104 protein-coding genes, 4 tRNA genes and 9 pseudogenes (2 of these 117 only partly in view) are annotated in these 114,710 nt (G+C 58.6%); 66 read left to right on the top strand and 51 right to left on the bottom strand.

Annotated elements, in window-relative coordinates:
- The 5 genes from ACZZZ4_RS22040 to ACZZZ4_RS22020 all read left to right on the top strand — a co-directional run.
- A protein-coding gene (locus ACZZZ4_RS22040) for a hypothetical protein (RefSeq protein ID WP_463548766.1) crosses the window boundary here: on the top strand, positions 1–648 show its end. The gene continues 744 nt to the left of window position 1, outside the view; only the last 648 of its 1,392 coding nucleotides appear in the window; its start codon lies off the left edge, out of view; the stop codon is at positions 646–648.
- A gap of 73 nt (positions 649–721) precedes the next feature.
- The gene (locus ACZZZ4_RS22035; protein ID WP_463548765.1) at positions 722–1,639 is read left to right on the top strand and encodes a halovibrin HvnC; all 918 of its coding nucleotides are present in this window, start codon (positions 722–724) and stop codon (positions 1,637–1,639) included.
- A gap of 4 nt (positions 1,640–1,643) precedes the next feature.
- Entirely contained in the window at positions 1,644–1,934 is a 291-nt protein-coding gene (locus tag ACZZZ4_RS22030) for a hypothetical protein (RefSeq protein ID WP_463548764.1), read from the top strand.
- 18 nt (positions 1,935–1,952) lie between these two features.
- Entirely contained in the window at positions 1,953–2,099 is a 147-nt protein-coding gene (locus tag ACZZZ4_RS22025) for a DUF2599 domain-containing protein (protein ID WP_463548763.1), read from the top strand.
- A 116-nt stretch (positions 2,100–2,215) separates the two neighbouring features.
- Positions 2,216–2,908, top strand: coding sequence for an aspartate/glutamate racemase family protein (locus ACZZZ4_RS22020; RefSeq protein ID WP_463538136.1), 693 nt, complete (start codon positions 2,216–2,218; stop codon positions 2,906–2,908).
- A 1-nt stretch (position 2,909) separates the two neighbouring features.
- Here ACZZZ4_RS22020 and ACZZZ4_RS22015 read toward each other — a convergent pair whose 3' ends face one another.
- Entirely contained in the window at positions 2,910–3,428 is a 519-nt protein-coding gene (locus ACZZZ4_RS22015) for a GNAT family N-acetyltransferase (protein ID WP_463548762.1), read from the bottom strand.
- 489 nt (positions 3,429–3,917) lie between these two features.
- Between ACZZZ4_RS22015 and ACZZZ4_RS22010 the strand changes: the two are divergent.
- From ACZZZ4_RS22010 to ACZZZ4_RS22000, 3 genes and pseudogenes are all read left to right on the top strand, one after another.
- Positions 3,918–4,276, top strand: a pseudogene (locus ACZZZ4_RS22010) (DUF6124 family protein).
- Positions 4,277–4,601: 325 nt separating this feature from the next.
- A complete protein-coding gene (locus ACZZZ4_RS22005; RefSeq protein WP_463548761.1) occupies positions 4,602–5,465 on the top strand; it encodes a hypothetical protein in 864 nt (287 codons plus the stop codon).
- A 47-nt stretch (positions 5,466–5,512) separates the two neighbouring features.
- On the top strand, positions 5,513–7,360 hold the full coding sequence (locus ACZZZ4_RS22000) for a hypothetical protein (protein WP_463548760.1): 1,848 nt from the start codon (positions 5,513–5,515) through the stop codon (positions 7,358–7,360).
- 787 nt (positions 7,361–8,147) lie between these two features.
- Here ACZZZ4_RS22000 and ACZZZ4_RS21995 read toward each other — a convergent pair.
- From ACZZZ4_RS21995 to ACZZZ4_RS21950, 10 genes are all read right to left on the bottom strand, one after another.
- Positions 8,148–9,140 (bottom strand): LysR substrate-binding domain-containing protein, encoded by a 993-nt coding sequence (locus ACZZZ4_RS21995; RefSeq protein WP_463548759.1) that lies wholly within the window; start codon positions 9,138–9,140, stop codon positions 8,148–8,150.
- 162 nt (positions 9,141–9,302) lie between these two features.
- Positions 9,303–10,250: a peptidylprolyl isomerase gene (locus tag ACZZZ4_RS21990; protein ID WP_463548758.1), complete on the bottom strand. Its 948-nt coding sequence runs from the start codon at positions 10,248–10,250 to the stop codon at positions 9,303–9,305.
- Positions 10,247–10,717 (bottom strand): YbjN domain-containing protein, encoded by a 471-nt coding sequence (locus ACZZZ4_RS21985; RefSeq protein WP_463548757.1) that lies wholly within the window; start codon positions 10,715–10,717, stop codon positions 10,247–10,249. Before ACZZZ4_RS21985 ends, ACZZZ4_RS21990 begins: the two co-directional genes overlap by 4 nt.
- A gap of 17 nt (positions 10,718–10,734) precedes the next feature.
- The gene (locus ACZZZ4_RS21980) at positions 10,735–11,364 is read right to left on the bottom strand and encodes a DNA repair protein (protein WP_463548756.1); all 630 of its coding nucleotides are present in this window, start codon (positions 11,362–11,364) and stop codon (positions 10,735–10,737) included.
- A gap of 17 nt (positions 11,365–11,381) precedes the next feature.
- The gene (locus ACZZZ4_RS21975) at positions 11,382–13,079 is read right to left on the bottom strand and encodes a putative porin (protein WP_463548755.1); all 1,698 of its coding nucleotides are present in this window, start codon (positions 13,077–13,079) and stop codon (positions 11,382–11,384) included.
- 39 nt (positions 13,080–13,118) lie between these two features.
- Positions 13,119–13,823, bottom strand: a complete 705-nt coding sequence (locus ACZZZ4_RS21970; RefSeq protein ID WP_463548754.1) for an energy transducer TonB family protein — start codon at positions 13,821–13,823, stop codon at positions 13,119–13,121.
- 3 nt (positions 13,824–13,826) lie between these two features.
- Positions 13,827–14,252, bottom strand: coding sequence for an ExbD/TolR family protein (locus ACZZZ4_RS21965; protein ID WP_003201710.1), 426 nt, complete (start codon positions 14,250–14,252; stop codon positions 13,827–13,829).
- Positions 14,253–14,263: 11 nt separating this feature from the next.
- Positions 14,264–16,063: a DUF2341 domain-containing protein gene (locus tag ACZZZ4_RS21960; RefSeq protein ID WP_129998651.1), complete on the bottom strand. Its 1,800-nt coding sequence runs from the start codon at positions 16,061–16,063 to the stop codon at positions 14,264–14,266.
- 12 nt (positions 16,064–16,075) lie between these two features.
- Entirely contained in the window at positions 16,076–17,674 is a 1,599-nt protein-coding gene (locus ACZZZ4_RS21955) for a ShlB/FhaC/HecB family hemolysin secretion/activation protein (protein WP_463548753.1), read from the bottom strand.
- Positions 17,675–17,728: 54 nt separating this feature from the next.
- Entirely contained in the window at positions 17,729–18,340 is a 612-nt protein-coding gene (locus tag ACZZZ4_RS21950) for a transposase (RefSeq protein WP_080769391.1), read from the bottom strand.
- 376 nt (positions 18,341–18,716) lie between these two features.
- On the opposite strand from ACZZZ4_RS21950, the gene ACZZZ4_RS21945 reads away from it, so the two are divergent.
- Both ACZZZ4_RS21945 and ACZZZ4_RS21940 read left to right on the top strand, forming a co-directional pair.
- Positions 18,717–20,342 carry an NADP-dependent glyceraldehyde-3-phosphate dehydrogenase gene (locus tag ACZZZ4_RS21945; RefSeq protein ID WP_463548752.1) on the top strand — a complete coding sequence of 542 codons (1,626 nt, stop codon included), beginning with the start codon at positions 18,717–18,719 and terminating at the stop codon, positions 20,340–20,342.
- Between the two features lie 46 nt (positions 20,343–20,388).
- A pseudogene (locus tag ACZZZ4_RS21940) lies at positions 20,389–21,428 on the top strand (FUSC family protein).
- A gap of 3 nt (positions 21,429–21,431) precedes the next feature.
- On the opposite strand, the gene ACZZZ4_RS21935 reads toward ACZZZ4_RS21940, so the two are convergent.
- Positions 21,432–22,325: a DMT family transporter gene (locus ACZZZ4_RS21935; RefSeq protein ID WP_463548751.1), complete on the bottom strand. Its 894-nt coding sequence runs from the start codon at positions 22,323–22,325 to the stop codon at positions 21,432–21,434.
- 148 nt (positions 22,326–22,473) lie between these two features.
- Between ACZZZ4_RS21935 and ACZZZ4_RS21930 the strand changes: the two genes are divergently transcribed.
- Together ACZZZ4_RS21930 and ACZZZ4_RS21925 are read left to right on the top strand one after the other, a co-directional pair.
- Complete coding sequence (locus ACZZZ4_RS21930; RefSeq protein ID WP_007955121.1) at positions 22,474–22,911, top strand: Lrp/AsnC family transcriptional regulator; 438 nt, start codon at positions 22,474–22,476, stop codon at positions 22,909–22,911.
- A gap of 57 nt (positions 22,912–22,968) precedes the next feature.
- Positions 22,969–23,298 (top strand): YceK/YidQ family lipoprotein, encoded by a 330-nt coding sequence (locus ACZZZ4_RS21925; RefSeq protein ID WP_415762581.1) that lies wholly within the window; start codon positions 22,969–22,971, stop codon positions 23,296–23,298.
- Between the two features lie 66 nt (positions 23,299–23,364).
- Here the strand turns inward: ACZZZ4_RS21925 and ACZZZ4_RS21920 are convergent, their stop codons facing one another.
- Positions 23,365–24,036, bottom strand: coding sequence for a Bax inhibitor-1/YccA family protein (locus tag ACZZZ4_RS21920; RefSeq protein ID WP_008006561.1), 672 nt, complete (start codon positions 24,034–24,036; stop codon positions 23,365–23,367).
- A gap of 123 nt (positions 24,037–24,159) precedes the next feature.
- Between ACZZZ4_RS21920 and ACZZZ4_RS21915 the strand changes: the two genes are divergently transcribed.
- Positions 24,160–24,247: transfer RNA gene (locus ACZZZ4_RS21915), tRNA-Ser, on the top strand.
- Positions 24,248–24,398: 151 nt separating this feature from the next.
- Here ACZZZ4_RS21915 and ACZZZ4_RS21910 read toward each other — a convergent pair.
- The 6 genes from ACZZZ4_RS21910 to pstS form a co-directional block, all read right to left on the bottom strand.
- Entirely contained in the window at positions 24,399–25,040 is a 642-nt protein-coding gene (locus ACZZZ4_RS21910) for a hypothetical protein (protein ID WP_463548750.1), read from the bottom strand.
- Positions 25,037–25,738 carry a hypothetical protein gene (locus ACZZZ4_RS21905; RefSeq protein WP_415762583.1) on the bottom strand — a complete coding sequence of 234 codons (702 nt, stop codon included), beginning with the start codon at positions 25,736–25,738 and terminating at the stop codon, positions 25,037–25,039. The genes ACZZZ4_RS21910 and ACZZZ4_RS21905 overlap by 4 nt, the downstream gene beginning before the upstream one ends.
- A 93-nt stretch (positions 25,739–25,831) precedes the next feature.
- Positions 25,832–26,593, bottom strand: coding sequence for a phosphate ABC transporter ATP-binding protein PstB (gene pstB, locus ACZZZ4_RS21900; protein ID WP_016774591.1), 762 nt, complete (start codon positions 26,591–26,593; stop codon positions 25,832–25,834).
- A 75-nt stretch (positions 26,594–26,668) separates the two neighbouring features.
- The gene (pstA, locus tag ACZZZ4_RS21895) at positions 26,669–27,580 is read right to left on the bottom strand and encodes a phosphate ABC transporter permease PstA (RefSeq protein WP_016774590.1); all 912 of its coding nucleotides are present in this window, start codon (positions 27,578–27,580) and stop codon (positions 26,669–26,671) included.
- Positions 27,580–28,545, bottom strand: coding sequence for a phosphate ABC transporter permease subunit PstC (pstC, locus tag ACZZZ4_RS21890; protein ID WP_463548749.1), 966 nt, complete (start codon positions 28,543–28,545; stop codon positions 27,580–27,582). Before pstC ends, pstA begins: the two co-directional genes overlap by 1 nt.
- Before the next feature lie 74 nt (positions 28,546–28,619).
- Entirely contained in the window at positions 28,620–29,651 is a 1,032-nt protein-coding gene (pstS, locus tag ACZZZ4_RS21885) for a phosphate ABC transporter substrate-binding protein PstS (protein ID WP_463548748.1), read from the bottom strand.
- Between the two features lie 310 nt (positions 29,652–29,961).
- Here pstS and ACZZZ4_RS21880 point away from each other — a divergent pair.
- Positions 29,962–31,400, top strand: a pseudogene (locus ACZZZ4_RS21880) (ATPase domain-containing protein).
- Positions 31,401–31,423: 23 nt separating this feature from the next.
- Complete coding sequence (locus tag ACZZZ4_RS21875) at positions 31,424–31,783, top strand: response regulator (RefSeq protein ID WP_463548747.1); 360 nt, start codon at positions 31,424–31,426, stop codon at positions 31,781–31,783.
- On the opposite strand, the gene ACZZZ4_RS21870 is transcribed toward ACZZZ4_RS21875, so the two are convergent.
- The gene (locus ACZZZ4_RS21870) at positions 31,778–32,734 is read right to left on the bottom strand and encodes a fimbrial protein (RefSeq protein ID WP_463548746.1); all 957 of its coding nucleotides are present in this window, start codon (positions 32,732–32,734) and stop codon (positions 31,778–31,780) included. The genes ACZZZ4_RS21875 and ACZZZ4_RS21870 overlap by 6 nt on opposite strands.
- Before the next feature lie 329 nt (positions 32,735–33,063).
- Here ACZZZ4_RS21870 and ACZZZ4_RS21865 point away from each other — a divergent pair, with 329 nt between their 5' ends.
- Positions 33,064–33,648 carry a hypothetical protein gene (locus ACZZZ4_RS21865; RefSeq protein ID WP_262138196.1) on the top strand — a complete coding sequence of 195 codons (585 nt, stop codon included), beginning with the start codon at positions 33,064–33,066 and terminating at the stop codon, positions 33,646–33,648.
- 38 nt (positions 33,649–33,686) lie between these two features.
- On the opposite strand, the gene ACZZZ4_RS21860 is transcribed toward ACZZZ4_RS21865, so the two are convergent.
- The 6 genes from ACZZZ4_RS21860 to ACZZZ4_RS21835 all read right to left on the bottom strand — a co-directional run bounded on the left by ACZZZ4_RS21860 (position 33,687) and on the right by ACZZZ4_RS21835 (position 42,388).
- Positions 33,687–35,315 (bottom strand): methyl-accepting chemotaxis protein, encoded by a 1,629-nt coding sequence (locus tag ACZZZ4_RS21860; protein WP_463548745.1) that lies wholly within the window; start codon positions 35,313–35,315, stop codon positions 33,687–33,689.
- Between the two features lie 80 nt (positions 35,316–35,395).
- Entirely contained in the window at positions 35,396–35,857 is a 462-nt protein-coding gene (locus ACZZZ4_RS21855; protein WP_463548744.1) for a hypothetical protein, read from the bottom strand.
- Positions 35,858–36,165: 308 nt separating this feature from the next.
- Positions 36,166–36,543 (bottom strand): type 1 fimbrial protein, encoded by a 378-nt coding sequence (locus tag ACZZZ4_RS21850; protein WP_016774580.1) that lies wholly within the window; start codon positions 36,541–36,543, stop codon positions 36,166–36,168.
- Positions 36,544–36,645: 102 nt separating this feature from the next.
- Positions 36,646–40,278 carry a transporter substrate-binding domain-containing protein gene (locus ACZZZ4_RS21845; RefSeq protein WP_463548743.1) on the bottom strand — a complete coding sequence of 1,211 codons (3,633 nt, stop codon included), beginning with the start codon at positions 40,276–40,278 and terminating at the stop codon, positions 36,646–36,648.
- A 7-nt stretch (positions 40,279–40,285) separates the two neighbouring features.
- Positions 40,286–40,993, bottom strand: a complete 708-nt coding sequence (locus tag ACZZZ4_RS21840) for a response regulator transcription factor (RefSeq protein WP_016774579.1) — start codon at positions 40,991–40,993, stop codon at positions 40,286–40,288.
- 174 nt (positions 40,994–41,167) lie between these two features.
- Positions 41,168–42,388 (bottom strand): EAL domain-containing response regulator, encoded by a 1,221-nt coding sequence (locus tag ACZZZ4_RS21835; protein WP_129998637.1) that lies wholly within the window; start codon positions 42,386–42,388, stop codon positions 41,168–41,170.
- 325 nt (positions 42,389–42,713) lie between these two features.
- On the opposite strand from ACZZZ4_RS21835, the gene ACZZZ4_RS21830 reads away from it, so the two are divergent.
- The 4 genes from ACZZZ4_RS21830 to ACZZZ4_RS21815 all read left to right on the top strand — a co-directional run bounded on the left by ACZZZ4_RS21830 (position 42,714) and on the right by ACZZZ4_RS21815 (position 47,113).
- Entirely contained in the window at positions 42,714–43,316 is a 603-nt protein-coding gene (locus tag ACZZZ4_RS21830; RefSeq protein ID WP_129998636.1) for a fimbrial protein, read from the top strand.
- Positions 43,317–43,384: 68 nt separating this feature from the next.
- Positions 43,385–44,134 (top strand): fimbrial biogenesis chaperone, encoded by a 750-nt coding sequence (locus ACZZZ4_RS21825; RefSeq protein WP_463548742.1) that lies wholly within the window; start codon positions 43,385–43,387, stop codon positions 44,132–44,134.
- Positions 44,135–44,331: 197 nt separating this feature from the next.
- Positions 44,332–46,791: a fimbria/pilus outer membrane usher protein gene (locus ACZZZ4_RS21820; protein WP_463548741.1), complete on the top strand. Its 2,460-nt coding sequence runs from the start codon at positions 44,332–44,334 to the stop codon at positions 46,789–46,791.
- Positions 46,792–46,903: 112 nt separating this feature from the next.
- A complete protein-coding gene (locus tag ACZZZ4_RS21815; RefSeq protein WP_039760340.1) occupies positions 46,904–47,113 on the top strand; it encodes a hypothetical protein in 210 nt (69 codons plus the stop codon).
- Between the two features lies 1 nt (position 47,114).
- On the opposite strand, the gene ACZZZ4_RS21810 is transcribed toward ACZZZ4_RS21815, so the two are convergent.
- The gene (locus ACZZZ4_RS21810; RefSeq protein ID WP_463548740.1) at positions 47,115–48,089 is read right to left on the bottom strand and encodes an SDR family NAD(P)-dependent oxidoreductase; all 975 of its coding nucleotides are present in this window, start codon (positions 48,087–48,089) and stop codon (positions 47,115–47,117) included.
- 684 nt (positions 48,090–48,773) lie between these two features.
- On the opposite strand from ACZZZ4_RS21810, the gene rfaH reads away from it, so the two are divergent.
- The 14 genes from rfaH to ACZZZ4_RS21740 all read left to right on the top strand — a co-directional run bounded on the left by rfaH (position 48,774) and on the right by ACZZZ4_RS21740 (position 65,384).
- Complete coding sequence (gene rfaH, locus ACZZZ4_RS21805) at positions 48,774–49,292, top strand: transcription/translation regulatory transformer protein RfaH (RefSeq protein WP_039760334.1); 519 nt, start codon at positions 48,774–48,776, stop codon at positions 49,290–49,292.
- A gap of 51 nt (positions 49,293–49,343) precedes the next feature.
- Entirely contained in the window at positions 49,344–50,501 is a 1,158-nt protein-coding gene (locus ACZZZ4_RS21800; protein ID WP_463548739.1) for an outer membrane beta-barrel protein, read from the top strand.
- Positions 50,502–50,512: 11 nt separating this feature from the next.
- Positions 50,513–51,046, top strand: coding sequence for a polysaccharide biosynthesis/export family protein (locus ACZZZ4_RS21795; RefSeq protein ID WP_130909790.1), 534 nt, complete (start codon positions 50,513–50,515; stop codon positions 51,044–51,046).
- Positions 51,047–51,048: 2 nt separating this feature from the next.
- Positions 51,049–53,358: a GumC family protein gene (locus ACZZZ4_RS21790; RefSeq protein WP_463548738.1), complete on the top strand. Its 2,310-nt coding sequence runs from the start codon at positions 51,049–51,051 to the stop codon at positions 53,356–53,358.
- Between the two features lie 66 nt (positions 53,359–53,424).
- Positions 53,425–54,816, top strand: coding sequence for an undecaprenyl-phosphate glucose phosphotransferase (locus tag ACZZZ4_RS21785; RefSeq protein WP_463548737.1), 1,392 nt, complete (start codon positions 53,425–53,427; stop codon positions 54,814–54,816).
- A 47-nt stretch (positions 54,817–54,863) separates the two neighbouring features.
- Positions 54,864–56,222, top strand: a complete 1,359-nt coding sequence (locus ACZZZ4_RS21780) for a UDP-glucose dehydrogenase family protein (RefSeq protein ID WP_415762597.1) — start codon at positions 54,864–54,866, stop codon at positions 56,220–56,222.
- Positions 56,219–56,926, top strand: a complete 708-nt coding sequence (locus ACZZZ4_RS21775; RefSeq protein ID WP_463548736.1) for a WecB/TagA/CpsF family glycosyltransferase — start codon at positions 56,219–56,221, stop codon at positions 56,924–56,926. Before ACZZZ4_RS21780 ends, ACZZZ4_RS21775 begins: the two co-directional genes overlap by 4 nt.
- Before the next feature lie 11 nt (positions 56,927–56,937).
- Positions 56,938–58,017, top strand: a complete 1,080-nt coding sequence (locus ACZZZ4_RS21770; protein WP_463548735.1) for a glycosyltransferase — start codon at positions 56,938–56,940, stop codon at positions 58,015–58,017.
- Positions 58,014–59,120: a glycosyltransferase gene (locus tag ACZZZ4_RS21765; protein ID WP_463548734.1), complete on the top strand. Its 1,107-nt coding sequence runs from the start codon at positions 58,014–58,016 to the stop codon at positions 59,118–59,120. Before ACZZZ4_RS21770 ends, ACZZZ4_RS21765 begins: the two co-directional genes overlap by 4 nt.
- 1 nt (position 59,121) lies before the next feature.
- On the top strand, positions 59,122–60,429 hold the full coding sequence (locus ACZZZ4_RS21760; RefSeq protein WP_463548733.1) for an O-antigen ligase family protein: 1,308 nt from the start codon (positions 59,122–59,124) through the stop codon (positions 60,427–60,429).
- On the top strand, positions 60,423–61,352 hold the full coding sequence (locus ACZZZ4_RS21755) for a glycosyltransferase family 2 protein (RefSeq protein ID WP_415762602.1): 930 nt from the start codon (positions 60,423–60,425) through the stop codon (positions 61,350–61,352). The genes ACZZZ4_RS21760 and ACZZZ4_RS21755 overlap by 7 nt, the downstream gene beginning before the upstream one ends.
- A gap of 17 nt (positions 61,353–61,369) precedes the next feature.
- On the top strand, positions 61,370–62,788 hold the full coding sequence (locus tag ACZZZ4_RS21750) for an oligosaccharide flippase family protein (protein WP_463548732.1): 1,419 nt from the start codon (positions 61,370–61,372) through the stop codon (positions 62,786–62,788).
- A 31-nt stretch (positions 62,789–62,819) separates the two neighbouring features.
- Complete coding sequence (galE, locus tag ACZZZ4_RS21745) at positions 62,820–63,875, top strand: UDP-glucose 4-epimerase GalE (RefSeq protein ID WP_463548731.1); 1,056 nt, start codon at positions 62,820–62,822, stop codon at positions 63,873–63,875.
- A gap of 30 nt (positions 63,876–63,905) precedes the next feature.
- A complete protein-coding gene (locus ACZZZ4_RS21740; RefSeq protein WP_463548730.1) occupies positions 63,906–65,384 on the top strand; it encodes a family 16 glycosylhydrolase in 1,479 nt (492 codons plus the stop codon).
- A gap of 8 nt (positions 65,385–65,392) precedes the next feature.
- Here the strand turns inward: ACZZZ4_RS21740 and ACZZZ4_RS21735 are convergent, their stop codons facing one another.
- The 4 genes and pseudogenes from ACZZZ4_RS21735 to ACZZZ4_RS21720 form a co-directional block, all read right to left on the bottom strand.
- The gene (locus tag ACZZZ4_RS21735; protein ID WP_463548729.1) at positions 65,393–67,153 is read right to left on the bottom strand and encodes an ABC transporter ATP-binding protein; all 1,761 of its coding nucleotides are present in this window, start codon (positions 67,151–67,153) and stop codon (positions 65,393–65,395) included.
- Positions 67,150–68,342: pseudogene (locus ACZZZ4_RS21730) on the bottom strand (glycoside hydrolase family 1 protein). Before ACZZZ4_RS21730 ends, ACZZZ4_RS21735 begins: the two are co-directional and overlap by 4 nt.
- Positions 68,339–69,511, bottom strand: a complete 1,173-nt coding sequence (gene glf, locus ACZZZ4_RS21725; RefSeq protein ID WP_463548728.1) for a UDP-galactopyranose mutase — start codon at positions 69,509–69,511, stop codon at positions 68,339–68,341. The pseudogene ACZZZ4_RS21730 and the gene glf overlap by 4 nt, the downstream one beginning before the upstream one ends.
- Complete coding sequence (locus ACZZZ4_RS21720; RefSeq protein WP_463548727.1) at positions 69,499–70,668, bottom strand: glycosyltransferase family 1 protein; 1,170 nt, start codon at positions 70,666–70,668, stop codon at positions 69,499–69,501. The genes glf and ACZZZ4_RS21720 overlap by 13 nt, the downstream gene beginning before the upstream one ends.
- A 319-nt stretch (positions 70,669–70,987) precedes the next feature.
- Here ACZZZ4_RS21720 and galE (ACZZZ4_RS21715) point away from each other — a divergent pair, with 319 nt between their 5' ends.
- Positions 70,988–72,013 (top strand): UDP-glucose 4-epimerase GalE, encoded by a 1,026-nt coding sequence (gene galE, locus ACZZZ4_RS21715; RefSeq protein ID WP_463548726.1) that lies wholly within the window; start codon positions 70,988–70,990, stop codon positions 72,011–72,013.
- A gap of 13 nt (positions 72,014–72,026) precedes the next feature.
- Here galE (ACZZZ4_RS21715) and ACZZZ4_RS21710 read toward each other — a convergent pair whose 3' ends face one another.
- On the bottom strand, positions 72,027–72,341 hold the full coding sequence (locus tag ACZZZ4_RS21710; RefSeq protein WP_463548725.1) for a hypothetical protein: 315 nt from the start codon (positions 72,339–72,341) through the stop codon (positions 72,027–72,029).
- A 318-nt stretch (positions 72,342–72,659) separates the two neighbouring features.
- Between ACZZZ4_RS21710 and cyoA the strand changes: the two genes are divergently transcribed.
- The 10 genes from cyoA to ACZZZ4_RS21660 all read left to right on the top strand — a co-directional run bounded on the left by cyoA (position 72,660) and on the right by ACZZZ4_RS21660 (position 81,639).
- Positions 72,660–73,589, top strand: a complete 930-nt coding sequence (cyoA, locus tag ACZZZ4_RS21705; protein WP_463548724.1) for a ubiquinol oxidase subunit II — start codon at positions 72,660–72,662, stop codon at positions 73,587–73,589.
- Positions 73,590–73,592: 3 nt separating this feature from the next.
- Positions 73,593–75,566 (top strand): cytochrome o ubiquinol oxidase subunit I, encoded by a 1,974-nt coding sequence (gene cyoB, locus ACZZZ4_RS21700; protein ID WP_039760284.1) that lies wholly within the window; start codon positions 73,593–73,595, stop codon positions 75,564–75,566.
- A 2-nt stretch (positions 75,567–75,568) separates the two neighbouring features.
- The gene (locus tag ACZZZ4_RS21695; RefSeq protein WP_039760281.1) at positions 75,569–76,183 is read left to right on the top strand and encodes a cytochrome o ubiquinol oxidase subunit III; all 615 of its coding nucleotides are present in this window, start codon (positions 75,569–75,571) and stop codon (positions 76,181–76,183) included.
- A gap of 1 nt (position 76,184) precedes the next feature.
- On the top strand, positions 76,185–76,523 hold the full coding sequence (gene cyoD, locus ACZZZ4_RS21690; RefSeq protein WP_463548723.1) for a cytochrome o ubiquinol oxidase subunit IV: 339 nt from the start codon (positions 76,185–76,187) through the stop codon (positions 76,521–76,523).
- A complete protein-coding gene (gene cyoE, locus ACZZZ4_RS21685) occupies positions 76,481–77,506 on the top strand; it encodes a heme o synthase (RefSeq protein ID WP_463548722.1) in 1,026 nt (341 codons plus the stop codon). Before cyoD ends, cyoE begins: the two co-directional genes overlap by 43 nt.
- Positions 77,499–77,759: a metallothionein gene (locus ACZZZ4_RS21680; RefSeq protein WP_080769387.1), complete on the top strand. Its 261-nt coding sequence runs from the start codon at positions 77,499–77,501 to the stop codon at positions 77,757–77,759. The genes cyoE and ACZZZ4_RS21680 overlap by 8 nt, the downstream gene beginning before the upstream one ends.
- A gap of 56 nt (positions 77,760–77,815) precedes the next feature.
- Entirely contained in the window at positions 77,816–78,058 is a 243-nt protein-coding gene (locus ACZZZ4_RS21675; RefSeq protein ID WP_463548721.1) for a DUF2934 domain-containing protein, read from the top strand.
- A gap of 40 nt (positions 78,059–78,098) precedes the next feature.
- A complete protein-coding gene (locus ACZZZ4_RS21670) occupies positions 78,099–79,265 on the top strand; it encodes an MFS transporter (RefSeq protein ID WP_463548720.1) in 1,167 nt (388 codons plus the stop codon).
- 42 nt (positions 79,266–79,307) lie between these two features.
- Positions 79,308–79,982 carry a polysaccharide lyase family 7 protein gene (locus ACZZZ4_RS21665; RefSeq protein ID WP_129998610.1) on the top strand — a complete coding sequence of 225 codons (675 nt, stop codon included), beginning with the start codon at positions 79,308–79,310 and terminating at the stop codon, positions 79,980–79,982.
- Between the two features lie 280 nt (positions 79,983–80,262).
- Positions 80,263–81,639 carry an MFS transporter gene (locus tag ACZZZ4_RS21660; protein ID WP_463538799.1) on the top strand — a complete coding sequence of 459 codons (1,377 nt, stop codon included), beginning with the start codon at positions 80,263–80,265 and terminating at the stop codon, positions 81,637–81,639.
- Between the two features lie 246 nt (positions 81,640–81,885).
- Here the strand turns inward: ACZZZ4_RS21660 and ACZZZ4_RS21655 are convergent.
- The 3 genes and pseudogenes from ACZZZ4_RS21655 to ACZZZ4_RS21645 all read right to left on the bottom strand — a co-directional run.
- Positions 81,886–82,229: pseudogene (locus tag ACZZZ4_RS21655) on the bottom strand (transporter); the annotation flags it as partial.
- 3 nt (positions 82,230–82,232) lie between these two features.
- On the bottom strand, positions 82,233–83,498 hold the full coding sequence (locus tag ACZZZ4_RS21650; RefSeq protein ID WP_463549303.1) for an OmpP1/FadL family transporter: 1,266 nt from the start codon (positions 83,496–83,498) through the stop codon (positions 82,233–82,235).
- Between the two features lie 957 nt (positions 83,499–84,455).
- Positions 84,456–84,755 (bottom strand): annotated as a pseudogene (locus tag ACZZZ4_RS21645) (mechanosensitive ion channel family protein); the annotation flags it as partial.
- A gap of 175 nt (positions 84,756–84,930) precedes the next feature.
- Between ACZZZ4_RS21645 and ACZZZ4_RS21640 the strand changes: the two are divergent.
- The 4 genes from ACZZZ4_RS21640 to ACZZZ4_RS21625 all read left to right on the top strand — a co-directional run bounded on the left by ACZZZ4_RS21640 (position 84,931) and on the right by ACZZZ4_RS21625 (position 86,671).
- On the top strand, positions 84,931–85,080 hold the full coding sequence (locus tag ACZZZ4_RS21640) for a hypothetical protein (RefSeq protein WP_185776661.1): 150 nt from the start codon (positions 84,931–84,933) through the stop codon (positions 85,078–85,080).
- 271 nt (positions 85,081–85,351) lie between these two features.
- On the top strand, positions 85,352–85,546 hold the full coding sequence (locus ACZZZ4_RS21635; RefSeq protein ID WP_463548719.1) for a hypothetical protein: 195 nt from the start codon (positions 85,352–85,354) through the stop codon (positions 85,544–85,546).
- Between the two features lie 245 nt (positions 85,547–85,791).
- On the top strand, positions 85,792–86,253 hold the full coding sequence (locus ACZZZ4_RS21630) for a hypothetical protein (RefSeq protein WP_422492778.1): 462 nt from the start codon (positions 85,792–85,794) through the stop codon (positions 86,251–86,253).
- A 265-nt stretch (positions 86,254–86,518) separates the two neighbouring features.
- Positions 86,519–86,671, top strand: coding sequence for a MafI family immunity protein (locus tag ACZZZ4_RS21625; RefSeq protein ID WP_463549302.1), 153 nt, complete (start codon positions 86,519–86,521; stop codon positions 86,669–86,671).
- Positions 86,672–87,509: 838 nt separating this feature from the next.
- Here the strand turns inward: ACZZZ4_RS21625 and ACZZZ4_RS21620 are convergent.
- From ACZZZ4_RS21620 to ACZZZ4_RS21610, 3 genes are all read right to left on the bottom strand, one after another.
- Complete coding sequence (locus ACZZZ4_RS21620; protein WP_207807868.1) at positions 87,510–88,280, bottom strand: molybdopterin-dependent oxidoreductase; 771 nt, start codon at positions 88,278–88,280, stop codon at positions 87,510–87,512.
- A complete protein-coding gene (locus ACZZZ4_RS21615) occupies positions 88,277–88,897 on the bottom strand; it encodes a cytochrome b/b6 domain-containing protein (RefSeq protein WP_129998747.1) in 621 nt (206 codons plus the stop codon). Before ACZZZ4_RS21615 ends, ACZZZ4_RS21620 begins: the two co-directional genes overlap by 4 nt.
- Positions 88,898–88,968: 71 nt before the next feature.
- A complete protein-coding gene (locus ACZZZ4_RS21610) occupies positions 88,969–89,577 on the bottom strand; it encodes a hypothetical protein (protein WP_042609816.1) in 609 nt (202 codons plus the stop codon).
- 215 nt (positions 89,578–89,792) lie between these two features.
- Here ACZZZ4_RS21610 and ACZZZ4_RS21605 point away from each other — a divergent pair, with 215 nt between their 5' ends.
- A complete protein-coding gene (locus ACZZZ4_RS21605; RefSeq protein WP_039760267.1) occupies positions 89,793–90,488 on the top strand; it encodes a heavy metal response regulator transcription factor in 696 nt (231 codons plus the stop codon).
- Positions 90,461–91,849: a heavy metal sensor histidine kinase gene (locus ACZZZ4_RS21600; protein ID WP_039760264.1), complete on the top strand. Its 1,389-nt coding sequence runs from the start codon at positions 90,461–90,463 to the stop codon at positions 91,847–91,849. The genes ACZZZ4_RS21605 and ACZZZ4_RS21600 overlap by 28 nt, the downstream gene beginning before the upstream one ends.
- On the opposite strand, the gene ACZZZ4_RS21595 is transcribed toward ACZZZ4_RS21600, so the two are convergent.
- Positions 91,821–92,327 carry a nuclear transport factor 2 family protein gene (locus ACZZZ4_RS21595; RefSeq protein WP_042609814.1) on the bottom strand — a complete coding sequence of 169 codons (507 nt, stop codon included), beginning with the start codon at positions 92,325–92,327 and terminating at the stop codon, positions 91,821–91,823. The genes ACZZZ4_RS21600 and ACZZZ4_RS21595 overlap by 29 nt on opposite strands.
- 79 nt (positions 92,328–92,406) lie before the next feature.
- The gene (locus ACZZZ4_RS21590; RefSeq protein ID WP_039760604.1) at positions 92,407–93,165 is read right to left on the bottom strand and encodes an SDR family oxidoreductase; all 759 of its coding nucleotides are present in this window, start codon (positions 93,163–93,165) and stop codon (positions 92,407–92,409) included.
- 168 nt (positions 93,166–93,333) lie between these two features.
- Between ACZZZ4_RS21590 and ACZZZ4_RS21585 the strand changes: the two genes are divergently transcribed.
- Positions 93,334–94,845: an MFS transporter gene (locus tag ACZZZ4_RS21585; RefSeq protein ID WP_223631549.1), complete on the top strand. Its 1,512-nt coding sequence runs from the start codon at positions 93,334–93,336 to the stop codon at positions 94,843–94,845.
- A 1-nt stretch (position 94,846) separates the two neighbouring features.
- On the opposite strand, the gene ACZZZ4_RS21580 is transcribed toward ACZZZ4_RS21585, so the two are convergent.
- Positions 94,847–95,707 carry a LysR family transcriptional regulator gene (locus tag ACZZZ4_RS21580; protein ID WP_123442619.1) on the bottom strand — a complete coding sequence of 287 codons (861 nt, stop codon included), beginning with the start codon at positions 95,705–95,707 and terminating at the stop codon, positions 94,847–94,849.
- A gap of 148 nt (positions 95,708–95,855) precedes the next feature.
- On the opposite strand from ACZZZ4_RS21580, the gene ACZZZ4_RS21575 reads away from it, so the two are divergent.
- The 4 genes from ACZZZ4_RS21575 (at position 95,856) to ACZZZ4_RS21560 (ending at position 98,367) form a co-directional block, all read left to right on the top strand.
- On the top strand, positions 95,856–96,320 hold the full coding sequence (locus tag ACZZZ4_RS21575) for an NAD(P)-binding domain-containing protein (RefSeq protein ID WP_463548718.1): 465 nt from the start codon (positions 95,856–95,858) through the stop codon (positions 96,318–96,320).
- A 20-nt stretch (positions 96,321–96,340) separates the two neighbouring features.
- Positions 96,341–97,042 (top strand): chorismate mutase, encoded by a 702-nt coding sequence (locus tag ACZZZ4_RS21570; protein WP_463548717.1) that lies wholly within the window; start codon positions 96,341–96,343, stop codon positions 97,040–97,042.
- Positions 97,043–97,088: 46 nt separating this feature from the next.
- Entirely contained in the window at positions 97,089–97,742 is a 654-nt protein-coding gene (locus ACZZZ4_RS21565; protein WP_110599395.1) for a hypothetical protein, read from the top strand.
- Positions 97,743–97,974: 232 nt separating this feature from the next.
- Complete coding sequence (locus tag ACZZZ4_RS21560; RefSeq protein WP_009049394.1) at positions 97,975–98,367, top strand: RidA family protein; 393 nt, start codon at positions 97,975–97,977, stop codon at positions 98,365–98,367.
- Between the two features lie 191 nt (positions 98,368–98,558).
- Here ACZZZ4_RS21560 and ACZZZ4_RS21555 read toward each other — a convergent pair.
- Together ACZZZ4_RS21555 and ACZZZ4_RS21550 are read right to left on the bottom strand one after the other, a co-directional pair.
- Positions 98,559–99,158 (bottom strand): annotated as a pseudogene (locus ACZZZ4_RS21555) (terminase small subunit).
- 329 nt (positions 99,159–99,487) lie between these two features.
- Positions 99,488–99,583 (bottom strand): annotated as a pseudogene (locus ACZZZ4_RS21550) (phage holin family protein); the annotation flags it as partial.
- Here ACZZZ4_RS21550 and ACZZZ4_RS21545 point away from each other — a divergent pair.
- From ACZZZ4_RS21545 to ACZZZ4_RS21535, 3 genes and pseudogenes are all read left to right on the top strand, one after another.
- Positions 99,552–100,007 (top strand): annotated as a pseudogene (locus ACZZZ4_RS21545) (hypothetical protein); the annotation flags it as partial. The pseudogenes ACZZZ4_RS21550 and ACZZZ4_RS21545 overlap by 32 nt on opposite strands.
- A gap of 635 nt (positions 100,008–100,642) precedes the next feature.
- A complete protein-coding gene (locus ACZZZ4_RS21540) occupies positions 100,643–100,849 on the top strand; it encodes a DUF4224 domain-containing protein (RefSeq protein WP_463548716.1) in 207 nt (68 codons plus the stop codon).
- Positions 100,850–101,881, top strand: coding sequence for a site-specific integrase (locus tag ACZZZ4_RS21535; RefSeq protein ID WP_463548715.1), 1,032 nt, complete (start codon positions 100,850–100,852; stop codon positions 101,879–101,881).
- Positions 101,882–101,973: 92 nt separating this feature from the next.
- Here the strand turns inward: ACZZZ4_RS21535 and ACZZZ4_RS21530 are convergent.
- Positions 101,974–102,060: transfer RNA gene (locus ACZZZ4_RS21530), tRNA-Leu, on the bottom strand.
- A gap of 495 nt (positions 102,061–102,555) precedes the next feature.
- On the opposite strand from ACZZZ4_RS21530, the gene ACZZZ4_RS21525 reads away from it, so the two are divergent.
- Entirely contained in the window at positions 102,556–103,089 is a 534-nt protein-coding gene (locus ACZZZ4_RS21525) for a GAF domain-containing protein (RefSeq protein WP_463549301.1), read from the top strand.
- 85 nt (positions 103,090–103,174) lie between these two features.
- On the opposite strand, the gene ACZZZ4_RS21520 is transcribed toward ACZZZ4_RS21525, so the two are convergent.
- The 6 genes from ACZZZ4_RS21520 to ACZZZ4_RS21495 form a co-directional block, all read right to left on the bottom strand.
- Positions 103,175–103,248, bottom strand: a tRNA-Cys gene (locus ACZZZ4_RS21520).
- A gap of 46 nt (positions 103,249–103,294) precedes the next feature.
- Positions 103,295–103,370: transfer RNA gene (locus ACZZZ4_RS21515), tRNA-Gly, on the bottom strand.
- A 60-nt stretch (positions 103,371–103,430) separates the two neighbouring features.
- Entirely contained in the window at positions 103,431–103,991 is a 561-nt protein-coding gene (gene pgsA / locus ACZZZ4_RS21510; protein WP_016774513.1) for a CDP-diacylglycerol--glycerol-3-phosphate 3-phosphatidyltransferase, read from the bottom strand.
- Between the two features lie 32 nt (positions 103,992–104,023).
- Complete coding sequence (gene uvrC / locus ACZZZ4_RS21505) at positions 104,024–105,847, bottom strand: excinuclease ABC subunit UvrC (RefSeq protein ID WP_122750776.1); 1,824 nt, start codon at positions 105,845–105,847, stop codon at positions 104,024–104,026.
- A 2-nt stretch (positions 105,848–105,849) separates the two neighbouring features.
- Positions 105,850–106,491: a response regulator transcription factor GacA gene (gene gacA, locus ACZZZ4_RS21500; RefSeq protein ID WP_024012761.1), complete on the bottom strand. Its 642-nt coding sequence runs from the start codon at positions 106,489–106,491 to the stop codon at positions 105,850–105,852.
- Positions 106,492–106,618: 127 nt separating this feature from the next.
- Entirely contained in the window at positions 106,619–107,062 is a 444-nt protein-coding gene (locus tag ACZZZ4_RS21495; protein ID WP_039758560.1) for a GNAT family N-acetyltransferase, read from the bottom strand.
- Positions 107,063–107,672: 610 nt separating this feature from the next.
- Between ACZZZ4_RS21495 and ACZZZ4_RS21490 the strand changes: the two genes are divergently transcribed.
- Positions 107,673–108,746 carry a 3-deoxy-7-phosphoheptulonate synthase gene (locus tag ACZZZ4_RS21490; protein WP_463548714.1) on the top strand — a complete coding sequence of 358 codons (1,074 nt, stop codon included), beginning with the start codon at positions 107,673–107,675 and terminating at the stop codon, positions 108,744–108,746.
- A 53-nt stretch (positions 108,747–108,799) separates the two neighbouring features.
- Here ACZZZ4_RS21490 and ACZZZ4_RS21485 read toward each other — a convergent pair whose 3' ends face one another.
- A complete protein-coding gene (locus tag ACZZZ4_RS21485; RefSeq protein WP_463548713.1) occupies positions 108,800–109,879 on the bottom strand; it encodes a hypothetical protein in 1,080 nt (359 codons plus the stop codon).
- A gap of 334 nt (positions 109,880–110,213) precedes the next feature.
- Here ACZZZ4_RS21485 and ACZZZ4_RS21480 point away from each other — a divergent pair, with 334 nt between their 5' ends.
- The 5 genes from ACZZZ4_RS21480 to ACZZZ4_RS21460 all read left to right on the top strand — a co-directional run.
- Positions 110,214–111,083, top strand: a complete 870-nt coding sequence (locus ACZZZ4_RS21480; protein ID WP_039758976.1) for an esterase/lipase family protein — start codon at positions 110,214–110,216, stop codon at positions 111,081–111,083.
- Between the two features lie 95 nt (positions 111,084–111,178).
- Positions 111,179–111,460, top strand: a complete 282-nt coding sequence (locus tag ACZZZ4_RS21475; protein WP_039758565.1) for a peptidylprolyl isomerase — start codon at positions 111,179–111,181, stop codon at positions 111,458–111,460.
- 130 nt (positions 111,461–111,590) lie between these two features.
- On the top strand, positions 111,591–113,459 hold the full coding sequence (locus tag ACZZZ4_RS21470; protein ID WP_463548712.1) for an extracellular solute-binding protein: 1,869 nt from the start codon (positions 111,591–111,593) through the stop codon (positions 113,457–113,459).
- Positions 113,459–114,520 (top strand): microcin C ABC transporter permease YejB, encoded by a 1,062-nt coding sequence (locus tag ACZZZ4_RS21465; RefSeq protein WP_039758569.1) that lies wholly within the window; start codon positions 113,459–113,461, stop codon positions 114,518–114,520. The genes ACZZZ4_RS21470 and ACZZZ4_RS21465 overlap by 1 nt, the downstream gene beginning before the upstream one ends.
- Positions 114,520–114,710, top strand: the 5' end (the start) of a protein-coding gene (locus ACZZZ4_RS21460) for an ABC transporter permease (RefSeq protein ID WP_039758571.1). The gene runs 832 nt beyond the window's last position; the window shows 191 of its 1,023 coding nt (coding positions 1–191); it begins with the start codon at positions 114,520–114,522; the stop codon falls past the right edge of the window. Before ACZZZ4_RS21465 ends, ACZZZ4_RS21460 begins: the two co-directional genes overlap by 1 nt.

Raw genomic sequence — 114,710 nt, 5'->3', positions numbered from 1 at the left:
AAACAGCCGGAACTGGATTTGCAAGCGCCCAAGGTTCTGGAAGCAAAGGAGCTCAATGGCAGGCAGCTGAATTTCGTCAGAGACTTCTATGAGGCTGCCTTCGCCACCGTGGAGGTCAGCTACACCGGTTCCGACACAGGACAAACCGTGCAAGTCCAATGGCTGGGACGAAACTATACCTATCGCACAGCCGTACAGACCGTAGCCCGCCCGGGGCAGATATTGCGGTTCCAGATTCCGCGACTTGAGGTCATCGACAACGCCGGCGCCGGCCACGCAGAGGTGACCTATACCGTGAGGCGGCCTGGTACCACGGTAGAAATTCCCTCACGCGATCTGGACTTGACCGTTACCGGGCAGAAATATCTTTTGGGAGAACCCTCCCTTAATTCCGACAATACCAATTTAAGGGCTTATTACCCCGCATTGATTGATGGTTCCTACACGGTGCGCATGGCGTTACACGGCGTCTTCGTTCGCTACGGCGAAGAGGTGCTGATCAAAGATTCCGACTACACCAACCTCCCGATACCTCCGGCGTGGATCCTGGAAAATCGAGGACGAGAGGTGATTTTCAACTACACGCTGAACCGGACAGGCGCCAGCGAGCCACTGGTTTTTTCCTGGTGCCGAAGAGTGAGGCTTTAGCGGCGTACCACGAGAAAATTCTACTCGAACACTACATTCCAGAATTGTCATTCAGCGAGACAAGGACTACGTCATGCGCAAAATAATCGGTTCACTGCTTATAGCCTTGTTGATTGGTTGCTCTCAAAGCCCATCGCAACCGCCACATATCACCAACAGCAATGCTCTGGCACTGGACGGTCCCGCCACCGCCAGTTATCTAACGACGCTTTATGGCCGCAAGTTTCCCAATTGCAACAAAGTGGATTCGCAACCCTCTTTCCTTTGCTCAGGCGTGATGCTTCGGGTAACAGTCAAAGACCCCAACAACACTTATAAGGTCTGGGAGCCTAGCCCTATCTCTGTTACCAGCGGCGGCATTTCGTTTTCCTACCTTCGTGCCGACACCAATTTCGGCCGATTGGCCTGGGGTTACGGCAACGGCTACATTCTTTACCCGGTCCTGGAGCGACCCGCCAATACCGATCAACTGCAAGTTCTGTGCTCTTACCCGATGGACTCCTGGGGCTGGCATCGCGGTAAGAATGGCGTGTGCATTCCTACTCCTGCACACCCTGAAAGCGGCTACTGCCACAACGCGAATGTAACCACTGCAGAGCAGTTCAAAGCAGCCTGGGACAGGTCAACTGTGAACAAAAACCTCCAACAGTGTGGCTTCGACGTGCGAGACGAGCGTAATACCCTGGCAGCTCCAGCGTTCTATCAATCGCTGCGCGCCAAGGCAATGTTAGGCACTACCGGTTTCAACGAACACAACGAAGTGATCATCAAAACCTGGCCAGCCGGCGAGGCAAACGCATTTCCGATACTGGCGTTTTTTATATTGCCGGCGGGACCGACCCTAAACCGCTCGCCGATGCAAGATACAACCAACAAGACTTTTACAACTCCACAAACCCCAATAGAACGATACCGATCATCCGTCTGGTGCCCGCGACCAGCGCTACTGGTACTGCGACTTTCAGCTATGTCGAAGCCGATCAGGTGGTGAAACAATGAACAGATATCACGCGAAATACTGCCTGCTCGCATTGGCACTGACCGCCTCCTGGCTGCGCATGACTGAGGTTGCCGCTGCCGAAACCGCACCCTCCGCAGTGGATGGCGAAAGCGTGATCGTGATTGTCGAGCGCTGTAATCGCTACATCCAGAACGCCTATTGGTTTTACCGGGACTATCAATGGGCGCTTGCCATTGTCCCCACACCCTGCGCCCGAAGAACCCAGGAACCTGGCACGCCGTTCATCTGGGACGAACTCTCGCGCGACTATTCCAACAGTCGCTAGTGGCGAAATAACCATGGCATGCGCCACCAACTGATTTGTCATTTGGCGATTGCGCGAGATAAACCTGAATGGAATCTGGAGCCCTGGCGTCCGGACGTCGGCTATCAAAGGACGCTGGACGCAGGCTGCAATCACGTCGTGCCGTTGCCGGAAAACGCACCATGACACCTGAATGAAAGTTTGCCGATACAGTTGATCCGGAGCTGGCGTGAGGCGGCAAACCACCGGAAACTTCGGGCAGGCCAGGCTCCATCGAGCCCGGCACTGCCCGAGGATTTCAAATGCGCACCATCGGCCTTATCGGCGGCATGAGCTGGGAGTCCAGCGCCGAATACTATCGCCTGATCAACCAGCAGGTCCGCGATCGCCTCGGCCCTTTGCGCTCGGCGCAGTTGCTGATGTATAGCGTCGACTTCGGCCCGGTCGAACAGGCGCAGCATGCCGGGCGCTGGGACGACGCGGCGGCGATTCTGGTCGATGCCGCGCGCAGGCTTGAGGCCGGCGGCGCCGATTGCGTGGTGCTGTGCACCAACACCATGCACAAAGTGGCGGACCAGATTCAGGCGGCGATCAGCATTCCGTTTCTGCACATTGCCGAACCGGCGGCGCGAGCGGCGCTGGAAATCGACGCGCTGACGGTCGGGCTGCTCGGCACGGCATTCACTATGGAGCAGGACTTCCTCAAGCAGCGTCTGATCGCCCAAGGCCTGACCGTGCTGGTGCCGGATGATGCCGAGCGCAAAGAGGTGCACCGGATCATCTACGACGAACTCTGCGTCGGCGTGATCAGCGAACAATCGCGAGAAATCTACCAAGGCGTCATCGAATCCCTGACCGCCCGTGGCGCCCAGGCGATCATCCTCGGCTGCACCGAAATCGGCCTGCTGGTCAAACCCGAACACAGCGCCCTGCCCCTGCTCGACACCACCGAACTGCATGCGCAATCGGCGGTGGCGTTCGCCCTCGGCGATTGACTCAGGGTTTCGACGTACCGCGCAGACGGGCCATGCTCAGGGTGTCGACCCACTGCCCGTCGCGCACCGCGTAATCACGCAACAGCCCTTCAGCCTCGAAACCGAACTTGCGGTACAGGCCGATGGCTGCCTCGTTATCGGCGTACACCGTGAGTTCAACGCGGTGCAGATTCATCCAGTTGTCGGCAACGTCCAGCGCCGCTGCCAACAACATCGATCCCACGCCTTTGCCCTGCCAGGCTACCGCGACCGCCATGCCGAAACTGCCGGCATGAGCGCGGCGCATGCGTGAACAGGCTTCCAGACCAAGATTTCCGATCACCACGCCTTGGTGCAGAGCAACCAGTTTCAGCGCGCGCTCGCTGTCGGCCTGCAATCGCTGGCGCCAGACCTCGGTGGACTGGAACGGCATCTGCAGCACCTGCCGTGCGACGGCGGGGTCGTTGTAGAGCGCGGTAATGCCCTCGAGGTGGGATTCGCAGGAGCGTTCGAGGTGGATGGTGGGGATTGGGTCTGACATGGGATCGGTCCGTGATCAGCGTGTGGCTGGCCACTCTAAACCGCTGATCTGGAGTCTGGCGAGATTAAATTGTGGGAGCGAGCCTGCTCGCGAAAGCGACCTCACAGCCAACACCTGTTTCCCGGCAAAAACGTCTACCGTGCTGTCGCCAATTTTTGCCTTTTAAACGAAGGTGTTTAAAAGACACCTCCAGACACGCCTTCCAGGCTACAAATTCTTGCGCCATTGCCTACAGCTACGCCAGAATCCGCCGGCTTGTGCGCCTTGGGGGCGGGTTCTATTGTGGTCCGGTCGCTGACGAATCAGCGATCGGGTCTCGCAGCCCGTCGATCTCTGGACGCACAACACCCGCTATTTATGGCGGCTGTACGTGGGAGACCTTCGGGTCTGCCGGTTCTAGAGTCCCGGTCTGCGACCCGCGTATAGCTGCCACCTCCTTTTCGTATCGCAGCGAAATGTGGCGGCTCCGTCGACTCTAGGAGCTTCACCATGATCAAACCAACACCCAACCCACCCGAATCCGACCCCACCTCCCCCTACGAATCCCTCGATTCAAAAAACTCCACCAAGCCGCCGACCGCGCCCTCGACCACTACCTCTGCCCACCCGGCTCGACCCCACCGCCCTACAGCCCGCGCGCGATGTACGCCGTCACCGCCGATACGAAAAACGAAGACCTGCTGGCCAACGCCTGCGAAACCCTCGCCTCAGCCAAAACCATCGCCCAGGAATTCGCCGGACTGGTGAAACCGTCGCAACGCCGGACGCTAATGGGAATCGCGCAATTGATCATGCTCGGGGAACTGGCGGTGAATCGGGTGCCGGATAATCTGGAGTTGCCGCGGTAGCGGGTCTCGCGACAGGCTTTGAATAAGGCGCCGGCAGTGCCGACGCCTTCGCGGGCAAGCCCGCTCCCACAGGGGTTTGTTTCGCTCACTCGGCTGCGGTTTCACCATCGATTTTGTGGGAGCGAGCTTGCTCGCGAAAGCAGTTTGTCAGTCACTGTAGCTTCGACTGGCAGAGCATTCGCGTGCCCCCTCCCACAGGGAATTTGTGTCGCTCAGCGGCCGCCGTTCATCGGAAAACACCTTTTACCTGTCAGAGTTGACAGGTGCGTAAATCGCCCGGACGCGCTCTGATGATCTCTCGGTAATGCCACCAAGAGCGTCGACCATGTCCTTTATCAAGCAGCGCAAAAGAAAAACCGTGGCCCTGTCTCAACCTCGGTTGCCCAATGCAACCAAGCCCGTGGTCGGTGCGAACTATGGGGTGCCGAAACATGCATACGATCTTCAGCCCAGAGGGTTAAGGGTTGATATTGATCCGCCACCCTCTGGTCTGATCGTTGAGGGCGACAGGGTTCACCTGGTCGTTAACGGCAAGAAAGCCGAAGGCAGCAAAGTCATAACGAAGGAAGAAGAAAACCAAGTCATTACTTTATATCTGCCCAAAGGCCTCCTGCTGCCAGAACGGGTCAACGACTTTTACTATTACGTGGAGCGCCCAAGCGGCAACCACAGTCAGTCAGACCCGCCGCAGAAGTTGCTTTATAACGCCATACGTCCCGGCAAGGAGGACACCACGCCCGGTGACGGCGCCCATTCCAGGTTGAAAATAACTTTGCCAAATGACGTGGTCAAAGACGGAATTGATGCAGAGCGAGCCAAACAGGGGGTATTGGTCAGCCTCTCCTATCCCTATTGCCGGGCGCATGACGCAATCTGGCTGAACTGCAACGGCGTGGATGTACCGCACGTGGTAACCGAATCAGAAGCACCCGCCATTCCGTCAGATACGCCGACAACAATTGCGGTGCTGGTCGAGGAAGCTATATTCCTGCGCGCCGGCGACAGCCCTCGATTTGTTTTCTCTTACACGGTGATCGATCAGCTCGGCAACGGTCCGGATACCGACTCACCTTATTCCGGTCAAGAACTGATCGATGTTCACGTGGAGGAAGATCGCTTTGCGAAACCGATCTTGAGGAGAAGCTGGATGATCCTACTGACGAACCCGACATCGAACTCGGCAAACTGAAGGACGACCCGCTAAAGATCGTTATTGCGCCGACAGACGCTCGCTTTGTGGCGGGTTACAAGGTCACGGCGTTCTACACCGTCACCCGCCCCGACGATTCCACTGTGAACGATAAACAGACCAAAACAGTGGAAGTCGACCAATTCGGGCAAAAGAAACTTGTCGTTATCGAAGTACCCAACGAAATGGTAAACATCGCAGGAAGCACGGTCAGTGTGTTCTATGAGGTCCGTCAACCAGACAAAGGCGACGGTAGCCCGGGTGATCTGGTGGGAATTTCCAATACCACTACTGCGAACGTCGTCGGGGCGGGCGTTGCGCCGACTATCAAGTCAATCATCGGCTCGCCCAGCAACGTTGAAATCCCGGACGGCGGCATCACCGTCGATACGACCTTGACACTGTCCGGTGTCGCCGCCAAGGGGCAGACCGTTGAAGTTTTCGACGGCGTAACCTTGAAGGGCTCGGATACCGCCGATGCCACTACCGGCGTCTGGACCGTGCATGTCACGGGGCTGAGCGTCGCCGCTCATAGTTTCACCGCCAAAGCAAACGGCCAGACATCCGCCGCGTGGAGCTTGACCGTAACGGCCGCAACTGCGCCCACCATCACTTCAGTGCAAGACTCCAAACAGCAAGAGATCGAGAACGGCGGCATCACCGTCGATACGACCGTGACACTGTCTGGTGTCGCCGCCAAGGGGCAGACCGTTGAAGTGTTCGACGGCGTAACCTTGAAGGGCTCGGATACCGCCGATGTAGCCACCGGCGTCTGGACCGTGCAACTAACGGGGCTGAGCGTCGCCGCTCATAGTTTCACCGCCAAAGCAAACGGCCAGACATCCGCCGCGTGGACCCTGACCGTGACGGCGGCCACCGCGCCTACCATTACCTCGGTCAAAGATTCCAAAGGCCAGGCAATCATCAACGGCGGCATCACCGTCGATACGACCGTGACGCTGTCCGGTGCTGCCGCCAAGGGGCAGACGGTCGACATCTTCGACAATGACAAATTTATAGCGGACGCCGTTGCCGATGCCATTTCGGGCGAGTGGACATTGCGAGTTACAGGGCTGACCGAGGAGAAACACAGCTTCGTCGCCAAAGCGAAGTACGGCACGGGGCAGAGTTCGGCACCACGTGAGTTGACGGTGACCGCGTTGATTACGCCGACGATTACTAATGTATTAGACGATAAGGGGGTGGAAATTCCTGAAGGTAAAACGACTGCAAGTACGACGGTGACGCTCAAAGGAAAGGCAAGCAAAAGTCAGAAAGTTGAGGTTTTTGATGACGACGGTGTGAGTGTCGAGTCGAAAGGGGAGGCAACTGCGGACGCACTTACCGAAGTATGGATGTTGACTGCGTCTAACCTTCGTAAAGCGTTGCACAAATTTACCGCCAAAGCGTTGTATGGTGCAGGGGCACAATCTGTTGCACGAACACTGACCGTAGCGGACAAATTCTCAGACACTACAGACTTCAACAATTCTAACTGGAATAATTGGATAAATCTCTCAACCACTCAGGGCGTAATACGGCGTGAATCTGAGAACTACTACTGGGCCTCCACCACGAGCGCATCCGTAGGAATTCCTGTTGGAATTAAGAAAACAATAGACGGTGTGAAGCAGAGCACGAACTACTTAATAAAGCTTTCATATGCATTCATGCAAAACGGCAATGGTTATGGTTGCCGGATAATATTAAAAATTAACAATACTGAAATTTTAGTAGGAACCGGCACGCAAGTACCATGGACCACTAAAGAATTTGAATATCGTCATTCAGCAACGGATCAAAACTTGACCATTCAAATATCAGCGGCATCAACTTACCCTTTTCCTTTTCCGATGCCGCTATGGCTGGATGACATAATCATCAAGGAGTGTTGATAACGCCCTACTCAACACACTGACGCCATAAGCACGCAAAATGCAAGACAATACATTCGCCGAGGCGATCCAAATCGACAATATTTACGTTGGAGCGGCAACTATTGGGAGCAGTTATAAATAATTGATTGATTCGACCATATACTGTTGCTGGCAGGCTAGCTCCCTTGGGTTGGGTGCATTCAGAAGCAACTGGGCACCAACTGAGCAGTATCATGAGCCAACACATTTATCTTTGAATTGCGCTCAGATATCGCACTACCCGTCACTCTTGAGCTCTGGAGACTTGGTTGCCCGCAGGTGGCGTCGGTCAAATCGACATCGGTGTCGAGCATCAGACAGATGTCGCGAGCAGGCCCGCACGAACAGCAGATCGCGTCAGGGTTGGAACCATTCGCGCCGTTCATCGAACGGTTTGGTGGATGAAGACAAAAGGGGACAGATTTATTAACCAACTGATCATGCTCAGCGAATTGGCGGTGAAGCGAGTGCTGGATAATCTGGAGATGCCGCGGTAGCGGGCCTCGCAGCAGGCTCTAAGTAGGGCGCCGACTGTGCCGACGCCTTCGCGGGCAAGCCCGCTCCCACAGGGGTTTGTGTGGCTCACTCGGCTGCGTTTACACCGCTGAATTTGTGGGAGCGAGCTTGCTCGCGAATGCAGTTTGTCAGTCATCTAAGCTTCGACTGTCGGACTGCATTCGCGAGCAGGCTCGCTCCCACTCCAGATACGGTTTGCTCAGTTACGGGTGTGGTCTCTGTGCTGGCGTCATCGCGAGCAGGCTCGCTCCTACAGGGGGCGTTGAGGCTGGAACCAATCGTGGCGTTCGTTGAAGGTTTGCTGGATGAGGTCGGTGAGGGCCTGGATTTCGGGTGCGTTTTGTGAATCGGTGTTGATCGCCAGCCACGCGTGTAGCTGCATCGGTTCGGCGAATAATCCAGGCAATGCGATCAAACCACGATCGAAGCGGCTCATGTATGAGGGCAACAACCCAATGCAGGCGCTGCAGCGAATCATCTCTAACATCAATTCATAAGATTGCATCTGCACTACACCAGCCAAGCGCTGCTCGACCAACTCATTCCACGGTCGAAAACTCTCAACCCGCCGATCATGCTGCCATTGCACCAACATGAAGTCCGCCAGATCATCCGGTGTTTCTGGTCGTGCAGTCACGCGGCTGTAGCGCTTGGCGATATGGGGCAGATACTCAATCGGCGCAAGGCATTGCGGTTCGCTGGTGGCAAACGCTGGGCCGGGATTAGGGCTTTCGCCGGGCGTAAGCCATAGGACGATGTCAGCGCTGACCGCACGCAATGCCAGTTCGCTATCCAGCGCGATGATTTCCAAACGCAGGCTGGCGTTGCGGCGCAGCAGTGCGATGAGGTCGCGGCCGAGGATGTCGTGGAGGATGGATTCGGCGATGGCCAAACGGATCAGTGGTTGTTCGATGACCGGGAGTTTGCGTTCGTGGGCCAGGGTGATGAGTCGGGCCTGCAACTGTTGGCCTTCGCGGGTAAGGCTGAGGGCGCTGCCCTGGAAGCTGAACAGGCTGTGTTGCAGTTGCTGTTCAAGTTGCGCGAGTTGTTTGCGCAATAGAGTCGAGCGTACGTTGAGGCTGCGCGCGGCTTGCATGAAGCAGCCGCAGCGGGCACTGACGAGGAAGTATTGGGCGACTTCGTTGTCCATGGTCGCGGCCTGGTTGAGCCAGGGGTCGGGTCTGGATGGGGGCGATTGGTAATCAGCGGGGCCCGGGCGTCCTGCGGGTTCGGTGAATGACATTGATGACTCCCTGTCGATCTTTGTAGTTGCCTTGAGTGCGCCATAGACCCCTGTGGGAGCGAGCTTGCTCGCGAAAGCGTCAGCACATTCAACATATTTGCTGACTGATACTCCGCTTTCGCGAGCAAGCTCGCTCCCACAGGGGTTGTGGTGTAGGTGAAATCAGTGTTTTTCCTCGAGGATTTTGTTCAGTTCAGCGCCGTCGATGCTCAGGGTGGCGGTGTTGAGCATGCCGTCCAGGTAAGCCTGGGCGATCTGTTCCTGGCGTTGCGCGCGCAGGGCCTGGGTCAGTTGGTCGCGCAGTTCGTCCAGGGTTGCGGTGCGGGCCGGTTGTTGTTCGGTGAGTTTGATCACGTGGAAACCGGCAGCGCTTTGCACCGGATCTGACACGGCACCAACCTTGAGCCGCGCCACGGCGCTACGTACTTCCGGCACCAGTTGTGGCAATGGTTGCAGGCCGGTATCACCGCCCCGCTCTGCCGTCACGCGATCCTGTGAATATTGTGTAGCGAGCGCCGGAAAATCGGCCGGCGCTGCCTGAGCTTTCTTGCTCAACTCAAGTGCTTGCTTGCGCACCGTTTCCGCATTAGAAGCATCACTGACGCCAAGGAAAATCTGACTGACCCGGTACAGTGCCGGCGTCTGCCAATTGGCCTTGCCAGCGTCATACGCCTGTTGCAACTCAGCCGCGCTCGGATACTCCGCCGGCACCTGACTCACCGAGCGCAGATAATCACGAAAGACGATCTGCTCAGTCGCCGCTCGGGTCTGCCGGGCAACGTCCGGTCGTTGCGCCCAACCCTGCGCATCGGCCTGTTCCAGCACCGCTTTCTCGGCCAGTCGCGATCGAATCCAGCGCTCCAGCGCCTCACGATTGCCGCGCAGTTGCTCGCGGGTTTGCGCCGGGACAGTGGCCAGCAGGGTCTGCAATTCCTCTGGCGAAACCTGCTGGTTGCCCAACCGCGCGACCGCTGGCCCGGTTGCAACCGCCATCACCGGCGACGGCTGCTGGGCGGCGACCGGATCAGTCCCCGGCCGCAGCACCAGCGCCACGGCCACCACCAACAGCGCCACCGCTCCGGCACCGATCACCATGGCAGGCTTCTTCACAGCGCGACTTCCTCTTGTTCGGCGACCGCGGATTTGGCGGTTTGCGCAGCAGCGGTCTGACTGAAGTCGCGCAGGTAAACGATGAATTCCTGCAACAGGCGATCCCACAATTCCAGATTGCCGCGCAGGTGCTCGTTGCTCACGCCAGCAGCGACGACTACGTCCATTTCCATGACCAGAAACTCGCCCTGCAACGACAACCGCGCAAACCGCCGTGTCGCGTTCCACTGCTCGGCCACGCCCTGGGGCAAATCACCTTGCACGCGCAGGGCACAGCTGAAGGTGAAATCGACAAAGTTGCCCTGCTCCACCGCCGGATTGCCGAAACGCACGGCGTAGCCGATGCCTTGGCTGGCGCTGAGCAACTGGACGATGCCGTTCTGTTCGCTCTGGTTGACGCGATAACCGGCGGCTTGCAGGACGTCGGTCAGTGATTGCGGGGAAACGTGGGTGATCAATTGAGTCATGGCTTTCTTCCTTGTTATCAGTGAGCGATCGCGGCTTGCGGCGCGTCGAATTGGGTTTTGTAGAGCTCGTCGCCAAAGCCCTGCGCCAGTTCATCGAACTTGACCCGGGCGCTGCCGGCGAAGGGCTGGCGGATTTTCATCACCTCGGCGACGTCGATGTTTTCGTAGGCCGTGAGGATCTGTTTGGCGACGCCGTACATTTGCTGATTCTTGGCTGAACATTGCTGCACTTGTGTGTCACGTTCTGCCAGTTGCGCCTGTAGCTTCGCGCGCTCGGCCTCTTTGCCGCGAGCGAGGATCAGCAACTCGTCATAGGCTTTTTTGAACTTGCCGGTCTGTTCGGCACTGGCCGCCACTTGCGCCTGCGCCTGGCTGTGCAGGCTCTGTTGTTGCCCGGCCAGTTGCTCGGCCAATCCCTTGGCTTTGGCCAGTTCGGCAGTCAGTTGCTTGATCTGCGCTTGCGCTGCCTTGGCTTCGTTCTGCGCCGCCAGTTGTGCGGCGCTGGCCTGGGCCTGTTGGCTTTGCAGGGCCTGCAATTGCTGGGTGGTGCTGCGCAATTGCGTGCGCAAGCGTTCTTCCATGCCTTCGCCGTTCGCCCCGGTGGCGATCAACAAACCCAGGCCCAGCGCGAGAAAACGCGTGTTCATAAAGCTCTCCCGGCGCCTTAGAAGCGCGTGTTGATCTCAAGCTGCAAGACGTCGATGTCGAACGGCGCGCCGTACACCGCTTCGGTGCTCATCCAGCGGCCGGTGGCGGAAACGTTCTTCGCCAGGCCGTAGTTGCCGCCCATGAAATAGCCCTTGGCGTTGGTGCCGCCGAGGTGGAACGACGAGTCGTTGAAGCCGTCCGGCAAGGCGTCCGGCTGGATGTACTTGTAGCCGGCGAACAGGTTCCAGTCGCCTTTGCGCTTGAGGTCCAGCGCGTTGCCGAGGGTGAACTGCACCATCCACGCGTTGGCGCCGCTTTCGATCTCGCCGTTGCTGTCAAGGTTATTGACGATCTGCCCGGCGGAACGCTTGCGCATCTCGCCTTCGTCGTAGCTGAGGTTGTGGATGTAGTTGCCCTGGCTGCGCAGTTTGAAGTCCTGCGGCAGGTCGGCATCCCAGACCACGTTGAGATCGAGCAGGTTGAACTCGGACGCGAGGCCGACGAATTGCGGCTGCGGCGTGGCGCTCGGGTTGAGCGGATTCGGCGTGATGTCACGCAGCAGGAACACGCTGTTGCCCTTTTGCATGAACGCCGCGCGGGTGCCGTCGCTGTCGCAACCCGGCGCGCCGGCCCACGGTTCGCAGGGGCTGGAGCGCTGGCCCTGAATGTCGTCGAAGCGGTAATAGGCCAGCGCACCTTTGAGGCGGTTGTTGCTGTTGATCGCCCACTTCGCGCCGAGCTGCGCGCCGTACAGCCACTTGTTGTCGCTCTCTTCCTTGTCGAAACCGTTACTGCTGGAGGTGTCGTTGGTGTAATCCACCGGGAACGCGCCGACCGTACCGAACACGCCCCAATCGCGGTTGAGCTTGTGATCGAAGATCGCCGCCACACCGTCGAAATTCAGGTCGTTGGAATAGAGCATGTCGGTGGACATGAACGGGTTGGCGAAGCGCCCGCCAGTCAACGTCAGCTCTTCCATTGGCTTCCAGGTCAGATAGCCCTGATCGAGCCAGATGTCTTTTTTGGCGAAGCCGCCGCCGAGGTTCTGCGTGGTCGATACCGGGTTGTTGTCCGAACCGGTGCCGATGCGGATGCCCGCGGTCCACTCCTCCGAGATCACCGCTTTCATGCCCAGACGGGCGCGCAGGCGAAACAGGTTTTCGCGGTCTTCGCGGGTGTTGAGCAACGGCGGCAGGCTGGTGCTGCTGTTCGGGTTTACGTCGTACGGGCCGTTGTTGTTGAGCTTGGCGAAGTCGACGATTTCGTTGCTGTTGTTGCCCGAGTAGTAACGCGATTCGTCGCGCAGACGAATATCGCCGTCGAAACTGATGCGCGAGGCCCAGTCGGGGAAGGTATTCGGCGCTGCCCAGTTTTCCTGTTTGGCGGTGGCCATGACCTCGGCTTTGACCTGATCGCGGATCTGGTCACGCACCGCTGCCGGCACGTACTGCACGCGCACATCCCCCGGCGCGGCGACCGGCCCGGCCGCGACTGCGGTAGAAGCCGCCGCCTGTTTCGCCTGCGCCGCTTCGTTCTGCGCCTGGGCGATCAGCGCGTCGGCCTTGTCCTGTTTCAGAATGCCCTGCTCGACCAGCAAGCGGATCAGATTGATCGTGGCGTTTTCCGAAGGCGCAGGCGCTGCCACGGCTTGACCGGCCAGGGTCGCAATGACCATGCCGACCGCCAGGGACAATCGATTCACGTTGGAAATCATCTGCACACAACTCCTTTTGCCGAAGCTTGAATAAGTGAATTAGCCCGGACGCCGCCCTTGCAGGGACAGGCGCACGGGCAAAGTGATGGAGGCCGGAGGCCGTTCGCTAAGGGCTGGCGCACCGCGTAATGCGGCCAGCACTTGAGTATCGATTTGCGGGTTGCCGCTGGACTTGATCAGCTCGACGCGGGTGATCTCGCCGACGCTGCTCAGCCAGACATCGGCCTGCAGTGAAAACGCGAGGTTGCGCAGCTCGGGGTTCTCGCGCAGCAAACGCTGGAAGGTGAACGCGAGAAACTGGCTGTACGTACCCGTGCCCAAACGCCCGCCACCGGCTCCGGCCATGCCGCCGCCCTTGCCCGCGCCGATGTTGAAAGCGTCGCTGCCGGACTGCGCGTCGCCGTCCATTTGCATTGGGTTGGCCAGATCGTCCGCCGGCGATGGCGGCGCCTCTTCTTCAGGCTTGACCTCCTCCGGCTCCGGCGTTGGCTCGGGCTCGACGACCTTTTCTTCCACAGGCGTTTCCGGCTCTGGCGGTTTCTCCGGCGGCGGTGGTGGCGGTGGCGGCAACGGAATGATCGTCGGTACCTTCGGCGCTTCGCGACGCACGCCGGCCATGTCGTTGGCCCACTGCCAGAGGAACCACGCGGCGAGCGCGCCGACCAGCAATCCGGCGCCCCACTTCACATAGCGCAACGGCGAATTTTTCACAGGCGGCGGTTCGATCGGGAGTTGTGCGGTCATGACTCAGCCCTGACTCGGTTTGCCGGTGACGAGACCGACCTGGGACAGTTCGAGCCGGCGCAGCAGGTCCAGCACTTCGATGACTTTCTGGTACTGCACCGTCGCATCGCCACGCACGATCACCGGGAAGTCCGGGCTCTGCGCTTTCTCGATGCGCAGGCGTTCTTCCAGCTCGGCCAAGGTCACCGGATAGGCATCGAGAAACACCTGACCGCCGTCGTTCACCGAGATCGCCTTGGTCTTGGCCTCTGACAGCGACACCGACGCGCTGGCCTTGGGCAGGTTGATCTGGATCCCGGAGACCTGCGCGGTGGCGGTGAGGATGAACATCACCAGCACCACCATCAGCACGTCGACCAGCGGAGTGATATTGATGCTGTCCACCGCGGCATCGTCGTCATCGTCGTGGGAGGCATTTACGGACGCCATGTCAATGCTCCTCAGGCCGGTACGGAGTGGTGGGCGTGATGGCCGCGCTGGTGCGAGGCCTCACTGAACTGGCTCTCGCCATGCATTTCCGCCAGACGGGTGATGAACTCGTCGACGAACACGCGCATGTCGGCGCTGACTTCCTTGTTGCGGGTAATCAGGCGGTTGTAGCCAAACAGCGCCGGGATCGCGACGAAAAGACCCATGGCCGTGGCCAACAGCGCGGCGGCCATACCGGGAGCGATGGCGTTGATATTGACGTCGCCGGCCATCGCCGTGCCGAGGAACACCACCATGATCCCCAGCACCGTGCCGAGCAGACCGATGTAGGGGCCACCGGCGATGGCGTTGGACAGGGTCGAGAGTTTAGAACTCAGTTGCTGGTTTTCCCGGGTGCGCACGCCGTCCATGGAGCAGCGGATGGCTTCAATGGTGGCGGCGGAAACCGACGAGGTATCGGCGCCCTGCTCGCGGCGGGTGCGAATCTCTTTGACCGCCACCAGATACAGGCGCCACAGCGAGGAATGCTGCAGGCGCTGCGCCAGTTGCGCGTCGTCGGCGAACATCTCCAGGCGCGTGCCGACCTTGGCGAACTGCACGCGGAAGTCTTCGTTGGCGGCGGTGACGCGGCTGAGGCTGCGGTTCTTGCGCAGCATGATGATCCACGACTGGAACATCATCAGCACCAGCACGGCGATGATCACCCAGGCGTCGATTGGCACCGCGTTGAGCAGGAAACCGAGGCTGCCGAAACCGAATCCGGACTGTTCTTCATCGACGCCATAGGCGACCAGTTTCGACTCGGCGCCTTGCGAGGTGGCATCGGCCAGCAACAGCGCAGCAGGACGGGCGACTTTCGACAGGCGCAGTTCGTCGATGGCGCCAGCGAATGGCTGGAACGCGCCTTGCTGCAGATCGGCACCGATGGCCATGACCGAGTTGAACGCCGGCATCGCCTGAGCCAGTGCAGCGCTCTCGCGACCGTTAATGTAGAGGGTGACTTTCGAGCCCTCAGCGGTCAGCGCAACGTGTTGCCATTGCGCCGGAGTCAGTGCCTGGGTAGCAGCGGCGCGCTGGCCGTCGATTTCCACGAATGGCAGACCCTGGCTTACGCCGACCAACAGACTTTGCGTGCCTTCGCGTCGAGCGAGAATCAGTTGCTCGCCACTCGCCTGATCCAGACGCAGCCAGGCGCTGAAAGTGAACGCGCTACCAGCGTTGTGTTGCAGCGACGGACTGGCCGGCAGCAACAACGGCTGACCGCTGAACTGCAAGGCACGGCCGACGACGCCATCGATCGCTGTGCCGGTCGCGCTTTGCGCGGTGTTGCCGTACGCCGTGGTGTCTTTCGCCGGGGTGCCGGTGGCGCCGTCGAAGTGATACAGCGCGGTGTAATTCGGATCGAAGGTGAGTTGGCCGTTGCCGGTGGCCGGGGCTTTCTGGTTGCCGTAGTACATCCAGATGTCCTGACGCTGACCGCCCTCTACATTCGGCACATCAACCCAGATCAGCGCCATGCCCATCAGCGCATCGAAACTTTCGATCTGGTGGTTGAGCACGGTCTTGTCATCGGCGGCGACAAAGCGCAGATCGGAGCCGTCCTCTTTCACACCGTCGAAGGTGAAGTTGCCGGTGTGTAAGCGCACCAACAGCGCGGTGCGGCCAAGGGCCTGATTGATCGCCGCGCCTTGCGGGGTGGTGTCGACGGCAATCTGTTTGCGGTAATGCCAGTCGTCCTGCCACCAGGCCTGAGCCGTGGCCGGGAGCACGAAGCCCAGGCAGATCAACAACGAAAGGAAGAGGCGTTGCATGGACGTGCTCCGTTAGAAAGTGGCTTGAAGGTTGAAGTGCAGGCGCGATTCCTGCTTGGAGGTGTTCGGCCCTTCGAGTAGCGGGTAGCCCCAGTCGAGGCTGCCGGACAGCCATTTACTGAGGCTGGCGCGGGTGCCGAGGCCGACGCTGGCGAGGGCGTAATTGGCGTCCTGATCCGGCAGTTCGTCGCGCAGGTACAACTGCGCGCCTTCGGCGAAGGCATAGAAGCGCCAGTCCTGCATCCACGTGCCGGCAAATTTCGCCAGCGACGGGGTGCGCAATTCCTGGCTGAGCAGGTAGCCGTCATCGGCGGTGCGCTCGGCGGCCAGATAGCCGCGCACCGAGGTAGCGCCACCGGCGGAGAATTGTTCGTTGGAAACCAGCGGGCCCGAGGCCAGTTGGAATGCGGCTTTGCTTGCGCTCTGCCAATCGTTGTCGAAGGTCCAGGTGTAATTGGTATCGCCCTTGAGCACGGCGAAACTAGGTTTGGCGCGGTAGCGTTTGTAGTCGAAATCTTCGTCGTCGCTGCCGTAGCCGAATACGCTGCGGGTGGCGGCTACCAGGCTCAGGCCGAGGCCGAGTTGGCTCTTTTCGCTGTAGCGATAGCCGTTGTAGGCGAAGGTGAACGGCGCGTATTTGAGCGGCACCTTGTCGCTTTCGCCGGACAGGCTCAGGCGCTCGTCGAAGTCCTTGAAGTCGATGCCGGCCGACAGCGAGTTCGACCAGTTGCCGCTCGAGGGCAGCGTGTAAATCGCCGCGACGCCGTAAGAATGACCCTTGCCGAGCACGTTGCTGCCGCCGATGGTGGCGACATTGCTGTCGGACTGATAACCGGAGAACTGCACGCTCCAGCGCTCGCTCAGCGGCGCGGTGTAGGAGCCCGACCAGACTTTGGCGTTGTCGGTTTCCTGCGGCGCGGTGAAGAACGTCAGGTTGACGCTGTGACCGAGCTGCCAGAGGTTGTTGTAACCGAGGCTGGTGACGCTGCGCAGCTTTTCGGTGTCGGCGCTGTAGTCGTTATTAAGGCCCACGCTGGCCGTCCACGGGTTCTGGTCTTCGACCTGCAAGTCGACGTCCATGGTGCCGGGACGCTGGCCTTCCCGCACCAGTGGCATCACTTGCCGGCCGGGCGTTTTGTTGAGCTGCGCCAGTTCGCCCTGGACCTTGGCGAAGTCCGGCACCTCGCCTTCTTTCAGTGCCGGAACGTTGTCGCGGATGTCCAGCGGCGAATAGTGTTTGGCGCCAACCACGCGCACCCGGCCGACCTTGGTTTCGCTGACTTGCAGATAGACGATTCCGTCGGCCACGGCCTGCTCGGGCAACTCGACGAACACAGACTGGTAGCCGCGCTCCTGATAGGCCTTCTGCAACGCATCGCGCGCGCCTTCGATGTCGCCCAAGGCTTTCTGCGGGCCGAGAAACGGGTACACCGCTTCTTCGATCGCCCGCGCATCGAGCACGGTGTTGCCGCGCACGAAGTATTCGTTGACGTCGACCAGTCGCTGCGCGGCGGGCGCTGCTGTGCCCTCCTCGGCCAGCGCCGGTTGCGCGCCTGCCGTCACCAGCAGCCAGCCGCACAGCGCCAGCCGTGACGTGAAAATCCGTTCCACACTACCCCCTGAAATTCGCGATGACCTGTGGGCATTGGCGCCCGGTGTGATGCGTCAATTGCTGATCGTTGTGGCGCAGGCGTGCTTGCCCAGCCAGGTGTGCAACAGCGCGAAGTTCAGCGAGAACTCGGGCATTTGCAGCAAGGCGCCGCAGAACACTTCGCCGATGATTTTCTGAATCAGCAGCACCGCGCGCGGCTCGTTGAGCAGCGTGGCGATGTCGCGACTGAGGGCGGTGAAACTCCAGACTTTCTGGTTCAGGCCGAGGCCAACGAACCAGCGGAACAGCAGGTTGTAGTTCAGCTGTTCATAGAGTTGCTGTTCGCTGGGCACCGAATAGAGCAATTGCAGAAGCAGGATGTGCATGACCGTTTGCGCGGGAATGAGCATGCCGGGCGCGGTATTGAGGTCGTGCAGAAGGTCCTGGTGGGCGTCGAGCAGATCGTCGATCTGCGGGCGCAGCAACACCAGCGAATGGCCCGGCGGAATGTAGCTGGACACTTCTTTCAGGGCGCCCTGCCAGTCTTCCTGCGAGACGATCCAGACCCACGGCGCGCCGTAGCGATACACCGAAACCGGCTTCTTGCGCGCGGCTTCGACGATCTTCGACAAGCGTTGATCGAGCTCCTGCATGCCCACTTTCGAATAGCGTTCCATAGTCCCCATTGCCTCACTCCCGGCGTCCCGCCTCGGCTTGCAAAGTGCGCCCCGAAAGGCTCCTCAAGCGCGTTACACAGGCATGACCGGACTGGCAAAGGGCTACCGAACTTTTGTCATAAAAGCTTCATTACCGAAGACAGACTGACTGATTTAAACGATCGACCGTGGGAGCGAGCCTGCTCGCGAAAGCGCTGCGTCAGGCAATGAGGATGTTGGATGTGCCGCCGCCTTCGCGAGCAGGCTCGCTCCCACAGGGTGGACTGCGGTTGCACGGGTGCGTGACATTCGCATGACATTCACAGGGTTAAATCCCGGCCCGTTCAGGCGTATAACCTTCACAAGACTTTCAATCGGCACGCCGACATCAACACAGGGTAGTGACATGACCACAGCAAACATCCTTGGCAACCTGTTCCCTTCGGTCAGCGACATCCCGGAAAAATACCGCCTCGACGCTCAGGTCGAGCAGCGTGAATATCTGGTCGATGGCCAATTGCGCCGCTGGGACGGCCCACTCGCCACCGTGCGCAGCCCGGTTTATCTGAAAGGCGAAAACGGTGAAGATCAGGTGATCCTCGGCAGCACGCCGCTGCTGGATGCCGACACCGCCCTCACCGCCCTCGACGCTGCCGTTCGCGCTTACGACCGCGGGCAGGGCCTGTGGCCGACCATGCGCGTGGCCGAGCGCATCCAGCATGTCGAAGCGTTTCTCGGCCGTATGCGCGAGCAGCGTGAAGCCGTGGTCAAGCTGCTGATGTGGGAGATCGGCAAAAACCTCAAGGACTCGGAAAAAGAGTTCGATCGCACCTGCGATTACATCGTCGACACCATCAATGCCCTGAAAGAACTCGACCGCCGCTCCAGCCGTTTCGAACTTGAACAGGACACCCTCGGCCAGATCCGCCGCGTACCGCTTGGCGTCGCACTGTGCATGGGCCCTTACAACTATCCGCTGAACGAAACCTTCACCACGCTGATTCCGGCGCTGATCATGGGCAACACCGTGGTATTCAAACCGGCCAAGCTCGGCGTACTACTGATCCGGCCGTTGCTCGAGGCCTTCCGCGACAGCTTCCCGACCGGCGTGATCAACGTCATCTACGGCAGCGGCCGCGAGACCGTCAGCGCACTGATGGCGAGCGGCAAGATCGACATCTTCGCCTTCATCGGCACCAACAAGGCCGCCAGCGACCTGAAGAAACTGCACCCGAAACCACACCGCTTGCGCGCGGCTCTCGGCCTGGACGCCAAGAACCCCGGCATCGTTCTGCCCGAAGTCGATCTCGACAATGCCGTCAGCGAAGCGGTCACCGGCTCGCTGTCGTTCAACGGGCAGCGCTGCACCGCTCTGAAAATCCTTTTCGTCCATGAGGACGTGGTCGACAGCTTCATCGAGAAATTCAACGCCAGACTCGCCACACTGAAACCGGGCATGCCGTGGGACAGCGGCGTGGCGCTGACACCGCTGCCGGAGTCGGGCAAGGTTGATTACCTGCACGGTCTGGTCGCTGACGCGCAAAGCAAAGGCGCCCAAGTGGTCAACCCCAATGGCGGTGAGTCTCACGCCTCGTTCTTCTACCCCGCAGTGCTGTACCCGGTTAACCCGCAGATGCGCGTCTATCAGGAGGAACAATTCGGCCCGGTGGTGCCGATCGTGCCTTACCGCCACCTCGATACCGTCATCGATTACGTGCTGGAATCCGACTTCGGCCAGCAGCTGAGCATTTTCGGCACCAACCCCGTCGCGGTCGGGCGGCTGGTTGACACCTTCGCCAATCAGGTCGGGCGGATCAACCTCAACGCCCAGTGCCAGCGCGGCCCGGATACCTACCCGTTCAACGGCCGCAAGAACTCCGCCGAAGGTACGCTGTCGGTACACGATGCATTGCGGGTGTTTTCGATCCGCACGCTGGTCGCGACCAGGTTCCAGGAAAGCAACAAGGATCTGATCAGCGAAATCATTCGCGGACGTGATTCGAGTTTCCTGACCACTGATTACATTTTCTGACGAGGACCTTGCACTGAGTACGTTCAGCACCCACCGATGGCCACCGCTGTTGCGCCGTATCCTGCGTCCGTTACTGGACCCGTACCGGCGCTATCGTCACGCCCGCCTGATCCATTCCGTGCGGGTGGCATTGGGGTTGCTGGCGACGATTCTGCTGACCACTGGCATCAACCTGCCCCACGGTGAGTGGGCGTCGGTGACGATGCTGGTGGTGATCGGTGGGTTGCAGCACCACGGCAATATCGGCAAAAAAGCCGCCGAGCGCGCGATCGGCACGTTGATGGGTGCGGGGGTCGGATTGGCGTTGGTGGCACAACACGCCTGGCTGGGCATGCCGTGGCTGACGTACTTTTCCATGGCCGTGGTGTGTGGATTTTTCTCCTATCACGCGATCGGCAAGGGTGGCTATACCGCCCTGCTCTCGGCGATCACTGTATTTATCGTCGCCGGGCATGGCGACAATCCGATCACCGACGGCTTGTGGCGAGGCGTCGATATCCTCATCGGCATCGCCCTGGCTTTGGCTTTTCCTTTGCGCTGCCGCTGTACGCGGTGTACTCGTGGCGCTACAACCTCGCCGACGCCTTGCGCGACTGCGCCACGGTGTACGGGCGCATCATCAACGGTGAAGCGGTCAGCGCCGACGAACACGTACGGCTGATGAGCAAGGTGGGTGCGGTGATGGTGCAGTTGCGCTCGCTGATGCCCTCGGTGTCCAAGGAAGTGAAAATCTCCATGACCGAACTCGACGCGATTCAGCGCAACCTGCGCATGTGCATCAGCACGCTGGAAATTCTCGGCAATATCCGCCCCAACCTCAGCGATCCACAGGCCTCGGCACATCTGCAAACGGCGCTGAAGGCTGAGCACCGGCAGATTCGTGTGCAGCTGATCGGCATGGCCCGCGCGTTGAAAACCGGCGCTTCGCAGCGGCTGGATCGGCCGATGGAACTGCCAGCAGCGGAGCTCGATGCGCCGGTCGCCAATACGCTCGACGGCTACCGGATGCTGACGCGACAACTGGCGGCCAATATCAGCGAGATGCGCCAGCGTCTGGCAACCACTGCGCCGCGCTGGAACATCTGAGCGTTACTGCGCCGCCAGCCGCCGGGTTTTCCAGCCCCAACCTTGTTGCATCCCGGCGGCGGCCAGCAGGATCGCCGCCACGCCGATCCACTGGAGCAATTCGAGGCGATGACCGAAGGCGAACCAGTCAACGAATATCGCCGCAATCGGATAGATGAACGACAGCGCGCCGGTCAGCGCGGTCGGCAGTTTTTGAATCGCGCCGTACAGCAAAACGTACATCAGCCCCGTGTGAACCATGCCCAGCGTCACCAGACTGGCCCAGGCATCGGCGCCTTGCGGCAACGCGTCGAAATGCGCAAACGGCGCGAGCAACAGAATTCCGGTGCACACTTGAATCAACGCGATCAGGTGCGGCGGCGTGCCGGTCAGGCGCTTGATGATCAATGCGGCAATCGCGTACAGAAACGCTGCCCCCAGCGCCAGGGCAATCCCCATCAAGTAATCGTTACCCTCCTCACCTTGCGTGCCATGGGCGCTGACAATCGCCAGCATGCCCAGGAACGAAATCGCCAGCCAGAACAGCTTTTGCACGGTGATCTTTTCGCCAAGGAACAACGCCGCCAGGCCGACCAGCATGAACGGCTGCACGTTATAGACCGCCGTACCAATGGCTATCGAGGCGAGGGAATAGGACGCAAACAGCAGCACCCAATTACCGACAATCGCCGCACCACTGACCACGGCAAGAAGCAACGTAGTGCGAGTCAGAATCCCCGGGCGCAGGAAGCCAAACCCGGCGCAGATCAACAACAAGGTGCCGGCGCCGAATACGCAACGCCAAAACACCACGTCCAGCACCGGCTGCCCGGACACCAGCACGAACCAGCCAATCGTTCCAGATATCAGCATGGCGGCGGTCATTTCCAGCGAGCCGCGGCGGATTGCGTTGTCCATTATTTCTCTCCTGAGGCTGTGGCTAAAGCATGGCAAAAGTATGCCCAGCGGACGCAGTGCAGCTCCAGCGCATAAAGCAGGCTAAACTCGGTTTTTGCCTTTTTTATCGTGGGTGTTTTCCACTCATGGCCTAATCGGGACTTCGTACATGACTGACGATATCGACCAGATCCTCATCGGCGCGCTGATGGAAGATTCGCGGCGCTCACTGAAAGCGCTGGCGCAGATCAGCGGTTTATCGTCGCCCAGCGTGGCCGAGCGACTGCGGCGCCTGGAAGAACGCGGCGTACTCAAGGGCTACACGGTAGAAATCGATCCGAAATGCTTCGGCTATCAGTTGCAGGCGATCGTCCGGGTGCGGCCGCTGCCCGGGCAGTTGCAGGAGGTGGAACGGCAGATCATGTCGATCCCTGAGTTTACCGAGTGCGACAAGGTCACCGGGGAGGACTGCTTTATCGCCCGTCTGCACGTGCGCTCGATGGAGCAACTCGACACCCTGCTCGATCGCCTCAATACGCTGGCTGAAACGAACACGGCGATCGTCAAGAAGACCCCGGTGAAACGGCGACTGCCACCGATGGCGTAGGTGCCTTTTGTCATTGACCGGCGTAGATTGTGGTTTTTGCGGCTAAGGAATGGCGGTATGAAAATTCAGGCAATGCTGCTGGCGGCCCTGCTGCTCGGCGGTTGTGGCACGATTCAAACGGTGGCGCGTAATGATCAAGCTGCCGTGGATGGCCTCAAGGAACAAAAGAGTTATTGCGGCGCAGTGCCGAGAATCTACAGCGGCCTCGCCTATGACTTCTGCACGCTGAACGCACCGCTGGCCTCAGGTATCGATCCCGACGATCACCGCAACGCGGCGATCCCTGGGGTGCTGGTGGACGCCGTAGTGTCCGGCGCGCTCGACACCTTGCTCCTGCCCTACACAATCTACCGTCAGCAAGTGGATGGCAGCATCGTCATCAACTGAGCAGCCACTTTTCTGCAGACGATAAAAAACCCGCCGAAGCGGGTTTTTTTATTGCAGCTGCTTTGATCAGTCGTCGCGGCTCATGATGCCGAACAGTTGCAGCAGGCTGACGAACAGGTTGTAGATCGATACATACAGGCTGATGGTCGCCATGATGTAGTTGCGCTCGCCGCCGTGGATGATCGCGCTGGTCTGGAACAGAATGCACACCGACGAGAACAGCACGAAGCCGGCGCTGATCGCCAGTTGCAGGCCGCTGATCTGGAAGAAGAAGCTCGCCAGCGTAGCGCCCAGCAGGACAAAGAAACCGGCAGTGATGAAGCCACCGAGGAAGCTCATGTCCTTGCGGGTGATCAGCACGTAGGCCGACAGACCACCGAACACAAGCGCGGTCATGGCGAATGCCGAGCTGACCACTTCAGCGCCGCCCTGCATGCCCAGGTAACGGTTGAGGATCGGGCCGAGCAGGAAACCCATGAAACCGGTCAACGCGAAGGCGGAAACCAGGCCCCACGCGGAATCACGGAGTTTGTTGGTGAGGAAGAACAGCCCGTAGAAGCCGATCAGCACCACGAAAATGTTCGGGTAGCCGACACGCATCTGCTGGGCTACGAAGGCCATCACACCGCTGAATGCGAGGGTCAGGGCCAAGAGACCATAAGTGTTGCGCAGGACGCGGCTAACCTCTAGCTGCTCAGCCTGCACGCTGTTATTAACTGCGTAATCCTGTTCGCGCATGGCGACACTCCTGTTGGTTTGAAACGTTCAGTCGCAAAGATCATAACAGACGCTCTGTAACAAGCCATGCAGAGAGTTTGACAGTGTGTTTCATTCAGGTATTATGGCGCCCGCAACGCAAACGGAGGTGTGGCCGAGTGGTTTAAGGCAACGGTCTTGAAAACCGTCGACTGTAACAGGTCCATGAGTTCGAATCCCATCGCCTCCGCCATCTTATGTACGACAAAGCCCTGATTATTCAGGGCTTTGTCGTTTCTGCGAGACATGTTTACACAGCAGCGTTTGCGCATCTATTGAGTCATTTCTCAGCAGTGCCTCGTACACCTGAGGCGCTGCTGTCCAGATAGCCAATACGTACTCGCTCAACCAAGCGACTCAAAGACAGCCTCCGCACGCTGTTGCACCGGCGCCTGAGGTCTGAACATTTGCTGCCAGGCGAGCTGCGCCTGGACCCCGGCCACCGAATCCAGCACTTTCTGCGCCCAGCGATCATCCTCGGGATGCACCACGACCACCCGGAAGCCATGATCCTTGCCTTCAATCTGCACGCCCTCCGAATCATCGACATGCAAGTCGATATCGAACGCTGGCGGATACTTGGAAGGCGCATTCGACATCCCGTGCGCCGTCAGCGCACGGTTGTGCAGCACGCTGTTGACCACGCCGTCGACGCGGATACCGTACAGCGCCAACCAGCGCCTGATATAGGACGGCGTGCGCCCGGATGAGGTGTAGACCCAGACACTGCAATCCTGGCGACGCAGCTCTCGGATCAGCGATCGTGTGCCCATCCGCAACGGCTCACCCAACCAGCGATGAATACAGGCCGGTAGTCGACTGTTCTCGACTGCGCAGTGGTGGAGCTGGCAAGCGAGCGTGTCATCGATATCGAACGAAATCCGTATACGCTGACGTTCGAACAACTGCGGCAAAGCGCAGCGGATAGCCTGCCCTGCCCGGCTGCCGAAGGTTTTCAATCTGGCAAATGCTGGAGCCCAGCTCATCGCTGGCCACCCTGAGAGACAGGCAAAGGCTTGCCTTTGAGAAAGAACTTCATTGGATCGGGCGCCTGTTCTTCTAAGAATGCTGCATATTTTTTCTTGATCTTGGGCAATTCGTACAACGCCTTTACGCCATGCTTGGCGGAGTTGCGGATGACCGAGGACGGGTTGAAATAACCCTCGGCGTTTTCCAGCGTCAACACGAATGGAGGCAGCCCTGCCCGCATGAGCAAGTAGCTGACAATCAGCGAGCCACTGCGGTTATTGCCTTCGATAAACAGCTGCGGCTTGCTCAGAATACGCACATAGACACCCGCTGCACGCTTCCAGACTGACTCACTGCGATACGCGCAATACCAGTTGTACAAGTCCTTGATGCCGCCCTCGACGTTGTTGAAGAAATGCGCCTCGGTGGCTGACAGATGCTGAGCGTATTCCAGCCGACGCGCCGGATCCCGGCCACAAAGCACTGTGGCATTGATCTCCAGCATCAGGTTCAGTTGCTGCAGATCGAACAGGTCGACGCCGCGGGCAACATACTCGTCAACCAACGCATAGCCTTCAAGCACATTGTGCAGCACTTCATCAGTCAACGGGTCTCGGGGCTCGGTGAAGTGCCGGCTGAGCTCGGCGAAACGGCTCTGCACTTCCCGCAGTGCACGTTCAATCGCAGGCAAATCAAGACGATGCGTGGCAGGCATTGGAGCTCCTTGGAAACGCTTGGTAAATGTCCACCGGTGCCCGCCAAATCCATTTGGCTTGTGCAGGTAGGCGGCCGTGACCGGTGCTGTGAATTAGCTGAACTTGCCGCTGATGTAATCGCCGGTCATCTGTTCACGCGGGTTGTCGAAGATCTGCGCGGTCGGGCCCATCTCGACCAGATAACCGGTGCGTGTGCCCTGGGAAATATCCACCGAGAAAAACGCCGTGGTGTCAGCAACACGGATGGCTTGCTGCATGTTGTGAGTCACCAGTGCGATGGTGTAGTCCTTCTTCAACTCGACCATCAATTCTTCGACGCGTCGGGTGGCGATTGGGTCCAGTGCCGAACAAGGCTCATCCAGCAGCAGGACTTCCGGCTCAGTGGCGATCGCCCGGGCGATACACAGGCGTTGTTGCTGGCCACCGGAGAGCGACAGGCCGCTGACCTTGAGCTTGTCCTTGACTTCGTCCCACAGCGCGGCGCCTTGCAGCGCATGCTTGACGCGGTCGCCGATATCGCCTTTGTAGCGATTGAGGCGAAGACCAAACGCCACGTTGTCGAAGATGCTCATCGAGAACGGGTTGGGCTGTTGAAACACCATGCCGATGTAGCGGCGTACGACCACCGGATCGACACCCTTGCCGTAGACGTCCTGCCCGAGGAAATGCACATGGCCCTCGAAACGAAAGCCCTTCACCAGATCGTTCATTCGGTTGAGACTGCGCAGCACAGTGCTTTTGCCGCAACCTGAGGGACCGATGAATCCGGTGATCTTGTTTTTCTCGATGGGCACGTGGCTGTCACGTACTGCCATGAAGTTGCCGTAGAAAATCTTGTCCAGTTTGCAGTCCATGACTACAGGCGCCTGGGTGACAAACGGAGCGGCAATTTGCGCAGTGGATACGTTCAAAATCAGATGCTCCCGTTCTTAATACTTGGGCTTGCCGAAAATCCGGCTGATGATGTTCACGAACAGCACGATCATCACCAGCACCAACGAGGCCGCCCATGCGAGCTCGAGCTGGTTATCGAAAGGCATGCCGGAGAAGTTGTAGATCAGCACCGCCAGCGAGGCAGTCGGATTCATGACATCGAGATTGCCCTGGTGGTAGATCCAGTAGTTGCTGAACAGCGCGGTAAACAACAACGGTGCCGTCTCGCCTGCGGCACGCGCCACGGCGAGCATCACGCCAGTCAGGATCGCCGGCATGCCGGTCGGCAAGATGATTTTCCAGATGACCTGCGAGCGGGTGCAGCCCATGCCATAAGCAGCATCTTTCATGATCTTGGGCACCATCCGCATCGACTCTTCTGCGGTCAGCACCACGATAGGCAGCATCAGGACGGCGAGCGCCACGCCACCTGCCGGTGCCGAATACGTGCCGGTGGTCATTACTACCAAAGCGTAGGCAAACACCCCCGCCAGGATCGACGGCAGGCCCGTAAGCATCTTGGCGGCAAAACGCGCGGCGTTCCCTAGCTTGCTGTCCGGCCCCAGTTCAGCCAGGAAGATGGCCGCCATGATCCCGACCGGCACCGCGATCGCTGCGGCGATACCGACCATTACGAAAGTACCTGCCATCGCATTGCCGAAACCGCCGCCCATCTCGAAGCCGGTCGGCGGCAGTTCGGTAAAGACTTCAAGGTTCAGACGTGCGCCACCACGAGTGATCAGCATGTAGAGCACGGAAATCAGCGGCACGCTGGCCAGCAAAGCACCTGCCCAGACCAGGGTGGTCAGGATCAGGCTGCGCAGCGCGCGGCCCTCGAACCTGCGTTGCAAGCTGGGCATCGCACCGGTTGGCGCAGTCAGGTCTGTTGCTGCGGTCAGATCAGTCATCACTTGTTACCCCGTTGGGCGTACATCATGATCATCGAACCGAAAACGTTGACGATCAGCGTAATCAGCATCAGCACCAGTGCGGCATACATCAACACCTCGATCTCGTTCGGCCCGGCTTCTGGAAAGTTCAGGGCCAGCAGAGCGGCAAGCGTGTTGGCCGGTGCAAACAGCGAGAGTGAAATGTTGTTGGCATTGCCGACCAGCATGGCCAGCGCCATCGTTTCACCCAGCGCGCGCCCCAGGCCCAGCACCAGAGAGCCGAAGATACCGGTGGCGGCCGAAGGCACCATCACTTTCAGAATCGCTTCCCAATGGGTAGTGCCCATCCCGTACGCGGCCTGCTTGGTTTTCATCGGCACGGCCGTCAGCGCGTCCTGCGAAACGGCGGCAATGGTCGGCAGAATCATGATCGCGAGTACCAGACCAGCGGGCAGCAGGCCCGGACCGCTCAGGGACGTGCCGAAAAAGGGTATCCAGCCCAGTTCGCTGTTCAACCAGGTCGTCAGCGGCCGAATCGCCGGAATCACCACATAGATTCCCCACAGGCCATAGACCACGCTGGGAATGGCCGCGAGCAGTTCGACGATGGTACGAAAGAGCGCAGCGAGCTTGGTCGGCAGAAAATCCTGGGTCAGGAAAATCGCCATGCTCACGCCAAAGACACCGGCGATCAGCAACGCGATGAAGGCGCTGTAAAGCGTGCCCCAGATAGCCGGCAGGATGCCGTATTTGCCCTGGTTGACGTCCCACACGCTGCCCAGAAGCACATCGAAGCCGTGCTTCTCCATACCGGGAAGTGCCTTGCGTCCGACTTCGAACACCAGTGCAAATACCAGCGCCAGAATCAGTACCACACCGATGCGTGCGAGCGCGCGGAAGGTGCGATCAACCAGGAAATCCTTCGTCGAGGGTGGCTGGCAGGCAGAGTCGGGGTTAACCGGTACGACAAAAGGTTTGTTCATGGGCTAAGTCCGGAACAGGGGGAAAACTCTCCCGGCGTGGCGCAGACGCACACGCCGAGAGAGACCTCACGGCGTTACTGAATGTTGGCGGACGCTTTGCGAACCTGTTCGACGACCGATTGCGGCAACGGGATGTAACCCATCGAATCGGCAATCTTCTGCCCCTCGGTCAGGCTGTATTCGACCATTTCACGCATGGCTTTGGCCTTGGCCGGGTTGCCATTGTCCTTGCGGAAAATCATCCAGGTATAAGAGGTGATCGGATAGGACTTGGCACCGTCCGGATCAGGCAGCCAGGCCACCAGGTTTTCCGGCATCTTCACCGCCGCCAGGGCCTCGGCACCGCTTTCGGCGTTTGGCACGACGTAATTGCCAGCCTTGTTCTGCAACTGGGCAAAGTCGACCTTGGCCAGCTTGGCGAAGCCATATTCGATGTAACCAATCGCACCTGGGGTCTGGCGCACGGTAGCGGTTACGCCATCGTTTTTCGGCGATTTGATGAACTTGTCACTGGCCGGCCAGTTGACGGTGTTGCCCTCACCCAACGCCTGCTTGAACTCGGCGTTGACGGTTGCCAAGTGCTTGGTGAATACCGCGGTCGTACCGCTGGAATCTGCACGCACGACAACGGTGATTGGCGTATCGGAGAGTTTCAGGTCCGGGTTGGCTGCGGCGATCTGCGGATCGTTCCAGCGCGTGATCTTGCCCAGGAAAATGTTGGAGTAGACGTCGCGTGGCAGCTTCAGCCCCTTGGGATTGCCCGGCAGGTTATAGGCCAGCACGATTTCCCCGGCGGTCATTGGCAGCAACTGCACGCCTTCGGCGACCTTGGCGATATCTTCGTCTTTCATTGCCGAGTCACTGGCAGCGAAATCTACGGTTTTGTTCAAGAAGTCCTGTACGCCCGCGCCACTGCCCTTGGATTGGTAATCGACAGTGACGCCATCGGATTTCTTGCTGAAATCCTTGAACCAGGTCAGGTAGATCGGCGCCGGGAAACTTGCTCCGGACCCCGTCAGGCGAACATTTTCTGCTGCAAAGGAGGCCGAGGTGGCACAAAGAGATACCGCAATGGCGAGCGCAGCAGACTTCATCAAACTTTTCATTAAATGACACCTAGTGATTACGGGCTCCCGAACTCTGCAGCAGTTTTGTGACGATTTCATGAAAGCAAAGTGGCAAGCGTTACCCTCATGGTCCGCAGCAGCGCATATGTATGTCGGCTTCCGGGTTTCGAAAAATCGAATCTTCCTGTGCGGCGCTTGTCCCTACTCCCTGATCCCGAGCAGTCACGTGCCAGGTTCACATTGCAAAAACGCTACTTTTCCCCAGCCTTTATGGCCCTCAACCGGAAATGGCGTTAGCATTTCACCCATTGGGCTGAACAAGCCTGTTTTTTCAGATCAGGGTCGCATTGTGGAAAAGCTAAAACGCCTTCAGAGCGGGATCGAAGGGCTCGACGCGCTGCTTCAGGGGGGCTTTGTCGCCGGCGCTTCGTACATCATTCAAGGCCGCCCGGGTTCCGGCAAAACCATCCTTGCCAACCAGCTCGGTTTTCACCATGCCCGTAACGGCGGTCGTGTACTGGTCGCCACGTTGCTGGCCGAGTCGCACGACCGGCTGTTCCAGTTCCTGTCGACGATGAGTTTTTTGATTCATCGCGAGTGGGAGCCGAAATTCAATTTGTCAGCGCATTCGATACGCTGGAAAACGAAGGCCTCGATGAAGTCGTGAAGCTGCTGCGACGCGAAATCACTCGGCAGAAGGCGACCGTCATGGTCGTCGACGGCCTGCTCAATGCACGCTCCAAAGCCGACTCGCCGATCGACACGAAAAAATTCATCTCCGAGCTGCAAGGCCACGCAGCCTTCGCCGGTTGCACCGTGCTGTTTCTCACCAGCTCACGCCTGGATGACGGCAGCCCGGAACACACGATGGTCGACGGCGTCATCGAAATGGGCGAAGAGCTTTTCGGTACCCGTTCGGTACGCCGCATTCATTTGCGCAAGACTCGCGGCAGCGGCGCGTTGACTGGCCTTCACGAATGCGAAATCACCGATAACGGCCTGGTCGTCTATCCGCGCCTCGAAAGTCTCTACAAGCGCCCTTCCGCCCCTGACAGCGCGGACATGACGCGCATTCCAAGCGGCATTGCGTCGCTCGACGAGATTTTCGGTGGCGGCTTGCACAGCTCCAGCGTCACGCTGGTCATGGGTCCTTCCGGCATCGGCAAAACCACGCTGGGCCTGAAGTTTCTGGCGCAATCTACGGCCGAAGCGCCTGGCCTGCATTTCGGTTTCTATGAAAGCCCGCAGCGCCTGCGCCTGAAAGGCCGTTCGCTGGGCATCGATATTGAACACATGGAACACAGCGGCGCATTGAGCATTGCCTGGCAGCCAACAACGGAGGGTTTGCTCGACGGCCTCGGCGCACGCCTGCTGAACCTGGTCGATGAAAAAGGCATCAAGCGCCTGTTCATCGATAGCCTGAGCGGCATGACACGGGTGTCAACCACACCGGAACGCATCACCGACTTTTTCAGTGCATTGATGAACGAACTGCGGTCCAGAGGCGTGACAGTGTTTGCCTCCTGGGAAATGCGCGATTTGTTCGGCTCCGAGGTCAGCGCACCGAACTCTGACCTGTCCAGTATTGTCGACAACCTGATACTCATGCGTTTCTTTGAGAATCACGCTGAACTTCGCAGGACGCTTTCCATTCTTAAGGTACGCGATAGCTCCTACAACCCGTCGCGGTTCGAGGTGGTTGTCCGTGATCAAGATGTGTTCCTGGAAAAGGCTTTGAAAAATGAACCTTCAGTCGCAGCTGAGTCATTGCCTGGTTCAATTTCGTAAGTCTTCAAGCGGGTTGAAATAACATGACCACCATCCTGGTAGTCGACGACGAGTATCTGATTGCTGACATTCTTGGCTTTGCGCTTGAGGATGAGGGCTTCATGACAGTGACCGCCAGCAACGGCAAGAAAGCGCTCGAGGTGCTGGAAAGAGAACGTCCGGCGCTGGTCATCACCGACTTCATGATGCCGATCATGGACGGCCTCGAATTCGCCGAAGCCGTGCGTGCCCAGCCGTCCGTCAAACACTTGCCGATCATCCTCATGAGTGGCGCGCAAGCGCACATCGGCATGCAGCGCTCGGATCTGTTTGATGTGGTGGTGCCCAAGCCTTTTGATATTGCGATGATTGTGGCTGAGGTGAAGAGGCTGTTGGGCTCATAGATACTCGACGACAAAGGCAATTTCGGCATTGGCATCGCCCGCTCGCATTTGCGCATTGGAAGGCTCGATGCGCACGAAGCGGGCTTGCAAGGAAACGGATGCATTACCGCCGCTCGATGTTGGCGCTTTCATTATGTAATTCTGGTTCAGCTTGAGTATCGTCCTGTCACTGAAGCGCATTTGCAATGCCAGCCCTTTGGCAGTGGAATTACTGTTGAGGTGTACCACGCCGGTATCAGCGCTCCATGCAGGGCTGCCCGCAGTGGGCGAAAAGGAGTACCTGAAGTTATTGATTCCGGGAGGACAGTTTTTCATATCAAGAAAGAAGTATTTCTCCTTGGCATAGTCACCGTTCTGCAAAAAATCGCTCATGGTGTAGCTGCCCATATCCACTTTCACATCAGGCGTTTCACAAGACTGCGAGACGATCCGCGTGCCATTTGTATTCATTGCCAGAGGCTCGATTTCTGCAGCGACGAAGGTCCCAAGTTGGCCTGAGGGTATCGTCGCACTGCCGGAAATAGTTCCCGTCTTTACAAAACGCAAGATGTGCTCAGAACCATTCCAACCCCAACCGCCAGCAGTGTCAGTAGTTCCTGGAAAGCCTTTCCACGCTTTCCCCGATGGCGGTCGGACCCATTGCCAGCCGATTCCGGTATTTCCGATAGGAAAAATCTCCGCGCCCGGCTGAGTAACGCCGACAGTATTGCGTACACCTTCGTTGTGTACCGCAGAGCACCTGAATGAGCTGGGTATGGCGCTCAGGGACACGATCGGGCTTTCATAGATAACCGTGCCGTTGGGCGTGTCACGAGGCACCGAGATCGTGGCTGGAAGAACCACCCTGACACTGCCCTTGGAATGGTCGGGATAAAATTCGCAAACTGCAGCCATTGCGTTAAGTGACAGTAAATACAAAAACCCGATAATTAAAACATGGGAAAACTTCATAGCAATCTCTCTGAACTCGCCGTGCTTGCAAACAATTGAATGGCGGACGATTGCGTGAACTATCAGCAGTAACGCCACCAAAACGGCAGCAGACGATAATGAAAAAAAGGAGCTTGAGCAAAAAGTTTATTTATTCGCAAACAAGACAATTCTCATGGATCCACAAAAAACTTAAGATAGTCGGGTTAAACAATAAACCTTCTGCGAATTCTTTAACAAATGTTAGCCGTTATCGACATACGCAAATAGAGCACAATTTAAGACTCGTCTTAAAGGCCCAGCGAATCGAGGCTATTACACTGTCTACTCTTGATAGGAGAAACGATTCCGTGAGAGCCCTCGATACCCTCAATAGCTCAAAACCCCAGAGCAACGCCGCCATCTACTGCCTGACCATTCTTGCGCTGGCACTGATCGCCATGACTGTGGTCGCCGGCTACCAACTCAATGAACTGTTTCCACTGAAGGCTGTGGTGCAACAACAGGAGGTCCAACTCACCCAACGCGCCGATGCAATCCAGTCGATGAGCGCAGAACTGAAGCGCCTGGCGGAACAGAAACAGGTTTTGGAAACCGACCTGCTTAGCGCAAAGGAACAGGCGAAGGCCGCTGAGCACGCAAAAACCGAACTCGAAAACAATCGACAGGCAGCCCTGACCAGCGCGGTGTTAGAGGATGAAGATTCACTGTGCGCGATCATCGAGCAAAACATCCGACTTGTTGCGGACCAACTCAATCGCGACGATTTCTTCCGCCTGCGTGATGAGCGCGAAGCTGAAGCCGAAGCGGTACTTGAAAGCTATGAAAAACAACTCGCCAGCTGCATTGAGCAGTTGACAGCACAAACCGCATCGCCAGCACAAACTGACTCTGCACCCCATGCGCAGGACTTTGCTGCGCCGATCGAGCGCTGATCAAAAAGCCCTGGTAGCCAGGGCTTTACGTTTACTGATTAAAGTTTGAATTCCTTGGTCAATTTGTTCAGCGACGCGGCCAATTGCGACAGCTCCGCCGATGCGACTGCGGTCTGTTTCGATCCCTCAGCGGTTTCACACGAAAGGTCGCGAATGCTGATCAGGCTGCGATCCACTTCACGCGCAACCTGAGCCTGCTCTTCTGCAGCGGTTGCCATCAGCAGGTTTCGCTCGTTGATGAGATTCAGCGAGCCAGTGATGTCGGTCAGCACTTCGCCGGCGATATTGGCCATTTCGAGCGTTCTCTCAGCCTGAGCGCGGGTGTGGCTCATGGAGGAAACTGCGCGGCTGGTACCCGACTGAATGGAGCTGACCATGGACTCGATGTCCTCGGTCGACTTCTGAGTACGCTGCGCCAGCCCTCTCACCTCATCGGCAACCACGGCAAAACCGCGACCCGCCTCCCCCGCCCGCGCTGCTTCGATCGCTGCGTTCAAGGCAAGCAGATTGGTTTGTTCGGCAACCTCTCGGATAACGTCCAGCACGCTGCTGATATCGCTCGCCATGGTCGATAGCGCCTGCACCTCAGCCGAGGTGCTGTGCACGCTGGACACCATCAGGTTGATTGCGGCGACCGTGTCGCTGACCTGACTTCGACCGGCAATGGCTGCCGCACTTGATTCCGACGTCAGCTGCGAGGTCGATGCGGCGTTGTCTGCAACCTGCTCCACCGCTGCACTCATTTCAGTGACGGCGGTGGCGGCCATTTCGATTTCATGGCTCTGACGCTGAGTGATACGCGAGATATCTTCAGTGACGCCGTGCATGACCTCCGAGGTCTCGGCCAACTGCGTGGACGAATCACGGATCATGATCAAGGCATCTCGCAGACTGGTTTGCATCGCCGCCAATGACGACAGCATTTGCGCCGCCTCATCGGAGCCATCCAGCGCAATGGTTTCGCTCAGATCATTGGCGGCGATGCATTCCGCCACCCTTAGCGAGCCTGCAATGGGTACCGTCAGGCTGCGGGTATACAAAAAGGCCAGGGCCAACGAAGCACCGATCGCGATGAGAATGAACACACTGACGATCAACAGCGTGTGCTCATAGACATTGTCGGCCTGCTTGCCCGCCTCATAAGCTTCTATCTCGTTGAGAGCAATCAACTTTTTGAGCGCGACCTGTACGCCATCCGACGCCGCACGCATCTGATTCCTGGACAGCGCAATGGCCGCTTCAAGCTGCCCGTTCGCCACTGTTTCAAGGTATTGGTCCTGCGCCTGATCGTTGACCTTCTGTGCTTTGGCAAACTCCTCGAACGCCTCGCGCCCGGCGTCAGTCGCCAGCAGGTCAATGAGCGCACGCTGATGATTTTTGATCATCTGACGCGACTGCTGGATGTCAATCAGGGCCTGCGCTTTGCGCTCACTCGTTTCAATGGGATTGCGCAAGCGAGCGTTGTTGCCCTTGATTTCGACGAACTCTCGATCGAGTTGGCCGAGCAGCTTGATACTCGGCACGATCGTCGTCTCGACGTACGTTTCTGCCTTGTTGAGCAAGTCGACTTGCTGCAGAGCGATCAATCCGATCGCGATAATCATGAGACAGAACAAGCCGAAACACAGCGCCGAACGCGGCGCGAGATTGAGTTTACGAAGCAGCATGATGCCTTACCTTAGAGTGTATTCAAGACAATGGGGCAAACGAGTGGGCAGCAAAGCAGGCGCGCGGGAAGATGCCGCAGCTAGCGGTTGGCACACGAGGAAAGCGATGGGTCGGTCGAGGCCGGCTCCGCAATTTCCTTGAGCGCCGGGTCGGCCAGCATCAGAAAATCTGCCAGTCGCGGCAGATTGATTTTCGAGACCAGGCGCATCCAACGTTGCGGATGCGGGTTGAAGAAGGTCTTCGACCACTGGTGATCATCGTTGGGATTGAAAATCAGCAGATGACGAATCAGCGGATTTTCCCCGAAAAAGTCGAGCGGATCCATCGCCATTTCGCTGAGCAACTCAGCATTGACGACGACCAGGCTCAACCGTTGAGGGCAGTAATACGTCAGTATTTTCAGGTCACGATAAGTGCAAACGTTCAAGACGCTGAGACAGCCCAGCTTGTTGAACCGCTGTTCGATTGACTGACCTCTGCGCACATCGCTATCGGCGATCAGGATCCGCAAGGATCTACTGCGGTTATTTTCAAGAAACATCGGACACCTTTGGCAGCTCCATTCTTCCTTTCAAGAAAATAACCAAGGGCCAACCTGCCTGATATGAGACTTGTCTCAAAAATGAACGCAGGGATAGCTGATAAAAAGCCACACCTTGACGACAGCCCACGCGATCGGCGCATGGTCTGGCTCAGAAAGTGTTGAAGGAGGGATTTTGCAACGCAGGGGAGTCGCGACAAGCCAGAAGCGCGGGACGGTTCTGTGCGAACCAGACAATTCTCATTATTAACGCCCCTTTTTGTCAGTAACCTTGAAACAAGGGGCGCAGACTCATTCTTTCCAAGCCATCAAGGCAGCGTCATCGTCACTACGTAATTACCGCTCGTTATCTGGTGACCCTTGTTGTCCGTGAGCAGCAAGCGCTGGTCGTAATAATCGTCCTGCTCATGAGTATCGGCAATCACCTTCACAAACACCTGCTGGCGCGACTCACCTCGCCCTGCCGCACTGACGTTGTTCACGGTAAAAATCTGCCCGGTGCTTGCCTGGGGGCAATCAAGCAACTCGACAGAAGAATGGCTGGCGCCACTGGCAATGCAACTTGCCTCGACAATTCGACCGCTGAAGCGAATCACTCCGCTGACCGGCGCAGACTGGGCTGCGCTGACGGTGTCAAAACCGAGCAGGCAAAGGCAGGCAATCAATAAAGGACGTCGAATGATCATCGCGAAACTCCATGGTTATTAACCAAGGTATCGCCCGCTGCAAAATGATCTTTAACGTCAGCTTCAATGCAAGGCCAGTCGGATGGTCATGAGCCGATACGTTTACAGCTCGATCCGTTTGATTTTCTTGATCAGATCAGCCTGTGCATGCTCCAGCTTCAATGCACTGCGATTGAGGTCCAGCGGATCGATAACAGGCGCCTCGCACTCGGCTTCAAGCTCGTTACACGCCTCGATGACCTGATGCTCGGCAACAATGCGCGCCGCCCCCTTGATCCGGTGCGCCAGGTCAGCCAACAGCCCAGGATCGCTTTCGGGTATCAGCGAATGCAACTCCTCCAGATCCTTTTCACAACTCGACAGCGCCTCACGCAGGAGTTCTTTCATCATGTCGAGGTCGCCCCCGGTGAGCTCGTTCAAGCGCTCACGAATCGATCCCAGCTCCTTGCTACTCGCCGCAGGCAGGCTTTCGACAGGTTCGGTTTCGAGGTTCTTTTCCCAGCCTGCAAGCAGGGTCGACAATGTGCTGAGGCTGATCGGCTTGAACAGACAATCATCCATGCCAGCCTCTCGGCACTTCACTTTTTCTTCCGGCTGCGCGTTGGCGGTAAAGCCCAGCAGGACACATGGCGTTGCACCGCTTTCGCGTTCGTCGTGGCGAATGGTGCGGGCCAGTTCGTAGCCGTTCATGACCGGCATGTTGCAGTCCGTGATCACAATGTCGAACGGCTCCGAGCGCCACAATGCCAATGCCTGGGCACCATCGGCGGCATCACGCACCGCCTGGCCAAGGAAACTCAGCTGCTGCGTCAACAGCAGGCGGTTGGCGCTCTGGTCATCGACTACGAGAATCCTGAGTGTCGGGACCGGTTTGTCCTGAATAACCGAAACAGGCAGCACCTTGCCGCCGAGCGGGCTGAGAATGTTGAAGAACAGCGACACTTCCAGGCAGGTGCCTTTGCCCAGCGTACTGGTGATGTTCAGCCGCCCGCCCATCAACTCGCACAACGAACGTGAGATGGCCAGCCCCAGACCGGTGCCGCCCCTGTTGGACGGACCATGGTTGGCTTGGGAAAACGGCTGAAACAGGTTCTGCAGATCCGCGCTGGAAATACCGATGCCGGTGTCCTCGACCTTGAGGTCGACCTGCAAGCGTTCGTCAGCGAGGCGTTGACCACGAATCGAGACGCTGACATGACCGGTGTCGGTAAACTTGATCGCGTTACCCACCAGGTTCGAGAGCACCTGCTGGAAGCGCATCGGATCAACCAATACGTCACAGCCGACAGTGGCGTCGATGTCGAGCTTCAGCACCAGACTCTTCTGTCTGGCCAAGCCGTCGAACACCCGCGCCACGGATTCGACCAATTCGCGCAGGTTGGCACGTTTCGGCGAAAGGCTGACATGGCCGGACTCGATACGAACCACATCGAGAATATCGCCGATCAGTTCCAGCAGGCCTTTTGCCGAGTCATACGCCACCTCAATCGCCGGCCGATCGAAGTGTCCCTGCTCGGCACGCTTGAGGGTAAGTTCGAGCATGCCGATCACGGCACTCATCGGCGTACGGATCTCGTGGCTCATGGTCGCCAGGAACGTGGTTTTGGCGCGGCTCGACTCGTCAGCGAGCTCTTTCGCCGCACGCAACTCCTCGATCAGTTCACGGCGTTCGCTGATATCGATCCAGCCGCAGATCACGCCTCTGACTTCACCCGCCGTGTCGTGATACGGCTGGATCCAGTGGTAAATGATCAGCCGCGTATCACCGACATGCAGTGTGCGATCCACCTCGTAAGGTTCATCCTGTTCGATGACGCGCAGGTAGTCGTCGTGAAATTGCAACGCCTCCTGACGATTGCGCTTGCCGCTTTCGAGCACGGTCTTGCCGATCACATCCTTTTCTATCAGGCCAAATGTCTGCAGATAGTTGTTATTGCAGGTGACAAGTCGACCTTCCCGATCACGAACGTAAATGGGGTGCGGCGTGCCGTTGATCAACGCGCCCATGAACTTCAACTGATCGCCGAGCAATCGCTCTGCCCGGCTGCGTTCACGGATCTGCCGGCGAATGTAGAAATTCCATGCCACCGACCCGAGGATGATCAGGAACGCGGCAGCGCTGATCTGGTAGATCAGCGCCTTGTAGTCGCGCCACGACAATCCGGAAAATGCTGCAATGGGACGCCACCGATTAAGGATCACGTCCAGCTCATCCGGCGGAATGCTCAGCAGTGCCTTGTTCAGAATGCTGACCAGTTCGGTATCGGCACGCCGCGCGGCGAAGGCGAGGAAGCCTTTGTTCATGCCGACGATGTTGGAGATGCGCAAGCTGTCGCTGTAGATGTGCGCGATGTAGTAACGCGCACTGTGCAGCGTGGTAATCATCGCGTCCGCACGTCCATTCTTCACGTCGGCCAGCGCACCCAGGACTGTTTCGTTGTCGACGATCTCGATGTCGGGATAGTCCTTGAGCAGCTCACGCTCCGCCGAGCTTTCGGGAACCGCGACTCGCTTGCCGCGCAATTCCTGCAGGCTTGAAGGCGCGCCCGGGTCCTTGGCGGTGACGATCACAAATGGGCTGGCGAGGAACGGATGAGTGAAACGCATGCCGACTTCCCGCGAGACGGTTGGCGTCAGCAGCGAGATATCGGCACTGCCATCCAGCAGACGCGTACTCAGGCTGGAAAAACTGTCAGTGCGTTCTACGTTGATCTGCAAACCGGTACGCCGTTGAATCAGCTCCAGCAGATCAGCACCGATCCCGCCAAAATTGCCATCGCCATCAAAGAACGCAAACGGCGCCTGATCGTCATTGATGACGAAGCGCGCGACCGGATGCAGCTCAAGCCAGCGGGCTTCGCCGGGTGTCACATCAATACGTTTGGGCGTCAGCGCCCCGCCGCCGCCGGACCAGCGCTTAGTGATCTCCGCAATCTTCGCATCACCCAGCGACTCGAGGGTCGAGTCGATCAGACGCAGCAATTGGTCGTTGCCCCGGCGCAAGGCAAAGCTGAAACCGCTGGTTTGGGTTTTGACGAAAGAGTGCAGCCGCACATAGTTGAAGTAGTTGAGGTTGATCAGGTAATTGCTCGACACCGTATCGCCGAGAAACAGGTCGACCTTGCCAAAAGCCAGCGCAGCCAGTGCCAACTCGTTGGATGGAAAAAGCACGAACTCGGCGTTGGGGTATAACCCGTGCAATTGACTGGATGGCAGGTAATCGTCGGCAACCGCAATACGCAAACCGGCCAGATTGGCCGGCATCGGTCGCCGATCATCGCCGCGCATGAATATCGCCGGCACGTCGTCGACATAAGGTTTGCTCAGCGTGACGAGGCCATCGATCAATTCGAAACTGTTCGAGCTGCCCAACAAGTCAATGTCACCGCGTTCGAGTGCGGCCATTGCGTCACGCCTGTCGGGGTAGGCCTTGACGGTAATTTCAACGTGCAGGGCCTGACCGATAATGCAGGCGATATCGGCGGCAATCCCCTCATAGCGCGTACCGCTTGCGGTCATGACATAAGGCGGGAAATCCGGGAGCGCCGAGCCCAACACCAGGCTGCGCTTCTGCCGCAACCAACTCCAGTCTTCATTGGCCAGATCGACTTGCAGTTCCTTGCAGTCCGATCGACCGAACACCTGCAGAGTGCGCGGCTCTGCTGCCCACAACGACCCGCTACCGAACACGAAAAGCACACTGACTAGCAAAACACCGCGCAACAGATGAAACATAAGCGAGTTATCCCTGGTTGTCGGCTGTCAGGCTGTGCTGCAACTTGAACAGCTCTGCGTCACCACGAATGCCAAGCTTTTTGAAAGCGGCCTGTTTTTGCCCACTGATGGTTTTGCGACTGCGCGAGAACTTCAAGGCAATCTGCGTCACCCCCATCCCCTCGAGACAACAGCGCAAGACTTCTTTCTCTTTAGGTGACAGCAGAGGATTACTGAGGAAATCGTCGCTGTGCGCCGCGCTCTCGTCTTTGGCACCGGCGGGTTCTTCGATCGATGCTGGCAACACGTCAAGCTCAAAGGCCATGGTGGGAGACAGGTACAACTGGCCGGACGCTGCACAGCGAATGGCAGTAATCAGGTCATCGACCGACTGTGACTTGCCGAAGAATCCACTGACGCCCGCCCCGACCGCCATGTTCACCACTGCCGGGCGCTCTTCTGAGGAAGAGACGAGGATGCGCATGCCCGGATATTGCTTGCGCAGCAGGCGGATCAGATTGAGCCCGTCCAGCTCCCCATCGTGCAGTTTGTAATCGAGTATCAGCAGGTCGATGTCGATTTCGCGCAATCCGGCGAGCAACTGCGCGCTGCTGCCATACACACCTACGACACTGAACTCGGCTTCGCGCGTCAGCCGTGATTTCATCGCCAGACGTATGAGCGAATGATCATCAAGGATGGCAACGCGTAACGGATTCACGACTGACCAATGCATGAACAGCTCCATGATGAGGAGGGTTGGAGGACCATCAGCACTTGGCAACCGCAGCAAATCCCGGGCATCACCGAAGCATTCAGGTGCATCTGATTGATTTCTCGGCACATGATGAGTGTTTTAAAGGCGTGACGAAATAGGGCTTTGTCCCAAAAGTCAGAATGCCCGCTCACATCAGCGGTCGGATGTGCCTATTGCGCGGCGCCAGGATGACTTCTGACCCTCGAAACGCCAGTCGACCAAATGCGCCCAATTCATCGGGCGAGCATAGAAGAAGCCCTGCCCCCACTGACAACCAAGCCGCGCCAGATGATGAACCTGGTCGGCGGTTTCAATGCCTTCTGCGACCACGCGCATGTCCAGCTCGCGTGCCAGAGCCAAGGCCCCGTGGATTACCGCGCTGTACCGAGCCTGATGGAAATTCTGCACGAAGCCGGCGTCAAGTTTGATTTCGTTGAACGGCATCTGGCACAGCCGCTCAAGTGAAGAATAGCCGACACCGAAATCATCGATTGCCAGACTGAAGCCGAGCATGCGCAGACGCACCATGTTTTCCATGCTGATCTCGGGCATCTGCAGCAGGCCGGTTTCGGTCAATTCGAAGATGAGACCGGCTGGCGAGGCGCCGTGGATGCGCAACAGCGCCTTGATCCGGTCGACAAGATTCGGGTTGGCCATCTGCGTCACGTCGAGATTGAACGCCAACTTGAATGGCTTGCCGTGAGACTGGACGAAGCGCTGCAGACTCAAGCCTTGGGTGAGCAGGCTGAAAAACATTTCATCGAGCAGACCGCAACGCTCGATCGTCGGCAAGAACATGCCTGGCGAGAGCAAGCCGCGACTGGGGCTCTGCCATCGCACCAGCACCTCGGCGCCATCCACCTCACCACTGCGCAGATGAAACTTGGGCTGGAAGTAGGCGCGAAATTCCTGACGACGTATAGCTTCGAGCACTTCGTTCTCCGAAGGCTGATCGAGATGACTTTCCACCACCTTGGCATCGCCGGGAGTGTGCGGCCGATAACGAGCCAACAATGGCCCCAGCACATCGACCATCAGCGGCTTGCCGACACTGCCAAGCAATTCCAGCCCCTGCAACGTGACAATCCGGTCAACCGTGCGCAACAAGTCTTCAGGCAGTGAACTGCAGATGATCACTGCACGAATCAAACCGGCCTCTCTCGCCAGGCGCAAGAACGTCAAACCATCCATCCCGGCCATGCTCAAATCACACAACGCAACGTCCACGCCCCCTGCCTGGGAGATCACAGCCAGCGCATCCTTGCCGTCAGCCGCCTGAAAGATATTTTTGTACCCCAGACTATTAAGCGCACTGACCGCTGCCGTGCGCTGGAAGGCGTGATCTTCCAATACCAATATACGAAGCGTGTTCACTAACCGAGAACCTCTTTCTATCAGCCATTAATAGTGGAAAGTCTGGATCAACTATCAAGCAGGACGCTCGCTCACAAACTTTGCATTGACTGAGAATTTCTGCATCAGCGAATAGTACCCAGTGCACGGCTGCGCAACCTTGAGAATTGTCTCAATTGGTTCTCCACAATAACTAATAAGAAAATAGAGTTACGCGTTAAGCGATATTGCTGGCGTGATCGCACTTGCCACGCTTTAAGACAAATCCCAAAGACCTACCACCACCGCCGACCTAACATGGCCTGGCATTTCAATGCAGCACTTCACAATAACTTCGGATATAAACATGAAAAAGTTCGCTTTCGCAGTACTCACTCTTTCCGTACTGGCTGCCTCCACTGGCGCAGTGGCTGAAGAAGCCGCCAAAGCTGTCAAGGGCGGCAGCGGTCAAATCAGCTTCACCGGCGTTATCAATAACGACGCCTGCTCGGTAGACGGCGCTTCGGGTAACGACAAGATGATTGCCGTGGACATGGGCAGCGTTTCGATCAAGGACATGGGCACCGACTCTGCCCCGGGCGCCGGTCGTGTGGCTGCCAACGATTTCAACCTGAAAGTGAACTGCAACGCCGGCACCAAGGTTTCGATGCTGTTCAAACCAACCGTCAATGGCGGTTCGGGCCTGGTTGATGGCAAGAAAGTTCTCAAGCTGCAGGGTGCAGACGCGGCCAAAGGCGTTGGTATCGCCCTGCTGGACAGCAATGGCCAGTTGATCGACCTGAGCTCCGAAGCCACTGCCAAAGTGCAGACCAACCTGACTGGCGACGCAACCACTGGCGGCGACGGCACCCTGTCGTTCGCAGCCGCTTACGTCACCACCGGCGACAAGACCACCGCTACTGCAGGTACTGGTAACGCCACTCTGCCGTTCGTTCTCGAATACGAATAAGCAGCGCGCAATACCTGGACGGGGCCGCTGTGCCTCGTCCTTCCCGAACAGATTAATCGGTGAAATCTATGTTAAGTCGCTACTTTCCGCTTTGCCTGGGGCTTGCCGGGGTGTTGATGACGCACTCGGCATTCGCCAGCATCTCCTTGAGCTCCACCCGGATTATCTTCGATGGCGCGCACAAAGAGGCGAATGTCACCGTGCGCAACGGCGGACAAACCATTCTGGCGCAATCGTGGCTGGATGCCGGCGACACGGCTGGCAGCGCACCGCCTTTCGCAGTTACTCCACCACTGGCCAAACTTGAGCCCAATCAACAGCAATTACTGAGGATTCTTTATGAAGGCCGCGGCATGCCTGCGGACAAGGAGTCGGTGGTATGGCTGAACGTGCAGGAAATCCCCCAGGCCAGTGCTGCCGATGTCAACACGCTGCAATTGGCGGTACGTCAGCGTATCAAGGTCTTCTTCCGCCCGGACGGACTCACCGGTGATGCCGCAAAGGCACCGGAGCAACTTGCATGGCAATTGGTCATTCAGGCTGGCAAGTCGGTGCTGAAAGTAAAAAACCAAAGCAACTACCACGTGTCGCTGGCCGATCTGAAAGTCGTTGCAGGGAAAAAAGCGGAATTGGTAATTGATTCGACAATGATCGTTCCAGGGGAAGTTCGCTCATTCAATCTGAAAGACCTGTCAGCTGGTACTTCGCATTTGAGTTTTTCAGCAATTAACGATTACGGCGCACAACAACGATTCGATGCACCACTAAGCGTTGCCGAAAGCCATGCCGAGCGCGTGAAAGATGCCTCCGCCCAGTAAATCCCCCGCCCCACCCTGCCAACTTACAAGCTATTCACAAGTTCCGGACTCCGGTTGAAGCAACACGGACTGATAAGGCAAATTGCATGTTTTCCTCCCAACACCACACATCTGAAAGTTGTGTTAAGCATCATGTTGCGCGCCAGAAAAACAAAGCGGCGTTGGGCTGCCTGCATCCATTGTGCTTTGCTATCAACATGGCCATTTGCGGATTCGCCGTGGGCGCCGAAGCCCCGGCCGCAGTGGCGAGTGAATCTTTCAATACGCTGTTCCTTGAAGGTTCATCGGCGGTCGATCTGCAACCGTTGCTGAATGCCAACAGCGTCTTGCCAGGCCAATACCGCGTCGACGTGTTCAGCAACGGCACGCTGGTCGGGCGTCGCGATATCGATTTCGCGGCCAACCCGGTCAACGGCAAAGTCGAGCCACGCATCACCCTGGAACTGTTGCAGCAGCTGGGTGTGGACATGCGCAAACTGCGTGAGCAGGGTCTGGTTGACGAGCAACACCCTGCCGATCACTACGACCTGCCTGCGATGATCGAGCAAGCGAGTCTCAATTTCGATGCCAACCGCCTGCGCCTCAATATCAGCGTGCCGCAGGTCGCCATGGCGCGTGGCATGCGCGGCTATGTAGATCCAGAGCTTTGGGACCAAGGTGTGGCCGCCGGGTTCATCAACTACCAGTTGAGCAGCACCCGCAGCAAAACCGATTACGCCACGCAAATATCCAATAACCTGGGGCTGCGCAACGGTATCAACTTCGGCGCCTGGCGTCTGCGCAACGAATCCAACCTGAGCAGCTCCACCGGCCGGCCCAATAGCTTTGTCAGCAACCGCACGTTCATCCAGCGCGACCTCACGGCGATCAAGGGGCAACTGAGCGCGGGTGAAATCTTTTCCGACTCGGATCTGTTCGACAGCGTGCGCTACCAAGGCGTCAAGATCGCTTCTGATGAAGGCATGCGTGCGGACAGTGAGCGCGGTTATGCACCGATCATTCGTGGCGTGGCGGAAACCAATGCGAAGATCGAGGTCCGCCAGGACAACTACATTCTCTACACCACCAATGTACCGCCGGGTCCGTTCGAGATCAGTGATATCTACCCATCGGGCTCCAACGGTGACCTGGAGATCACCATTGTCGAAGCGGATGGTCGGCGCAAGGTAACCCGGCAGGCGTTCTCCGCCCTGCCGACGATGGTGCGTGAGGGGCAACTGAAGTACAGCCTGTCGAGCGGCAAGTTCAACAACAACAGCGAGGGCTATGACAAACCGGCTTTCCTTGGGGGCACTTTCGCCTACGGCTTGACCAGCAATCTGACGGGCATTGCCGGCATTCAGGCGAGCAACGGCTTCAAGGCGCTGTCCATCGGTGCGGCGAAGAACACCTCGATTGGCGCGATGTCCCTGGACGTTACGCAATCGTCCAGCAAGGCATTCGGCAAAACCACCCAGGGCAGCAGTGTCCGCGCGCTTTATGCAAAGACCTTCACCGGTACCGATACCAGCTTCACCCTCGCCGCCTATCGTTATTCGACCGAGGGTTACCGCACGCTGACCGACCATGTGCAGGACACCAGCGCCGGCGCTACGCGGCGCGCGGGCAATGCCAAGACCCGTACCGACCTCACGGTCAACCAGACCCTTGGCGAAGCGCGCCAGTTCGGCTCGCTGTATTTGAATGCCAGTGACCAGCGCTATTGGGATCGCGGTGGCTCGCGCAGCTTTTCCGCCGGCTACAACAACAATTGGCGCGACCTGAACTACAACATCAGCCTGAGCAAAACCCAGGAATTCGGCGCACGCGGTGACACCACCAACGACACGCAATTGAGCGTTTCAATTTCCTTCCCGCTCGGATCGACTCCACGCGCACCGCGTGCCTACGTTTCCAGTAACCATCAGAACGCCGGTACCAGCACACAAGCCGGGATCAACGGTTACCTGACCGAGGACAGCGACACCTACTATTCCGTGCAGACCGGGCGCAGCGTCCAGGGCGAGCGCTCTGGCTCGCTCAGTCTGAGTACCCGTACGTCGATGGGCGATCTGGGCTTTGGCTACAACCGAGGCAGCGGCTATGAGTCGCAGAACCTGAGTGCGGCCGGATCGATCGTGGCTCATGCCGGCGGCATCAATATGGGCCAGACCGTCGGTGAAACGTTCGGCCTGGTGGAAGTCCCCGGCATGTCGGGCGTCGAAGTCAGCAGCTATTCGGGTGTGAAAACCGGCCTGAACGGCTATGCGGTTCTGCCTAACGCGCAACCGTACCGCGTGAACTGGGTAACGCTGGACACGCGTAACCTGGGCGGTGAGATCGAGCTGGACAATGCCACCCAACAACTGGTGCCAAGACGCGGTTCGGTGGTTCTCGCTCGTTTCGAAGGCAGCAAAGGCAGACGCGTCCAGTTTGAGCTGTACGATGCCAACGGCCAGGCGATTCCATTCGGCGCAGTACTACTCGATAGCGAAGGCAAACAACTGGCCCTCTCAGACCCGACGGGCAAAGCCCTGGCGCTGGTGACTGAAGATCACGGTGTCATCACCATCAAGTGGCAGGGCAAAAGCTGCCCCGTGCCGTACAAGCTGCCGGAAAAGGTCGAAGGCTTGAACTACGAGCAATACCGGTTGGCTTGCTCTACCAACGGGAAGTAACTCCATAGCCGGCTTCGAGACTGCCTGGTTGGCTGAGGCAAGGATCACTTCCTGACTATATTGCTCGGTGCCTTGGCGGTATGGTGGTTTGCCGTCCGCCGAGAAATCCCGAATGCCGAAGAAACCACCAGCCAGTAACAACACCGCCAGTGCAGCCGACATCGAACGCGCCATTCTGGCCTTGAACAAAATGGCCGAACGCCTGTGGGGCGACGGGCGTGAAGCCGAGGCCAAGGCGTTGCTCGATGCGCTGGATGCGTTGAACCGCGCCCTCGACCGGATCCGCATTGGTGAAAGTCGCAGGGCCGTCACCCTGCACTGAATCAGACCTGATAAAACTCGCGATACCACTGCACGAACGCTTGCACGCCCTGCTCGATCGGCGCCTGCGGGCTGAAGTCGATGCAGCGTGCCAGCGCCGACACGTCGGCCCAGGTCTTCAGCACGTCGCCCTCCTGCATCGGCAGATACCGGCGCTGCGCCTTCATACCCAGTGCCTGCTCCAGGCATTCGACAAAGCTCATCAGCGCTACTGGACTGCCGCGACCGATATTGAGCAGGCGATTGGTGCCGCGCTCGGCGCTGAGTGCGGGCGGTTTGTCGAGCAAGCGCAAAATCGCTTCGACGATGTCGTCGACATAGGTGAAATCACGCGCCATCTCGCCCTGGTTGTAGAGGTCGATGGCGCGCCCGTGCAGCATGGCTTCGGTGAATTTGAACAACGCCATGTCCGGTCGACCCCACGGGCCGTACACGGTGAAAAAGCGCAGGCCGGTAGCCTGTAATCCGTAGAGATGGCAGTAGCTGTGCGCGAGCAATTCGTTGGCGCGTTTGCTCGCGGCGTATAACGAAACCGGCTGGTCGACCGGGTCATCTTCAGCAAACGGCATCTTGGTATTGGCGCCGTACACCGAACTGCTCGAGGCGTAGATCAAGTGCTCCGGCGGATGGCGACGGCAAGCTTCCAATACGTTGAGAAACCCGACCAGATTCGATTGCGCATAAGCATCAGGATTGTCGAGCGAGTAGCGCACTCCGGCCTGCGCGGCCAGGTGAATGACCTGTTTGAAGTGGCCGTGCGCGAACAACGCGGTCAACGCAGCCTGATCGACAATGTCCAGCCGCTGGAAAGTGAAGTTGGCCAGCGTTTGCAATCTCTGTACACGCGCCTGTTTAAGTTCGACGTCGTAGTAAGCGTTGAGATTGTCGACACCAACAACCTGAAAACCTTCGCAACATAAACGCATGACCGTGTGGTAACCGATAAAGCCTGCTGCGCCCGTTACCAGAACACTCATGATTACCTCGGCTCACCGGTTTTACTTCAGGGGGATACACACCGTCGAATATTTGCCCGTAAAAGACGGAAACTATTCATAGACGAGCTTAGTTGCCAGGGCCAGCAGCATCCGACGCAAGGCGTTTAACAAACCAACTTCTTACGAACCGAAAGATGTACAGTTGAAACTAATTTGCTATCACCCGCTTCATCTATCTCGCACGACTTCAATAACTTATAAAAGTTTAAAAAATCCGACGAACAGAATTGGCCCTTGTGAATCAATGACCTACAAAACATGGCCATCACCAGCGGATGAAAGGTAATGTTTTTGACTGTTATCAATTGACAGCTAGCGCAGACTGGCCGATAACTTAGCACTGCCCGATGAGCTCGCGCCGACGCGCACTTTTCTGCTTTCTGGCTACTTATGTAATTGGATCCTGAAGGTCGCAACTGCGAACCGTGCGGTAGCTTTGCTCAAACAAAAGCACGGACTCGTTATAGCCAAGACGGCCACGGATATAACAATAACCGAACCCGATTGATTCATTTTTGAAACACTTCTTCTGCCAATAAACATTGATGCATCTGGCTCGGCACCTTGCCTTGATCAGCCTACTACCTACTAGCAAGCATGACGGCTCGTCCCACGCTATCGGCCGCCCTGCTTAAACGATCGCTATGTATGGAGTACTCCAGCATGCTAACGGTTTGCCGCAACGGTTCTAACTGGTATTTATTGCAGTGCAAGCCCCGCCAGGATGAACGGGCACAACTCAATCTGCAGCAACAGAACTATTCGACCTTTCGGCCGCAGCTGATGAGCGAGCGCAGTATTCGTGGCAAACGCCAACGAACACTGGAATCGCTGTTTCCCGGCTACGTGTTCATTCAACTGAGCCGCGACGACAACTGGGCACCGATTCGCTCGACCCGCGGTGTCAGCCGCATCGTCGAATTCAACCATGTGCCCGCCCGCGTCGACGAAGACGTGATCGCACAACTGCGCGAACGCAGCCAGGAGTCGCTCGGTTTTCCTGCCGAGCCGACGCTCAAGCCCGGCGAACCCCTGCAAATCGTCCAGGGCCCACTGTCGCCGCTTGAAGGCGTGTTCCTGTCCATGCAGGGCGATGAGCGCGTAATGATCCTGCTCAATTTCCTCAACCGCCAACAGCATGTCAGCGTTCCGCTGAGCTACCTCGAACGCCAGCGACAATAGTCCGGATCCGCTTCGCCCTGACCCCGACCCCCTTCATCAGGAGCGTGATCAATGGCTCTGAGGCCTCGCTGTTCCCTGATTTTAGCCGTCGCCTGCTGCGCACCCGAAGCCTGGAGCGTCGAGCCGCAAGCGATCAATGTCTACGGCTTCGATTTCACCCCGACCTTCGCCTTGTCAGAAAGCTACGACGACAACTTTCGCGAAGTCGAACACGATGTCGAATCGACCATGGTCACCCGCCTGGCGCCCGCCTTCGAGCTCAAGGCCGAGGATCGCAACAGCGCCACGCGAGTGATCTGGGAACCAACCCGCTACATCTATCACAGCGCTTCGGATGCTTCGAACACCGCCCAGCGCCTGCGTGCCGACAGCATCATGGAGTTCACTGATCGGCATCGACTGAAACTGGAAGCCGAGGCGCGCAAATACGAGCGCACCACCTCGACCGCCGTCGACGGCATCAACGACAAGATCGAGAGCCAACGCGTCGGCGGCGTCTACACCTTTGGCGCGCGCAGTGCGCTGAACCAGATCGACCTCGGCGCCAGTTACGCAAGGCTGCGCTATGACAACGCCGACGGCATCAATGATGACAAGGAACGCGACACCAGCAACCTGTCCACCACCTGGTATCACCGCCTCGGCAGCAAGACCCGCAGCCTGCTCGAATATGACCACACCCGCTTCGATTACCTGCAATCGAACAGCCCGCGCAGCAGCCGCTCCGACGCAGTGCTGGCCGGTGCCGAATGGGACATGACGGCGAAAACCACCGGCAAGCTGCGCGTCGGCTACGAGCGCAAGAACTTCGATCAGAGCGGTTCCGACGACCTGAGCAACCCGACCTGGCAAGTGGATCTGGCGTGGAAACCGCGCACCTACTCGACCTTCACCTTTCTCGCGCGCCAGGCCATGGCCGAAGGCGACGACGGCTCCGACGCGGTGAAGGCCACCTTCACCCAGATCGGTTGGCGCCACGGCTGGACCGAGCGCATCACCACCGTCGCCGAAGCCGGCATGGGCCATTACGTCTACGAAGGCCAGGACCGCAGCGACGATCTGCAGGATTACAAACTCGGCGTGAATTACGAAATGCGTCGCTGGCTGGACGTCGAAGTCGCCTACCGCCACCGCGACAACGACTCTGATGCCGACAACGAGAGCTTCACCCGCAATGTTTTCCAGATCACGTTTGACGTCAGTCTGTAGGAGGGTTGGCCATGCACACGCGCCTGATTCTGCTGTTGTTGCTGCTCTGGACAGTGCCCACGGTCGAGGCGGCGGACACCGACACCAATTACCGCCTGGCCGCTGGCGATGTCTTGCGCATCATCGTGTTCGGCGAGCCGGAACTGAGCTTCAAGAAGATTCGCCTGAATGACGCTGGCACCTTCTCCTACCCGTTTCTCGGCGAAATCGTCGCCAAGGGCCTGACGCCCAATCAGGTCGAACAAAAGATCGTCGACGGTCTCAAGCAAGGCTATCTGGTCGATCCGAAAGTCAGCCTCAGCCAGATCGAATACCGCCCGTTCTACATCAATGGCGAAGTGCAGAAGCCCGGCAGCTACCCCTTTCAGCCGGGGCTGACCCTGGAAAAAGCCATTGCGCTGGGCGGCGGCCTGACCGAACGCGCCTCGATGAAACGCGTGACGATTTTGCGCGGCAGCGGGGGCCCACCGGTCACTGAAAACATCTCGCGCACCACCGTCATCGCCCCCGGCGACACCATTTCCATTGCACAAGGCTTTTTCTGATCATGGACAACAGCCCAAGCACCTACCTCGAACGTCCGCTCCAGGGCCACTTGCCAACGCAAGCCGCCGAGGAGTCGGACACCCTTGATCTGCTGCACCTGTGGCGAGTGATCTGGTCGGCGAAGTGGAACATCGCCTGGCTGGTGCTGCTCAGTTGCGCGCTGGCCGTGGTGGCGCTGTCGTTTATCACGCCACAGTACGTCGGCAGTGCGACGCTGCTGATCAAGGACAAGACGCCGCCGGTGTTGAGTTTTCAGCAAGCCGCCGAATCCGGCGGCGCCACCACCACTGATTACTTGCAGACCCAGCAAGCACTGCTGCAATCGCGGGAGCTGGCCGAGCGCGCCGTGCGCAAACTTGGCCTGACTACCAACCCGATCACCGATCCACGTCAGCAGGAGCAGAGCTGGTTCACCCCGCGCCAATGGCTGGCCGACCTCAATCGTGACCAGTGGCTGCCATGGCTGGACCTGCTGCCGCCGCCGAAGCCGCCAGCGACCGAAGAACAAGTGTTCAACGACGTCACGCAAAACCTGATGCTGCACACCAGCGTCAAATTCGTCGGCAAAAGTCAGTTGCTGGAAATCGACGTCGAACTGCCCGACCCGACCCTCGCTGCGGCGGTGGCCAACGCCCTCGCCCAGGGCTTTATCGACAGCCAGCAGGACACCAGCCTGAAGTCTTCGCAAAACAACACCAGTTGGATGAACACCCGCCTGGTCGAACTGCGCGACAACCTTCGCATAGCCGAAAACAAGTTGCAGGCCTACCGCGAAGAACAGGGTCTGGTTGACGTCGACGGCGTCGCCACCATCAGTGCCAACGAGCTGCAAATGACCGGCAACCGCATGATCGACGCGCGCCGCGATCGCGCCGAAGCGGAGAGCCAGTTCCGTCAGGCGCAATCCCTGAGCAATGGCGACATCAGTCGTTTGTCCAGCGTGCCGGCAGTGCTGAGCAATCCGCTGATTCAGCAATTCCAGGCTGATCTGGCCAAGGCTCAGGCCAAAGTCGAAGAGTTGTCGGGCCGCTACGGGCCGAAACACCCGGCGCTGATATCCGCCCGTTCCGAACAGCGCACCGCCGCCAACAGTCTGCGTCTGCAAGTGCAGCAAGTGGTCGCCGGCATCGAGCGCCAGTATCAACTGGCAGTGGCCAGCGAAGACGCGTTGCGCAAATCCTTCAACAGCAACAAGGCGCAGATTCAGGACATTTCACGCAAGGAATTCCAGCTGCGCGAATTCCAGCGTGAAGTCGACAGCACCCGGGCGCTGTACGAAACCTTCGTCACCCGCCTCAAGGAAACCGCTGCCACCTCGGACATGGACTCAGCCAAGGCGCGCATCGTCGACCCGGCGATCGCGCCGCTGGAAGCGAGCAAACCGCGCAAGAACCTGATTCTCGCAATTGTTGCGCTGGTGGCTGCGGTCGTCGGCGTCGCCCTCGCCTTCCTCTTCGATACCCTGAGCAACACCTTCAAGACCGACGACACCGTCGAGAGCCTGCTCAATGTGCCGCTGCTCAGCGTCGTGCCGCTGGTGATGAAAAAGAGCCGGCGGCAGTTGGCGCGGCTGTTCGAGGACAACGACCACCCGCGCTTCTGCGAAACCATCCGCAACCTGCGCACCTGGCTGATGCTGCAAAACAACGAACGCCCGGCGCAGGTGGTGCTGGTCACGTCTTCGGTGTCCGGCGAAGGCAAAAGCACCATCGCCAACAATCTCGCCTCGTCGCTGGCGCCATTGGAACGGGTGCTGCTGATCGATGCCGACATGCGTCAGCCGACGCTGTCGCTGAACTTCGATTTCCCGCCGCAGAGCCCCGGCCTCGCCAACCTCATGGCCGGTACAGCGCGGCTGGAAGACTGCATCCGCAGCGTCGGCAATCTCGACATGCTCCCGGCCGGCTGCCTGACGCCATCGGCGCTGGACCCGTTCGACGCACCAAGGCCGCAAGCCTCAAGCAGTTCGAGCAACGCCGTTGCGCCCGCGCAGGATTTGCTCAGCTCGCCGCGCCTCGGCCGGCTGTTGCAGATTCTCAAGTCGCGCTACCGGCACATCATCATCGATTCGCCGCCGGCAGAAATCGTCAGCGACGCACTGTTGCTGGCCCAGCATTCCGATGCGGTGATCTACGTGGTCAAGGCGCAGAGCACACCGGTCGGCCAGGTGCGCAAGAGCATTGCCGTGTTGCAGCAGAGCCAAGCGCCGGTGTTCGGCGTGGTGCTCAATCAGGTCGACCTGCGCAAGGCGCGCAAGTACGGCCATGGCCATTCCCGTTCCTTCTACGACTACGACTTCGCCCCGCGCTGATCCTCCTGGCCGTGCCGCCTGGCAACAGCAAATCCTTCCCTGTTCGACGAATCGGAGATCGCGCCGATGACCTCGCAATATTCCGCGCAAATGGCACACCGTCGTGGCCTCACCTTCTGGGTGCAATGGTTGTGCGCAATGACTTTGGTCAACCTGTTGCTGATCGTGCTGGTGCACTGGCGCATCGGCGAATTGCCCAGTGAGTACCGCTTGCTGATCATCCTCACCGTGCTTGGCTCGATGCCGGTCTACGGCCTGGTGCAGGTCTACCACAAGCGCCATGGCCTGCTGGTCGGACTGGGGCGGTTGCTGGCCGGCTGGCTGATTCTGCTCGGCCTGCTGATGAGCATCGCCTTCGTCACCCAGACCAGCGCGTTGTTCTCCCGCCAGGTGGTGATTGTCTGGGCCGTGGTGGGTTTTCTCGCCCAGGCGGCGACGTTTCTGCCGCTGCACCTGTTCGTGCGCCTCTACACCAAGATGATCAGCAACGAGCGCCGCGCGGTGATCATCGGCACCTGCCCGACCGCCCATGAACTGGCGCGCAAACTGCTCGACCCGGATCGTGCGCTGCTGCTCGGTTTTGTCGCGGCGAAAGCCGACAGCGGCCCGGCGCCGAGCATCCTGCCGCTGCTCGGTGAGGTCGAGGACATCCGCGAAATCATCACCCGCCTGCAGGCGCGGCGCGTGTACATCGTGCTGCCGATGGCCGAGGCGGCAACCATCGAAGCGTTGTACATCAACCTGCTCGACATGAACGTCGACGTGGTGTGGATTCCGGATCTGGGCAGCATGGTCCTGCTCAATCATTCGATCTCCGAGATCGAGCGGATGCCGGCGATTTATCTCAACGAAAGCCTGCTCACCTCGCACCCCGGCAGCCTGTTCTGCAAGGACCTGTTCGAACGCAGCGTCGCCGCGGTAGCGCTGATTCTACTCAGCCCGCTGCTGCTCGGCGTCGCCATCGCGGTCAAGCTGACGTCGCCGGGGCCGGTGCTGTTCAAGCAGAACCGCCATGGCTGCGACGGCGAAGTGATCCGAGTATGGAAATTCCGCTCGATGCGCGTGCACGACGATCAGCAAGTGCGCCAGGCCACCCGCGACGACGACCGCGTCACACCGCTGGGACGCTTTCTGCGGCGCAGCTCCATCGATGAGTTGCCGCAACTGTTCAACGTGCTGTTCGGCCACATGGCGCTGGTCGGCCCGCGTCCGCACGCGGTCACGCACAACATCTATTACACCGGCAAGGTGCGCGCCTACATGGCGCGGCATCGGCTCAAGCCGGGCATCACCGGGCTGGCGCAGATCACCGGGCATCGCGGCGAAACCGAGACCGTGGAAAAGATGCAGCACCGGGTCGCCCAGGACCTCAATTACATCAATCAATGGTCGCTGTGGCTGGACATCAAGATCCTGCTGAAGACGCCCTTCACCCTGTTCTCGAAAAACATCTACTGACAGCGGCCAGCGCTCTGGCCCACCCCCGCCACGCATGAGGTTTTCCCATGAATGTGAGTGTATTCGGTATCGGTTATGTCGGACTGGTCCAGGGCGCCGCGCTGGCCGAGGTCGGCCACAACGTGCTGTGTGTGGATGTCGACACGGCCAAGGTGCAGGCCTTGAATGACGGCAGCCTGCCCATCTACGAGCCGGGCCTGAAAAGCCTGGTGCGGGACAATCATCACAGCGGTCGCCTGCAATTCGGCAGTGATCTGGCCGCGGCGGTGAAACACGGCGACGTGTTGCTGATTGCCGTCGGTACGCCGCCGGACGAGGACGGCTCGGCGGATCTCAAACACGTCCTCAGCGTCGCCCGGACCATCGGCGAACACCTGCGCGGCGAGCAGATCATCGTCGACAAATCCACGGTGCCGGTGGGCACGGCGGATCGGGTGCGCGAATGCATCAATGCAATCCTCGGCGAAAGCGGCCGCGCTGCGCTGCGCTTCGACGTGGTCTCCAACCCTGAATTTCTCAAGGAAGGCTGCGCGGTCGACGACTGCATGCGCCCCGACCGGATCATCATCGGCACCGACAGCCCGCGCGCCGAAGCGCTGATGCGCGAGCTGTACGAACCGTTCAATCGCAACCGCGAAAAGATCATCGTCATGGACGTGCGCAGCGCCGAGCTGACCAAGTACGCGGCCAACTGCATGCTGGCGACGAAGATCAGTTTCATGAACGAGATGGCCGGGCTCGCCGAAAAACTCGGTGCCGACATCGAAATGGTCCGCCACGGCATCGGCTCGGATCCGCGCATCGGCTACCAGTTCATCTACCCCGGCATCGGTTATGGCGGCTCGTGTTTTCCCAAGGACGTGCGAGCGCTGATCCATGCCGCCCACGGCGTCGACATCGATGCGCGCCTGCTCCGCGCGGTGGAGTCGCGCAACAACGAGCAGAAAAGCACGCTGTTCCACAAGATCGCCGAGCACTTCAACGGCGCGCTGGAAGGCAAAACCTTTGCGCTGTGGGGCCTGAGCTTCAAGCCCAACACCGACGACATGCGTGAAGCCCCCAGCCGCGTGCTGATGGAAGCGTTGTGGCGTGCCGGCGCCAATGTGCAGGCGTTCGACCCGAAAGCCATGGAGCAGGCGCAGCAGCTTTACGGCCCGCGCGATGACCTCACGCTGGCGGGCACCAAAGAGGCGGCGCTGAAAAATGCCGACGCGTTGGTGATTGTCACCGAGTGGCAATCGTTTCGCGCGCCGGACTTCGAACTGCTCGCCCGTCAGCTGAAAAATCCGCTGATCTTCGACGGGCGCAACCTGTTCGATCCGCAACGCCTCAGCGCACGCGGCTTCACCTACATCAGTGTCGGCCGACCGACATGCGCCGCCGAAGCACAGGATCTCGCGTCATGATCCGCCTCGAGCTGCTGGACCGTTATTCGCCGGCCCTGCTGGACTCCAACCGGGCGTTCTCCTTTCTCAACTTCGCCTCGATCGGCAGTTTCATTCGCCAGCCGCCCCCGTCGCTGGCGTATTTCTGCGACGGCATGCTGATGTCCGGGTTCATGTCGCGCATCACCGGGCGCGCGGTGCAGCGCGTCAGTTTCGATTTCACCTCGATTGCCGACCCGGTGTTGCGCGAGTCCGAGCAGCGCGGCAAGCGCGTCTATGTGGTCGGTGCGAAGCAGGCAGAGCTTGATCGCTTCGTGGAAAAACTCGGTATGCAGTATCCGCGCCTGCAACTGGTCGGCGCGCACAACGGTTATTTCGACGCCAAACAAGGCGCAGCGATCCAGGCTGACATTCGCCGGCAGCGGAGCAACCTGCTGCTGGTCGGCCTTGGCGCCGGTCTGCAAGAGCGCTTTGTCCTTGATGCACTGCGCGGTGGCTTCCGCGGCGTGGCGTTCACCTGCGGCGGTTTCATTCGTCAGGAGGCCAATGCCAGCGAACGTTACTACCCCGCCGCCATCAATCGCCTGCACCTGCGCGCCTTCTACCGCATGTACCGCGAGCCGCACACGATCAAGCGTTACCTGCTCGACTACCCGAGCAATGCCCTGCGCCTGACCGAACTGATTCTGCGCCAGCAAGTGGCAATCAATGTCACTGCCCCATGAGGATTGTGCCGATGCATATTCTGTTCACGCTCAAGGATTACCAGACTGGCGGTGGCGTCGAGTGCGTGCAGCAACGCCTCGCCGAGCAGTTTCTGGCGGACGGTCGACGGGTGAGTTTTTTCGTCATGAACGGCGACTCGCCCAATGTCGACGGCGTGCCCAGCATGGCCGGTGGCGGCACCGGGCTCGCGGGCTGGCTGAAGTCGATCGTGCTGCTGCGCCGGCTGATTCGCCGTGAGGGCGTGACGCATCTGATCGGCGCGAAGGAGCAGGCCAATCTCTGCACCTGGTTTGCCACGCTGGGCAGTCCCTGCAAAGTCATTTACACCCGCCATGCCGCACTGGATTGCGCCGAGCAGAACACCGGGCGCGCCAGCCTGCGTCTGTTGTACGCCTTGTACCTGTGCGGCAGCGGCAAGGTGGTCGCGGTGTCCCACGGTTTGCGCCAGTCACTTGCCGGGTTGATGCCGTGGGGGCGACCGCGCATCCGTTATTGCCCGAACGCGGTAATCAGCGAGCAGTTGATGCACGCGGCACAAGCGCCGCTGCCCGGTGGCGTGCCCCATCATTACTGGCTGGGGATCGGCCGACTGGTGCAAACCAAGGGCTTCGATCTGCTGCTCGCAGCCTATGCGCTGGCGGCACAACAACGCCCGCTGCCGTATCTGGTGATTGCCGGCGACGGCCCGTTGCGCAAAGAGCTTGAGGCGCAGGCGCAACGGCTGGGCATCGAACGCTTGGTGCATTTCACCGGGCATCTGCGCAATCCCTATCCGTTGATCCGCCATGCGCAGCTGTTGGTGCTCAGCTCATTGCACGAAGGCTTGCCGACGGTGCTGGTCGAGGCGTTGGCGTTGGGCACGGCAGTGATTTCCACTGATTGCGGCAGCGGACCGCGCGAGTTGCTCGATGATGGACGCCTCGGCCGTTTGGTCAGCGTGAATGATGTTCCGGCACTGGCCGAGGCAATGCTCGACAGTCTGGCCAGCCGCGAACCCGCGACGCCGGCGCGACGCTCGGTCAGCGAAGCGATCCTGCCCTATACCAGCCAATACGCCGCCCAGGCTTATTACCAGGTGTGGAACCGATGAAAAAGCTGCTGATCATCCTCCAGGACCTCGGCGCCGGTGGCGCGGAGAAAATGATGGTGCGCCTCGCCGGTGCCTTGGTTGAGGCCGGCAACGAAGTGACACTGCTGATGCTCACCGGTGCCGGCATCAATCAACCGGCGCTCGACCCACGGGTCAGGCAAGTGCTGCTCGACAGCCCGCGCAGCGCCGCTGCCGTGCCCGCTTTGATGCGCTTTTTGCGCAGCAACCGCTACGACGCGCAACTGGCGGTGCTCACTCATGTCAACGTCGTGGCGATTGCCGCCGCCGCACTGTCCGGTACTTTGGCGCGGCTGCATGTCAGCGAGCGCAATGCCTTTTCGCGGGACAAGCACGTCAACCCGGCCCTGTCGGTCAAGCTCGCTTACTGGCTGGCGCCGTGGTTGTACCGGCTGATTCCCAACCCGGTGATCTGCGTGTCGCAAGGCGTTGCCGAAGATCTGGTCGACACCACCATCGCCCGACCGCGCGACGTGACCACCGCCGACAACCCAGTGCTCGACAACGATTTTCGCGACAAACCAGCCGCCGCCCCCAGCCATCCCTGGCTGAAGGACAAAACCACCCCGGTGATCGTCGCCGTGGGTCGCCTGGCGCAGCAAAAGGGCTTCGACACTCTGATCGACGCCTTCGCCCGCCTGCCACAAGGCGATGCGCGGCTGATCATCTTCGGGGAAGGCGCCTTGCGCGGCGAACTGCTTGCCCAGGCGGCAGCGCTCGGCGTCGCAGGGCGTTGTGATCTGCCGGGGTACGCCAGTGACCCCATTGCCGAAATCGCTCGGGCCGATTGTTTTGTCTTGTCGTCGCGTTTCGAAGGCAGCCCCAACGCCTTGGTCGAAGCCCTCTCGACCGGCACGCCGGTGGTAGCGACACGCTGCCCGTATGGCCCGCAGGAAATTCTCGCCGATGGCGCCGTTGCGCCCTTGGTCGAGGTCGACGACCCCGCCGCGCTCGCCGCCGCGATCAGCCAACAATTGGCCACGCCGCGAGCCGCGCATCGCCAGCGGCGCATCGAGGCGGCCTCGCGCTTTGTCAATGCTCGCGCGGTGCAGACCTACCTCAAGGCGTTGCTCGGGAGGCGCTGAGATGAACCGTTTGCAAGTGCGTTATTCGACGCTGGCCGACGCCTTCACCCTGTTCGGTGTGCTGTTTTATACGCAAGTGATCGGCTTCTTTCTGCGCCTGGGTAATGTGAGCACGCTGGACGATGCCCAGCAGGACCTGGAAGGCAATCTGGCCAATCAGGTCTGCGGCTTGCTGACCTTGCTGGTGCCGCTGTTTTTCTTCATCCGGCACAAGGTGTTCCTCAGCAAGAGCTTCTACCGGCAGAACCTGTTTCTGCTGCTGTTTCTCGGCTGCGTGGCGGCCTCGATCAGTTGGTCGAGCGAGCCGATGCTCAGCCTCAAGCGTTTCGTCGCGCTGCTCAGCGTGGTGTTCTTCGCCGGTTTCATTGCCTGGCGCTACAGCCTGGAACGCATTGCGTTTCTGTTCGGCTGTGTGATCGGCGCGGCGGCGTTGGTCGGGTTGATCTTCGCCCTGATTCGCCCCGACATCGCCTTCATTTCCGGAGGCATTCGCGATGGTGCGTTTCGCGGGGTGTTTGCAGAAAAGAATGCCGGCGCACGCCTTAACGCCATTGCGATCCTGTTGCTGCTGCCGATGATCCGCCAGCGCAACCCAATGGCCATGCTTTACGGCCTGTTCGCGCTGATCGCCATCGGCCTGGCGCAGTCGGCCACGGCGATTGCCTTGATCGTCGCCGGAACAGCCAGTTACGCGTACTTCATCACCCTGATCCGCTTGCGCATCAACCGCTCACTGTTGGCGTTCATGGCGGCGACGCTGGTGTTCTTCCTCCTGTGTGGCGTGCTCTACGCCAACTACGCCATGCTGCTGGAACTGGTGGGCCGTGACCCGTCGCTGACCGACCGCACGCTGATCTGGGAGCTGTTGCAGCCGCTGATCGATGCGCAATTTCTCAAGGGCTACGGCTTCGGCGCGTTCTGGGCCAGTGCCGATGCCGATGCGTTCATTACCCGCTGGGGCTACATCGGCAATGCGCACAGCGGCTACGTCGAAACCCTGCTCAATGGCGGCTTGATTCAGTTGATCGCGCTGCTGCTGATGTTTGCCCAGACCCTGAGCAAGCGCTACCGGGCAATCACTGCAGATCAGTCGGCGCGCTATCAGACGTGTGCGCTGGTGGTCATCGGCCTGTTTGTGGTGACCAATTACGTCGCCTACGTGATCCCCAACTATCGCTCGGGCGAGTTTCTGATTTTCTGCGTGCTCAGCCTGACCTTCCGCCATCACCTCGTCACCCGTACTCAGCCGCTTCCAGTCGTTAAACCTCGGCCTATGCGCACCACTTTCCGGGAGCAACGCCCATGCTGAATGATCCCTCGGCCGTCACCGTATGTGTGGTGATTCCGCTGTACAACGCCGCCGCCAGCATTCAGCGCACACTGGATTCGGTGTCTGCACAGACTCGCCTGCCGGACAAAGTCATTGTCGTCGATGACGGCTCCAGTGATGCCGGACCAGAGATCGTCAAGCACTACGCCGCGCCTTTCCCCATCGTGCTGTTGCCGCAGCCCAATCAAGGCCCGGCGAGTGCGCGCAATCGCGGCGTGTTCAGTGCCGAAGAAACCTTTATCGCCTTCCTCGATGCCGATGACCGCTGGCATCCGGAAAAACTGCAAAAACAACTGGCGCTGCACGCGGAGTTGACCCGACAGGGACGCAAAGTCGGTTTGATCGATTGCTTTCAGATGAGCGAATTCAGTGACGGCAAACGGCAGTTGGAGGATCGCTGCAAACACGGCGAGCACTTTGCCGATTTCATGCGCGAGAACATCATCAACGGCACCTCCGGCGTGCTCGCCGTGCGCGAGATCATCGTCGCCATTGGCGGCTTCGATCAGAGCCTGCGCTTTGCCGAGGATCGCCTGCTGTGGACGCGCATCGCCGAAATCAGCGAGATCCACAGCGTGCCGCAGATCCTGCACTGGCGCGCCGTCAACGCCGCCAATATCACCGCGCAACCGCACAAGTATTACCCGCACAAACTGCGCTTCATTCAGCTGTACCTGGCGCGTTACAGCACCCGGCTGAACAAACAGCAGCGGATCTACTTCGTCCTCGCCAACCACGCCGAATTTCTCAATGCGTTTTCCCGGCGCGGCGATCATCGACGGGTTATCGAAGTGTTCCGGCAGATGCTCGGGCATTCGTGGCAAACGCTGTTTTTCTTCCAGGGCAAACCGACCCTGCGCTACCTCTACGCCTGCTTGAAAAGCCTGGGCAATAGCCGCTGAATTTCAGGGATCGCGCCATGGCCAACCGTCGCCTGATGACCCTCGTATGGATTTTCACCGAGAAGTTCGGCCTGATTTTCCTGTCGATGATCACCTTTGTCGTCTACGCGCATTTGCTGACGCCGACAGAGCTGGGCATTGGCACGCTGATCATCGCCGTGGTCGAAGTGATCGGCATTCTGTTCTCGTCGATGCTCGAAGACCCGCTGGTGCGCCTGCAACGTGTCGAGGACAAACACATCAGCAGCGTGTTCTGGTCTGCCGTGCTGGTCAGTCTGCTGTCGATTGCGTTGATTTCACTGGCGGTGGTGCTGTATACGCCGTCCACCGCGCTGCGCTGGATGACTGCCGTGGCGTCGGTGAAAATCCTCTTCACCCTGATGGCGCGAGTGTACGTGGCGCAGATGCGCCGGTCCGGCAATTTCAAGCTGCTGGCCTCGCGCACGCTGCTCGGCAAAGTCGCTGGCGGGGTTGGCGGCGTGGCCGTGGCGTTGCTGGGTTTCGGCCCGTGGGCGGTGGTCGCTCAGGCGTTGATCATGGACGGCATCTCCACACTGGTACTGATGCGCAGCGAGCGTCGGCGCATTCCCTTTCTTATCGACCGTCAGGTGCTGGGCGAACTGCTGCGCGCCGGCCTCCCGGTCTGCGTCAACGTCATGAGTTCGCAAACCCTGCAACGTGGCGTCAATCTGATTCTCGGCCTGACTGCCGGGGCGCATGCGGTGGGCATGTTCAACCTCGCCATGCGCATCATCGACTTGCCCCGCTCGGCGATCTACAACGGCTTGATGAGCTACGCCCTGCCGGTGTTCGCTCGGCGTAGTGCCGAACCGGCGCGGCTGATCGGGGTGATTGGCGATTCCACGGCGATCAGCGGCTTCGTGCTGACACCGCTGTTCTTCGGCATCGCCCTGACCGCCGAAGACATCATCCTGCTGATCTTCGGTGCGAAATGGGCCGAAGCGATTCCCTTGCTGCAAGTGCTGGCCTGCACGGCAGCGCTGGGCAATCTGGCGCTGTATGCGACCACCGCGCTGGTGGCGGTCAATCGCACGCACTTGACCCTCAAGGCGGAAGTCGCCACCACCCTGCTCGCGCTGGCGCTGGTCTATCTGCTCGGCGCGAGCTACGGCGGCATGGCGGCGGCGCTGGCATTGCTGCTGCGCATGCTGCTGATCACGCCGCTGCAGGTGCGCGGCCTGCACGCCGCCATCGGTTATCAATGGCGCGGCTTCTTTCAGTCCAGCTACCGCAGCCTGTTCGCCTCACTGGTGATGGTCGCCGTGGTGACGTGGACGTCGCGGCAAACCGGCCTGTCCGGCAACGCCCACCTGGCCGGTGACATCGCCATCGGCGCGCTGACCTACGCCTTGGCCTACAGCCTGCTGCACCCGCGCTGGCCGCAAGAATTCAAGTTGGTGTTCACCGCCCGCTGAGCCGGATTTCCTCGCAATGGAGCACGTCGTCATGCGCAAAACCACGTTGATCACGGGCGGTGCCGGCTACATCGGTTCGCACACGGCACTGCAATTGGTCGAGTCTGGACACTCGGTTCTGATCCTCGACAATCTATGCAACAGCAGCCGCGAAGCAGTCGCACGGCTGGAGCTGTTGAGTCACTCGAACATCGATTTCATCGAAGGCGATATCCGCGACGCGGCGCTGCTGGACGAGATTTTCAGCACCTACGCGATTGATGCAGTGCTGCATTTCGCCGGCCTCAAAGCCGTTGCGCAGAGCGTGCGCCGGCCGCTGGATTACTACGCCAACAATGTCGTTGGCACCCTGAGCCTGTGTCAGGCGATGGCCCGCGCCCACGTGTTCAATCTGGTGTTCAGTTCCTCGGCCACCGTCTATGGCGAGCCGAGCGTGATGCCGATCGTGGAATCGCACGGCACCGGCAAACCGGCCAATCCGTACGGGCGCTCGAAGCTGGTCATCGAAGAACTGCTCAGCGACCTCGCCCTCGCCGATTCGCGCTGGAACATCGCTGTGCTGCGCTACTTCAATCCGATCGGCGCACACGAGAGCGGGCTGATCGGCGAAGCGCCCAACGGTCGGCCGAACAACCTGCTGCCGTGCCTGAGCGAAGTCGCCAGCGGCCAGCGCGCTGCGTTGACCGTCTATGGCAACGACTATCCGACCGTCGATGGCACCTGCGTTCGCGATTACATCCATGTGCTGGATCTGGCTGAAGGTCATCTCAAGGCGCTGCATGTTTTGCAGGGCGATGAACATGGCCTGCACGTGTGGAATCTCGGCACCGGCAGCGGCTATAGCGTGTTGCAGATCATCAGCGCCTTCGAGGACGTCACCGGCCTGCGCATTCCCTACCGCTTCGCGCCGCGCCGCGCCGGTGATGTCGCCGAGTGCCGCGCCGATGCGAGCAAGGCCGGGCGCGAGCTGGGCTGGCGAGCACAGCGCGAGCTGACGCAAATGCTTGTCGACAGCTGGCGCTGGCAGACCCACAACCCATGGGGCTATCGCCCGCAACCGACGCCGTTGCTGGCGGTAGGCACGTAGTAACGGCGCAATCCAAGTTAGGGACGACTCATGAACAGATCACGCTGCTTGCTGTTGGTTTTGCTGCTGCTGAGCGCTGGCGCCAACGCCAACATTCCAGGACCGGTCACTGAAGGACTGGTGCTGTGGCTCGACGGCAATGATCCCGCCTCGATGACTCTGGAGGGGCAAAATCAGGTCGTGCGCTGGCTGGATAAATCCGGCAAGGGCAACGACGTCACCGTCGACAACCGCGCGGCGACGACTTTACCGACGCACGTCGATAACGCGCTCAACGGCCACGGTGTGGTGCGTTTCAGCGGCACGGCGGCGTTCATGGGTCAGGCGATTCGCACCAGCAAGGGGCCGGTGACAGTCTTCGTCGTCTCGAGGCGCTTGCCCGAGCAGGCCGGCGGCAAGGCCTGGCAGCGCCTGTTCAGCTCGCGGCCGCAACTGGCGGATAACGATAACGTCGCGCCGAATTTCGGCATCAGCGTGCAGCAGACCAGCGCGTACGAGCCGGCACTGGCATTGCTGGAAACCAGTGACGTGCCGATCGGCCCGTTCGCGGTGGCGCGCAACGTGGTGGGCACCTCGGAAATCCTGCGTGGCGACATCGCCGAAGTGCTGGTGTATGACCGCCCATTCAGCAACCAGGACGAACGTCGCAATGTGTTCGATTATCTGGCGCAGAAATGGGCGGTCAGCGTTCCCCAACAGGCCGATGCCTGGACCCGGGTTGGCCCGCTAGGCCCGACTCCGACACCCGTTACGCCCGATCTGCCGTTGTCGGATCAGGCCAATGCCGGCGGCTGGAAGCTCGATACGCGCCTGTCCGATGAGTTCAACGGCAGCACCCTCGATGCCGAACGCTGGCACGTCAACAACGCCACCGGCACCGATTCCCTCGGGCGCAAACCGGCGCTGTTTCTGCCGGAGAACGCCAAGCTCGGCAACGGCAATCTGAACATCACTTTCCGCAAACAGAACCTTCCGGAAAAATACGTCGCCCTGGGCTACAAGGATTACAGCTCGGCGATGGTCCGCACCAACGAACGGGGGATGTACGGCTATTACGAAGCGCGGGCGAAACCGATGAATTCCGCCGGTTCCAGTGCCTTCTGGCTGGCCTGGACGGGGCTACCGGACAACGCCACGGAAATCGACATTTTCGAAATCGGTGGCAAGACCCGCAACGAAGCGTTTGATCGGCGCTACAACATGAACGCGCATGTCTGGGCCAGACCGCAGAATGATCAGCACCTGAGTTCCGGCAGTACCTGGATCGCACCGTGGCGGCTGGCCAATACTTTTCATGTTTACGGCTTTGACTGGCAACCCGAGACGTTGCGCTGGTACGTCGACGGCGTATTGGTCCGGGAAGCGAAGAACAACTATTGGCACTTCCCCATGCAAATTGTCTTCGACAGTGAAGCGATGTGGGACTGGTTCGGCGTGGTCGACGATGCTGACCTGCCGTCGGTGTTTCGCATCGACTACGTCAGGGTCTGGACGCGCTCAGCGCAATAGCAGCGCGTTCAACGGTTGTGCACCATCGCCTGCATCTGCCACAGCGTGCGAAATCGTCCCTGGCTCTCGCGCAGTTCTTCGGGAGTGCCGTCCTGCACAATCTCGCCGTCCTCCAGCACCAGCACCCGATCGAAGTTGGCGATGGTCGAGAGTCGGTGGGCCACCGCGAGTACCGTGCGGCCGCGCATGAGATTGCTCAACGCACGCTGGATGATCGCTTCGGAATCGGAATCCAGTGCCGACGTCGCCTCGTCGAGAATCAGGATCGGTGCGTCTTTCAAAAACGCCCGCGCCAGCCCCAGACGCTGGCGTTGCCCGCCGGACAACGTCACTCCCCGTTCACCCACCAGTGTGTGATAACCCTGCGGCAACGCCTGGATGAATTCATCGCAAAACGCCTGGCGCGCCGCCTCGATGATCTGCTGCTCGGTAGCGTGCGGCTGGCCGTAGCCGATGTTTTCCAGAATGCTGCGATTGAATAGCGCCGGTTCCTGCGGCACCACGGCGATCTGCCGGCGCAGGCTGTCCTGGCTGACCGAGCGGATGTCGCGGTCGTCGATCAGGATCACCCCGCTGCGCACGTCATCCAGACGTTGCAGCAGACCGAGCAAGGTCGATTTGCCCGAGCCCGAGGAGCCGGCAATACCGACGCTTTGCCCGGCCGGGATATCGAGAAAGAAATGCTCGAAGACCTTGCGCCCGTCCGGGTAGGCGTAACTGACGTCGAGCATTTTGATATGCCCGCGCGTCGGTGCCAGTTCCTCCAGGGCGTCGCTGAGCTCGTGGGGCTGGGCGACGATGCCCAGCGTCTCGCTGATGACACCCATCTGCTGGCTCGTTTCCACCAGGGCCAGCGCCAGTTCGCGCGAACCGTGCAGGATGCGGAAGGTCAACGCGCTGACCATCACCACGTCCCCCGCCGTGACTTGCCCCGCACGCCAGAGCAGAATCGCCCAGCCGAGCATGCCGCCGGCCATCACGGTCAGGCAGATGTCGTGCAGCACGCGGGCCTTTTCCATGTACATCCAGCTGCTGCGGTGCGATTGCGCCTCGATGCCGATTTCTCGTTCGAGCCGCAGGCGCTCGCGATCGCGCCCGGAGAACGCCTTGATCGTCCACACGTTGGAGACCAGATCGACAATCTCGCCACCGACCCGCGCTGACTGCGACGCGAACGCGATGTGCCGGCTGCGACCGCGCACGCCGAATAGCGTAATCAGCGCGGCGACGACTATCACGCAACCGACCAGCGCCAGCGCCATCGCACCGTGCACCGCCAACAGCAATGCCACGGCACCGATGAAATCCACGCATGGCGGTACGATGCGCCAGGTCAGCCCGCCATACACCTTGTCGGCAGCGGCACCGATCGCCGAGACGCGATTGGCCAGCGAACCGGAGAAGTGCCGCTTGAAATAGCGCATGGGGTGGCCGGTCAGGTGATGGAACAGGTCCACGCGCAGATCGGCGCAACTGCCGACGATGGTGTGGCAACCGACCCAGCCGCCGAGGCGCCACAGCAGGTTTTCCATCACGATCAACGCCATGAACAGGCCGAACGCATGCCACACCTGATCCGCTGCCGAGCCGGCGGCCATGGCATCCACCAGCAGTTTCATGCCGTATTGCACCACCACCGCACAGCACGCCGCGCCGATCACCAGTGCGACCATGGCGACGAAGTGCGCCGGGCGGATGCTTATGTAGCGCCATAGAAACGCGACGGCTGACGCTGGCAACGGTTCATCGCGCCTGCGCTGAAAGTTCATCTCCCCTGCCCCTCAATGCGCCGGCCATTGACCCGGCGCAGACACGCGGCAATCCGTTCGGGCAGCTGCGCCAGCTCGACGTGCAACGGGTGAAACGCCGCGCGCTCGCCCTCGCCATCGGGATAGCCAAACACACCAGTGGGGCAATACCGGCCATTGTCCCAACCCGGATAATCGAGAAACGGGTACCAGCAAATGCCCTGCACCGACACACCGCGTTCGAGCGCCACCAGCGTCTGCTCGACGATGTAAGCCAGCCACGGCAGGCGTTCCTCATCTTCGGCACCGGTTTCGGCGATCAGCACTGGCCGTTGGTAACGCTGGTGCAGTTCCTTGAGCATGCCCGACAACGGCCGGAAGTCGCGCTCGCCGCGAAGGATCCGTCGGCCGTGGAAATACCACTGGTTATGCGCATAGAAGTTGGCGCCAATGATGTCCAGATAATGCTCCTGCCCGCCCAGACCCGGCCATTCGCGGCCGGTGAGCAGATCCCACGCCTGGAATTGCGACAATCGATAGGCCTCCGCCGCTTCGATATCGTCGCTGCGCCTGGAGCCGGCGATTACATGGATCAACGGGTCGCACTGAACGAAGCGCGCATTCGGCGCCTGCTGGCGAATCGCTTCGATCGCAGCAATGCTCGCCCGCACCAGCTGATGCTTGAGTTCCTGCGCGCGCCCGCGTGCATTCGGGTTGAAGTAAGCGACCTCGCCCCCGCCCAACTCCAGAAGGAAATCTCGTTGATCGGCGAATAGAACGGCACGCTGACGCCTTCGTCCATCATCAACTTCGCTGCAGCAGCGGCGAAACGAGCGAAGCGTTCGACGAACGCCGGCCGCCAGATATCCAGATCATCCGGGTAGCCGTAATGGCACAAGTCCCAGACCACTTGCACCTGCTGCGCTTGCGCGGCTTTGAGCATCGGCAGAAAACTGCTCCAGTCATAGCGCCCGGGGCTGCGTTCGATCAGGTGCCAGCGCAAGCCGTCGCGGGCGCAACGAATGTTCAACTCGCTCAGTCGCTGGTAGTCCTTGGCGGCCCAGCGCGCATGCCCGGTGTCCGCCAGCAGATCCAGGCGCCGACCGTCCTGGCGGCGCTGGCTGGAACATTCGAAACCGGCCATGACGAAGCTGCTGAAGATCGAAGACGCATCTGCGCCGGGCTCGTCGCCTTTCGGCTGCGCGGTCATGAAGCATTGATCTCGGTTGCAGCCGTGGCCTCTGCCTGCGCCGCCTGGATATCTCGATACAAGGCCAGCGCCTGCCCCACCACCTGATCCATGTTGTAGTACTTGTAGGTGCCCAGTCGGCCGAGAAACGTCACGTTCGGTGTCTGCTCGGCGAGCGCTCGGTAGCGTTTGTACAGCTCAGCGTTTTCGGCGCGCGGCACCGGGTAATACGGGTCGCCGTCGTCACAGGGAAACTCATAGGTGATGCTGGTGCGCGGGTGCGTTTGTCCGGTCAGGTGTTTGTATTCAGTGATGCGCGTATAGGGCACATCCGGGTGCGGATAATTCACCACCGCCACCGGCTGATAGTGCTCCTGCTCGAGCGTCTGGTGTTCGAAGCGCAATGACCGATACGGCAAGCGGCCCAACTGGAAATCAAAGTATTCGTCAATCGGGCCGCAGTAGATCAGATGCTCGTACTTCACCTCGTTGCGCACTTCCTTGAAATCGGTGCTGAGCAACAGATCAATGTTCGGGTGATCAAGCATGCGTTCGAACATTTGCGTGTAGCCGCCCGTGGGCATGATCTGGAAAGTGTCACCGAAATAGCGGTCGTCTTCGCTGGTCCGCGTCGGGATACGCGAAGTCACCGATTTATCCAGTGCCGACGGATCCAGCCCCCATTGCTTGCGCGTATAGCCGCGGAAAAATTTCTCGTAGAGCTCGCGACCGATCTGATTGACCACGACGTCTTCGGAAGTGCGAATGGTCGCCACCGGTTCGGCGCGTTCGGCGAGGAACACTTCGGCTTCCGCTGAGGACATCGATAGGCCGTAGAGCGAATTCAGCGTGGTCAGATTGATCGGGATCGGCACCAGCTTGCCGTCGACCTGCGCCAGCACGCGGTGCTCGTAGGGCCGCCATTCCGTGAAGCGTGACAGGTAGTCGACGATCCGTTGCGCGTTGGTGTGGAAAATATGCGGGCCATAACGATGCACCAGCACCCCGGCCTCATCGTAATGGTCGTAGGCATTGCCGGCGATATGCGGGCGCCGGTCAATCAGCAACACTCGGCGTCCCAATCCTTCGGCCAGACGCTCGGCGATGACACTGCCGGCAAACCCGGCACCGACGATCAGGTAATCGAAGAATTGGCCGGACTTTGCGCGCTCAAGGCTTATCGTAGGCATTCGATCTGCTCCTGCATGAAGCGGCTGGTGTTGTCCCACGACATGCCGGCGATCGCGGCATCGGCGCGCTGCAGAAATTCGATGGTGCCTTTGAGTGGCAAAGCTTTTTCGATCGCCTCGACGAAGGCCTCGGCAGTGTCGGCGATGAACACCGCACCGCTCTCGCCGTAGCCACTGATCACATCGTGAATTGGCGTCGACACCACCGGGCAACCGCCCGCCAGATATTCCGGAGTCTTGGTCGGGCTGATGTAACGCGTGGAGGCGTTGAGGGCAAACGGCATCAGTGCCACGTCCCAGCCAGCGAGGTAGTCCGGCAGCTCGGCATATTGCTTGCCACCGAGATAATGAATGTTCGGCCGTTGCGGCAGGGTTTGCGGGTCGATCTTCACCACCGGCCCGATCAGCACGATCTGCCAGTCGGGACGCATCGCCGCCATGCGGTCAATCAATTCGATATCGAAGCGTTCATCGATCACGCCGAAAAAGCCCAGGCGTGGCCTGGCTATCGATGCCTGGTCCGGCGGTTCCGGCAATGCCTGGCGCGCCGCCGCAAAATGCGCGATGTCGACGCTGCTCGGTACCGGATAGGCATTGCCGTGCTGGCGCTGCTTGACCTCCCACAAACTGAAGCCGCCGGTAAACACCACGTCAGCCCGAGCGAGCAGTTGCTGCTCCAGGTCGATCAATCGCGCAGGTGCGCCCATGAACGCCGACAGTTCATCCATGCAGTCGTAGACGGTGACCCGAGCGTCAAGATGCTCGGTAAACAACAGGCTCATCGGGGTGAAATACCAAAGGAGCAGATCGCCCTGAACGCGCCCGGCGAGGTGTTCATCGAGCAATTGTCTCTGCGCCTGCTCGATCGCCTCGCCACTCATGCCGATCGGCAATTGCGGCACCGCCACTTCTATTCCCGCCGCCGGATTCGAAAGCTCGAGTCCGGGCATAGCGTCTTCGACAAATACCGGCTCTTCGAAAAACACCACGTCGTAGTGTTTGGCCAATCGCGACATGACGTGCTGCGGCCGCTGATAGACGAAGCCCCAGCGCAGATGCGACAGGCACACCAACGTTGGGCGCACCTGCAGCGATGCCTCAACTGCGCTTTGCGCGCTCGCCCGTGCGAGCGCCTCGGTTTGTTCTGCAAGGTTCATGGCCAGATCCTCATCAAGGAATAAAAGAAGACTCAGTGACGAGCCACCGGGCCGTCACACTTGTCGACACTGCAAGTGCAGGGCATTTCTCGATGAGGCCGTAAGGCTCTTGAAGGTTGGAATCGCGGTGTTCACGCGACGTTCAGCCCAACCTTGAACGCAGCCGATGAACTGCACATACCGGCTGGCAAACAAGGTTGAACTCGCCGGACAATCCATCCCCTACCGTCCAGGACAACATGGTTTTTGCCGCCGCACAGGCGCCTCGAAACCATGCACAAAGCCATCGGCCGATGGCGTCACTGGTGAGGGCGGGCGCATGATCTTGATTACGGGTGGTACGGGATACATTGGTGCGCATGTCGCATTGCAATGGCTGGGCAACGGCGAGGATGTGGTGATCCTCGATAATTTGTGCAACAGCCAGCGCGCCGCAATCGAGCGCATCAGTACGCTGGCCGGCAAACGACCGGAGTTCATCCAGGGCGATGTGCGCAATCGACGACTGCTCGACAATCTTCTGCACGATTACCCAATTGATGCCGTGGTGCATTGCGCCGGTTTGAAAGCCGTCGGCGAAAGCGTGCGTGAACCCCTGCGCTACTTCGACACCAATGTCGGCGGCAGCCTGACGCTATGCCAAGCCATGGCCCAGGCCGGTGTATTCCATCTGGTATTCAGCTCTTCGGCGACCGTTTACGGCGACTGCGCTACCCTGCCGATCAATGAAGCCTGTGCCACCGGCCAACCGACCAATCCGTACGGCATGTCGAAGCTGATGACCGAGAACATCATGAAGAGTGTCGCCAGTTCTGACCCGCGCTGGTCGATCGGCCTGCTGCGCTATTTCAATCCGATTGGTGCGCACCCTTCCGGCCTGCTCGGCGAGGCACCCACCAGCACGCCGAACAATCTGTTGCCCTATCTGCTGGAAGTTGCCAGTGGCCAGCGCGCGCAACTGTCAGTGTTCGGCAACGATTACCCGACCCCGGACGGCACCGGCATTCGCGATTACCTGCACGTCGTCGACCTTGCGCTCGGGCATGTCTGCGCGCTCGACGCCTTGCGCGATCGCCATGGTGTGAGCATCTGGAACCTCGGCACCGGGCGCGGCTATTCGGTGCTGGAGGTGATCAGCGCTTTCGAACAGGTCACCGGGATCAAGATCCCGTTGAGTATTGAAGCGCGGCGCCCCGGCGACATTGCGCGCTGCTGGGCGGATCCGCAAAAAGCTATCGAAGAACTGGGCTGGCAGGCGAGCCGCTCACTGCAGCGCATGCTCGCCGATGCCTGGCGCTGGCAGTGCAATCAGCTCGGGCAGGTTGAGGTTCGCCAGGCCAATTGAACGTTGCGCACGGTCACTCATTCTCGTGACCGTGCGCGTCGGCACTGGACAATCGACCGGACTCGCCGCCGGCGATTCGTTCTGCCTGATCGATGCCACGCTTGAGCGCGTCTTCGACTTCCCATTCGATGCCGGGCAATTTCCTGATGCGTTCGTAAGCGCATTCGCCGGTTGCGGTGTAAACGCTGATGAACATTTCCACGTCGCCATCATTGGCCTCCCGTGCCCGCACTTCGATATGGCAGCCGTTTTCCACTTCTTCGGTATGGCACTTCTCAGCCTTTTCCGTCGCCTTCCATTTGTTGTAGATCTCACCGCGTATGAACATGTCGTACTCCTGGACTCAACTCGCTCATTTCAAATGAATTGTCCTCTCACGCAAAAACACCGCGTTTACCGAGAGGCATGTTCAGCATAGCCCGCCCGCTCCCGCTTGCCGTTTCGCTAGTTCAACCGTTCGTCAGCTTGGGTAACATTCTGTAAAACCAACGCCGGAATGCTTATTCAAAAAGTTCGAGGCCCAGGCGAGCGCAGATACAACTCGTTATTCAGCCGTAGGTGATAAGCCGGTACAGAAACAGTGTTTTCTGGCCATGACGAACTGTTGCCTGAACAAACAGGGATCGATAAAGAAACAGGGGGATGTATGAAGCGAATACTCAGCTATTGCCTGGTCTATCTCGCTACCAGCGTTCTGCTCGCCGGTTGCAACCTGGTGGTGTTCAACCCCAAGGGCGATGTTGCCCGAGATGAACGCGACCTGATCATCCTCGCCACGGGCCTGATGCTGTTGGTGGTGATCCCGGTCATCATCATGACCTTCCTGTTCGCCTATCGCTACCGCGCGACCAACAAGAAGGCCCGTTATTCGCCGCGCTGGGCCAGTTCGCACAAGATCGAAGCGGTGGTCTGGGGTGTGCCGTTCCTGATTATTTGCGTACTCGGCTGGGTGACCTGGGAAACCACCCATGCACTCGATCCCTACCGCCCGCTGGATTCAGACGTGCCGCACCTCAATGTGCAAGTAGTGGCAACGGACTGGAAATGGCTGTTCATTTACCCCGATCTGGGCATTGCCTCGGTCAATGAACTGGCGATACCGGTGAATACGCCGGTAAGTTTCACCGTCACTTCTGACGCTGCCATGACTTCATTCTTTATTCCTGCACTCGGTGGGCAGATATATGCCATGGCCGGCATGCAGACCAAGTTGCACTTGATCGCCAATGAAATCGGTCAGTACCGCGGGATTGCCGCGAACTATAACGGCCACGGTTTCTCCGACATGCACTTCAGCACCCTGGCACTCAGCGGCGCGGATTACGAAGCCTGGGTCAACAAAGTCAAAGCGGCGCCCGGGCAACTTGATCAAGCCAGTTATGCCGAGTTGGCCAAGCCTTCAGTGGCGCACAAGATCACTTATTACTCGGCTGTGCAGGAGCGACTGTTTCTCGACATCGTCGACAAGTATGAAGGGATGAACAAAGTACCACGCAAGAAGCAAACCCAAGTGCAACGCAACAGCGACGATGTGCGCGTCAATCAACAACCGAGTCTGCTGGCCGAGGAGCGTTAAATCATGTTCGGGAAACTTTCATGGGACGCGGTTCCATTGCACGAGCCGATTGTCATGTACACCCTGGCTATCGTCGGCCTGATGGGTTTTGCCCTGGTCGGTACCGTCACCTGGAAGCGCAAATGGGGCTACCTGTGGCGCGAGTGGTTCACTTCGGTCGACCACAAGAAGATCGGCTGCATGTACATCATCGTCGCGCTGGTCATGCTGCTGCGCGGTTTCTCCGACGCGATCATGATGCGCACCCAGCAGGCCATGGCATCCAGTGGTGGGCCGGGTTATCTGCCGCCGGAACACTACGACCAGATCTTCACTGCCCACGGTGTGATCATGATTTTCTTCATGGCCATGCCGTTCGTGGTCGGCCTGATGAATATCGTCGTGCCGCTGCAGATCGGCGCCCGCGATGTCGCCTATCCATTCCTCAACGCGCTGAGCTTCTGGCTGTTCGTGGTTGGCGCGGCGCTGGTGAATATTTCCCTGGGCGTCGGTGAGTTTGCCCGTACCGGCTGGGTCGCCTACCCGCCCCTGTCCGAACTTGGCTACAGCCCCGGCGTCGGGGTGGATTACTACATCTGGTCATTACAGATATCCGGCATAGGGACGCTGTTAACCGGGGTCAACTTCTTCGTGACCATTCTGAAGATGCGCACCGAAGGCATGACTCTGTTCAAGATGCCGGTGTTCACCTGGAACGCACTGTGCACCTCGATCCTGATTCTCGCTGCGTTCCCGATTCTGACCGCGACCCTGCTGATGCTGACCCTCGATCGTTATCTGGGCATGCACTTCTTCACCAACGAGGCCGGCGGCAATCCGATGATGTACGTCAACCTCATCTGGGCCTGGGGGCATCCGGAGGTGTACATCCTCATCCTGCCAGCGTTCGGGATTTTCTCGGAGATCGCCGCGACCTTCAGCAGCAAGCGCCTGTTCGGCTATGTCTCGCTGGTGTGGGCGACGATTGCGATCACCATTCTGTCGTTCATCGTCTGGCTGCACCACTTCTTCACCATGGGCGCCGGGGCCAACGTCAACGCGTTCTTCGGCATCATGACGATGATCATTGCAGTGCCGACCGGGGTGAAAATCTTCACTTGGCTGTTCACCATGTATCGCGGCCGCGTGCGCTTCGAAACGCCGATGCTGTGGACGCTGGGCTTTATCGTCACGTTCAGTATCGGTGGCATGACCGGCGTGCTGCTGGCGGTGCCCGGTGCCGACTTCCTGTTGCACAACAGCCTGTTTCTGATCGCGCACTTCCATAATGTGATCATCGGTGGCGCAGTGTTCGGCTACATGGCCGGGCTGACCTACTGGTTCCCGAAAGCCTTCGGTTTCCGCCTCAACGACCGCCTCGGGCGCATCGCATTCTGGTGCTGGCTGGTGGGTTTCTACTTCGCGTTCATGCCGTCTTACGTGCTCGGTTTCATGGGCATGACCCGGCGCCTCAACCATTTCGACAACCCGGCCTGGCAACCGTGGCTGCTGCTGGAACTGTTTGGCGTCGGCATTATTCTCTGCGGTGTGTCCGCGCAGGCGCTGCAGCTCTACGTGAGCATCCGCAACCGCGCGAAACTGCGCGACCTCACCGGCGACCCGTGGGACGGCCGTACGCTGGAATGGGCCACGGCCTCGCCGCCACCGTTCTACAACTTCGCCGAGCAACCGAAAGTCAACGACCTCGACGCCTACTGGGGCATGAAGGAGCGCGGCGTCAGCACCCTGAGTCACACCGACTATCGCGCCATTCACATGCCGCGCAACACCTCCGCCGGCCTGGTGATCAGTGTCTTCGCGTTGATCTGCAGCTTCGCCCTGGTGTGGCATATCTGGTGGCTGGCGATCTTCGGCCTGGTCGCTTCGGTGGTGGCAATGATCGTGCGCAGCTACGACGAAGACATCGATTATTTCGTCCCGGCGCAGGAAGTCGCGCGAATTGAAAAAGCGCGTCTCAAAGACTTGGCGGAGGCTTGAACATGTCCAATATCGTTCTGGATAAAGACATCGCGCACAGCCATGAACATGGCCATGAAGACGCGGGCTCGATGCGCATTTTCGGTTTCTGGATCTACCTGATGACCGACTGCATCCTCTTTGCGACGCTGTTCGCAGGCTATGCCGTACTGCGAGACAGCGTCGCTGGCGGGCCCTCGACCGTCGACATTTTCGAATTGCCCTACGTCCTTGCCGAAACCGCTTTGCTGCTGTTGAGCAGCATCACCTACGGCTACGCCATGCTGGCGATGAACCGCAATGACAAAGCCCACGTGCTGCGCTGGCTCGGCGTCACCTTCGTGCTGGGTTGCGGCTTCATCGCCATGGAGATCAATGAATTCCATCATCTGATCGCAGAAGGCTACGGGCCGGATCGCAGCGGTTTCCTCACCGCGTTCTTCACCCTCGTCGGCACCCATGGCGCGCACGTGCTCAGCGGGCTGGTGTGGATGGCGGTGTTGATGCTGCAAGTGCGCAGCCGGGGCCTGACCAATACCAACACCACGCGCTTGAGTTGCCTGAGTCTGTTCTGGCATTTCCTCGATGTGGTGTGGATCTGCGTATTTACCGTGGTTTATCTGCTGGGGGTGGTGTGACATGTATAACCAGAGCCCGATTCATAGCAGTGCCGGCACCAGCCATGGCACCAGTCGTTCATACATGGTCGGTTTCATCATTTCGGTGATTTTGACCGTCATTCCCTTTGGCTTGGTCATGTACCCGACGTTGCCACGCAGCGTCACCGCGTGGGTGGTGGTCGCACTTGGCATAGTGCAGGTCTTCGCCCACCTGAAATATTTCCTGCATCTGGACACCGCCAAGGAGCAACGCTGGAACCTCAGAGCGCTGATCTTCTCGGTGGTGATCATTCTTCTGCTGGTTGGGCTTTCGCTATGGATCATGGACAGCATTCACCACAACATGCTGGCGCACTGAAGCAATGGCGGCTGTCGCTGCATGTCGGGCTGGAACTGACCAAGCCCGGCATCATCGTCGGCAATCTGGCTTCGGTGTTCGGCGGCTATCTGCTTGCCGCCGGTGGCCGCCCTGTGTCCCTGGCGCATTTATTGGCCGCCCTGCTCGGCACCGCGCTGGTCATTGCTTGCGGTTGCGTGATCAACAACTGCGTCGACCGCGACATCGATCGGCGCATGGTGCGCACCTGTCATCGGGCCTTGGCGGTTCGCGCTGTGTCGTTGCCCAGTGCGTTTTGCTACGCGGCGGTGCTGGGTGTGATCGGCTTCGGCTTGTTGTGGGTCGGCACAACTGCCTTGGCCTGCGCCATGGCGGCAGTCGGTCTGATGGTTTATGCGGGCGTCTATACCTGCCTTATGAAACGCCGTTCGCATTGGGGCACGCTGGTCGGCAGCCTGTCCGGGGCCATGCCGCCGGTGGTCGGTTATTGCGCGGTCACCGGCAGCTTCGATGCCACGGCGCTGATGCTGATCGTGGTGTTTTGCTGCTGGCAGATGCCCCACTCCCACGCGATCACTGTCATGCGCCACGAAGACTTTCGCGCCGCCGGGTTACCGACCTTGACTCTCAGCCAAGCCCGACGCGAGATCAACCTCTACATGGTCGCATTCCTGATCAGCGCGGCGATATTGGGCTGGGTGGCGGCTATCAATGTTTCCTATCCGCTGGTGGTGCTCGGGCTGGGCGGCTACTGGTTTTATCTGACGTTGCGACCGGTGCGCAATGCCAATGCGAAAGTCTGGGCGCGACGCATCTTCAGCGTATCGATCCTGCTGATTCTGGCGCTGAATCTTTCCCTGGCGTTGAACGCCGTACTGCCCTCGCCCTCTGCGCTCTACCGCTCATCGGGCGTGGAGGAAAATCATCAAACGCAGGTGCGGCGCGGGTTATCAGAATCGGTAACGACCGCGTTTACAGACTATCTGGAGGAAACCCATGGCTAACGATCCTTCAACATCCGCTTGCGCCTGCCCGGGCTGCACCTGCAAGTGCAGCGGCGAGCAAACTTTCGAGCGTGACGGCAAGCAGTTTTGCAGTCAGGCCTGCGCGGATCTGCACCCAAAGGGCCAACCCTGCCCCTCTTCGGCTTGCCATTGCGAGCAGAACCTTGGGGCCGATGAGCGCAATGTGAGTGACTCGAAACTGGATCAAGCGGTTGAAGAAACCTTCCCCGCCAGCGATCCGATTTCACCTTGATCCGGCACGAGTGCTCGCCTTCGAGGCACTTTTTTACATCAGCAGGAGACAACGAAATGGACGAGGAAACCATCCGCAAAATCGCCTACAGGCTTTGGGAAGAACAAGGTCGGCCGCACGGTAATGATTTCGAGCACTGGTTGCAGGCGCGCGCCGAATTGGATGCGTTCGATTCCGATGGCTTGCCGGGTTCGGTCGCCAGCAGCGTAGCGCCGCCGGCACCACGGAAAAAGGCCAAGGCAGCCAGCGCTGCTGCTGCAACCAGGACGCGCAAGAAAACCACGTCTGCTGCCAAATGATCGATCTTCAAAGCCGCGTGCTGGCGGGAGAAATGGGCTCGTGAAGCGCGGCATCAATCTGGTGCTGGCGGCGTTCGCGCTGACGGCGTTGTCCTACGGTCTGGCGCGCTTCGCCTATGGACTGCTGCTGCCGCAGATTCGTCAGGATCTGGCCTTGAGTGTGTCCGCTGCCGGATGGATCGGCGGCAGTGCGTTTGCGGCGTATTGCGTGGGCATCGTCGCGACGTTTGTGTGCAGTTGCAAAGTCAGCCCACGCGGGTTGACGGTCATGGCCGGCGCGGCGGCGGCGCTCGGGATGGGGTTGATTGTGCTCGCGGCGTCCGGATTGGCGTTGGGCTGCGGCGTGGCGCTGGCGGGATTGAGCACCGGTCTGACCTCGCCGCCATTGGCCAGCGCAGTGGCGGCGCGTCTTGATGATGCCGACCGTCCGCGGGCCAATGGTTTCATCAATGCCGGGACGGCGGCCGGGATTGTCTTTTCCGGCGTGGCAGCGATAGTGGCTGCAGGACAATGGCGCCAGCTCTATGCGCTGTTCGGCTTGATCGGCGTCGGTGTAACGGTGTGGCTCTGGTTCGCAATACCGCGCCGGATGGCACATGACGTCGCGAAGAATTTTTCTCTACCAATGTTGCGTCGGGCGGGCGTACTGCCGCTGTGCGCCAGTGCCTTTCTGATGGGGTTGGCGAGCACGGCGATCTGGACATTCGGCGCTGACATTCTGCGCAGCGAGGCTGGATTTTCCGATCAGTCGATTGCCTGGGCCTGGATCGTGTTGGGCGCCGCGGGCATCAGTGGTTGCGCAACCGGTGTGCTGACCGACCGCTTTGGTGTCGCGCGCATGCAACATCTGGCGCTCGCAGGGATCGCGGCCGGCACGCTGGGGCTTGTCGCCACTGGCGCTTCTGCCATTTACGGCCTCGCCGCGATGAGCCTGTTTGGCGCGGCCTACATCGTTTCTTCAGGGGTTTATCTGTTGCAAGGCATCCGCTTGTTCCCGGATCGCCCGGACTTGGGATTGGGCATCCCGTTTCTGGTGTTGGCACTCGGTCAGACCGCCGGCACACCGATTTTCGGAGCAGTGCTGGAGGCGACAGGTGTGACCGTTGCCCTGTGTGTTTTTGCGGCGGCCGCCTGCGTCGCCATGCTCCTGAGCCCCCGAGGTGGTGAAAATCCGCGCAGGCAAATGTGCGGATCAGGAATGGCCTAAGGCTTGGAGCGCCAATGATTTTTATCGTCAGGAGTAGAAACCATGGCCGTAAACATCAGCAATCTCACCCTCTCCACTCCGGTTCCCGTCTCGGCGACCAATCCGGTGGCACTGGAGCTCAACGGAGCCCAGGCGATCGCGCAATTCCCCAGTATCGTCACGATCCTGCCGGACGGATCACTGCAACTGTCCGCCCCCACCAAAGGCGCCTCGAGCAAGAGCACTCACCGCACCCGCTGCGAATGGAAGGAAGCGACCTACTGGTCGCTGGCCAGCGCCGCTGACCACCTCAACTATCAGGAGATGACCGTGACCAAGGTCAACTCAGCGCAGAAAGTGGTGATCTCGCAAATGCATGTGAAAAACGACGACAGCCCGGCCATCAAGGTGTTCTGGCAAAAAGGCAACATCACCATGGGCTTCCGCCAGAGCTTCAATCAGACCACTCCGATCAACACCACGGTGCTCAAAGGCGTGCCGCTGGGTGCGAAGTTCAAGGTGACCATTCGAGCGAACTCTGCCGGCGTGGCTCGAGTCACCGTCGACTACAACGGCAACATCGGCACATCGGGTGACTTGCAGCTGGATGCCTCGTGGAATTCACAGGTGTTCAACTTCCATGGCGGGGTCTACAACCAGATCGACTACACCGACGCCACGCCGCCTGAGGATGGTTCGATCTGCATCATCAGTGATTTGTTGATTTCGCATACCTAGGGGCTGAAATAAACAAGGGCCTGTAGTTTTTGCATGCATGGCCCTTTTTCGGAGCTCAGCCCGATGATTGGTTTCCAGCCTCCATTGGAACCTCAAAACAGCCTGCGTCCTAACGTCGCAGCCTTCGGCTATTGGCAAATCCTGCGCAAGCCTTAGAATCCCGCGCGCTCTTGCAGAGGTCCGGTCTGGTCATAGACAAGCCTATCCTAGACTGGCCATGCCTCATTGACGTACGGCCGATGCCACCACCCTGCCCGATCGGCAGACACTTGCACAACACCTGTTCCAGCCTGGCAACCGCACGCGCAGAGGCGCACGTTGCGCTGTTCGATTTCTTGAGGTTTTTATGTCTCCGCGTTTGCTGGCCATGGCGCTGGCGCCCCTGCTCGGGCTGTTCATTATTGCTCTGGGCAATGGTTTTCTTTCCTCCCTGACCACCCTTCGTCTGGACGCCGCCGGCGCCTCGGCGACGATGATCGGGGTTGTTTCATCGGCGTATTTCATGGGGCTGACGCTAGGCGCAGTGTTCAATGACCGGCTGATTCTGCGCATCGGCCACATTCGTGCCTACGGCAGCTTCGCCTCGCTGATCGCCGTGACGATCCTGTTGCAGGGTCTGTTCTATGACACTTGGGGCTGGCTGGTCCTGCGCCTGATCAACGGCTGGGCCACGGTCGGTGTGTTTCTGGTAATCGAGAGCTGGCTGCTCTTGGCGGGTGACGAAAAGATTCGCGGGCGCTTGCTCGCGCTGTACATGATCGTCCTTTATGGCGCTGGTGTTTTGGGCCAGGCCACGCTGGGGACCATCACCGGCATGAGCGACAGCGCGCCGTTCATGGTCGCCGGCATGCTCGCTGCGTTGTCGGTGCTGCCGATCGTGATTCTGCCGCGAGTCTCGCCGCTGCTCGATCAGGTCGAGCCGCTCAAGCCCCGGCAGCTGCTGGGCGTGACGCCGACCGGGCTGGTCGGCTGTTTCGGCTCGGGGGTGACCATCGCCGCAATCTACACCTTGTTGCCGCTGTATCTGCAACGCAGCGGGCTGGACGTCGGTGAAGTCGGCAGCATGATGGCCTGGACGATCCTCGGCGCGATGCTGCTGCAATATCCGGTCGGACGCTGGTCCGATCGCACCGATCGCCTGCAGGTGCTGACCCTGCTGACGGTGGCGTGCACAGTTTTGTCACTGGTGATTGTGCTTGTGCCGCTGTCCTCGACAATGCTCGCCGCGATGCTGTTTCTGCTCGGTGGCGGCGTATTCGCGCTGTATCCGGTTGCCGTCAGCCACGCAGCCGACCGCGCGCCCGCCGAAGCGCTGGTGCCGATGATCCAGGGCTTGCTGCTGATCAATTCACTGGGCTCGGCCATCAGCCCGATGATGATTTCGCCGGTGATGAACTCGTTCGGCGCCAACGGCCTGTTCTGGGTATTCGCAGTGGTCAACCTGAGCATGGTCAGCTTTTTCTTCTGGCGCCGCGGCAAACGCCCGGTGCCGGCCAACCCCGCACCGTTCACCGCCGCCGCGACCTTTTCGCCGACGGGTGCGGAGTTGCGGGTTACCGAGGATTTGCGCGTGGCCGCTGAGGAACATCCGGCCATGGTCGATGCAATCAGCGGGGAGTTGGTGGCGCAGGCTGAGACCAGTACCGCGGGCAACTGAAGAGTCAGACGTCGGAAGGACGCCTGACTCCGTGTGGATCAGCAACTGCCCGGCGGGATGCCGTCCTTGTTGAAGTCCTTCAAGCGCTCGCGCTCTTCTTCAGTGGAATGCGCCGGGGTTGATTGATCCGGTTCTTCTTCTGGTAGTTCGGTTTTTTGTCAGTCATGGCACTGCCCTCGTTGTCGTTGTTATTTCGGCATCGGCGAGGGCTGGCAGTTCCGGACTCGGACCATTGCCTCGCCATGACGATTGCCAGTTATAGGTCGACTCGGTATTCACGCCCCAGGTCGTCAGCGTGCTGTTGGTATAGGAGAGGAACGGTTGCAGGAACGTCTGGTTGACCTTGTCCCTGTCATCCGGCGGGCTTCCATCCAGCCCCCGAGGTGATTCGCCAAGATGCCATGGGTCCAGCCATTTTGAGATCAGGATCGCCAGGCCGGCACCGAGTATTCAGCCAACTTCAGTCGGTTGTCTGGGTGAAAAGAACAAGCTTTGAGTGATATCACCAACGCCGCGAGGCCGTGCTGATCGATGGCCGGCAGAATCGTGTGGGATATGAGTAGCCCGTTCTTGCAGACGATGTATGGCACACGTCAAAAGCGCCAGGTCGCGCCCGCGCCGATTATGTGCAGCGCAGCGTTGCGGTAAGTGCCTGATAGCGTGTCCCCTGAACGCGACTTGGTTTGATCGACCTCCATGTCTCCCAGCCATACAAGGGTATAGGCGGCATGTACGTCCAGGCTTTCGTCGACTTGATAATTCAACCCGGTAGCCACACGCCAGGCCTCCCCCATGGGATTATCGACGGTTCGGTCACGGTCATTGACCGCAGAGCTGTCATAGCCCAGGCCAAAGCTCCAACGCACGCGCGGGTTGACCTGATATTGCGCGCCCAGGGATGCGTGCCAGGTGTCTTTATAGTTTCGATCGGCTGTGCGGGACACTTCGGCAGCACTGGCATCAACCTCTACGCCGATGTCACCAAACTCACTCCAGTCTTGCCAACCGAGACTGCCGAGCAGCTTCCATCTGGAATCCAGATCATGCGCGACACTCAGCAGCACGGTTTGCGGCACCGACATATCGAGCTCCAGGGAATCAACATCCAACCGTCGAAGTGCAGCATTGATGATCGGATTATCAACTTTGCGCACCGTCGGACTGTCCTTGAACTCCAAGTCGATCTTGCTGGTGTAGGCCAAGCCTATTTGCGTGCTTTCATTCAACCGGTAGAGCAAGCCGAGATTCAGGCCTACCCCTGTGTCGGTATCCTTGAATTCAAGTTGACCGTCGGGGCTATCGCGCAGCCCCAGCAGGTTGTTGTTGATCGCCGTTTCATTTCGATAGTAGGCATACATGATGCGTGGTCCGATGCCTATGGAGAGGTCATCGGTAACCTTATGCGCGAAGGTCGGCTGGAGCGATACTCCGATAATGGCTGCCTCCTGGTTGAAATAGCGACCTGCCCAATCGTCGTCGTAATCCAGTGCCAAACCAAAGTTGCCATACATGCCGAATCCAACAGCGGATCGTTCGTCAATTTGATGACTGACGAAAAAACTGGCTCCGGGCAGGTATTGCAATGCGTTGCCACCCTCATTGCCACCGAACTGATTGCCACTGCCGCGAGAAAATCGCATATCTCCCAGAATCACTTGGGCATCGGCGCTCACTTGAGTCCCGCTCAGTTGAGTGATCCCTGCAGGATTGCTCATCAGTACACTCGGATCGGCTGCAAGCGCAGCGGCTCCGGCATTGGCAAGGCCATTGCCTTCCTGGCCAGCCTCGTAAATCAGGATGCCCCCGGCTGACGCGCTGCCACACAGCAGCGTGGCAAATCCGAAAGCCACTGGAGTCATGAGTCGATGAGAGTTGCTGCCTCTATACATTGCGCGTCCCCTGCGAAACCATCAGTTAACCCCATCACGGCATCGCCCGTAGATGCGAACGTTTGGCGGCCACCTCGATATTGCTGCTGCGAAATACGAACGTGGCCTTTCAGCAAGCTATTTGGTTTTCAATTGCTCGTAGGACGTGACCATGTCCCTGGCCCATACATCAAGAACCGCTTTGATGTCGTTGGTCCTCATGACTTGGGCAGAATTATCCAAATCTGCATGGCTATCGAATCGAGACTCATCTCTCAAAGCTCCTTCCGGAAAGTGCTAACCCATAAGCGCTGAAGACAAGTTCCACAAAAGGTAGTTGGAAACAATGATTCGTCTAGCGACAGGCATGCTTCTTTCGGGAGGAAAGCTCCCAGGAAAATGAGAACCAAGGCGTATATTTTGATTGTTTCAAAAATATCAAAGTGCCGGTTTTTCGGAGCCTGACACCACTATTCAGTTATTTCTTCTTACGCTTTCAATGACTTGTACGGGTCAGAGTTTTTCTCAAGGTTTCGGCAACCATGGCCCCAACATCTGCAGCGCGCCCCGGCCACCACGGCGCAAGGACGCGACGAGCGGCAACCAGGTGACATCCGTTGTAACAACTTGCGAAGCAGGCATGAGGCGCACTTCGCCGGCAGTTCCACCCGCAGGTCCGCCGTCTGGCATGTAGATGGGTTCACGCGCTTTCTTCAGGCAAGACAAATGGCAACATGGCTGCATTCAGGTATGGCGTAAGCAATCGCCGTATGACTGTTGAGTCGCGCCTTTGCCGCAGCATTGAGCGTCGTTGGATTGACCGCTCCGGTCGCGGTTTCCCTGATTGCCGCACCGACGCCAGGAACACTGCGATTTCCGGGTCAGTCCGCAAGGCGTGGAGGATGAAATCCTGCATGGGGTGAACTCCCTTGGGCAGCTATCACTGATCTCGGGGGCTTGCGCAGGCGCGGTGAACCACTTTTCCGGCGGCACACGCTTCTCGTCCGGCGGATCGCCCAGATAATGCGGCGACATGATCTGCACGCCGTACTCGTTGAACACATCCTGAATATTGGCGTGCAGCATGCTCAGCAGCACCGCGCGTGGGCGTGGTTGGCTTGGGATCGCTTGAGCGACCAGTCGGTATTCCGGGTAAAAGTCCGAAAGTGCCGTCTGGAAAACCTGCGCTGGCGGATCTTCGAGCACACCCGGCGTGCGTTTCGCCGCCTCCAGTAACATCGCCTCCACCTAGCGCATCCAAAGGTAGCTTTGAAAAACAATAAATTTTTATAGGCAAAAAAATGAATCAAGCTCTACTCTACGAAATCGCTAAACGCACCGGATTTATTGTCACATTATTCTCGGATCATCCGGATTTTTTTCATCCTGGTCGCTACGGGTAAGAAAGCACGATGAGTCATATATGATCGATCAAGACGGAAGAGATGGATGGATAATTTTCTACAAGGAAATCGCTCCAAACAAATATCAAGAACTAGACAAAAAGATATCCCACTCGATGAATGATGATGAGAAGGCAAATACCTGTGAGGCATGGCTTAAAACCATTTGAAGGTGAAAGAAAATAGCTCATCCGAGTGCTTTGCGGAGCCAAGCAGTAGCGAGTGCTGCGAGAGTGCGTAACTAGCGATACTACTTACAGCTACATCTGTGCTATCGCATTGCGTTCAGAATCGTCGTAGAACGTACCTAATCGCAGCCGGCGCGCCACCCGATACCGCGTTTGTCGGTCCCTTCACAGGGTGCTATCACTACCATCAAAGCAGATGAAGTCACAATTGGTTGGAGAAGTACCAGTGTTAACCGATCTAGAAGCGCGCGTAGTGCTCAAAGAACTGATCGAGAAATACCTCAAGGGAAAAGATCCCGAGTACGACCGTCTGATCGAAATTGTTCGGAATCCTTCGCGGCAGGTTCCGATCAGGGGCGTACTCCTGGACATTAGGCGGTACAACGAGGTTCAGTACTCGCAGCAGGAGCTAGAGCTGATCGACGCCCTTTTGTACATGTATGGCTGAGACAGACCGCACCGTTGGCGAGCAAATGATAGAAATATGAACGCACACGATCAGTCAGCGCTAAAGCTTTGCAAGACCAATCAAGCGCTTCAACTCCTTCTAGTCCTTTTCTGATCCCTAGCATTGACGTCGATACCACTTATGAAGGGGGACCTATCGGCGATAAGCGATCAGCCTTGCCCGTCAGCTATCGGCCAGAAGCGGACGTTCGAACCTAAGGTAATGCGATGAAGAGAAAACCAAGAATGAGTGCACCTCTGACCAGTAACGCAGCAACCCAGCCTGGGCCTGGCTGGACGTTTGACCCTGATCGCATGATCCGAATAGCCGATTGTCATTCGATCATCGAAGTACTTCGCCACATCAAACACAGCGGGCCGGAATGGGCGCATCGTAATGTCCGAATTTGCTTTCCCGGCCAATCAAATGCCTGGGCTCTGGTGTACCCGCTTCAGAATGCCAGTGCCCCGTACTTTGACTTCATGTATATCCACAAAGAGCCTCCTCAGGAAGCGCTGTCCGCGCTGCTAAGGAAGTATCCACAGTGTTCCGTCATCGACTGGTCGCCCGGACGCTTGGCCTGCATCGAAGCTCAGGGGGTGGATGTTGAGACGCTCGCTGAAATTATCCGGGATCTAGCTGAAGCTGCTTGGGATGAGCACATCACGTTCGTCGATGCTTCGTACGAGGAAATGGGTAAAGCGTGACCCCAGAGCGAACGGTCGACCTTAGCTTCCCAAGCGCGTGCGCACAGACCAGGTCTTGGGCAACAATCGACCAGACGGGAACGCTACGCAGGTCACCATAATCGAAGGGATGTTTGTTATGAGCCACCCTTACAACGACTTGAGGGCCGATTTCGTTGAGGTACTTGAAGAAATTTCGACGCTGATGTCCATTGCATACGACTAGCTCGGCCCTGTACCGGAAGACCATGCATTAGCTCAGGCAGGTTTAAAGAATGGTGGTGAAATAGTTCTGGATTATGTCGATCACAACGAGGCTGGAGTAGCGTTCGAACACCTGCTTTACATGATTGACGAACCACCGCTCGTTGTTTCTGAAAAATGCGTAAAAGTTTTAGCTCGGATCGCAAAGTCCTTGAAGATGCCTTTCATGAGGTGAAAAAATATACCCATCTAAAGGTCAGCTTTGGGTCGAAAGCAGTTACTCGCAAGCGTCCGCTTCTGGCCGAAAGCGGCCGTTCACGATCGACTACCTTCGGCCAAAAGTAGCCCTGATCGCGGGCTATAACTCTCTGATGCTCAGAATAAGCGGGGGATGACAGCGGGGTGGAAAAATAGGCTGTAAGTCGACGCTGCCTCATAACACCACCTTCGCCACGATAGAGAAGCCGTCGGGCTTTCTACTTCAGGCTAACGAAAGACCATTCAACGCCACAGGTGAGAATTGGCGGTATCTGCTTCTCCCTTAATAATACTGGCCTACGGCGAGCAAGCTTTCGAGACCCGTCTAATCGTAACCCCTATCCTCCGAATTTGACCGGTTGAGGAAGGAGGTCTCGGCTGAAGAGGGATTGCGACGGCGAAAAGTCCGTATTCCAGGCGAACGCAGTGGCGCTCGAACAATCTCGGTCGGTACCCAGGTGACGGTTAGCGGCGAGAGAGCCACTGCAATAGCGAACGCATTCAGTCCCCCTGTGCCGATAACATCAGAGCAGATAGCTCTTTTTTCGCCATTGAAGATACATGCGGCAAGATTATCAAAGAGCATCCGAGTGCGAGCTTTATCCGACTGTTGTAAAGGTAGCCTGGACTGAGCCTGCAAGAGAGATTGGAAATCTGCTCCATCACTCGTTGCCCGCATCCTAGGTTCTGATGTCGGCAAGACGGATGCTGCTGGCGGTACTGCAGAAATACCGGTCATCGGCATGCCTCATATCACGCTTGGTGTCATGAATCTCGCCAGTGTTCCTGGCGTGACAGTTCCGTTCTTTGCTTCATCAGATCCCGCTGAACCAGTTGTAGCCCTGGTCTTCCCAGTACCCGCCCGGGTTGTCGTTGCTGACGAAAATCTCGACAACATGCTTGGGGTTTTTGAAGCCCAGTTTGGTGGGGACCCGAACCCTCAGCGGATAGCCGTACTCGGGCGGCAGCGCCACGTCAGCATAATCCAGTGCCAACAGCGTCTGCGGGTGCAAGGCAGTCGGCATGTCCAGACTGGAGTAGTAACGATCGGCACATTTGAAACCGACAAATTTCGCTGTGGTGTCGGCGCCGATGTGTTCCAGGAAGGTTTTCAGCGGTACACCTCCCCATTGCCCGATCGCGCTCCAGCCCTCAACACAGATCAGCCGAGTGATATCGCTGCGTTGCGGCAGCTTGCGCAAGCTTTCGAGTGTCCACGGCGCCTTGTCCCTGATCCGGCCGGAGACGGCGAGCGAGTAACTGGTCAGGTCTACTTCAGGGATATCGTCCTGACCATAGAAAGCGTTGAACGGAAACGGCTTGGTGATCTGCGCGCGGGCGAAGGTCGGCGCCAGTTTCCGTCCACTGAACAACCACGCCTGGACCCGGTCGTTCCAACGCGACATGGCCCAAAGCACTTTGTCGACCTGATCGCCGTCCTGCAGGTTGCAACCGGTCAGCATCGACATCGCGCCCACCGTCAGGCCGGCCCGAAGCAAATGCCGGCGCTGAATGTTTTCCAGTTCAAGCTGTTGCGCAGGTTCAATCCTGACGCGCTGACGCGTTATTTTTGTAAATTCAGTCATGACCCATTTTTCTCGTTATCAGGCGTCCGCACTCCACCCGTGATCATTGGCAACAGGGTTTTTGGTACCAGAATCACCAAGACCAGGTGAATCACCACAAACGCTGCAATCATCGCCATGGCCGCAAAATGTACGTAACGAGCAACGTCATAGCCGCCCAGTAACGCGACCAGCTCTTGAAGTTGAACCGGTTTCCAGATCGCTACACCCGAGATCACGATCAGTACACCTGCCGCCAGCACGATCCAGTACATCAGGCGCTGTACTGCGTTATAGACACCCTTTTCATGCACCAGCCGAAAGCGCAAGGCATCGGTCAGATCATGCTTCAATGCGGCAATGCCGATGGGCAGCAGCTCACGTTTGAAATGACGACTGGCCAACCCGTACAGCACATAGATTGCGCCGTTGATCAGCAGCAGCCACATGAACGCAAAATGCCAGGCAAGTGCCCCGCCCAGCCAACCGCCCACGGTCAATGACACCGGAAACCTGAAACTGAACAGTGGCGAGGCGTTGTAGATAGCCCAACCGCTCATGAACATGCAGACCATGCAGGCCGCATTGAGCCAATGGGTGAGGCGAACCGGCCAGGGATGCAGTTTCTTCTGTCTCACGTGGTTCCCCTTGCAAGCCTTCCGTGTAGCGGAGCGTTGCCAGAAGGCAACGCTCAAGCTTTCTCAGATGATTACATCGGTGGCTGGAAGCCATCCTTGCCGACTGCAATGCCGCGTGCGGTGCCATCTGCAGCGGGGAACACGACAATTTTCGTTCCTTTGACCAGCTCATCGGCTTTGCCTGGCTCGACGTAGGCGATAGGCACGTCATCCGGCACGACGATTTGTTTCTCACCGCCCTGGTAGTTGACGGTCAACGTGCGGCCGTCGGTTTTGGACAGTTTGCCAACGGTGCCGTTGGTCATGGTGCCAGTGCTGCCGTCCGCGTTCTGCCAGCCGTAATGACCTTCGCCGCTGCCCTTGAGCCTGGCGTCGAATACCGTGACCTCAAGCGCCTTCAAGGTTCCGTTGGCCTGCGGGATGGCCGCCGAGCCGATGAAACTGTCGGATTTGATCGAGTCGATATTGGCCTTCGATACCCGGCTGATACCGGTCTTGTCAGTCAGTCCGATCGTCTGCTGGGCGCCAGAGCGGACAGTGAAGGTCAGCGTGTTGTTGCTGACGCTTTCCACCGTACCGCGCAGTGGTTTGATGACCGGCATGTCGGCGGCGGTGGCAATGACGGCAGCGCTGAGCATCACCAAACCGAACGTGGTAGACAGGGCGTTTTTGAGTTGCATGGCGACGATTCCTCATGGGTTGATGTGTCGCCATCCTCGACCGCAGATCGGGACGTCACGATGACCGCCGAATGACATTTTTGTCATTCGTCAGCCCTGCCGGTGAATGACAGAAATGTAACCGACTGCGCCCGTTCATCCCGCTACACTGCACAGCCGAGATACCGATGTCGCGGGCTGAATCCCGTCATGAAGAGACCCGAGCGCGCCTCACGATGCATATCCTGCTGATCGAAGATGACACCAAGACAGGTGAGTACCTGAAAAAGGGGCTCGGCGAGTCCGGTTACAACGTCGACTGGACCCAGCACGGCGCCGACGGTCTGCACATGGCCTTGCATACGACCTATGACCTGATCGTGCTGGACGTGATGTTGCCCGGGATTGACGGGTTTCAGATCATCGAGCTGTTGCGCGCCAGACAAGACGTACCCGTGCTGTTCCTTACCGCGCGCGACCAGTTGCAAGACCGCATTCGCGGTCTGGAACTGGGCGCCGATGATTACCTGATCAAACCTTTTTCGTTTACCGAACTGCTGTTGCGCATCCGCACTATTCTGCGCCGCGGTGTCGTACGCGAAGCCGACCATTTCCACCTTGCCGATCTCGAACTGGATCTGGTCCGGCGCCGCGTGACCCGCCAACAACAGGTGATCGTGCTGACCAACAAGGAGTTCGCCCTGCTGCATCTGTTTCTGCGTCGAGCCGGCGATGTGTTGTCCAGGACACAAATCGCTTCGGAAGTCTGGGACATGAATTTCGACAGCGATACCAACGTGGTGGACGTCGCTGTCAAGCGCCTGCGCAACAAGGTCGACCAGCCCTACCCGATCAAGCTGATCCATACCATTCGCGGTATCGGCTATGTCTGCGAGGTGAGGCCATGCGGTCCCGACGCCAACCCTCGCTGACGCTGCGATCGACCGTGGCGTTTGCCATGGTCGCGATGCTGGCCGTGGCCGGCGCGGGCTTCTATCTGTATCAGACGATGAAGGCCTCGGTATTGGTCTACAGCGATCACGCGGTGATGGGCCGTCTGGAGCATTTTCGCAAGCTCCTGCATTACGAACTCGCCATCGAAAAGCTGCGCGACAGCCCGCAGATTTTCAAGAACATGCTCGACAGCGAAGACGACATCTTCATCATTGAAGAGCCGGGGCAGCCACCGGTCATCCAGGTCAATCCACTCAACGTCACGTTGCCTGAACTGCCGGTGATCGGCCAGGACACAAAGCTGAGCGTCAGTGATCTGCGCAGCGGCGTGACCGACTCGGGAACAAGGCTGCGCGCCGCCTCCGTAGTCACGACGTCGGGTGGCCGTGTAGTCCGATTGACGGCCGCCCACCTTATGGGCAAGGAAATGGCGATGCTTGCAGCGTATCGCGAGCGCATCTACCTGGCCGTGGCCCTTGCCTTTCTGGCAACCGCGTTGCTGGGTTATCTGTTATTGCGTCGCGGGCTGCGTCCGCTGCGCAAAATGGCCGCCCATGCCGCAGCCATAACGCCTGAGCGTCTGCACAGCCGTATGGACAGCGCCGATACGCCGGTTGAATTGCAACAGCTGAGTGACGCCTATAACGCGATGCTTGATCGTCTTGCTCAGGGTTATCAGCGACTGACGCAATTTTCCGCCGACCTTGCCCATGAAATCCGCACGCCGGTCGGGTCGTTGATGGGACATTGTCAGGTTGCCCTTCGCCAACGCCGTAGCGAGGACGAATATCAGGCGCTGATCGCTTCGAACCTTGAAGAACTCGAACGGATCTCGCGCATCGTCGAAAGCATTCTATTTCTGGCGCGCGCCGATGAAGCGCAAGCCGTAGTGGAGCGCCAGCAACTGTCGCTGCATGACGAATCACAGCGCATCGCTGAGTATTTTGAGGGTTTGGCTGAAGAGCGGCGAATGAGCTTCCAAATAACGGGCGATGGTATCGTGCTCGCTGACCCCTTGCTGCTGCGCAGAGCGTTGAGCAACCTGGTGGCGAACGCTGTTCGCTACGCTTACGAGGGCACCGAGATTCTGATACGGGTATTGGAAACCCACGGAGGTGCCCGGATTGAGGTGGAGAACCAAGGGCCGGTGCTGGGCGACGAAACCCTGGGCAAACTCTTCGACCGCTTTTACCGTGGCGATGCGTCTCGGCACCAGAATTCCGACTCCTACGGGCTTGGCCTCGCCATTGTCGTGGCCATCATGCAACTGCATGACGGCCACGTGGGTGTCGAACAGCCAAGGGCCGGGACTATTCGTTTTTCGCTGTCGTTCCCTTGAGCTGCTCGAACGGTGCAAACTGTTCTTCGCCCGCTGCGGGTACCCAATCTTTTAACGGCGTCAGGAAATGCATTTCAAAACGACGTGACAGGAACGCCCACTTTCCGTCCCGACGTTCAAACCTGTCGTGGTAAAGACCGCTGACTTGCACCGGGCCTTTTTCAATGTCATGAAACAGGCAATCCGCAGCTACCGTGCCCACTGCGCTGTCACCCTCGATTTCAATCAGCGGGTTGGCCATCCAGTGGTGCATATGGGGCATCTGGCGCCAGCTGTTTTGCGCCATCGCCAGGATTTCGTCACGGTTTCCAGCCTGGCCAAAACCCGGTAGATCCAGTGTCGACTCTTCGTGCCAGATTGAGCTAAGAAGCGAGGCGTCGATGCGGTCGAAAGCATTGGCGTAGGCGCTGATCAGCGACTCGATGGCGGCGCGACTTTCCAGGGCGTCCAGTCGGGCTGTCAGTTGTTCATTGTTCATGATGAGGTTTCCTGCAGGGGCTGCGCATAAGCGAGGAAGGCAGCCCTGCGCGAGGGCTGCGCTACGGTTGAGCACGTGGTCAGATCTGCGACAGGCCGCCGTCGACCATCAACTCCACACCGTTGACATATTTCGCATCGGCAGACGCAAGAAACAGCGCCGACGAGGCGATTTCCTCAGGCTCGGCCATGTACCCCAATGGCGTGATCTGCTCGACGTGCTGACGCAGCGCGGCGACGTCTGTTTCGCTCATCTTCAAGCCGTTATCCATCAGCGGTGTGCGGGTGAAGCCAGGGCTCAGGACATTCGCTCTGATCTTGCGACCTTTGAGTTCGTTGGCCCACGTCCTGGCAAAGGAACGTACCGCGGCTTTGGAGGCGTTGTAGAGGCTCAGTCCTTCCATGCCATTGCTGGAACAGATAGAGGCCGTCAGCACGATCGAAGCGCCATTTTTCAACAATGGCATCAACGTCTGTACAGTAAAAAAGACTCCCTTTACGTTGATGTCGAACATGTTGAAATAGGCGGCCTCGGTGGTCTCGCCCAGCGGGTTCTTTTCACAAATACCCGCATTGGCAAACACTGAGTCCAGTTGATCGCCGTGCGCCTCAATCGTCGCCTTGAGCTCGTCCAGATCAACCTGGCGCGCGACATCGGAAATGACCGCGACCGCCCTGTCGCCAAGCTTGGCCACCGCAGCCTCCAGCGTGGCTGCAGAACGCCCGGTGATGTAAACGCGCCTGGCGCCCTCGGCAATCAAACCCTGTGCAATCGCAAATCCGATCCCGGTGGACGCGCCGGTGACGACTGCGACCTGATCAGCGAATTTACCTGACATAACTGACTCCTCGATTTCGGTTGTGTGGCTCGACTGGAACCACAGTGCGGCCATTTTGCGAGGAGGCAGGGGCGCAGCGGCACTGCCATAAATGAACATTGGCCGTTCATTTATGTGAGGCGTCAGCCAGGGTTTGATCGTTTAGATTGAAGTCAGCTTATTCAAAGCATGACTCGCAATCGAAAATATTCTGGAGCCGAAGGGTTTCAGAAAGGAGACCTTATGCCTGAGAAAATAGTAGCCCTTCCGGAACAGCGGCGCTGGCTGATGTTCGCCATCCTGTTGGTCGGTGCATTCTTGCCGCCGCTGGATTTCTTCATCGTGAACGTAGCGCTGCCTTCGATTCAGCAATCGCTGGGCACGGCCTCCTCTGCCGAACAGTTGATCATCTCTTCTTACGCGGCGCTGTATGCCGTGACACTGATCACCGGCGGAAGGCTTGGCGACATCTTTGGCCGCATGAGAATGTTCTTCGTTGGCCTGATTGGCTTTGCCGTCGCCTCACTGATCTGCGGTGTCGCCGAGTCACCCTGGGTGTTGATCGCCGGACGCTCGCTGCAAGGCGTGACGGCCGCTGTCATGGCGCCGCAGGCACTCGCTTCAGTGCAGGCGATATTCCCTGAGTCGGAAAAACCCTTGGCGTTGAGCCTGTACGGTGCGGTGTTTGGTTTGGCGTCGGTAGTCGGCCAGGCACTTGGCGGGATTCTGATCTCGCTCAACCTGATGAACCTGGGCTGGCGGTCGATATTTCTGGTGAATCTACCGATTGCGTTGCTGGTCATTCTGATCGCCATCCCCGTGGTCAAGGAAACCCGCGCACCCCAGACCAGCAAGCTGGATCTGGGTGGAACGCTGTTGTCGATGGTGACGCTTGCGGCGCTGATCGTTCCACTGATCGAGGGACGTGAAGCGGGCTGGCCGTGGTGGGCCTGGCTGTCGCTGGCGGCGGTGCCACTGCTGGCCTGGCTGTTCTGGCGCTACGAAGCCCGCTTGTATCAAGCGCAAGGCGCGCCGTTGCTGAACCCTGCTGCACTGCGTGCGCCCGGGCTGGGCCGGGCATTGCTGGTGGCGCTGACTTTTTACGCGATCGGCGTGTTCTTCCTGCTGTTTTCCATCTATTTACAGGGAGCGCTGCATACGAGCCCGCTCAGTGCAGGTCTGGTCTTTCTGCCATTCGGCGCTGGTTTCTTGCTGGGGCCGCTCGCCACCCATCTATTCCGGCGTTTGCTGGGGTCTTATGTGAATCCCTTCGGAATGGCACTCGAAGTGCTGGGGTTCGTGCTGTTGGCCTGGCTTGTGGCGCACACGCCAACCGCCGTCACGCCCTCTGCGCTGTCCCTTGCCGTGATTCTCTTTCTGATCGGTTTCGGACAAGGACTGGCCCTTCCGACATTGATGCGCATGATCACTGGACGCGTGGCACCGGCGTATTCCGGCATGATTGCGGGCATCACCAGTTCCACACTGCAAATCAGCACGGCACTGAGCGTAGCGATCATCGGTGGCATTTTTTACACGCTTCTGGGCAAGGACACGGACGCGGCGGCCATCACCCACGCCTTCACCGTCGCCATACTGTGCATCGCTGCGTGTCTGGTGGTAGGCGCAGGACTGAGTCTGAGTCTGGCGCGCCAATCTGCTGCAGAGCTGCAAACGGCGGCCATGCAGCCGGCAGAGTGAATCAACCGCCTGCCTGAGTGCCAATCATGACGGAGGCCAGGTCGGCAAGCGCGCGCAGACTGTCCATCTGGCGCATGTCCTGGTGGTAGCCCATCCAAATGTCGCGGCCTGGTGGCGGTTCATCTGAATCGATCAGACGCAGCGCCGTCAACTGGTCGCCCAAAGCGCGGGGCAATACCGCGACGCCCTGCCCCTGCGCACACATTTGCGCCTGGACTGTGCGGCTGCTACTGGTAAACACGGTACGCGCCAGAGGGTAACGCTGCTGCAGCCACTGCACATCGGGATAATGGGACTGGGCAACACTCATGGTGATCAGACCCAGCCCGGCGCCCTGTGGCTCAGGGTCAGCAGATCCAACGGCTGCGTATAACCCGTAAGTCAGGGAGATCAGCTTGCGATGCACGATATCGGGTTCGGTGAACGGAACGATTCGAAACGCGATGTCGGCGTCGCGGCGAGCCAGATCAAACAATCGATGCCCGGCAATGACCTCGGGCACGATCAATGGATAACGCCGGCCCAGTTCACTCAGCACCGGGGCCAGGACATAACAGGCGAACCAGTCAGCGCAGGAAATGCGCAGCACACCTTCGGGCTGTGCGCTGTCGCCCGCGAGGCGCCTTTCGATGGCCAACGCACTTTGCTCCATTTCCTGCGCGAGGCTGAAGAGCTTCTCGCCGCTGTCGGTCAACACGAGACCTTGGTTGGTACGCAGGAAAACGGGTTGGCCACTGGACTGTTCCAACACCTGCAAGCGCCGCCCCACGGTCGGATGGCTGACCCCCAACAGCTTGGCGGCAGCGCCCAATGACCCGCTGCGGGCAATCGCGAGAAAGACCCGCACATCACTCCAGTCCATGCTCTGCCCCCGTACAAAAATGAACAGTGAGAGTGCAGCAATGGCAGTGCCGTAGCAATCCCGTGCCCGACATACTTGTCTGCATTCACCGTCATCGAATACCAACCGGAGACTGCAAATGAAGATTGGTTTTATCGGAGTGGGAAGCATGGGCAGAGCGATCATTCCACTGCTCGTCCGCGCTGGCCATCACGTCTCGGCATGGAACCGCAGTCAGGCGGCGATCAAGGATCTCGAAGGCATCAGCGTTATCGAATCGCCGGCCTCGGCGTTCCAGCAAGAGGTGGTCATCACTCTTCTGGCCGATGATGCCGCTGTCAGGCAAGTACTGCTCGCCAGCGCTGTTCTGGAAACTGCAGACAAAGCTTGCGTGCATGTCGTGATGTCGACCTTGTCGCCTTCGCTGATGTTGGAGTTGCAGCGCGAACATGAAGCCGCCGGCATGCCATTGATCGCGGCGCCGGTCTTCGGCGTGCCCGCCGTGGCGGCCAAGGGCGAGTTGAATATCCTGGCGGCCGGATCGCAGGCTGCTGTCTCGACCGTCCAACCGCTGTTCGACCTGCTCGGGAAAAAACCTGGTATCTGGGCGACCAACCTGAACAGGCCTGTATAGCGAAAATCGCCGGCAACATGATGATCACCCAAGCCATCCAGTCGCTGGGCGAAGCCAGCGGACTCGTTCAACGCCACGGACTGAGCCCTTCGATTTTCATCAAGCTCATGACCCAGACCCTGTTCGCCTGCCCCAGTTATCAACGTTATGGGCAGAACATCGTCAGCAGCAATTTTGAACCGGGATTCAAACTGTCGCTTGGCCTCAAGGATATGAATCTGGCGATCGATGCGGGTCGTCTCAAAGGGCTGGAGTTGCCAGCGGCGGATGCCGTTCGATTGAAAATGAAGTCGGCGGTAGCCAGGGGGATGGCGACAAGGACTGGTCGGTTTTTGCTCAGCAGACGAATCATTGAGAAGCTCTTTCGAACACCTGTCACGAGGTCATTCATGGAAAACTCCGACATCGCGCGTCAACTCTCAACATTCAGGAAAACCATCGACAATATCGACGCCGCCCTCATCCACCTGCTCGCGGAACGGTTTCGCTGTACCGATGAGGTCGGATTGCTCAAGGCCCGATATCAGTTGCCTGCGGTAGACGAGGCCAGAGAGCAGCAGCAATACCAGCGTCTGGCAGCACTTGCTCAGGAGGCCGAGCTGGATACGGCCATCGTGCAGAGGCTGATGCAGTTGGTCATTGGCGAAGTGGTCGAGCGCCACAGGCAGATCGCCGCCAGGCATGCCACGGCACCCGCCAATAACCCTGACCCTCGGGCCTGACCCCGGCGCCACTTATCGAAGCAATCAGACAAACGAGCAGAACCGCATGAAATGGCCAACGATCGAGCAAATTCGCAGCTTCACCGATTTACCCTATGGCTACAGTTGGGATTACCTGAAACGTGAGGAGATCAATGTCGCGACAGATTTTTTCCGGACATGGTTTCCCTCCATTTCGGTGGGGTTGGCAAGCCCGTTTCTGGACCAGCAGTTCTACGCAGACAACGTGGTGCTCGAAGACGATCCGGATCGAGGCATATTCGCTACCGTCGTCCGCCAGAACGATGAGATTGTCGCTATCGCCACGTGGGAAAAAATTGACGGTGCTGACGTTATTTTCGGGCGGGTCGGCGCGGTAGCCAAACCGCACAGACAAGCCAGACTGGCCGTTGCGGCCCAGGACCTGGGAGAAAAAATCGGCACGTTCATGGGCGCGGGGCTGATCTATGGCATGGCAACAACCCGCACGCCGTATATGCAACAAGCACTGGAGCAAGCCGGTTACAAAGCGGTAGGGATAATGCCTGGCTTGGACCGGGAAGAAACAGCACCTGGAATCGTGCGCAGGGTTTACGAAGTCATCTACGTAAAACGGCTCGCACCACACGCCGACTTTCTCATTCCTGCCGGTCATAACCTTACCCCTACAGTCGCGCGACTTTACGCAGATATATTTCAAGGTGATGACGACACGAACTGACGAGCCAGCCTAGCAGCGAACCAACCATCGAAATGCTTCTGATCAGTAACGCTACCGGCTCGCGCCTTTTGCATCGATCGAGGCAGCCACATTAGGTAATGAGTTCAAAAAGACTCAGCAGCGGCTAAAAGCACGTGTGGGGTTGATTAATAGATGAGAAGTGAACTGAGTGGACGCGGCTCTGGCCCCTGAGTTAGCTTTCGTTACCGTTCTAACTTGGGGCTCCGCAATCATGACTGACCGTCAGATCATTGTTCCAGATGGCATGAGATTGATCTACGAGCGCGCGGGTTATGCACCAGCAGTAAAGGTAGGAAAAACTCTCTACTGCGCGGGTCAGGTAGGCAGGACGCCGGAATTATCCGTCATTGAAGAACCTGAGCAGCAGTTTTTAGCTGCATGGGACAATCTCCGGATCGTCTTGGAGGCAGGTGGCTGTAAATTTGAAGATGTCGTAGAAATGACAACTTACCACGTCGACATGCACCGTCACATGCCAATTTTCAGACGCGTAAAGGATAAAGTATTTCCGAGAAGCACTTGTGCATGGACCTGCATTGGTGTCAGTGAATTAGCTCGACCTGGCCTTCTCGTGGAGATCAAGTGCGTCGCAGTAGAGCGATAACCCTCTGACAAGAACCTGCATATCCAGGTCTTAAAATGGGTGACTACGCATGCGGTGGTAGATTCAAAATTACACTTGCCTGCTGCATCGGTAGGCGCGTGATAACACTTTACGCCGACGGCTAATACTGACTGGAAGCAGGCGCCAATCAATTCCGATGCGAGCAGAAAAATGCCTATCAGCGGATATCCTTAGCACTCGCTAAACGCAAATCCAAAGTCATCGCTTGACACTTGTGCCGCTTCGTTAAGTCGTTGGCGCAGCGCAGCCGTTAGCTGCCTCTCCACCACCCACGGATCCGACAGCGCGGCGAGTTGGCGCCAATTGCGGCGACAGGCTCATTAGCGAATGATTAAGCGATCGCGCCGTTTCAAAAGCGGCTTTCTGCACAAAGCTGATTTCCACCAGCTCCCCCTGCGCCTTGCGAAACTCCATCTCAGCCATCCGCGCCAAGTAGTGCTCGCGATGTGCACGCGCTTTCTGAAAGTCCGGGGACTGCCCTTGCGCGGGATCAACGGGCGGCGGCGCAGCCATGTTGGTCGGTTCGGATTGTGTAGCGACGTGGCCGTACACATTACGCTGAAGCCGCTCCTGTTGGTGGCGAGCAGCGACGGCAGCCTTGCTCGGGTCAGCGGTATCGCGGATCAATGCTTCGGTGGCCAGAACGTCGACCTGCTTGCCATTGGGGACAGGACCAGTCGACCGTTTTCCTTCAGCCAGGTGATGTAACTCGGTGAGCGGCCGATGTGTGCGGCGAAGGCGCTCTTGGATAGGTACGTGGCTGCGGTCATAAGCCCTCCTTTTCAGCGGCTTTTCAATGAATGCTTTCAAGATTTCAGTGGATTGAAATTTCAGTAAGCTGGTGGGCCTCCCACTAACAAGATCCCGCGGGTTTCCGACCCCGTGTCCTTTGGAAGTCCCCAGGGTCCCCGGCGGTTTTCCGCCCGGTACGGTCGGTCGAGCCAGCATGCGAGTGACATGTCCTGCCCCATCCCTTTGGAAAGACGGACATCCCGGCGAAGGTTTCAGCTAGAGAGATTCCGCGAGTTCGATAACTCGTGTAGGGGGCGGCCCTCGGGTAGGCCCCGTAAAAATCGGCGCCCTACCTGGCCTGTCCGGCTCATGCCTTCGGCTCGGCCTCGCTCAGGTCCAGCCGTTTGGCGACCCAGCGTTCGTACAAGCCGATGGCGACATCCGCGCCGGCCATCGCGGTCACCCTCCAGTTGCTCAGCGCTCAGGTCAACCTGACCGAAACCTTCAACCACATCTTGCGCACAGCGCCGAAGCGCGAGTGCCTAGCATTCCGTCTCAAGGCTGAACGCGGCACAGAGGAAAGCACTTTTGTCATCGAACTGGGCAGCGAACGCCACACGCTCACCCTGCCGAACGACAAGAAGATGCACCTCAAACTGGCCGACTTCATCGAAGAGATTGCCAACGGCCCGCTTGATACGAGCAACAAAGGCGATCTCGCGCATCGCCCGCATGCCGATCGCCAATATGGTCGCTTTGAAGTCCAAGACAAGCAGCGGGTATTTGAGCTGATCCGCACCGGCGGTGTGTTGAGCCTCGAGATGGGTTTCGACGCGCCCCTGCACGTCACTGTTCATCGGCCGCACACCCTTTCCTGCATCACCGCCAAGGCACTCAAATACGTTCACATACGGCACATGGCCTCGTTGATCGACATTTGCGCCTACAAGGCGGATGAGGACATGCAGCGGCAACATGATGGTCAACGTCATGCCCCCTGCACCGCCGACGGCTGCTACCACCAGCCTGCAACAATCCCAGGAGCGCTCCTCATGATGAGTTCAATACAAATCGGTGCGCTCGTGATCCTGATCGCGTTGGCCGCCCTCCTTATTTGGGGCGGTTACATCATGGGCCGCAGCGATGGTCTGGAGACAGGTCTGCGCGAGGGTGAAGACACCCAACGCGCCGCGAGCGCCACAACCATCCGCGAACTTCGGGCTTCCCTGCAATTCATCCGTGCCGATCACATGCGCCTGGCACGAACCTGCGAACGACTTGAAGCAGGTCCGCTTTTCGGCCCGGCCGAGCGACAGACGCTGATCAATATCGGCGAGCTGCTGCAAATCGCCGCCGAGACCTTCAGCGCCTTTCGTACCGGCAAGAAGCTCGAACGTGAGGCCCGGTCTCTGCGTGAACACGCGGTTGTAATGGCTGCACAGCTACAGCCAGGAATCGAAGGCAACACAGTCTCACAGCAAGTGGATTCGAAGCGCTCATTATTTACAAGCAAGGAGGCAGCATGAACATTCAGTTTCTTAGCCATGAACAGGTCTGCGAACTGACTGGAGCTAAAACCAAAGCAGGTCAGATTACTGTGCTGAAGCGCAATGGCATTCGTCACACCATCAAGCGTAATGGCTGGCCCTGCGTGATTGCCTCGGCGCTAACAGGAGTAGCTACAAGCGCGCCAGAAGCTCTGACCTGGCAACCTCGCTTGGTGGGATAAATGGGACGAAGACCAACAAAGCCGGGAAGCATTCCTCGCCTGCGCGAGCGAAAACGCGGCAGCACCATCTATTATCTTTATGACACTGGCGGGAAACCACGCAAGGAAATCCCGCTAGGTACCGATTACGGCCTAGCCATTTTAGAGTACGCAAAGCTCGAAAAAAGCCGAGTTTCTCAAGCATTGACGCAAACCGTTCTTACTTTTGCTTACGTGGCCGAGCTATATATGAACGAGGTGGTCCCCACAAAAGCCCATGCCACCCAGAAGGACAACGCCCGCGAACTGAAAAACCTCCTCCTGTTCTTCAACGACCCACCCGCCCCTCTAGAGGCTATCGAACCGAAACATGTCAGCCAGTACCTTCGTCATCGCGGTAAGACAGCCCCTATTCGTGCAAATCGGGAGAAAGCGTTACTCAGTTCCATCTGGAACTTTGCTCGCCAGAATGGCTATACATCACTGGCTAATCCTTGCTCAGGCGTGAAGGGCAATAAAGAAAGCGGTCGCGACATATATGTCGAAGATGACGTTCTCGCCAGAGCCTACCAGCATGCCGATCAACCATTGAGAGATGCTTTGGACCTTTTCTATCTAACAGGACAGAGGGTCGCAGACACACTAAAGATGGATGAGCGCGACATAAAAGACGGGAAGCTTTCCGTACAGCAAGGCAAGACCGGGGCTAAGCGAAGGATCGAGATTATTGGTGAACTCAAAATCGTGATCGATCGAATCATGGCGCGAAAGGCCGGACACAAAATCAGATCAACACGTCTGGTAGTTATCGACTCTGGGCAGCCGATGACGCCCAGTATGCTCAGGAAAAGGTTCGATGACGCCAGGGAAGCAGCCGGAATTCCAAAGGCAGAATTTCAGATGCGCGACTTGAGAGCTAAAGCAGCGACGGATAAGGAGGAGTCGACAGGCAGCATCCGAGAGGCTCGGGACCAGCTCGGGCACACAACAGTCGGTATGACTGAGCAGTACATCAGAATGCGTAAGGGGATGAAGGTCACCCCTACGAAGTGACTAACGGTCACGAATTGCGGAAAAGATTTTTTGATTGCGGAAAAAGAACAAAGGGCTTGCACGAGGTATGTCATGCAAGCCCTTGATATTCGTGGTGCCCGAAGCCGGAATCGAACCGGCACGCCCTTACGAGCGGGGGATTTTAAGTCCCATGCGTCTACCAGTTTCGCCATTCGGGCGGTAGCGCGGTGTTGCTTTGTTCAGCCTTGCGGTTGCGGTCCTGACAGGATGGCCGCTTGAAAAGCCGAGCGGGGAATATATACATCACGTCCCGGTGAAGCAAGTTTGGAGCGCGCGATTTGAAAACTAAATCTTACCTTGCTCAAAAAAAACAAAAAGCTATCTAAATCATGGAGCTATGTGACTTGCTTGACGTGGAGGCGAAGTCTATAGACAGATCGCAGCAACCGGAGCTGAAATTCAATAAAATCTGAAGGCTAACGCCTCCTTCGATAAGCGGGCCGAGGATTTTTCCTGTGCTGGCAATCATGACGAAGCAACCCGCCATTCGCCTGAGTGTCTACGCTAAACGTTGACGCCGGATTCAGCGACTGGACCTGACCAATCTGTACCTAGTCACCGCGACCCCGCGCAACAGGCGCTGACTTCCTCAACACGTCACCAGAGCCCAGCTCAGGGATGTACCAGCAATCAGGAGATTTGACCCTATGCAAATGAGTGACACCGTTCTCAAAGCGTCTCTGAGCCACGAGGAGCGCTCGGCGATCGCCGAGATCGAGGCGACGACGAATATTCTCCAGCTCGTCACCCGTTTGACCGGTACGCGCTTCGCCGGCATCGCAAAATTTACGGAAACCGAGTGGATCGTTTGTTCCGCCTACGATCCGATCGAACTGGGTATAAACGTCGGCGATACGTTGGAGCTGGAAACAACATTGTGCAGTGAGTTTCGCAGGGATCCTCAAGCCCTCTTCCTTCCACAAATCAGCCAGGACGGCAGACTCTCTTCCCGTCCTGTAGTGAAGCAATATGCGATTGAGAGCTACGCAGGCGCGCCCGTGTTTCTGCCAGATGGCAGACTTTGGGGTGCACTCTGTGCGTTGGATTCGAGGGCTACTGTATTCGACAATCCGGATCTCGCAGACACATTGACACTGTTCGCACGGCTCATCGGCTGTATCTTCTTCTCGAATCTGACGGTGGAAGGCGCCAGCCATATCAAGACCGGAACGTGCCTGACCGAGTGAGCCTATCTAAGGAGGAGTGCAACTCCCCTCTTTTTGAAGACAACAAAAAACCCCGTAGATCATTGATCTACGGGGTTTTTGATAGTGGAGGCCGAGGTCGGAATCGAACCGGCGTAGGTGGATTTGCAATCCACTGCATAACCATTTTGCTACTCGGCCTCAAAGTATTCGCTGTCAGTAGCGCAACAACAAACACTGTACAAATTGGAGCGGGAAACGAGACTCGAACTCGCGACCCCGACCTTGGCAAGGTCGTGCTCTACCAACTGAGCTATTCCCGCTTGGTGTGGCGCATTCTATAGAATTAAGAAGCCCCGTCAACCCCTTGATTCAAAAAAGTTTTATTTCTTTTCGACATCGGTCTTCAGGTGGGGCCAGGCGGCGCGAAGGTATTGAACCATCGACCACAGGGTCAGCCCTGCCGACACTATCAGCAGCGTATAACCGAGCACAACCCAGAAGCTGAACGCCTTTGGATGGGCCAGCAGAATCACCAGTGCGAGCATCTGCGCAGCGGTTTTCCATTTGCCCAGATTTGAAACTGCAACCTGTGCCCTGGCGCCGAGTTCGGCCATCCATTCGCGCAGCGCCGAAATAACGATCTCGCGACCGATGATGACCGCGGCTGGCAACGTCAGCCAGAGATTACCGTGTTCCTGCACCAGCAGGACCAGAGCAACAGCGACCATCAGTTTGTCGGCGACCGGATCGAGGAACGCACCGAACGGTGTGCTCTGCTCCAGTCGGCGCGCCAGGTAACCATCAAGCCAGTCGGTTGCGGCCGCGAAGGCGAACACCGAAGCGGAGGCCATGTAACTCCATTCGTAGGGCAGATAGAACAGCAAAATAAAGATCGGGATGAGCAGGACGCGTAGAACGGTAATCAGATTAGGGATATTCATCGGCACAACTGGCTACGAGGTGAAGGGGCATTCTACTCACTATGCAGGTTCGCATAAATCGACTCTGCGAGCTTTTTACTGATCCCCGGGGCTTTGGCGATCTCTTCGATGCTTGCACGAGACAGCTCCTGCAATCCACCAAAATGTTTCAACAGATCCCGACGACGAGTCGGCCCTACCCCTGCCACGCCTTCCAGCGTTGAGGTGCGGCGTGTCTTGCCGCGACGCGCGCGATGCCCCGTAATGGCGAAGCGGTGCGCCTCGTCGCGGATCTGCTGGATCAGGTGCAGGGCAGGTGAATCGCCACGCAAGGTGAACTCATGCGCTGCATCATTCAGATACAACGTTTCGAAACCCGCCTTGCGGGTGGCGCCCTTGGCGACGCCCAACAGGATCAGATCCGGTACGGCCAGTTCGTTGAGCACATCGCGGGCCATCGACAGTTGGCCTTTGCCACCGTCGACCAGCAGGATGTCGGGTAGCTTGCCCTCGCCGTCCTTGAGTTTGCTGAAACGGCGGGTCAGCGCCTGATGCATGGCCGCGTAATCGTCGCCGGCGGTGACGCCTTCGATGTTGTAGCGGCGGTAATCCGACTTGATCGCGCCTTCCGGGCCAAACACCACGCAGGACGCAACCGTAGCCTCACCACTGGAATGACTGATGTCATAGCATTCCAGGCGTTGCGGTGGCTCATCCAGATTCAGCACCTCGGCCAGCGCGTCGAATCGCGCAGCGGTGTGCTGACGGTTGGCCAGGCGCGCGCCCAACGCTTGCTCAGCGTTGGTCACGGCCAGTTGCTGCCAGCGTGCGCGGGTTCCGCGCACCCGGTGGCTGATGGCCAACTCGCGGCCGCGCAAGGTATGGATGCCTTCGATCAGCGCTGGAAAATCGTCGTGAACCACGTTGACGATCAGCTCGCTCGGCAAATCGCGTTCAGGGCTGCTGATGTAGTACTGGCCAAGGAACGCCGCCATGACTTCGGAGACGTCTTCCTCGATGCCGACCTGCGGGAAGAAATTCTTGCTGCCCAGCACTCGGCCGCCGCGCACGCTGATCAAGTGGACACAGGCGCCGCCAGGGTTGACGAATGCGGCAATGACATCGATATCGCCGGTTCCGCCTTCCATACTCTGCTGGTCCTGCACCCGACGCAGCAAGGCAATCTGGTCGCGTAATTCGGCGGCGCGTTCGAATTCAAGATTGATCGCCGCTTCTTCCATCGCGGTGGACAGCTCGTTGGTCAACGCATGACTGCGACCTTCAAGGAACATCACCGAGTGGCGCACGTCCTCGGCGTAAACGTCAGGCTCGACCAGACCCACACAAGGCGCCTTGCAGCGCTTGATCTGGTATTGCAGACAGGGCCGCGTACGGTTCTTGTAATAGCTGTCTTCGCACTGACGGACAAAAAAGGTTTTTTGCAGAATGCTCAGGCTTTCACGGATAGCGCCGGCACTTGGATACGGGCCGAAGTACTTGCCCTTGGCCTTTTTGGCGCCGCGGTGAATGCTCAGACGCGGAAATTGCCCGTCAGAGAGAAACACATACGGATAGGATTTATCGTCGCGCAGCAGGATGTTGTATGGCGGCCGCCACTCCTTGATCAGTGTCTGTTCAAGCAGCAGCGCTTCGGTTTCGTTGGCGGTGATGGTCGTCTCGACCTGAGCGATACGCCCGACCAGTGCGGCAGTCTTGGGTGCCAGCCCGGTTTTGCGAAAGTAGCTCGCCAGACGTTTCTTCAGGTTTTTCGCTTTGCCCACATACAGCAGGCGCGCCTCGCTGTCGAACATGCGGTAGACGCCGGGCCGACCGCTGACGGTCGACAGGAAAGCACTGGAATCGAATGTCTCGGTCATGGTCAGGCGCTGGCATCCACCATGCCGTGACGCACCGCGAGCAGTGTCAGCTCTACGTCGCTGCTGATCGAAAGCTTCTCGAAAATGCGGTAGCGGTAGGTGTTCACGGTTTTCGGCGACAGGCACAACTTGTCGGAAATGATCTGGACTTTCTGGCAGCCGACAATCATCAAGGCGATCTGGATTTCCCGTTCCGACAAGGCATCGAACGGCGAATCATTGGTTGGCTGGAATGATTTGATCGCCAACTGCTGAGCAATCTGCGGACTGATGTAACGCTGCCCGGCGAAAACCAGTCGAATGGCCTGAACCATCTCCGGCAGACCCGCGCCCTTGGTCAGGTAACCGGCGGCGCCGGCCTGCAGCAAACGCGTCGGGAAAGGGTCTTCCTCGCACACCGTAACGGCAACCACCTTGATGTCCGGGTGGCTGCGCAGCAGTTTTCGTGTGGCTTCGAGGCCGCCGATGCCGGGCATCTTGACGTCCATGAGCACTACGTCAGGCTTCAACTCACGGGCCTTGATCAGGGACTCTTCACCTGACTCGGCCTGACCCACCACCTGCAGGCCATCAATATCGGCCAGCATCCGTGTAATGCCTGTGCGAACGAGATCATGGTCGTCGACCACTAGCACCCTAATCAAGCAGACACCTCGCGATATGGTCTTATTGGGATGCCGGACACCTTAGCAAAAAGTGCCAGACAGACCTAGCGGAAAGCCGCATTTAAAAAGTTTCAATTCATCATTCAGGGCTTGCCGGCTGCGGGTTTCAGAGCACAGCTGTACTCAGATCGAGCTGCATCCGCAGGAAACACTCATCCCTGCCCACAATGCGAAGTCCTTTGCGCGCATAGAGTTTTTGGGCCGGGTTGTTATCGAACACCGTCAACCGCAGTGCCGGTCGCCTCGCCTGACGAGCCATTTCGACAACCTGACCAATGGCCCAGGAGCCGGCGCCCTGCCCTTGCCAGGCCTGTTCAATCTGTAATTCGCGTATGTACAGCGCCCGCGCATCCTGGCTCAGACTGAAAAAGCCGATCAGCGTTTCATCCTGAACGATCATCCAGTTATCACGGTACTGCCAGCCTGCGTCGAACGCTTCGTCCTGCCACAACAGATCGTGGTCAATGTAATAGCGCAGCATGTTCCGGCATGTCAGATCCCGCGAGAAAGCCAGGTCATCACCGGTGGCATGCCGAGTCCGGTAGCTCATTCTCCGCCTCCATTAACTGCAAAAAAGTTCATTTCACCCGCATCGCTTGCAACTCGATAGTCATATCGACCGGCAGGCAATAGCATTTTCCGATTGCTGACGCGCATCGGCGTCGAGTAAGCTCGGCGCATTCAATGGAGAAAACCATGTTCAACGCCCTTCCACAGATTCGCATCGCCAGCGCCCCGCGCTCGATTGCGCCTGTCCGGGTGAATGACGTATGTGCTCCAGTCAACTTTTATTTTGGGTATTGGTTTAGCCACTGGCGCGCCTGATACCCAAACGGCGCCCATCATAACGGGTCGCCTACCAGAGATTTCTCAACCCCCGGTCGGCCTCCCGACCGGGGGTTTTGTTTTTTCAGGCCCGACATTTTCCAGCACCACACCAGACACTTTGAGGATTACACCATGAACTACAGCACTTATTACCGCTACGACAGCTTCAGCGCCTGGCGATTTACCAGCCTCCGCTCGGGACAGCCTGCCGCCTCCGATCGGTCACCCACAGGTGGCAAACACACACGCCTAGCCAGTACGGCCATTTGTCGAACACCCCTGTAGGGCCGAGCGCGCGGGAAATGCCCGCCATCCGCCCAGGAAGACCGAATATGAATTCCTCCGTTTCCGCTTTGCCGCTGTCCGCCCTCGATTCTGCCAACGAAGCGCTGACCCTGCGTCTGCCGAGCTCGTTGCAGCTCAAACAGCAGTTCCCGCTCAGTCACTCCCTGCAACAACAGGTCAATGCCCACCGTCAGGCGGTGCGTGCCATCCTCAACGGTGAAGATCCACGCCTGCTGGTCATCGTGGGTCCCTGTTCTATTCACGACCCGCAATCGGCAATCGAATACGCCAGCAAGCTCGCTCGTCTGGCTGAGGATGTCAGCGGTGAAATGCTCTTGGTCATGCGCGCCTACGTTGAAAAGCCACGTACCACAATCGGCTGGAAAGGCCTGGCCTACGATCCGCATCTGGATGGCACTGACGACATGGCCGCCGGCCTGATACTTTCCCGCGAACTGATGCTGGAAATGATCCGGCTTGGACTACCGGTTGCCACCGAACTGCTCCAACCCATGGCTGCCAATTACTTCGATGACCTGCTGAGCTGGGTGGCCATTGGTGCCCGCACCACCGAATCGCAAATTCACCGAGAGATGGCAAGCGGCCTGAACATGCCGGTCGGCTTCAAAAACGGCACCGACGGCGGCGCCGCCGTTGCCGTCGACGCCATGCGCTCGGCAGCTCATCCGCATCGGCATTTCGGCGTGGACAGCCAAGGGCATCCGGCGATCGTGCAAACCGCTGGCAATGCGGACACCCACATGGTGCTGCGCGGCGGCCATCATGGGCCAAACTACGACGCAACCAGCGTCGCCAAAATCAGCGCCGAACTCAGCCGACTGAAGATCCCCAGTCGAATTATGGTCGATTGCAGCCACGCCAATAGCGGCAAGGATCCACTGCGTCAGCCAGCCGTGTTCAACGACGTGCTTGAACAACGCCTGCGCGGTAACCATTCGCTAATCGGCATGATGCTTGAATCACACCTGTTCGAAGGCTGCCAGCCGCTGAGCACTTCTTTGCGCTATGGCGTATCGATTACCGATGGCTGCCTCGGCTTCGGCGCAACCGAACAACTGCTGACCGACGCCGCACACCGTCTCGCACACACCAGGATGTGATCGCAAGTCGCCCTCCCGCTCCATGCAGAGCGTGGAGGGCTGACGTTCCCACGCTATGCCATTACGCTGATCCGTCTCACCGCAGATTGCTGACTGACGTCATCCAGGCGTTCTACGGTGTAAGCAATCTCGACCGTTGTCCCATGATGTTCCCGCCAGAAGCGGTGAGGGACAATGAAACTCAGCGGTTGCCCGGCCAGCTCCGAAGTGATTTCAAGATCATCGCGGTGACTGAAAAATTCGCCGTCAAGCTTGAGATAGACCAGCTCATCCTCCTGCACTTGCGCGTCCTCAATGAGAATGGAAACCCCGTCTACCGAATCCTTCACTGACAACACATTTTCAATCGCTTCAACGACATCCGGCGCAGCCAGCCGAGCACGCACCGCCGGCCCGATGAAAACTTTCGCTGGCTCCGACGTGCGAACCGTTCCACAGGGTTGTTCGACCCGGTAGGCGACGACGACCTCACCGCCGCGATGCGCTTCGATATAGCAGCCCGGCACCCAGAACGACAGATTTTGTGCAACGGCGTAGGCCTCCACGTTCAACGTGTCGGTAAAGATCTCGGGCGAGGTATCACCGTGCCAGGACAACATCACCCGGTCCCCCGGCGACATTCTCGCGTAGGGCTGCAACGTAACCAATGTGCCCTCGGTCACTCGCGACGGCTCCAGCGCTCCGTTTACCGAGCCTTCTATCTGCGGCGCCAACAGCTGCGCGCGGACATCTCCCACAGACACTTGCAGGCGAACAGACTCCACTGCGTTGGGTGCGGACGCACTTTGAAGTGTCCAGTAAACCTCGAGCGAACCACCATCCAGCGCAGCCACATGCATGCCCTTGATGACGAAGATGACTTCTCTGCCAACCTGAGCCTGGCTGACAAATCGAACCTTCTCGTACTGATAGCCGAAGCCTTCGATATCGAGCCCCTCCCAGCTCAACGTCAACTGATCACCACAATGCATGTTGGCATAAGGAGAAATGCGAACAACGGCCCTGGCCAACGAAGGCTCCAGAACGCTGCCCTCCAACCCATCAATCGTTGGCGCCATCAGAGGCTCAATAGACATTTTGGCAACTGCCGGCTGACGCATCCGCCAGCAAAACTCGACTTCATGGCTGTTCATTTTCGTCTCCACTCCCTGGAAAGCGTGCCGTTCCGAACGACGACACTGACATCTACATTGAGGACTTCTTTGGATGTTCTGGATGTCAGCCGAATACACCGCGACGACGGCGTAACCGCTACCAGCAAAGTAGGCAACTGAGGAGTTCGCGCAGTTATGACGACAAACGACCCGGCGAACTTCCGATACGGATTTCACAGGTCTCCGAAATTTCGTACACCTCGTAGTCCATTTTCAAACACGAAGTGAAGCTTCTTCGTACTTCTTCAACGGGATGAGTGTTTTAGAGTGGCCCGGTGATTTCCCGATGAACTTCTACGAAAAAGGTAAGAACATGCAACGGAATGCTACAACTCGTTATCCCATCCTGTTGGTCCACGGTCTGTTCGGGTTCGAGCGTATCGGTCATTTCGAGCTGTTCCATGACGTCAAGTCCGCGGTGAAAGCGGCCGGCTGTCGAGTGTTTGTTCCACACCTTTGCGCCACTCACGACAACGAAATGAGGGGTGAGCAATTGCTGTCACAGATTGCCTGCGTGCTGCGAGGCACAGGCGCCAGGAAAGTCAACCTTATAGGACACAGTCAGGGCGCCTTGGCTGCACGCTATGCTGCAGCGCTTGCACCAGACCTCGTCGCTTCAGTTACCTCCGTCAGCGGCCCGAATCATGGTTCGGAGCTCGCCGACTTTCTGCGCAAGGCGCTGGTCCCCGGCAAGCTGCCGGAAGTGGTTGCGCAGAATGTTGCGACGCAATTTGCCGATCTTCTGTGCTTGCTCAGCGGCAGCGTGGCGTTACCGCAGAATGCGCTGGCCGCACTCAATGCGCTGACTACCGTTGGCGTTGGTCAATTCAATGACAAATTCCCACAGGGTCTGCCGCAAACCTGGGGAGGCCACGGTGCCGAGCAAGTCAACGGCGTGCGTTATTACTCGTGGAGTGGAGTTGTTCCGCAATCGACGCAGCCAGCACTGGATCCGGTCCAGGGCATATGCCGGGTCCTGTCGCAATACTTCACCACCGAACCCCAGCAAAATGACGGTTTTGTCGGACGCTTCAGCGCTCACCTCGGCCATGTGATCCGCTCCGATTATCCGATGGATCACTTGGCCAGTCTGCGAAAAACTGCGGGCACGAAGATCTCTTCACCCGATCCGATCGAACTGTACGTCGAGCATGCCCGGCGCCTGCGTGCGGCGGATCTTTGAATAGAGTCAGGGACGCAGAATGGAACTTTGCCGAGAATTCGCCCACTGATTCCGGTAGGCTCCACCTTTTATTGAAACAGTTCGGAGAATTTCCCATGGCTAAAGCCACTGCCCGCCACATCCTGGTTTCCAGCGAAGACAAGTGCAACGAACTCAAGGCCCAGATCGAAGGCGGCGCCGATTTCGCTGAAGTCGCCAAAGCCAACTCCAGCTGCCCGTCCAGCCGTCAGGGCGGTGATCTGGGTTCGTTCGGTCCAGGCCAGATGGTCAAGGAGTTCGACACCGTGGTGTTCAGCGCGCCGATCAACGTCGTGCAAGGCCCGGTGAAAACCCAGTTCGGTTATCACCTGCTGGAAGTCACCAGCCGTCAGGACTGATTCGTCGTCCGATTGCTACAACGGCCCGCCTTCTGGTGGGCCGTTGTGTTTCAGTTACATATACGGCTGGCGAGTGGCGCGCGGCTCGCGTACAACTTGCGCTTATCGATTTTCCGTTCCAAGGCTGACGATGCGACTGGTTTTTCCCACACTGATGCTCACCGCCCTCGCCCTTCTCACGGGTGCCGCCGGTGTAGTCGCTGCGCCGCAACACGCACTGACCGTCTACGGCGAACCGGCGAAGTACCCCGCCGGCTTCAGCCATTTCGACTACACCAATCCGCAAGCGCCGAAGGGCGGGACAATGCGTCGCTCGGCGATCGAAATCGGACACTTCGACCATTTGCTGCCTTATATAGACAAAGGCATCGGTGTAACACAGATCGACGGGCTCCTTTACTCTCCACTGGCGCAGCGCTCACTGGACGAGCCATACACCGTCTATGGTCTGGTCGCACAACAGATGGAGCGCTCGGTCGACGGTCTTTCGCTGCGTTTCTTCATCAATCCGAAGGCGCGCTTTGCCGATGGCAAACCGATCACCGCTGAAGACGTGCGCTACACCTACAATCTCTTGATGACCCAGGGCAGCCTGCGCTATCGCACCCAGTTCGCCGACGTCAAAGGCGTTGAAATCGAAGGCCCACTGACCGTGCGCTTCGACTTCAAAAGCAACGAAAACCGCACCTTGCCGCTGGATATCGCGACCCTGCCGGTGTTTCCCGAACACTGGTGGAAGACTCGCGATTTCGCCGGCGGCGGTGGTTATGAACCGCCGCTGGGCAGCGGGCCGTATCGGGTCGGCAAGGTCGACTCCGGGCGCAGCATCACCTTCGAACGCAATGGCGACTGGTGGGGCAAGGACCTGCCGGTCAGTCGCGGCCTGTACAACTTCGACCATTTCAGTATCGAGTATTTCGGCGACACCGATGTCGCTCGTCAGGTCCTGCGCGGCGGTGCCTATGACTACAACCGCGAGTTTTCCGCGACCGGCTATTCGATCGGCTACGACAGCCCGGCCCTTAGCGATGGCCGCTTGCAGAAAGCCCACCTCGCCACTGAAGCGCCGCAATCCGCCCAGGGCTTCGTGTTCAATCTGCAAAAGCCGATGTTCCAGGACCGTCGCGTGCGCCAGGCACTGGCGATGCTTTGGGATTTCGAGTGGAGCAACCGGCAGATGATGCGCAACGTGTATATCCGCCAGCAGAGCTACTTCTCTAATACCGACCTCGCCGCTAGACAGTTGCCCGACGCACAGGAACTGAAAATCCTCGAACCGCTGCGCGATCAGATTCCTGAGGAAGTGTTCACTCAAGTCTTCGAAGCGCCGAAGACCGATGGCAGCGGGATCATCCGTGACAAGCAATTGCAAGCGCTCGATTTGCTCGAGCAGGCCGGCTGGAAACCGGACGGCGATCAACTCGTCAACAACGCCGGTGAGCCATTGAGCTTCACCTTTCTGGTCAGCCAGAACGGCATGGACCGCCTCCTGCTGCCATACAAGCGCACGCTGAAGCAGATCGGCATTGAGCTCAACATCCGCCGCATCGACTCTTCGCAGTATGTAAATCGCCTGATGAGCCGCGATTACGACATGATCGTCACCGGCTACCCCGTCACGACGTCTCCGGGCGGCGAGCTGCTCAACTACTTCGGCTCGGCAGCGGCCAACGATCCGGGCGCGAACAATTACATGGTGCTGAAAAACCCGGCGGTCGACACGTTGATCAACGGCCTGATCCGCGCCTCGACTCAATCGGACATGTTGCATTACGCCCATGCACTGGACCGAGTGCTGCAATGGAACTACTACTGGATTCCCAATTACTACCCGCCGGGCACTTCGACCGTCTGGTGGAACCGCTTCGGCATTCCCACGGTCCAGGCGAGCAATGACGAAGCCATCGAGAGCTGGTGGGAAATCAGCCGGACGCCGTTGACCAACCAACAAATGACCGCTGAGAAAATCAGTCGCAGCAGACCCGGAGGGCCGCACTGATGTGGGGTTACATACTGCGGCGCCTGCTGCTGATCATTCCGACGCTGGTGATCATCCTGCTGGTCAATTTCGTGATCATTCAGGCCGCGCCCGGCGGACCGGTGGAACAAGCCATCGCCCATCTGCAAGGCATCGGCGGCGCCAGCGTCGGCGGCGGAGCCAGCGAGACATCGAGCAACGCTTCGCGCGCCAGCCGTGGCCTCGACCCGCAACTGATCAAGGACATCGAAAAACAGTACGGCTTCGACAAGCCCGCCCACGAACGCCTGTGGCTGATGCTGAAGAATTACGCGCAACTGGACTTCGGCAAAAGCTTCTTTCGCGGCGCGACCGTCACCGACCTGATTCTGGAGAAGATGCCGGTGACCATTTCCCTCGGGCTGTGGGCGACGCTGATCACCTATCTGGTGTCGATCCCGCTGGGCATCCGCAAGGCCGTGCACCATGGCAGCCATTTCGATATCTGGAGCAGCACGGCGATCATCATTGGCTATGCAATGCCAGCGTTTCTGTTTGCGATGTTCCTGATCGTGGTATTTGCCGGCGGCACTTCGCTGAACTGGTTTCCGGTGCGCGGACTGGTCTCGGACAACTTCGAATCGCTGTCGACGCTGGGCAAGATCGCCGACTATTTCTGGCATCTGGTGCTGCCGGTCACCGCACTCGTGATTGGCGGATTCGCCACCCTGACCATCCTGACGAAAAACTCGTTCCTCAATGAAATCACCCGACAGTACGTCGTCACGGCCCGGGCCAAAGGTTTGAGCGAACGCCGCGTACTGTACGGACATGTTTTTCGTAACGCGATGCTGCTGGTGGTCTCAGGCATACCTCAGGCGTTCATCAGCGTGTTCTTCGCCGGCTCGCTGCTGATCGAAGTGATTTTTTCCCTCGATGGCCTTGGGCGCATGAGTTACGAAGCGGCGGTTTCGCGGGACTATCCGGTGGTATTCGGCTCGCTGTTCATCTTCACCCTGTTTGGCCTGCTGATAAAACTGATCGGCGACCTCTGCTATACCCTGGTCGACCCGCGTATCGACTTCGCTGCGAGGAATGCCTGATGTTCAAGCTCTCGCCTCTGGGACGCCGACGTTTCGAACGTTTCAAGAAAAACCGACGTGGCTGGTGGTCGCTGTGGTTGTTCATCGGCCTGTTCCTGCTGACACTGGGTGGTGAATTGATCGCCAACGACAAGCCGTTGGTAGTCAGTTATCAGGGCCAGTGGTATTTCCCGGTCTTCAAGCGCCACAC

The sequence above is a fragment of the Pseudomonas sp. AC252 genome (assembly GCF_979258105.1).
The sequence above is the reverse complement of the archived record's forward strand: the minus strand, read 5'-3'. Positions and strand labels throughout refer to the sequence as shown.

Coding starts and splice junctions, on each gene's coding strand:
- ACZZZ4_RS22035 (WP_463548765.1), top strand. CDS start 722: ATGCGCAAAATAATCGGTTCACTGCTTATAGCCTTGTTGATTGGTTGC.
- ACZZZ4_RS22030 (WP_463548764.1), top strand. CDS start 1,644: ATGAACAGATATCACGCGAAATACTGCCTGCTCGCATTGGCACTGACC.
- ACZZZ4_RS22025 (WP_463548763.1), top strand. CDS start 1,953: ATGCGCCACCAACTGATTTGTCATTTGGCGATTGCGCGAGATAAACCT.
- ACZZZ4_RS22020 (WP_463538136.1), top strand. CDS start 2,216: ATGCGCACCATCGGCCTTATCGGCGGCATGAGCTGGGAGTCCAGCGCC.
- ACZZZ4_RS22015 (WP_463548762.1), bottom strand. CDS start 3,428: ATGTCAGACCCAATCCCCACCATCCACCTCGAACGCTCCTGCGAATCC.
- ACZZZ4_RS22005 (WP_463548761.1), top strand. CDS start 4,602: ATGTCCTTTATCAAGCAGCGCAAAAGAAAAACCGTGGCCCTGTCTCAA.
- ACZZZ4_RS21995 (WP_463548759.1), bottom strand. CDS start 9,140: ATGTCATTCACCGAACCCGCAGGACGCCCGGGCCCCGCTGATTACCAA.
- ACZZZ4_RS21985 (WP_463548757.1), bottom strand. CDS start 10,717: ATGACTCAATTGATCACCCACGTTTCCCCGCAATCACTGACCGACGTC.
- ACZZZ4_RS21980 (WP_463548756.1), bottom strand. CDS start 11,364: ATGAACACGCGTTTTCTCGCGCTGGGCCTGGGTTTGTTGATCGCCACC.
- ACZZZ4_RS21975 (WP_463548755.1), bottom strand. CDS start 13,079: ATGATTTCCAACGTGAATCGATTGTCCCTGGCGGTCGGCATGGTCATT.
- ACZZZ4_RS21970 (WP_463548754.1), bottom strand. CDS start 13,823: ATGACCGCACAACTCCCGATCGAACCGCCGCCTGTGAAAAATTCGCCG.
- ACZZZ4_RS21965 (WP_003201710.1), bottom strand. CDS start 14,252: ATGGCGTCCGTAAATGCCTCCCACGACGATGACGACGATGCCGCGGTG.
- ACZZZ4_RS21960 (WP_129998651.1), bottom strand. CDS start 16,063: ATGCAACGCCTCTTCCTTTCGTTGTTGATCTGCCTGGGCTTCGTGCTC.
- ACZZZ4_RS21950 (WP_080769391.1), bottom strand. CDS start 18,340: ATGGGGACTATGGAACGCTATTCGAAAGTGGGCATGCAGGAGCTCGAT.
- ACZZZ4_RS21945 (WP_463548752.1), top strand. CDS start 18,717: ATGACCACAGCAAACATCCTTGGCAACCTGTTCCCTTCGGTCAGCGAC.
- ACZZZ4_RS21935 (WP_463548751.1), bottom strand. CDS start 22,325: ATGGACAACGCAATCCGCCGCGGCTCGCTGGAAATGACCGCCGCCATG.
- ACZZZ4_RS21930 (WP_007955121.1), top strand. CDS start 22,474: ATGACTGACGATATCGACCAGATCCTCATCGGCGCGCTGATGGAAGAT.
- ACZZZ4_RS21925 (WP_415762581.1), top strand. CDS start 22,969: ATGAAAATTCAGGCAATGCTGCTGGCGGCCCTGCTGCTCGGCGGTTGT.
- ACZZZ4_RS21920 (WP_008006561.1), bottom strand. CDS start 24,036: ATGCGCGAACAGGATTACGCAGTTAATAACAGCGTGCAGGCTGAGCAG.
- ACZZZ4_RS21910 (WP_463548750.1), bottom strand. CDS start 25,040: ATGAGCTGGGCTCCAGCATTTGCCAGATTGAAAACCTTCGGCAGCCGG.
- ACZZZ4_RS21905 (WP_415762583.1), bottom strand. CDS start 25,738: ATGCCTGCCACGCATCGTCTTGATTTGCCTGCGATTGAACGTGCACTG.
- pstB (WP_016774591.1), bottom strand. CDS start 26,593: ATGGACTGCAAACTGGACAAGATTTTCTACGGCAACTTCATGGCAGTA.
- pstA (WP_016774590.1), bottom strand. CDS start 27,580: ATGACTGATCTGACCGCAGCAACAGACCTGACTGCGCCAACCGGTGCG.
- pstC (WP_463548749.1), bottom strand. CDS start 28,545: ATGAACAAACCTTTTGTCGTACCGGTTAACCCCGACTCTGCCTGCCAG.
- pstS (WP_463548748.1), bottom strand. CDS start 29,651: ATGAAAAGTTTGATGAAGTCTGCTGCGCTCGCCATTGCGGTATCTCTT.
- ACZZZ4_RS21875 (WP_463548747.1), top strand. CDS start 31,424: ATGACCACCATCCTGGTAGTCGACGACGAGTATCTGATTGCTGACATT.
- ACZZZ4_RS21870 (WP_463548746.1), bottom strand. CDS start 32,734: ATGAAGTTTTCCCATGTTTTAATTATCGGGTTTTTGTATTTACTGTCA.
- ACZZZ4_RS21860 (WP_463548745.1), bottom strand. CDS start 35,315: ATGCTGCTTCGTAAACTCAATCTCGCGCCGCGTTCGGCGCTGTGTTTC.
- ACZZZ4_RS21855 (WP_463548744.1), bottom strand. CDS start 35,857: ATGTTTCTTGAAAATAACCGCAGTAGATCCTTGCGGATCCTGATCGCC.
- ACZZZ4_RS21850 (WP_016774580.1), bottom strand. CDS start 36,543: ATGATCATTCGACGTCCTTTATTGATTGCCTGCCTTTGCCTGCTCGGT.
- ACZZZ4_RS21845 (WP_463548743.1), bottom strand. CDS start 40,278: ATGTTTCATCTGTTGCGCGGTGTTTTGCTAGTCAGTGTGCTTTTCGTG.
- ACZZZ4_RS21840 (WP_016774579.1), bottom strand. CDS start 40,993: ATGCATTGGTCAGTCGTGAATCCGTTACGCGTTGCCATCCTTGATGAT.
- ACZZZ4_RS21830 (WP_129998636.1), top strand. CDS start 42,714: ATGAAAAAGTTCGCTTTCGCAGTACTCACTCTTTCCGTACTGGCTGCC.
- ACZZZ4_RS21825 (WP_463548742.1), top strand. CDS start 43,385: ATGTTAAGTCGCTACTTTCCGCTTTGCCTGGGGCTTGCCGGGGTGTTG.
- ACZZZ4_RS21820 (WP_463548741.1), top strand. CDS start 44,332: ATGGCCATTTGCGGATTCGCCGTGGGCGCCGAAGCCCCGGCCGCAGTG.
- ACZZZ4_RS21815 (WP_039760340.1), top strand. CDS start 46,904: ATGCCGAAGAAACCACCAGCCAGTAACAACACCGCCAGTGCAGCCGAC.
- ACZZZ4_RS21810 (WP_463548740.1), bottom strand. CDS start 48,089: ATGAGTGTTCTGGTAACGGGCGCAGCAGGCTTTATCGGTTACCACACG.
- rfaH (WP_039760334.1), top strand. CDS start 48,774: ATGCTAACGGTTTGCCGCAACGGTTCTAACTGGTATTTATTGCAGTGC.
- ACZZZ4_RS21800 (WP_463548739.1), top strand. CDS start 49,344: ATGGCTCTGAGGCCTCGCTGTTCCCTGATTTTAGCCGTCGCCTGCTGC.
- ACZZZ4_RS21795 (WP_130909790.1), top strand. CDS start 50,513: ATGCACACGCGCCTGATTCTGCTGTTGTTGCTGCTCTGGACAGTGCCC.
- ACZZZ4_RS21790 (WP_463548738.1), top strand. CDS start 51,049: ATGGACAACAGCCCAAGCACCTACCTCGAACGTCCGCTCCAGGGCCAC.
- ACZZZ4_RS21785 (WP_463548737.1), top strand. CDS start 53,425: ATGACCTCGCAATATTCCGCGCAAATGGCACACCGTCGTGGCCTCACC.
- ACZZZ4_RS21780 (WP_415762597.1), top strand. CDS start 54,864: ATGAATGTGAGTGTATTCGGTATCGGTTATGTCGGACTGGTCCAGGGC.
- ACZZZ4_RS21775 (WP_463548736.1), top strand. CDS start 56,219: ATGATCCGCCTCGAGCTGCTGGACCGTTATTCGCCGGCCCTGCTGGAC.
- ACZZZ4_RS21770 (WP_463548735.1), top strand. CDS start 56,938: ATGCATATTCTGTTCACGCTCAAGGATTACCAGACTGGCGGTGGCGTC.
- ACZZZ4_RS21765 (WP_463548734.1), top strand. CDS start 58,014: ATGAAAAAGCTGCTGATCATCCTCCAGGACCTCGGCGCCGGTGGCGCG.
- ACZZZ4_RS21760 (WP_463548733.1), top strand. CDS start 59,122: ATGAACCGTTTGCAAGTGCGTTATTCGACGCTGGCCGACGCCTTCACC.
- ACZZZ4_RS21755 (WP_415762602.1), top strand. CDS start 60,423: ATGCTGAATGATCCCTCGGCCGTCACCGTATGTGTGGTGATTCCGCTG.
- ACZZZ4_RS21750 (WP_463548732.1), top strand. CDS start 61,370: ATGGCCAACCGTCGCCTGATGACCCTCGTATGGATTTTCACCGAGAAG.
- galE (WP_463548731.1), top strand. CDS start 62,820: ATGCGCAAAACCACGTTGATCACGGGCGGTGCCGGCTACATCGGTTCG.
- ACZZZ4_RS21740 (WP_463548730.1), top strand. CDS start 63,906: ATGAACAGATCACGCTGCTTGCTGTTGGTTTTGCTGCTGCTGAGCGCT.
- ACZZZ4_RS21735 (WP_463548729.1), bottom strand. CDS start 67,153: ATGAACTTTCAGCGCAGGCGCGATGAACCGTTGCCAGCGTCAGCCGTC.
- glf (WP_463548728.1), bottom strand. CDS start 69,511: ATGCCTACGATAAGCCTTGAGCGCGCAAAGTCCGGCCAATTCTTCGAT.
- ACZZZ4_RS21720 (WP_463548727.1), bottom strand. CDS start 70,668: ATGAACCTTGCAGAACAAACCGAGGCGCTCGCACGGGCGAGCGCGCAA.
- galE (WP_463548726.1), top strand. CDS start 70,988: ATGATCTTGATTACGGGTGGTACGGGATACATTGGTGCGCATGTCGCA.
- ACZZZ4_RS21710 (WP_463548725.1), bottom strand. CDS start 72,341: ATGTTCATACGCGGTGAGATCTACAACAAATGGAAGGCGACGGAAAAG.
- cyoA (WP_463548724.1), top strand. CDS start 72,660: ATGAAGCGAATACTCAGCTATTGCCTGGTCTATCTCGCTACCAGCGTT.
- cyoB (WP_039760284.1), top strand. CDS start 73,593: ATGTTCGGGAAACTTTCATGGGACGCGGTTCCATTGCACGAGCCGATT.
- ACZZZ4_RS21695 (WP_039760281.1), top strand. CDS start 75,569: ATGTCCAATATCGTTCTGGATAAAGACATCGCGCACAGCCATGAACAT.
- cyoD (WP_463548723.1), top strand. CDS start 76,185: ATGTATAACCAGAGCCCGATTCATAGCAGTGCCGGCACCAGCCATGGC.
- cyoE (WP_463548722.1), top strand. CDS start 76,481: ATGGATCATGGACAGCATTCACCACAACATGCTGGCGCACTGAAGCAA.
- ACZZZ4_RS21680 (WP_080769387.1), top strand. CDS start 77,499: ATGGCTAACGATCCTTCAACATCCGCTTGCGCCTGCCCGGGCTGCACC.
- ACZZZ4_RS21675 (WP_463548721.1), top strand. CDS start 77,816: ATGGACGAGGAAACCATCCGCAAAATCGCCTACAGGCTTTGGGAAGAA.
- ACZZZ4_RS21665 (WP_129998610.1), top strand. CDS start 79,308: ATGGCCGTAAACATCAGCAATCTCACCCTCTCCACTCCGGTTCCCGTC.
- ACZZZ4_RS21650 (WP_463549303.1), bottom strand. CDS start 83,498: ATGACTCCAGTGGCTTTCGGATTTGCCACGCTGCTGTGTGGCAGCGCG.
- ACZZZ4_RS21640 (WP_185776661.1), top strand. CDS start 84,931: ATGATCGATCAAGACGGAAGAGATGGATGGATAATTTTCTACAAGGAA.
- ACZZZ4_RS21630 (WP_422492778.1), top strand. CDS start 85,792: ATGAGTGCACCTCTGACCAGTAACGCAGCAACCCAGCCTGGGCCTGGC.
- ACZZZ4_RS21620 (WP_207807868.1), bottom strand. CDS start 88,280: ATGACTGAATTTACAAAAATAACGCGTCAGCGCGTCAGGATTGAACCT.
- ACZZZ4_RS21610 (WP_042609816.1), bottom strand. CDS start 89,577: ATGCAACTCAAAAACGCCCTGTCTACCACGTTCGGTTTGGTGATGCTC.
- ACZZZ4_RS21605 (WP_039760267.1), top strand. CDS start 89,793: ATGCATATCCTGCTGATCGAAGATGACACCAAGACAGGTGAGTACCTG.
- ACZZZ4_RS21600 (WP_039760264.1), top strand. CDS start 90,461: ATGCGGTCCCGACGCCAACCCTCGCTGACGCTGCGATCGACCGTGGCG.
- ACZZZ4_RS21595 (WP_042609814.1), bottom strand. CDS start 92,327: ATGAACAATGAACAACTGACAGCCCGACTGGACGCCCTGGAAAGTCGC.
- ACZZZ4_RS21590 (WP_039760604.1), bottom strand. CDS start 93,165: ATGTCAGGTAAATTCGCTGATCAGGTCGCAGTCGTCACCGGCGCGTCC.
- ACZZZ4_RS21585 (WP_223631549.1), top strand. CDS start 93,334: ATGACTCGCAATCGAAAATATTCTGGAGCCGAAGGGTTTCAGAAAGGA.
- ACZZZ4_RS21580 (WP_123442619.1), bottom strand. CDS start 95,707: ATGGACTGGAGTGATGTGCGGGTCTTTCTCGCGATTGCCCGCAGCGGG.
- ACZZZ4_RS21575 (WP_463548718.1), top strand. CDS start 95,856: ATGGGCAGAGCGATCATTCCACTGCTCGTCCGCGCTGGCCATCACGTC.
- ACZZZ4_RS21570 (WP_463548717.1), top strand. CDS start 96,341: ATGATCACCCAAGCCATCCAGTCGCTGGGCGAAGCCAGCGGACTCGTT.
- ACZZZ4_RS21565 (WP_110599395.1), top strand. CDS start 97,089: ATGAAATGGCCAACGATCGAGCAAATTCGCAGCTTCACCGATTTACCC.
- ACZZZ4_RS21560 (WP_009049394.1), top strand. CDS start 97,975: ATGACTGACCGTCAGATCATTGTTCCAGATGGCATGAGATTGATCTAC.
- ACZZZ4_RS21540 (WP_463548716.1), top strand. CDS start 100,643: ATGAACATTCAGTTTCTTAGCCATGAACAGGTCTGCGAACTGACTGGA.
- ACZZZ4_RS21535 (WP_463548715.1), top strand. CDS start 100,850: ATGGGACGAAGACCAACAAAGCCGGGAAGCATTCCTCGCCTGCGCGAG.
- ACZZZ4_RS21525 (WP_463549301.1), top strand. CDS start 102,556: ATGAGTGACACCGTTCTCAAAGCGTCTCTGAGCCACGAGGAGCGCTCG.
- pgsA (WP_016774513.1), bottom strand. CDS start 103,991: ATGAATATCCCTAATCTGATTACCGTTCTACGCGTCCTGCTCATCCCG.
- uvrC (WP_122750776.1), bottom strand. CDS start 105,847: ATGACCGAGACATTCGATTCCAGTGCTTTCCTGTCGACCGTCAGCGGT.
- ACZZZ4_RS21495 (WP_039758560.1), bottom strand. CDS start 107,062: ATGAGCTACCGGACTCGGCATGCCACCGGTGATGACCTGGCTTTCTCG.
- ACZZZ4_RS21490 (WP_463548714.1), top strand. CDS start 107,673: ATGAATTCCTCCGTTTCCGCTTTGCCGCTGTCCGCCCTCGATTCTGCC.
- ACZZZ4_RS21485 (WP_463548713.1), bottom strand. CDS start 109,879: ATGAACAGCCATGAAGTCGAGTTTTGCTGGCGGATGCGTCAGCCGGCA.
- ACZZZ4_RS21480 (WP_039758976.1), top strand. CDS start 110,214: ATGCAACGGAATGCTACAACTCGTTATCCCATCCTGTTGGTCCACGGT.
- ACZZZ4_RS21475 (WP_039758565.1), top strand. CDS start 111,179: ATGGCTAAAGCCACTGCCCGCCACATCCTGGTTTCCAGCGAAGACAAG.
- ACZZZ4_RS21470 (WP_463548712.1), top strand. CDS start 111,591: ATGCGACTGGTTTTTCCCACACTGATGCTCACCGCCCTCGCCCTTCTC.
- ACZZZ4_RS21465 (WP_039758569.1), top strand. CDS start 113,459: ATGTGGGGTTACATACTGCGGCGCCTGCTGCTGATCATTCCGACGCTG.